The organism is Frigidibacter oleivorans (assembly GCF_003993775.1).
Lineage (GTDB): Bacteria > Pseudomonadota > Alphaproteobacteria > Rhodobacterales > Rhodobacteraceae > Frigidibacter > Frigidibacter oleivorans.
In genome coordinates, this window is sequence record NZ_RJRZ01000004.1 from 165,648 (window position 1) to 275,246 (window position 109,599).

Consider the following 109,599-nt stretch of genomic DNA (forward strand, 5'->3'; position numbering starts at 1 on the left):
CACGGTCTGGCCGTGGCCCAGCGTCACCACGGTCGTGCCCGCGCCGGCGGGGGTGACCCAGGCCGGCCAGGCGTCGGCGGGATAGGTGCCCTTGCGCTCGCCCTCGATGGCCACCTCGACGGCGCCGGTGCGGTTGTCGCGCTCGACATGGGTCTTGTGGCTGTACATGTCCGACAGCAGCACCGCGGCATTTTCGGGCCGGGCACGGGCGGCGAGGCCTGCGATGTCGAAGGCGAAGAAGATGTAGACCAGATAGGCCAGAACCAGCGCCGGCGCGCCGAAGGCGATCATCCGCTTGCGCGCGATCAGCCGTTCGGCGCCGCGGCGGGCGCTGGCCAGGTCGAAGCCGGCATCGGGGGTCGCGCCCGTCGTGAACGCCATGTCAGTGCCCCTTTACCAGTCGGTTGCGCATGTGGCTGGAAAACTGGTCGATCACCACGATGGTCAGGAACAACAGCAGGAAGATCGCGGCGGCGGCGTCATAGCGCCCCTGCCCCCAGCCGATGGCGATCTTCAGCTCGTATCCGATGCCGCCCGCGCCGACGAAGCCGAGGATCGCCGAGGCGCGCACGTTGATCTCGAACCGCAACAGCGCATAGGACAGCCAGTTCGGCGCGACCTGCGGGATCACGCCCAGCCACATCCGCTGAAACCAGCTGGCGCCCACGGATTGCAGCCCCTCGACCGGCTTCAGATCGGCATTCTCCGCCACTTCGGAAAACAGCTTGCCCAGGGCGCCGGTGGTGTGGAAGGCGATGGCCAGCATCGCCGGGACAGGGCCGCCGCCCAGCACGAAGATCAGCATCAGCGCGATCACCACGTCGGGGATCGCGCGCATGATGTCGAGGATGCGGCGGAAGACCGGGATCGCGCGCGGCCACAGCGACAGGCCCGGCGTCGCCAGCAGCGCCAGCAGGATCGCCAGCAGCGACCCGATCAGCGTCGAGACGGCGGCGATGTTCAGCGTCTCGATCAGCGCCGGGACATAGGTCACGAGGTTGGCGGGAAGGTTCGCCGCCTTCTCGACCGCCTCGGCCACCAGTTCGGAGGGGAAGTCGAGAACGCGGTGCAGCCCGTCGAAGAAGCCGCCCGCGTTGCGGTCGTTCGCCACCCGGAAGCCCGAGGCGAGCAGCGCCACGAAGACGATCATCAGGATGCCGGAATACATCCTGCGCCGGCGAACCATCGCCATGTAGTCGGCCTTGATGCCGCCCGCCGCGAGTTCCGTCATGCGCCTGCCTCCGGGGTCCGCCCGTCGCTGACGGGTCCGCCCACAAGAAAAGGACGGGCCGCCCGATAGGTGTCGGAGGCCCGCCCGCTCGTCATCGAAAACTCAGTTGGTCAGCTTGCGCGCGTCGATGATCGACTGATACTGCTCGTGCTTGACCGGGATGAAGTCCTTGGCCTCGCCGGCGGCGACGCCATAGGCGCAATCCGGGTCGGTCTCGTGCAGGTCGGCGACGATCTGGGTGACCGTGGCCTTGACGTCGGCGGGCAGCGCCTTGCGCAGGGCGACCGGGCCTTCGGGGATTTCCTTCGACTTCCAGATCTCGACCAGGTCGTTCATGTCGACCAGACCGGCGTCCACGGCCTTGCGCAGCGCGCCCGAGTTGTAGCCGTCTTCCCAGTTGCCCAGACCGTCGGCCCAGGTCACGCCGGCATCCACGTCGCCGTTGTTGACCGCGACGATGGTCTGTTCATGGCCGCCGGTGAACTTGACGTCGCCGAAATATTCACCCGGTTTCATCGAATAGCCGGCGGCGGTGATTTCCACGTTCGGGATCAGGTAGCCCGAGGTCGAGTTCGGATCGCCGAAGCCGAAGACCTTGCCCTTCATGTCCTCGAGCGAGGTGACCCCCGAGTCCTTGCGCGCGAAGCCGATCGAGTAGTAGCCGATCGAGCCGTCCACGTTCTGCTTGACCAGCACCGGCTCGACCGCTTCCGGGTCGGTCAGGTAGATCTTGGCATAGGACGAGGCGCCGAGCCAGGACACGTCGATGGTGCCGCCCAGCATGCCCTGGATCACGCCGTCATAGTCGGCGGGGGTGAAGATCTTGACCGGCACGCCCAGCGCCTCTTCCAGCTTGACGCGCAGGCATTCGTTCGAGGTCATGCGGTCCTGGGCGTTTTCGCCGCCCAGCAGGCCGATGTTGAATTCGGTGATGTCCTGCGCGACGGCCGGGACGGCGATCGCGGTGGCCAGCAGGGCGGCAGCAAGCGTCTTCATGGGTCTCTCCGGTTGTTGGCCTCGGCCCGTGGCTCGGGCCCGAGGGTGGGGATCAGTCTGCCAGCATCCGCTGGGCAAAGGCGGACTCGGCCGGCGCATTCGCCTCGAGCGTGTCGATCGAGGTCGAGGTGGCGGCCTCGGAAAAGCTGTCGTCCGCGCCGTAGATCTCGCGCGCGGCCTGGGTGGTCAGCAGGTCGGGGGTGCCGTCGAAGACGATCCGCCCGGCCCGCATCCCGATCACCCGGTCGCAATAACGCCGCGCGGTGTCCAGCGTGTGCAGGTTGGCGATGACGGTGCGGCCGTCCTCTTCGTGGATGCGGCGCAGCGCGTCCATCACCACCTGCGCGTTCATCGGGTCGAGCGAGGCGATGGGTTCGTCGGCAAGGATCACCTTGGGGTCCTGCATCAGCGCGCGGGCGATGGCCACGCGCTGCTGCTGGCCTCCCGACAGCGCCTCGGCCCGCTTCGGCGCCTGTTCGGCGATGCCCAGCCGGTCGAGGATGTCGATGGCGCGGTGGATGTCGGCGGTGGGCCAGAGGTTGAACATCGTGGCCAGGGTGCCCCGGCGGTTCAGCAGGCCGTGCAGCACGTTCGACACCACGTCCATGCGCGGCACGAGGTTGAACTGCTGAAAGATCATCGCGCATTCGCTCTGCCAGGCGCGCTTGTCGGCGCCCTTCAGGGCCAGCACGTCGCGGCCCTCGAACAGCAGCCGGCCGGCGGTCGCGTCGGTCAGCCGGTTCATCATGCGCAGGAAGGTCGACTTGCCGGCGCCCGACCGGCCGATGATGCCGATCATGCAGGGCCGGTCCACCGCGAAGGTCATGTTGTCCACGGCCGTATTCCGGCTGAAGACCTTGGTCACGCCTTCGACGCTGATCAGCATGGAGCCCCCGTTCCTGTCGGGGGCGGTCTACGGCCCCGATCAAACGGAGATGCTAAAATTCTGTGAATGTTTGATGACGCTCGCCCGCGTTTTTCTGCGCCGCGGCAGGTCCGGCCGCGCGGGGGCCGGCATCCGCGGGTCCTCCGCCCTGCGGGGGGACGGCGGTCGCGGCGGGGGAACGCATCCGCCGCGACCGGTCCCTCAGGCCCCGAGTGTCCGGGGGGCCCGAGAGTCTGAAAGCGCGCGCAGCGACAGCGCGGCACCGAGGACGACGAGGGCGAGGCCGATGGTCAGGAACATGCCCGGAATGTCCAGCGCCGCCACCAGCGGCCGCGTGACCAGCGGCGAGGCGAACTGCCCCGCGAAGAAGGCCGTGGCGAGGAAGCCCGCCGCCCGGCCCCGCATCGCCGCCGGCACCCGGTTCATCACGAAGGTCGTGTAGTTGGGCATGCCCGGCCCCATGCCGATGCCGATCAGCAGCACCCCGGCCACGATCCCGCCGACGCCATCCGACAGGCCGATCAGCGCGTGGCCCGCCCCCATGAACAGGAAGCTGCCGGCAAAGACCGTCATGGACGAGACGTGCCGCCGGATCCTGCCATAGAACAGCGACCCCGGCAGTGCCGTCAGCGTGCCCGCGGCCAGCACCATCCCCACCAGCAGGGTGTTGTCGATGCCGATGGTCTGCAGCCGGAAGGGCAGCAGCGTCGGGATCGCGTAGTAGGAGGCCATGAACAGGAAGGCGAGCCCGCTGGCAAAGCTGAAGACGCCCCAGGGAAACGGCCCCTCGGCCAGTTCGCCCGGTGCGACGTCATGCCCGCCCGGCCCGGCGCGGTGCCCGGCTTGCGCCGCCGCCTGCCGCGCATGACGCGCCAGCGCCACGATCGCCATCGCCGCGATCGGCAGCACCAGCAGGTAGACGGCGAAGGCCCCGCGCCAGTGCAGCCCGGCCAGCAGGCCGCCCGCCAGCAGCACGATGATGCCGCCCGCCGACATCGAGGCGCCCTGCAGCCCCATGAAGCGCGCCCGCGCCGGCCCGTGAAACAGATCGGCCGAAAACGCCATGGCCAGCGTCATCGTGCCGGCCACGCCGACGCCCAGCAGCGCCCGCCCGGCCAGAAGCTGCCACAGCTCGTCCGCGACCAGCCCCGAGGCGCCGCCCGCCGCGTAGAGGCCCGCCGAGATTCCCACCAGCACCAGCCGGTTGGTGCGGTCGGCCAGCATCCCGAACAGCCCCGCCGTCAGCATCACCGACAGCGAGGGCAGCGTCAGCAGCAGCCCCACCAGCGTGTCGATGCCGGGCGTTCCGGCGAAATGGTCGCGCAGCCCCGGCAGCGAGGGCGAGATCGTCGCATTGGCCATGATCGTCATCGCGGCCAGCATCAGCACCGACACGGTGACGAAGCGCCCCGGAACGGCCGATGCGGGCATGGAGGATGCGGGTCTGGACGCCGCGGGTCTGGACGCTGCGGGCGATGACGCCGAAGCCGCGGCTGCCGCCGGGGAGAGTGTTCCGGTCATGGGTCTGTCCTGTCGGGAAGATCGCGGGCCGCCGGGGCATCGTGACGCCGAAACGTCATGACGCGGGCACGCGAGCGATTATGCACTTGCGGCATAAAGGCTGGAACCGCTAGTGTTCAAGCCATCCATTCTTGAACAGTTTATGCAGTATCATGGATTATGACCTCGACCTGACCGCGTTGCGTGTCTTTCGCACCGTCGCGCGCGAACGTTCGTTCTCGAATGCCGCACGGCTGATGCGGGTTCCGAAGTCCACGGTGTCCAAGCGCGTGCGCGACCTCGAGGCGGGCCTGGGGGTGCGGCTTCTCGAGCGGACCACGCGGCAGTTGCGGCTGACGGCCGAGGGCACGGTACTGGCGGCACGGGCCGAACGTCTGCTGGGCGAGGCCGAGGATATCGCCCGCGCACTCAGCGCCTCGGGCAGCGCGCCGCAGGGGCATCTGCGGCTGGCGGTGCCGCAGCTGTTCGGCCAGCTGTTCATGGGCCGGATCGCTGCGGGTTTCCGCGCCCGCCACCCGGAAATCACGCTCGACATCGTGCTGCTGGACCGGCCGCCGGACCTGCTGGAGGAAGGCTTCGACGGCATGGTGCGGCTGGGTCCGCTGGAAGACAGCGGTCAGGCCGCCCGCCGTCTGGGCGAGGTGCATGGCGTCCTGGCCGCGGCTCCCGCGCTTGCCGCGGGCCTTGCCCTGAACGAGCCCGAGGATCTGCGCGACCTGCCGGCCGTGGTTCTCAGCCCCGCCGCCGCGCATGGATGGGAATTCGAGCGGATCGACCGGCCCGAGATCCGCCGCCGGGTCGATCCGGCGGCGGGGCTCGCCATCGGTTCGTTCCTCGCGCTGCGCGAGGCGGCGCTGGCGGGTGCGGGGGCGGCGCTGCTGCCCGATTTCCTGGTGCGGCGGGACATCGAACGGGGGCGGCTGGTGCATCTGCTGCCGGGCTGGATCGGCAACCGGCGCGAGCTGCATTTCGTCTATCCCTCGCCGCAATCGGCCACCGCCCGGCTGCGCGCCTTCATCGACCATCTGACCGAGGATCTGCGCGACAACGGCCTGGCCGCGGAACCCTGCGCCGTGGCCCTGCCGGATGGCCGGGACTGACACCCGGCGGGGCCACGGGGGGAAGCCGCCGATGCCGGCGGTGCCGATCTGGAAAAGGCGGGCCGCGGATGTTACATCGCCTTAATCATGCCAGATCGACCCCTCCTCGCCCGAGCCCCGCGCGCGCAGGCTGCGCCCGGTTCGCCGCCACCCGCGGATGCCCCGGACATGACCGCCCGCGCGGGCGAGGCCGCGGCCTTCCTGAAGGCGATGTCGCATGAGGGCCGGCTGCTGATCCTGTGCCATTTGGCGCAGGGCGAACGGTCGGTCACCGAACTGGAACAGCTTCTGTCGTCGCGGCAAGCGGCGGTCAGCCAGCAGCTGGCCCGGCTGCGGGCGGAAGGGCTGGTCCGCACAAGGCGCGAGGGCAAGGCGATCTACTATTCCCTGCATGACCCGAAGGCCGAACGGCTGGTGCAGCTGCTTTACGCCATGTTCTGCGAAGGGCGCTGAACGCCCCCTGCCGCGCCCACCGCCTCGCCCGCGGCCAAGGCCAGACCGTCGACCACGGCGGTGAAGGCCTCCGACCGTTCGACGGTTGCGGCGGGGCACAGGCGCGCGGCCTCGTCGGCCACCAGTCCCATCAGGCTCGACCCGCCGACGAGGATCACCCGGTCGACCGCGCCCGGTGCGATGCCGCCCAGGCGCAGCGTTTCCGCCGCCGCCGCCGCCAGATCGCCGCGATAGGCCCATAGCGCGGCATCGAGCGAGGCGGCCGTCACCGGCACCGACAGGCCCGGTTCCACCATCGCCATGTCCACCGCCGCCCCCGCCGCCCCGGCGTTCGCCGCGATCTTGCCGCGCTCCACCGCGAAGGCGAGGTCATGGCCCAGCTCCTCGTCCAGCACCGTGGCCAGCCGGTCCAGCCGGGTGCCGGGCGCGGCCAGCCGCACCATCCCCGCCACCATCCGCCGGGTATCGGGCGTGTAGAGGAAGGGGATCTTCGCCCAGGTCGCCAGATCGACGAAAACGGCGTTCGGCACCGGCAGCAGGCCCGTCCCCATCTCGCGCCGCAACTGCCCGCCATGGCCGAGGGCGGGCATCGCATGGGCCATCGACAGCGCATGGTCGAAATCCGTCCCGCCCAGCCGGATGCCGTGGCTGGCGACGATCCGCACCCCGCCTTTGGCCCCCGTCTCGAACAGCGAGAAGTCCGAGGTGCCGCCGCCGATGTCGACGATCAGCCCCAGCCCCGCGCCCGGCGCGGCCCGGGCCGCCGCCTCGGGTTCCGGCAGGAAGTCCACCGCCTCGAACCCCGCGGCCAGATAGCAGGCGCGCAGGTCGGCCTCGGCCTGCGCGTCGCGGGCGGCGTCGTTGGAGTGGAAATGCACCGGCCGCCCCGACAGCGCGCGGCGGAAGGGCCGGCCCGCCGCCGCCTCGGCCCGCAGCCGCAGTTCCGCAAGGAAGGCCGCGACGATGTCGGCCAGCGTCCGTCGCCGCCCGCCGATCAGCCGCGATTCATGCAGCAACGTGGTGCCCAGCACGCTTTTCAGCGCGCGCATGTAGCGCCCCTCCTGCCCCGCCACCAGCGCCTCCGCCGCGGCGCTGCCGATCCGCATCGCCCCGCCCGTGGCCGGGAAGAACACCGCCGTCGGCAGGGTTTCCGCCCCGGGTTCGATCGCAAGCCGCCGCACCCGCCCGTCCTGCAGCACGGCGGCGGCGGAGTTCGAGGTGCCGAAGTCGACGGCAAGCGTGTCGGTTGCAGCTGTGGCGGTCATGGTCGCACCCTTGGGGAAGGGCGCGCTGGTAGCGCCTCGCGGGCCGCGATGCAAGCGGGCTCAGCCGGCCCGCCTCAGCCGGCCTTGTGCAGCGACTGGAACAGCCGCGGGTCGAGGCTTTCGGCCGCGAAGGTCGGGCCTTCCGTCAGCACGCTGACCGCATCGTGGGAATGCAGTGATTCCTGATGGCTGGCCACCACCCGGAAATCGCCCACGCGCGGATCGGCCAGCAGCTGCGCCGCGAAGCTGCGCGCCGCATCCTCGACGAAGATCGGATGCGCGGCGTTCAGTTCGGCGAAGGCCTGTTCATCCTCGCGCTTGACCATCACCTGGGTCTCGGTCGGGACCGCGGCGCGAGCCATGTCGATCAGATCCTCGAACCACAGGCAGGACTTGCCCACCGACTCGACCGACAGCCGCGCCACCGACCGCTGCGAGTGCGGCGTGGCCAACTGGCCGCGCGTGGCCCGCGCATGTTCCGACAGTTCCAGCGAGCAGGGGCAGGTCGAGCTGTAGACATAGTCGAGATGCACGATGCGCTTGCGCTGCCCCGCCGTTTCCACCAGTTCCAGCGCGATGTCGTAATACTGCCAGCCCGACAGGCCCGACCGCAGCGAGGCCACCCGCAGGGGGAAGCTGAACCGCATCTGGATGCGCGCGTCAAAGCTGCCCAGATCGGCCTTGTAGTCATCGAGCGCCGCCTCGATCACGTCGAAGCTGAAGGTGCGTTCGGAATGGGCATAGAAGGACCGCATGATGCGGCTCATGTTGATGCCCTTCTTTTCCGCCTCGAGGCTGACGGTGCCGGTGACGCTGGTTTCCAGCGTCAGGTCGCCGCCGTCGCGCGTATGGACCCGCAGCGGCAGGCGGAAATTCGAGATGCCCACATGCTGGATCATCGCGGGCGCCCCCACGATCAGGCTGGACGGGCCGTTCTGCAGGTCCGGCAGGGTGGCGCGATAGGCCTCGGTCGCGCGGAATTCGGCCGGATACTGCCGCGCGAGGTCGGGATAGGACCCGGCCGGCGCCGACCCGGGCAGCAGCCGCGCCACCACCGGATCGAGCGTCGCGATCTCGGCCTCGGTCGCGGTGCCGGCCCAGCGGCGCAACAGCGCCAGCGCCTCGGCCGCCTCGCCGCGCGAGGGGTCGCGTTCGATCACGCTCTGGATGTTCATGGCCTGTCCCTTCCCGAAACCGCCCGGCACCGCCGGTGCCGGCCTTGCGCCGGCACCGCGCGCACTATGTGGGGGCGGCGCGGCGCTTGTCCAACCTCTTGCGACCTCCTACGCCGCGGCTGCGGCACCGGATCAGTGCCGCAGCGGGATCAGGCCTGCGCCAGCGCCTGCGTCAGGTCGGCGATCAGGTCGCCCGCATCCTCCAGCCCCACCGACAGCCGGACCAGGCCCGGCGTGATCCCCAGCAGCGCGCGCTGATCCTCGGCCAGACGCTGATGGGTGGTGGTGGCCGGATGGGTGGCGATGGATTTCGCGTCGCCGAGGTTGTTGGAAATCTTCACGATCTCCAGCGCGTTCAGCACCCGGAAGGCCGCGTCGCGCCCGCCCTGCACCTCGAAGCTCAGCATCGTGCCGAAGCCGCCCATCTGCGCCGCCGCGATCCCGTGTTGCGGATGGCTCGCCAGCCCCGGATAGATCAGCCGGCCGAGCTTCGGATGCCCCTCCAGCGCGGCGGCGATGGCGGCGGCGGTGTCGGTTTGCGCCCGGACCCGCAGGTCCAGCGTCTGCATCCCGTTCAGCATCAGCCAGGCGTTGAACGGGCTGAGCGCCGCGCCCGTGTGCTTCAGATAGGGTTCGGCCACCTTGCGCACGAACTCCTTCGTGCCGCAGATGACGCCGCCCAGTGCCCGGCCCGCGCCGTCGATATGCTTGGTCGCGGAATAGACCACGACATCGGCGCCCAGGGCCACGGCCCGGCTCCAGACCGGGGTAGTGAAGACGTTGTCGACGATCACCGTCGCGCCCGCGGCATGGGCCAACTCCGCCACCGCCTTCAGGTCCACGATCTCCAGCGTGGGGTTCGACATGGATTCGAAGAACACGGCCTTGGTGCCCGGCGTCACCGCCGCCTGCCATTGCGCGATGTCGGTGCCGTCCACATAGACGACCTCGACCCCGTAGCCCGCCAGCCAATCGAGCACATAGAGGCAGGAGCCGAACAGCGCCCGGGCCGAGACCACGCGGTCGCCCGGTTTCAGGAAGGCCGCCAGCGCGCCGTTGACCGCGGCCATGCCGCTGGCGGTGGCGAAGGCATCCTCGCAGCCCTCGACCGCGGCGATGCGTTCCTCGAACATCCGGGTGGTGGGATTGCCGTAGCGGGCATAGATGAACTCGTCGGCCCCGACCTCGATGAAGCGCGCCTCGGCCTGTTCGGCGCTGTCATAGGCGAAGCCCTGCGTCAGGAACAGCGCCTCGGCCATCTCGCCATACTGGCTGCGGCGCGTCCCTTCGTGGACGAGCTTCGTGCGGGTCTTCCAGTTGCGGTCGGTCGTCATCGGCAGGTTCCTTCGGCCTTGGCACCCCCGGCGGGGGCGGCGGCCGCGCCGGCACGGGCCGGCGGCATCCTCCGTCCTCTTTAGCGGATTGTTTAACGTGGCCCGCAATCGGGGCAAATCGCCACGTCTGCCCCGATAGCGCCGCCGGCAGGTCCGGTCAAGGGCGGCGGCGGCCGCGGCCGGTTTGCCACAGGCCGGGGCCGTCATGCCGCTGTGATCTGCCGGTCATGCTGCCGTCGCAGCATCCATCTAGATGTAGCGGCAGCTTCGTTCGGGACCGCACCCCATGCCGCTTTTGCAGGTCAACGCGCTCGGTTCGCAGCCGGTGGCTGCGGGGGGGGACTCTGACCTCGTCGCACGGATCGCCGCCCATGCCGCCCGGCTGGCCCCCGGCGCGCCGGTCACGGTGATGATCCACGGCTTCCGCTTCTCGCCCTTCTCGGCCCCGCACAGCCCGCATGAACATATCCTGTCGCTGGACCCGGCCGAACCTTGCGCCCGCGTGCCGTCCTGGCCCCGCCATCTGGGCTTCGGCCGCGATCCGGCGGCGGGGCTGGCGGTGGCCTTCGGCTGGCATGCGCGCGGCACGCTGTGGCAGGCCTGGGCCGAGGCGCCGCGCGCCGGGGCGGCGCTGGCCGCGCTGATCGGGATGCTGCGCCGGGCCCTGCCCGACCGGCCGGTGGACATCGTCGCGCATTCTCTGGGCGCGCGGGTCGCGCTGGCGGCGCTGCCGCTGCTGGCTTCCGGCGACGTGGGGCGGATGGTGCTGATGACGGCGGCAGACCTGCGCGCCCGCGCCGCCGCCGCCATCGACACGCCGGCGGGCCGGGCGGCGTTGGTGCTGAACGTCACCACCCGCGAAAACGACCTGTTCGACGCGGGGCTGGAACTGGCGGTGGCAGGCGGCCTGCGCCGGGGGCTGGGCCATGGCCTGCCCGCGCCGCGCGCCAACTGGATCGACCTGCAGCTGGACCATGACCGGACGCCCGCGGCGCTGGCCGCGCTCGGCATCCGGCTGGGCGCGCCCGCCCGCCGCATCTGCCACTGGAGCGCCTATCTGCGCCCGGGCATCTTCGCGCTCTACCGCGGCATCCTGCATGACCGCGACCGGTTCGACGCGGCCCGTCTGCGCGCCGCGCTGACCGGCAACCATGCCCCGCGCTGGTCGCGCCTGCTGCCGCGCCCCACGCTGCGGGCGCCCTTCGCCGGGCTCGGCAGCCCGCAGGCCTGATCCGCGGCGGCAGGCCCGGGGCTTGCGCGCGGCCACCGACCGGCGTTCACTGGCGCCGACGCGCAGAGGAGCCCCCAGGATGACCGCAGAAATCGAGCTTCACTACTGGCCCACGCCCAACGGCTGGAAGATCGCCATCGCGCTGGAAGAGATGGGCCTGCCCTACAGCGTACATCTGGTCAATATCGGCGCGGGCGAGCAGTTCGCACCCGACTTCCTGAAGATCGCCCCGAACAACCGGATGCCCGCCATCGTCGATCCCGAGGGCCCGGACGGGCAGCCCGTCTCGGTCTTCGAATCGGGGGCGATCCTGCAATACCTCGCCCGCAAGACCGGCCGCTTCTACGGCGGCACCGAACGCGAGCGCATCGCCGTCGAGGAATGGCTGATGTGGCAGATGGGCGGCGTGGGGCCGATGGCCGGACAGGCGCATCACTTCCTGAAATACGCCCCGGCGATGGACCCGCCGAACGACCTGCCCTATGCCAAGGACCGCTACCGCAACGAGGTGGCGCGGCTCTACGGCGTGCTCGACCGGCGGCTGGCGGAGAACCGGTTCGTTGCGGGCGACTTCGTCTCGATCGCCGATTTCGCGATCTGGCCCTGGGCCTCGCTGTGGGAGGGCCAGAGCCAGAGCCTCGACGACAAGCCGAACCTCGCCCGCTGGCTGGACGAGATGGCGGCCCGCCCCGGCGTGCAGCGCGGCCGCGCCGTCGCCGCCGACAAGCGCGGCGACATCGCCAAGGACCGGCAGGCGCAGTCGGTGCTGTTCGGGAAACGCTAGGCCGGGCGGCCGGGGCGAAGGGGGGCGCTGCCCCCCGGCTCGTGCCGAGCCTCCCCCCGGGATATTTCAGCCGACAAGAAGGGCCTGCGCCGCGCTCAGGCGGCGTCGTCGCCCTCGTCCTTGCGCGGCAGGCCGTGGGTCTGCATCAGCCGCCCCTGCGCCATGAAGAAGCCGAACATCGCGACGGTCAGGCCGAAGGTCTTGAAGTTGACCCAGGCCTGATCCGACATCGTCCGCCATACCGCCTCGTTCGCGACGGCTAGCGCGAGGAAGAACAGCGCCAGCCTGCGGGTCAGGATCAGCCAGCCCTCGGGCGTCAGCGGCATCACCTCGTCCATCACCAGCGCGAGGTAGGACCGGCCCCGCATCAGGCCGAAGCCGAGGATGCCCGCGAACAGCAGGTAGATCATCGTGGGCTTCATCTTGAAGAAGCGTTCGTCGTTCAGCCAGATCGACAGCCCGCCGAAGACCACGACCAGCACCAGCGTCGCCACCTGCATCGGCGCCAGACGTCCCGTCAGCCGCCACAGGATGCCGGTGGTCGCCACCATCAGCAGCACGAAGCCGGCGGTGGCGAGGATGAAGCCGCCATATTCGGTGCCGCCGATGGTCACCGTCGTGTCCTTCAGCCGCCCGAAGGCCAGGAAGAAGGCCACCACGGGGCCGAATTCCAGCGCGATCTTCACCCAGGGGTTCACCGGCCGCCCCGCGGGACGCGCACCCAGTTCCTCGGCCGCGACCCGGCCGCCCGCGACTTCCTCGTCCGTCATCGTCCGCTTTTCCCCCGTTTCCGTCCGTTACCTGCCCGCGACCTCGACGATCACCGCCCCCGCGGCGATGGCCGCCATCAGCGCCGCCCGGCGCGGCCCCACCTTCTCGCCCAGCATGATCCATCCGATCAGCGCCGCAAAGACGGTCGAGGTCTCGCGCAGCACCGCCGCCTCGCCGACCTTGTCCAGCCGGGTGGCCAGCATGATCGAGCCGAAGCTCATGTAGGCGACCCCGGCGCCGATGACACCCAGCCTGACGATCGACCGCGCCTCGGCGGCGGGAAGCCGCCACAGCCTGCGGCCGAAGACGACGGGCAGCGTCAGCCCGTCGATGAAGAAGAACCAGACGAGGAAGGTGAAGGGGTCCGCCGTCGCCCGGATGCCGAAGGCGTCATAGGTGGTGTAGAGCGCGACAAAGGCTCCGGTCGCCACCGCGAAGCCCAGCGCGGGCACCAGCGTGTCGCGGCCGACGGTGACATGGCGCAGGTTATAGACCGCCAGCCCGTAGATCCCGGTCAGCAGCACCGCCAGTCCCAGCCACTGGCCCGGCGTGTAGCGTTCGCCGAAGACGAGGATCGCGCCGAACATCGCGAACAGCGGCCCGGTGCCGCGCACCACCGGATAGACGACGGTATAGGCGCCGCGGGAATAGGTCATCGCCTGCAGGATCTTGTAGCCGGTATGGATCGCCCATGCCCCGGCGAAGATCGGCCACATATGCGGTTCGGGCCAGGGCACCAGCGGAATCAGCGCCAGCGACAGGAGCGTCACCGCCGCGTCGATGGCGGCGCGGCTGAGCCAGGGATCGTGGCGGCCCTTCTGCAGCGCGCCGAAAATCGCGTGCAACAGTGCCGCCGACAGCGCCAGTGTCAGCGCCAGCGTCCGGCCTGCCTCGGTCCCCTCCAGCGAGACGAGCCAGCCGCTCATGCCGGAACCCGCCGGGGATCGGCGCATTGAGCGGGTTGGGACAGGGGGGAGGATATGCAGATGTGGCAGACCGTGCTTGCGGAACTCGAAGGCTCGTTCCGGGCGACGCCGCCGGAGCTGATGGCTGTGCGGATCGTGGCGGCGCTGTTGCTGGGCGCGGCGATCGGGCTGGAGCGGGAGTTGCACGACAAGTCGGCGGGGCTGCGCACCCATATCCTTGTCGCGGTCGGCGCGGCCGTCTTCGGCCTGATCGGGCTGGAACTCGTGGCGCTGGCCGGGCTGCAGGACGGGCAGCAGCAGCTCGACACGCTGCGCCTGATCGAGGCGGTGACCGCGGGCGTCGCCTTCCTGGCCGCCGGGTCGATCCTGCGGGCGCGGGGCGAGGTGCACGGGCTGACCACCGGCGCCGGGATGTGGCTGGCCGGGGCGGCGGGGCTGGCCTGCGGGGTGGGGCTGATGGGGCTGGCGCTGATGGCGACCGGCATCACCATCGTCGTGCTGTGGCTGTTCAAGTCGCTGTCCAACCGCATCGGCCGTCGCTAGCGGCCCAGCCCGACCAGTGCCGCGGCGAATTCCTCGGGGTCGAAGGGCTGCAGGTCGTCGATCTGCTCGCCCACCCCGATGGCGTGGATCGGCAGGCCGAAGCGGTCGGCCAGCGCCACCAGCACCCCGCCCTTGGCCGTTCCGTCGAGCTTGGTCATCACCAGGCCCGAGACATCGGCGATCTTGCGGAAGATCTCGACCTGCGTCAGCGCGTTCTGCCCGGTGGTGGCGTCCAGCACCAGAAGCGTGTTGTGCGGCGCGTCGGGGTCCTTCTTGCGGATCACCCGCACGATCTTGGCCAGTTCCTCCATCAGGTCGGCGCGGTTCTGCAGCCGCCCGGCGGTGTCGATCAGCAGGAGGTCCGCGCCCTCGGCCTCGGCGCGGGTCAGCGCGTCGAAGGCGAGGCTCGCCGGGTCCGACCCTTCCGGCGCGGTCAGCACCGGCACCCCGGCCCGCGCGCCCCAGACCTGCAGCTGTTCCACCGCCGCCGCGCGGAACGTGTCGCCCGCCGCGATCACCACCGTCTTGCCGGCGGCGCGGAACTGGCTGGCGAGCTTGCCGATGGTCGTGGTCTTGCCCGATCCGTTGACGCCCACCACCAGCACCACCTGCGGACGGGTGGGATACAGCGGCAGCGGACGCGCCACCGGCTCCATGATCCGGGCGATTTCCGCGGCCAGGGCGGCCTTGATCTCGGCCACCGACAGACGGCGGCCCATCCGACCCTGCGCGAGGTTCGCGGCAACCCGGGCGGCGGTGTCCACCCCCATGTCGGCGGTGATCAGCAAGTCTTCGAGGCTTTCCAGCATCTCGTCGTCCAGCACCCGGCGCGGACCCTCCGCCGCGCGGTCCGGCGCGGGCGCCGCCTCGCCGCCGAAGAGCCGCCCGATCAGGCCGCGGCGTTCGGGCGCCGGGGGGGGCGGCACGGGGGCCGTCTCCGCAGCGTCCGGGGCCGCTTCCGGCGGGGCGTCGGGCGCCTCCTCCACGATGGCCTCGATCCCCTGTTCCAGACGCGAGGACGAGCGGCCGAGGCGGTCGCGCAGCTTGGAGAAGAAGGACATCGGGCCTCCGGGCTTGGGGCGATGGGGCGGCGGCCGTCCGGTGACGGCCGACCGGCCCGCCGCGGCCGCATTCCCCTCACCTAAGCCTTTCCGCCGCCGGATGGAAGCAGCGCCACGTCGGGGGCGCGCCAGCGCTTCCGGAAGGCGGCGCGGCGCGATAGGGTGCGGCGGCATGCCCCGATCCGGCTTCCGACCATGACCGACACCGCGCCGCCCCGCCGTATCCGCGCCTTCGCGCTGGCGACCCTGGTCCCGGCGGCCCTGCTGACCGCGGGGGCGGTCGCGGGCGGCCTCTGGCTGCTGGCGGCGCTGGCGAGCATGACCCTGGCCGTCAGCCTGCTCGACCGGCTGCTGCCCGAAGGCGGCGCGGCCGAGGCGGAGCCGCCCGCCGCGCTGGCGCTGTCGACGGGGCTGGGGATCGCGCATCTGGTCTGGGTCCTGCCGCTGGCGGTGGCGGGCGTCGCCGGGGCCACGGGCCTGTCCGGCTGGGAGAGGTTCCTGGCCTTCGCGGGCTTCGGCCTTTGGCTGGGGCAGGTGTCCAATTCCAACGCGCATGAGCTGATCCACCGCCCCGGCCGCTGGCCGCGCCGGCTGGGGGTGGCGGTCTATGTGACGCTGCTGTTCGGTCATCACGCCTCGGCGCACCGGCTGGTGCATCACCGCCATGTGGCGACGCCGGCCGATCCGAATTCCGCCCGTCTGGGCGAGGGGTTCTGGCGCTTCGCGCTGAGGGCCTGGGCGGGGTCGTTCCTCGAAGGCTGGCGGGCCGAGCGGGCGCTGCGCGGCGGCGCGGGCGGGGCCGGCCCCTATCCCGTCTATCTGGGCGGCGCGGCGCTGGCGCTGGCGGTCTCGGCGCTGGCCTTCGGCTGGGCGGGGCTGGCCGCGCATCTGGCGCTGGCGGGCCATGCGCAACTGCAGCTGCTGCTGTCGGATTACGTGCAGCATTACGGCCTGACCCGCCGCCTGCGCCCGGACGGGCGGGCCGAGCCGGTGGGCCCCGGCCACAGCTGGGACGCGCCGCAGCCGTTTTCGGCGCTGATGCTGCTGAACGCGCCGCGCCATGCCGATCACCACCTGCATCCGGGGCGCGGCTATCCGGAACTGCGGCTGGACCCGGCGCAGACGCCGATGTTGCCCCGCGCGCTGCCGGTGATGGCGGCGCTGGCGCTGGTGCCGCCGCTGTGGCGCCGCGCGATGGACGGCCGGGTGCGGCGCTGGCAGGCGGCGGCCGCGGCCCGGGTGACGCAGCCGTGAAGCGCCTTCGGCTGGCCCGCGCCCGCGGCATCTGGCAGGGTGCCGGCGAAATCCGCGCCTGTCCGGAGATGCCGATGCACCGCGCCGCCCTGTTCGCCCTGCCGCTGATCCTCGCCGGGCTGCCCGTCGGGGCCCAGACCGGAACATCGCCGACCGGCGCACCGCTGGGGGCCGAGGCCTTCGACGCGATCTCGCGCGGGCGCACGCTGACCTATGCGACCGGCGGGCAGGTCTATGGCATCGAGCAATACCTGCCGAACCGCCGCGTCCGCTGGGCTTTCGTCGACGACCTCTGCAAGGAGGGGCACTGGTATCCCGAGGGCGAGCAGATCTGTTTCGAATATGACGGCATGCCGGACCGGCAGTGCTGGACCTTCTACGACACGCCCGGCGGGCTGACCGCGCGCTTCGCCGGCGATCCGGACAGCGAACCGCTGGTCGCGGTCGAGGACAGCGCCGAGCCGCTGGCCTGTCTCGGCCCCGAGGTCGGGGTCTGACGGCCGGTGGCGGGGGGCGCTGCCCCCCGGGCTGCTGACTGAGCCTCCCCCCGGGATATTTGGATCAGCTGCAGGGGGGCGCGCGCTAGAACAGCGATCCCTGCCCGCCGCCGCCCCGGTCGTCGCGCGCGGGCCGGCGCGGCTGCGGCGCGGGCTGGCTGTCCGGGCGGACCGTCAGCCGCCCGTCGCGGAACTCGACCTCCAGCAGCGGGGCGGCGGCGGCGGCGGCGCGGTCGGTGACGGGTTGCCCGCCCGCCCGCACCACCGCATAGCCCCTCGCCAGCGTCGCGGTGTAGCCCACCCCGCGCAGCACCCGGTCCAGCCCCTCCAGCCGGTCCCGCCGCCGGTTCAGCGCCGCCGGCAGCGCCGCGGCGAGCCGGCCCGCCAGCAGGTCCAGCCGCTCGCGGTCGCGCTGGCCCGCCCGCCGCGCCTCGGCCAGCGCCCGGGCCAGCGCCGGGACCAGCCGCTCGCCCCACAGCGTCAGGTGCCGGCGTTCCGCCGCAAGGAACCCGGCCAGCGCCTGCGGCCCCGCCCGGCCGGCCAGCCGTTCGAACCGGGCGCGGCGATCGGCGGCCAGACCCCGCAGCGCCGGTTCCAGCCGTCCGCCGGTCAGGTCCAGCCGCTGGCGCGGCGCGGCGGTCAGCGCCTCGGGCCGGCCGAGCAGCCGGGCCAGATCGCCCAGCCTTTGCCGCCGCCGGTCGCCCTGGACGGTCATGCAGCGGCCCATCCGCGCCTGCCAGTCCGCCATCTGCGCCATCAGGTCGGCCCGGACCGGCACCGCCAGCTCGGCCGCGGCGGTGGGCGTCGGCGCGCGCAGATCGGCGGCGAAGTCGATCAGCGTCGTGTCCGTCTCATGCCCCACGGCCGAGATCAGCGGGATCGCCGAACCCGCCGCCGCCCGCACCACGATTTCCTCGTTGAAGCCCCACAGATCCTCCAGCGAGCCGCCGCCCCGCGCCACGATCAGCAGGTCGGGCCGCGGCAGCGACCCGCCGGGCGTCAGCGCGTTGAAGCCGGCGATGGCGCGGGCGACTTCGGGCGCGCAGGCCTGTCCCTGCACCGCCACCGGCCAGATCAGCACCTTGCGCGGAAAGCGGTCGCGCAGCCGGTGCAGGATGTCGCGGATCACCGCGCCCGAGGGCGAGGTGACGACACCGATGACCTCGGGCAGGAACGGGATCGGCCGCTTGCGGGCCGGATCGAACAGGCCCTCGGCCTGCAGCTGCTGGCGGCGCTTTTCCAGCATCGCCATCAGCGCGCCGGCACCCGCGGGTTCGACATTCTCGACGATCAGCTGGTATTTCGACTGGCCGGGGAAGGTGGTCATCCGCCCGGTCGCGATGACTTCCATCCCCTCTTCGGGCCGCACCGCCATCCGCGCCGCCTGCCCCTTCCAGGCGATGGCGGCCAGCACCGCCCGGTCGTCCTTCAGGTCGAAGTAGAGATGGCCCGAGGAAGGGCGCGACACCCGCCCCACCTCGCCCCGCACCCGGACGAGGCCGAATTCCCCCTCGATCACCCGCTTCACCGCGCCGGACAGTTCCGACACGGTATAGGCATGGGCGTTGTCCTGCCCCGGCCCGCCGGCGTTGCCTTCGGGGCCGTCATCCTCGAAAAGGTCCATCATGCCTCCTGTCCGCGACCACAGATAGGCGCCGCGGCCGGCGCTGGCCAGAGGGAGGGTCCGGTGCAGTTCGACAGGGTCTGGGACCGGCCGCCCTTCGCGGTAGACTACGTGGACGGCACGGGCGGCGACCTGGTCATCGCCTTCGCCTCGGTCGGGCAGGACCCGGACCGCCCGCCCGCGCCGGAATTCGTGGCCACCGCGACGGGGCGCGGCACCCGCGCCTTCCCTCGCCGGGCACTGTTCGTCATGGATGCGGCGCGCAGCTGGGCCAGCGATCCGGGCTTCGCCCCCGCGCTGGCCGGGGCGCTGGCCATCGTCGCCCGCCGCGCGCCGGTGGCGCGGATCCTGACCATCGGCCTGTCGATGGGCGGCGTCGCGGCGCTGGCGGCGGCGCGGGTGCTGCCGGTCGATGCGGTGCTGGCCTTCGGCCCGCAGGCCGACCCGCATCTGCCGGGCGAGACGCGCTGGCGGCACTGGACCGCGCGCCTGCCGCCGACCGCGCGCCCCGCTCTGCCCCTGCCCGACCGCGGCCGGGTCTGGCTGTTCCACGGCGCCGCGGACGACATGGCGCAGGCGCGCGCCTTCCCGCCGCATCCGCGGACCGACGCGCTGATCTTCCCCGGCCTCGGCCATTCCGACCTCGTGCCGCATCTGAAGGCGCGGGGCGTGCTGGCGGGGCTGGTCGAGGCGGGGCTGGCGGGCGACCGCCGCCGGCTCCTGCGCATCGCGGGCTCGGCGGGCGGGCTGCGCCGACGCCCGATGCTTGCACCGCCGTCCGACCCCGCCTAAGACGCCTGCGGACGGAACCGGGGGCGCGCAAGCACATGAACATCCTCATTCTCGGCGGCGGCGGGCGGGAACATGCGCTGGCCTGGGCGGTGAAGCAGAACCCGAAATGCGACCGGCTGATCGTGGCGCCGGGCAATGCGGGGATCGCGGCGCTGGCGGAATGCGCGGCGCTCGACATCCTCGACGGCGCGGCGGTGGTGGAATTCTGCGCGGCCGAGGCCATCGACTTCGTGATCGTGGGGCCGGAGGCGCCGCTGGCGGCGGGCGTGGCCGACGCGGTGGCCGCGGCGGGCCTGCCAGTCTTCGGCCCCTCGGCGGCGGCCGCGCGGCTGGAGGCGTCGAAGGCCTTCACCAAGGAAATCTGCGACGCCTGCGCTGCCCCCACCGCCCGCTGGGCGCGCTTCGCCGATCCCGCCGCGGCGAAGGATTACGTCCGCGCCGAGGGCGCCCCCATCGTCGTCAAGGCCGACGGGCTGGCCGCGGGCAAGGGCGTGATCGTGGCGATGACCGAGGCCGAGGCGCTGGCGGGCATCGACATGATCTTCGCCGGAACCTTCGGCGCCGAGGCCGGGGCCGAGGTGGTGATCGAGGAGTTCATGGCCGGCGAGGAGGCGAGCTTCTTCGTGCTGTGCGACGGCGAGACGGTGCTGCCCATCGGCACCGCGCAGGACCACAAGCGGGTGGGCGACGGCGATACCGGCCCCAATACCGGCGGCATGGGCGCCTATTCCCCTGCCCCGGTGCTGAGCGATGCCATCGCCGAACAGGCGCTGGCGCAGATCATCCGCCCGACCGTGGCGGAAATGGCCCGGCGCGGCACGCCCTATCGCGGCGTCCTTTACGCAGGGCTGATGATCGCGGACGGGCAGGCGCGGCTGGTGGAATACAACTGCCGCTTCGGCGATCCGGAATGCCAGGTGCTGATGATGCGGATGGGGGCGCAGGCGCTGGACCTGATGCAGGCCTGCGCCGAAGGGCGGCTGGCCGGGCTGCAGGTCAACTGGGCCCAGGATCACGCGCTGACCGTGGTGATGGCGGCGAACGGCTATCCGGGCGACTATGCCAGGGGCAGCCAGATCCGGGGGCTGGAGGAACTGCCCGAGGACAGCCGGCACATGGTCTTCCATGCCGGCACCGCCGAACGCGAGGGGGGCATCGTCGCCGCGGGCGGGCGGGTGCTGAACGTCACCGCGCGCGGCGCCACGCTGGCCGAGGCGCGCGACCGGGCCTACGGGCTGGTGGACCGGATCGACTGGCCGGGCGGATTCTGCCGTCGCGACATCGGCTGGCGGGCGCTCTGAGGCGCCTGCCCCTGCAGCTGACGAAAATATCCCGGGGTGAATTGGCCGGCACGGCCAAGAGGGGCAGCGCCCCTCCCCTTCTCTCGCCGCCTCAGATCTCGATCTGCCGGTAGCTTTCGCGCAGCGCGACCGACCAGGCCTCGCTCATCCGCTTGAACTGCGGGTCGCCCGCCTCGATCCGGCGGCGCTGCGTCACCCGGCAGGCGTCGCGCTCGATCACCGCAAGGTCGAGCGGCATTCCCACCGACAGGTTCGACCGGAGCGTCGAATCCATCGACAAGAGCACCGCCTTCTGCGCCTCGGCCAGCGAGGTGTCGGGCGTCACCACCCGGTCGAGGATCGGCTTGCCGTACTTGTGCTCGCCGATCTGCAGATAGGGCGTGTCGTCGGTGGCCTCGATGAAGTTGCCCTCGGGATAGATCAGGAACATCCGCATCGCCCCGCCGGCCCGCTGCCCGGCGACGATCAGGCTGGCCGAGGCGGTGATCTTCGCCGCCTGCATCTTGCCCTCGATGTCCTGCCGGACGCTGGCCAGCGTGTTGCCGACGATCTCGGCCACCTTCAGCATGGTGGGGGCCAGCATGATCGAGCTTTCGGAATCGGCATCCGGCGCCTCGACCGCCTCGCGCAGCCGGGCGATGGTGGTCTGGGTGACCGACAGGCTGCCCGCGGTCAGGATCGAGATCACCCGTTCGCCCGGTTCCTCGAAATGGAACATCTTGCGATAGGTGGCGATGTTGTCGAGCCCGGCATTCGTCCGCGTGTCGGACAGAAGCACGATCCCCCCGGTCAGCAGCAGACCCACGCAATAGGTCATCGTTCCAGTCGTCCCGTCCAGCACGCGGCCGCCCGTCCGGCCCGTTCCCCGAGGCGGGACACTATTGCTGCACGGCGGCCACGGCAACAGAGACGTCGAGCGATTCCGTCACGCGACCCCGTGCCACACCCCGGACCGGCGCCGCGTCCTGCGCGTCGAGGCCCGATCCCAGCCGGATATAGCGCGTGTCCGGGCAGCAGGCATTGGCGGGATCGAAGCCGACCCAGCCCAGCCCCTCGATCCACAGTTCCGCCCAGGCATGGGCAGCCTCCTGCGCCATGTCGGACCCGGCCTCCAGATAGCCCGAGACATAGCGCGCGGGCGTTTCCAGCAGCCGCGCGCAGGCGATCAGCACATGGGCATGGTCCTGGCAGACGCCCTCGCCCAGGGCCAGCGCCTCGGCGGCGGTGGTATGGGCCTCGGTCGCGCCGGGCTTGTAGGCCACCGCCTCGGCCACGGCCGCGGCCAGCCGGTGCGCCCGGTCCAGCGCGCCCGTCGCGCCCTCGATCCCGGCATGGGCCAGATCGACCAGCCCCGCCTCGGACCGGGTGGAGGCGGTGTCGCGCAGATAGACCTCGGGCGGGACCTGTTCGCGATGGCCGCGCAGCACGCCGGCCATGTCGGTCGTCGCCACCTCGCCCGAGACGCTGACCGCGATCTCGGTCGCGGGGCCGCGCAGCGACCAGCTTTCGATCCAGTCGCCGGCCCCGTCGCGGAAGGCCGCGCCGCGCATCCCGCCCTCGACCCCGATCTGCCAGCGGATCACCCGCTGCCCGTCGCACAGCGAGGGCGTCAGCCGCAGGCTCTGCACCGCGCCGCGCACCGGCGCGTCATAGCGATAGGTGGTGACATGGGTGACGCTCAGGATCATCGCGCCTCTCCGCTCAGATAGACCTCGCCGACCAGCGCCGTCAGCTTCGACACCTCGCCGATAAACCGGCTGAGGAATTCGTGCAGGCCCTCGTCGAAGATGTCCTCCACCGTCATCTCGGACAATTCGCCCAGCAGGCTGCGCCCCTTGCTCTGCGCCGGGGTGCTGGCGTGATAGCCGCGCGCCAGCCTGTCCAGATGCTCGACCGCGCCGCCGGTCGAGGTGATCAGCGACCGCGGGCATTGCGGGTTCAGGATCAGGAAATGCGCGATCTTGCCCGCGGTGATGTCGCCGCCATAGGCCCAGTGGAAGGCCCGGTGCGAGGACATGGCGCGCAGCAGCGTCGTCCACTGGTAGTTGTCGAGGCCCGAGCCCACGAAATCCACCTTGGGCAGCAGGACGTAATATTTCACGTCCATCAGCCGGGCGGTGTTGTCGGCGCGTTCCAGCTTGTAGCCGAGGCCGAGGAAATCCCAGCCGTCATTGCGCAGCAGCGTCGCGTCGATCGCGCCCCGTACCATCGCCGCGTGCCGCATCGTCCATTCGGTCAGCCGCGACAGTTCGGTTTCCGACCGGGGCAGCCGTTCCAGCGCCTTCATCTCCTGAAAGGCGGTGTTCAGCGCGTCCCAGACCTGGCTGGTCAGCGCGGTCCGCACGATGCGCGCATTCTCGCGCGCGCGGCCGATGCAGGTGGCTACCGACGACGAATTGTCGTGGTCGAAGAACAGATAGCTTTCGATGTTGCGCTGCACCGGGTCGCCGTATTTCTTCGCGAAGCCGTCGGCGGTGCCCGAGGCCTGCAGCAGGCTGTCCCATTCGCTGCGATAGCCATGCCCGGCCGAGGGCAGCAGCGCGATCCGCGCCCCCACTTCCAGCAGGCGGGCCATCGTCTCGGCCCGCTCCATGTAGCGGGCGATCCAGAACAGGTTGGCGGCGGTTCTGCTCAGCATCGTCCGGTCACTCCGCCAGCACCCAGGTGTCCTTGACCCCGCCGCCCTGCGACGAGTTCACCACGAGACTGCCCTCGGTCAGCGCCACCCGCGTCAGCCCGCCGGGGACCAGCTCGATCCGCTCGCCCACAAGGCAATAGGGCCGCAGGTCCACATGGCGCGGCGCCACGCCCTCGTCCACGAAGGTCGGCACCGTGGACAGGGCCAGCGTCGGCTGGGCGATATAGTTCCCGGGATCGGCCTTGATCCGGTCGGCGAAGACCGCGATCTGCTCCTTCGTGGCCTTGGGGCCGACCAGCATCCCGTAGCCGCCGGAGCCATGAACCTCCTTCACCACCAGTTCCGGAAGGTTCGCCAGCACATGCTTCAGGTCATCGGCCTTGCCGCATTGCCAGGTGGGCACGTTCTGCAGGATCGGCTCCTCGCCCAGATAGAAGCGCACCATGTCGGGCACGAAGGTATAGACCGCCTTGTCGTCGGCCACGCCCGCCCCCGGCGCCGAACAGATCGTCACCCCGCCCGAGCGGTAGACATCCATCAGCCCCGGCACGCCCAGCATCGAATCCGGGCGGAAGCACAGCGGGTCGAGGAAACTGTCGTCGATCCGGCGGTAGATCACATCCACCTTCTTCGGCCCCTCGGTGGTGCGCATCCAGACGAAGCCATGCTCGACGAAGAGGTCCGCGCCCTCGACCAGTTCCACGCCCATCAGGTCGGCAAGGAAGCTGTGTTCGTAATAGGCGCTGTTGAAATGGCCGGGCGTCAGGATCACGATCACCGGGTCGCGGTCGCATTTCGCCGGCGCGACGCTGGCCAGCGTCCGGCGCAGCAGGTCTGAATAGCCGTCCACCGGTTCGATCCGGTTCGACTGGAACAGGCCCGGGAACATCCGCATCATGATCTCGCGGTTTTCCAGCATGTAGCTGACGCCCGAGGGCGTGCGGCAGTTGTCCTCCAGCACGTAGAAATCGTTGGGGCCGGTGCGGACGATGTCGATGCCGACGATATGGCTGTAGACCCCGCGCGGCGGCACGAAGCCCGCCACGGCCTTTTCATAGGCCTCGTTGCGATAGACCAGCCGCGAGGGGATGCGCCCCGCGCGCACGATCTCGCCCCTGCCGTAGACATCGACGAGAAAGGCGTTCAGCGCCCGTGCCCGCTGCTTGATCCCCCGTTCCAGCCGCCGCCATTCTTCTTGCAGGAAGACGCGCGGGAACATGTCGAAGGGGATCAGCCGGTCCGGATCGCCGCCCTCGCCATAGACGGCGAAGGTGATGCCGATGCGGCGGAACAGGGTTTCCGCCTCGGCCTGCTTCATCTGCCGCAACTCGGCGGGCATGGACTGCATCCAGTCCTGAAGCCGGGCATAGGGCGGGCGGACCGCGCCGCCATCGTACATCTCGTTGAAGTAAGTGGTCGTCATGCCGCCCCTGATGCCGCCCCTGCCGCTGTCCGCCGCGCTGTCCTGCCGTTCCGGCTGCCTGCGCTGGCTGCCCGGCCCTGCGGCGATTCCGGGCGTCTGGTCCAAGTGTTAGGCAGGCCCCGGGGCCGGGGGAAGAACCCTCATGCCATTCGCGCAGAGCGCCGGCAAGAGGCCGCCCATAACTTGGGCATGCGATCAAATCCTGTGCAACCGCGACCAGTACCGGCCACCGTCGGGCCGCCGCGCCCCGCCTTCCCTTCCCGCAACCGGGCCCTATCTTCTGCGCATGGCCCGCGAACCCGTGCTCAGCTTCACCGACAGGGGCATCTATTGCGCCGCCGGGGATTTCCACATCGACCCGTGGCGCCCGGTGGACCGGGCCATCGTCACCCATGCCCATTCCGACCACGCCCGGTCCGGGATGCGCCGCTATCTGGCCACGCCGCGCACCATCGCCGCGATGCGCCACCGGCTCGGGCCGATCGCGGCCGAGCCGCTGCCCCATGGCGAGGCGCGGCGCATCGGCGGCGCGACGGTCAGCCTGCATCCCGCCGGGCACGTTCCGGGTTCCGCCCAGGTCCGGGTCGAGGTGGGGGGCGAGGTCTGGGTAGTCTCGGGCGATTACAAGACCGTGCCCGACGGTCTGTCGGAACCGTTCGAGCCTGTCCCCTGCCACGCCTTCATCAGCGAATGCACCTTCGGCCTGCCGGTCTTCCGCTGGGCGCCCGAGGCGGAGATCCGGGCCGACCTGAACCGTTGGTGGGCGGAATGCGCGGCCAGCGGCCGGACGGCGCTGGTCGGGGCCTACAGCCTTGGCAAGGCGCAGCGGATCCTCGCGGCGCTCGATCCCTCGGTCGGGCCGATCCTGACCCATGGCGCGGTCGAGGCGATGACCGAGGTGCTGCGCGGCGAGGGGCTGGCCCTGCCCGCGACGGAGCATCTGGTCCCGGGGATGACCGCGAAGACCCATCCCGGCGCGATCCTCGTCGCCCCGCCCTCGGCGCTCGGCTCGCCCTGGGCACGGCGCTTCGGCCCGGTCTCGGACGCCTTTGCCTCGGGCTGGATGCGGCTGCGCGGCATCCGCCGCCGCCGCGCGGTGGATCGCGGCTTCGTGATGTCCGATCATGCCGACTGGGAGGGGCTGACCACCGCGATCCGCGCCACCGGGGCCGAGCGTGTCTTCGTCACCCACGGCTATACCGCGCCCTTCCGCCGCTGGCTGGAAGACCAGGGTTACGATGCCGGCATCGTCACCACCGACTGGCAGGGCGACGAGGCCGAAGAGACGGAGGTGACGGAGTGACCGCGCCCCGACCCGGCTGTTGTCCCCGCCGCGCGCCCGGCCCCGTCCCCCGGGGCGCTGCCCCGGACCCCGGGATATTTCCACCGACAAGAAGCAGCGGCGGCTTCTTGTCGGGGCAAATTTCCTCGGGGGGTGAACCGGCGCGGCAGGCGCCGGGAGGGGGGCAGACGGCCCCTCTGCGCGGGCTGCCGCGGGGCTGAGCGATGGAGCGGTTCGCGCAGCTCTTCTCGGCGCTCGACGCCACCACCCGCACCGGCGAGAAGACGGCGGCCCTCGCCGCCTATTTCCGCGAGGCGCCGGAACCCGACCGGCTGTGGACCGTGGCGCTTTTGTCGGGACGGCGGCCGAAGCGGGCGGTGACCGCGACCCGGCTGGCGGAATGGGCGGCCGACCGGGCTGGGCTGCCCGGCTGGCTCTTCGACGAAAGCTATGCGGTGACCGGCGATCTGGCGGAAACCATCGCGCTGATCCTGCCGCCCGCGGGCGCGCCGCAGGCGCGCAGCCTGTCGGACTGGATCGGGCTGATCCTGACCCTCTCCGCGCAGGCCGAACCCGAACGGCGGGCGGCAGTGCTGGCCGCATGGGATGCGCTGGACGGCACCGAACGCTTTCTCTTCAACAAGCTGATCACCGGCGGCTTCCGCATGGGGGTGGCGCGCGGGCTGATGGTGCGGGCGCTGGCGCAGGCGACGGGGATCGAGGAGCCGGACCTCGCTCATCGGCTGATGGGCGACTGGACGCCCGAGCGCACGACCTGGGCCGGGCTGATCCTGACCAACGATCCCGGCGCCGACCTGACCCGCCCCTATCCCTTCTGCCTCGCCCATCCGCTGGAGGCCGAGCCCGCCACGCTGGGCGATCCGTCCGACTGGGCCGCCGACTGGAAATGGGACGGCATCCGCGGGCAGGCGGTGCTGCGCGGCGGGCGGTTCAGCCTGTGGTCGCGCGGCGAGGATCTGGTGACGGACCGCTTCCCCGAACTGGCGGAACTGGCCGACCGGCTGCCGCAGGGCACGGTGGTGGATGGCGAGATCCTCGCCTTCCGCGACGGGCGGCCCCTGCCCTTCGCGGCGCTGCAGACCCGGATCGGGCGCAAGACGGTGACGAAGAAGCAGCTGGCCGAGGCGCCGGTGGTGCTGATGGCCTATGACCTGCTGGAAGCGGAGGGCCGCGACCTGCGGGGCGAGCCCTTCGACACCCGCCGCGCGGGGCTGGAGGCGCTGGCTGCCGCGATGCCCGGGGGCACGCCCTTCCGGCTGTCGCCGCTGATCCCTTTCGCCGACTGGCCGGCCCTCGCCGCGGCGCGCGCTGGCGCGGCCGGGGAGGCCGCGGAAGGGGTCATGGTCAAGCGCCGCGGCTCGCCCTATCACACCGGACGCAAGCGCGGCGACTGGTGGAAATGGAAGCTCGACCCGATGAGCTTCGATGCGGTGATGGTCTATGCGCAGGCGGGGCACGGGCGGCGGGCGAACCTCTATACCGACTTCACCTTCGCGCTGTGGGACGGCGATGTGCTGGTGCCGGTGACGAAGGCCTATTCCGGCCTGACCGATGCGGAATTCAACGAGATCACCGCCTGGGTGCGCCGGCACACGCTGGAACGCTTCGGCCCGGTGCGGCGGGTGGCGCCGGATCTGGTGTTCGAGATCGCCTTCGAGGGCATCCAGGAAAGCAGCCGGCACAAGTCCGGCATCGCGTTGCGCTTTCCGAGGATGGCGCGCTGGCGGCGCGACAAGCCGGCGGCCGAGGCCGACACCATCGACACCGCGCGCGACCTGCTGCGCGCGCGGGGCCCGTAGGGCGACCGCCCCCGGCCCTTGCGCCCGCCCGCCGGGCCACCCTATGTCAGGACTGCCAAGAGAGAGGTTTCCCGATGCTGCGTCCGTTTCCCCGCCCGCTGTCCGATGCCAATGCCACGCCGGGGGGCGCGGGCTTCGGCGACCTGCCGGACTGGGACCTGACCGACCTTTACCCCGCGCCGGACGCGCCCGAGGTGGGGCGCGACATGGCCTGGCTGAAGGCCGCCTGCCGGGATTTCGCCGACGACTACGAAGGCCGCCTGCATGAACTGGACGCCGACGGGCTGCTGGACTGCGTGCATCGCTATGAACGGATCGAGACGGTCAGCGGCCGGCTGATGTCCTATGCGGGGCTGCGCTATTACCAGAACACGCTGGATGCGGGCCGGGCCAAGTTCATGGCCGACCTGCAGGACCGGATCACCGACGACACCACGGCGCTGGTGTTCTTCAGCCTCGAATTCAACCGCCTGCCCGACGAGCATCTGGAAAGCCGGCTGCAGGCCGATGAGCGGCTGGCGCGCTATCGCCCGGTCTTCGACCGGTTGCGCGCGATGCGGCCGCATCAGCTTTCGGATGAACTGGAACGCTTCCTGCACGACCAGTCCACCGTCGGCGCCGCGGCCTGGAACCGGCTGTTCGACGAGACGATGGCGGGACTGATGTTCGAGGTGGAGGGCGAGCCCGAGGCGCTGAACCTCGAGGCGACGCTGAACCTCTTGTCGGATCACGACCGCGCCCGGCGCGAGGCCGCGGCCCATGAACTGGCCCGCGTCTTCGGCCAGAACCTGAAGCTGTTCGCCCGCGTACACAACACGCTGGCGAAGGAGAAGGAGATCGAGGACCGCTGGCGCAAGATGCCGACGCCGCAGCATGGCCGGCACCTGTCGAACCATGTGGAACCCGAGGTGGTGCAGGCGCTGCGCGATGCGGTGGTGGCGGCCTATCCGAAGCTGAGCCACCGCTATTACCGGTTGAAGGCGAAGTGGCTGGGGCTGGACCGGCTGCAGGTCTGGGACCGCAACGCGCCGCTGCCGACCGAGGCCGCCCGCACCATCGGCTGGGACGAGGCGCGCGACACGGTCAGCGCCGCCTATGCCGCCTTCGACCCGCGCATGGCCGAGATCGCGGCGCCGTTCTTCACCAAAGGCTGGATCGACGCGGGGGTGAAGCCGGGCAAGGCGCCCGGGGCCTTTGCCCATCCGACCGTGACCGAGGTGCATCCCTATGTGATGCTGAACTACCTCGGCAAGCCGCGGGACGTGATGACCCTGGCGCATGAACTGGGCCACGGCGTGCATCAGGTGCTGGCGGCGGGACAGGGGGAACTGCTCGCCTCCACCCCGCTGACGCTGGCGGAAACGGCCAGCGTCTTCGGCGAGATGCTGACCTTCCGGCGACTGCTGGCGGCGGCGAAGTCGCCCGAAGAGCGCAAGACCCTGCTGGCCGGCAAGGTCGAGGACATGATCAACACCGTCGTCCGGCAGATCGCCTTCTACGATTTCGAGTGCAAGCTGCACGCCGCCCGGCGCGAGGGCGAGCTGACGCCCGAAGACATCAATGCGCTGTGGATGTCGGTGCAGGGCGAAAGCCTGGGCGACGCCTTCGACTTCATGCCGGGATACGAGACCTTCTGGGCCTATATCCCGCATTTCGTGCATTCGCCCTTCTACGTCTATGCCTATGCCTTCGGCGACGGGCTGGTGAACGCGCTCTACGCCGCCTACGAGGAGGGGCTGCCGGGCTTCGAGGAGAAGTATTTCGCCATGCTGCGGGCCGGCGGGTCGAAGCATCACAAGGAGCTGCTGGCGCCCTTCGGGCTGGACGCGACCGACCCGACCTTCTGGGACAAGGGCCTGTCGATGATCGCCGGCATGATCGACGAGCTGGAGGCGATGGGCTGAGCCTATTGCAGCGCGATCTCGGCCAGGATCCCGCGATGGTTCGAGCCGAGATCGTCGCCGAAGGGCCGGAGCGAGACCAGCCGCGCCCCGCCCCGCACCAGCGCGTTGTCGATGGGCACGCCGAAGGCCTGCGCATCCACCGGCCAGGTCGGCACCGGCAGGCGCAGCGCGGAGAGGCCCGTCTCGTCGATCATCCGCCGCATCGGCCGCGACCAGGGCGCCGAATTGAAGTCGCCCATCAGCACCAGCGGGCCGGCCACGCCGTTCACCCGCTGCACCAGATGGGCATCCTCGTCCTCGACCTCGCCGGTGAACCAGGGTTTGCGCTTGTGCGCGATCATCAGCGTCACCGGCTGGGCCGCGCCCTCGACCTGCAGTTCGACCGAGCGCAGGCGCGACTGCCAGGACCCGCGCACAGGGTCGGGGTCCACAGGGTTCAACGGCCGCTTTGACAGCACCACGACCTGACAGAGCTTCTCGCAGCCCAGCTGGTGCGGCCACCGGTCGTGCAGTTCGGGCAGGACCTCGCGCAGCGCGCCGCTTTCGGCGAAGGCCACCACATCGGGGTCGGCCGCGCGCACCGCGGCCGCGATGTTCTGCGCATTGGCGAAATTGTCGCCCAGCACGTTGAAGAACAGCACCCGCAGCACCGCCGGCTGATCGGCGGCCAGCGGCAGCGAGCGCGCCCCATGCTGGATGGCGAAGGCGCCGAAGGCCACGGCGGCGGCCAGAACCAGCGCCAACGCCGCCCGCCAGGCCCCCACCAGCGCCGCCACCAGCGCGATGACCGCGCCGCCGATCAGGAACTGCGGTGCCACGCTGTCGAACATGCGGGCGATCGGCCCCACCGCCATCGTGGTCGGGATCCGGGCCGGCAGGATGCCCGCCAGCAGCATCAGAAGCGACAGGCAGAGAAGCGCCCCGATCAGGCGCTGGCGAAAATGAAGGCGGCTCATGCGATCCTGCGGCTGTAAGACGGCGGTCGGGCCGGGGCGGTTCCCCCGGCCGGACGTGGCGCCACCTTAGCCACGCCGCGTCGCGGCGCAACCGCGGGGCAGGTTCACGACACGACACGAGCGGGTGAACGCCGCCCCTGCCCCGCCGATCCGCGCGGGATCACGCCGTCGCCATCATCCCGCGGTCGCGGGCCAGTTCCTGCATCCGCTTCTGCAGCTTCTCGAAGGCGCGCACCTCGATCTGGCGGATACGCTCGCGGCTGACATCGTAGCGGCCCGACAGGTCTTCCAGCGTGGCGGGATTGTCCTCCAGCCGGCGCTGCATCAGGATGTCGCGTTCGCGGTCGTTCAGCACGTCCATCGCCTGCTCCAGCAGTTCGCGCCGCGCCTCCAGCTCGTCGCGCTCCTCCAGATCGCTGGCCTGGTCGGCGGATTCATCCTCCAGCCAGTCCTGCCACTGGGTCGCGGATTCTCCCTCCTGCCCCACCATCGCGTTCAGCGAGGCGTCGCCGCCGGACAGCCGGCGGTTCATGTCGATGACCTCATCCTCGGTCACGTTCAGGTCGCGGGCGATCTGGGCCACGTTTTCCGGGCGCAGGTCGCCTTCCTCCAGCGCGCCGATCTTCGACTTGGCCTTGCGCAGATTGAAGAACAGCTTCTTCTGCGCCGAGGTGGTGCCCAGCTTCACCAGGCTCCAGGACCGCAGGATATATTCCTGGATCGAGGCGCGGATCCACCACATCGCATAGGTGGCAAGGCGAAAGCCGCGTTCGGGATCGAAGCGCTTGACCGCCTGCATCAGGCCGACATTCGCCTCGGAAATCACTTCCGCCTGCGGCAGGCCATAACCGCGATAACCCATGGCGATCTTGGCGGCGAGCCGCAGATGGCTCGTCACCAGCTTGTGCGCGGCCGAGGCGTCCTGATGGTCGACCCAACGCTTGGCCAGCATGTATTCTTCTTCCGGCTCCAGCAGCGGAAACTTGCGGATTTCCTGCAGATAGCGGTTCAGGCCCTGTTCCGGGCTGGGGGCGGGAAGATTGGTGTAACTGGTGCTCATCCTGTCCTGACCTTGATCCCGCGGGCATGATCGCATGCATGCCGGAGCGGGACTCGCTTAGCTATGAATGGCTCAAGCCCGGTTCAAGCCCCGTTACGGGACGGCAGTTGCGGCACGGGCGTTGCTCTTCGAACGATTGAACGCATGATGCTGTTCCGGCCGTCGCGACGCCAGCATCATGTCAGGGCCTTCACGCGCATGTGCCTGTGCGTCATCGCCCGGGATCGCCCGCTGCGGTGCGCGGGGGCCCGGACGGCTCTGCAGGGCCGCACAACGCCCCCTGCGGCGGGTCCGGTCAGATCAGCGGCGCGAAGCTGGCCATCAGGTTGTTGGCGATCCGCCGCGGCAGCGACCAGTCGCGCACCGCCGCCTCGTCCACCGGGGGCGCCTCGGCCAGCCACAGCGCCTGCAACCGCCCCACCGCACCGGCCAGCGCCGCGTCATGGGCCAGAAGGCCGTTCTCGTAGTTCAGCTCGAAACTGCGGCGATCCATGTTGGCCGAACCGATCACCGCCACGATCCCGTCCACGACCAGCGTCTTGGCATGCAGCAGGCCCGGCCGGTATTCGTGCAGTTCCACCCCCGCCGACAGCAGCTGGCGATAGAAGCTGCGGCTGGCCATGCCGACGATGCGGCTGTCGTTGCGGGCGGGCAGGATCATCCGCACCCGCACCCCGCGCACGGCGGCGGCGCAGATCTGCTGGTGCAGCGCCTCGTTCGGCACATAGTAGGGCGTGGTGATCACCAGATCGCGCCGCGCGGCCGCGATGGCCGCCTGAAACACGTCCGACACCGCGTGCTTGTTCAGGCTCGGCCCCGATCCGAAGGCAATGGCCACGGCCAGCCCCGCCGCCTCGGCATCGCGCGCCGGATGCACCGCTTCCTTCAGCAGGTCCGACACATCCTCTTTCGCATGGGTGATCCAGTCCGACACGAACAGCTGCTGGTGCTGCCAGACCACCGGGCCGGTCAGGCGCAGCATGATGTCCACCCAGGGCGCATAGCGGGCCTTGATCGCGAAGGCCTCGTCGGCGCAGTTGCGGCTGCCGCACCAGGCCACGTCGCTGTCGATCACCACGATCTTGCGGTGGTTGCGGATGTCGATGCGCGAGATCGCCAGCCGCAGCAGCGGGAAAGAGATCGAGAAGGCCTTGCGCGCCCGCACGCCCGCCGCCTGCATCGCCGCCCATGTGGCAGAGGCGACGAAGGCCCGGCTGCCGAGCGCATCGACCATCACCCGTACCTCGACCCCGCGGCCGGCGGCGCGGATCGCCGCATCGGCCACCCGCCGCCCGGCATGGTCGTCCAGCCAGATGTAGAACAGCAGGTGGACGTGCCGTTCCGCCGCGTCGATATCCGCCACCAGCCGGTCGATCGCGCCCTCGCCCTGCGGCATCAGCTCGATCCGGTTGCCCGTGAGCGCCGCGAAGCCGTTCGCCGCCGCCGCCCGGTCGAAGAGCGGCCGGAACGGGTCGGGCACCTGGGCCAGCGGGGCGGGCGGCGCGGGCGGCAGCGCCTCGATCGCGCCCGTCATCCGGTCCAGCGTGCGGCGGCTGATCTTGATCTCGCCGATGAGGAAATACAGCGCCACGCCCGCGAAGGGCACGGCGAGGATCACCATCACCCAGGCCATGCGGGTGGCCGGGTCGCGATCCTCGCGGGCCATGACCCGCAGCAGGGTCAGCCCCTGCAGGGCGACATGCAGGATCACCCACCACGACAAACTTTGCAGGATCATGCGCGCCCCCCGAGGCAGCGAGGCTGTCAGAGACCGCGCAGCCGATCAAGCAGCGCCTGCATGTCGGCGGGCAACGGGGCCGAAAAGGAGAGCGCGGCGCCGGTCACCGGATGTTCGAAGCCCAGCGTCGCGGCATGCAGCGCCTGCCGGGGGAAGGCCGCCAGCGCCTCGGCCGCCGCGGGGCCGAGCGCCGCGGCATTGGGCTTGCGCCGCCCGCCATAGGTCGGATCCCCCACCAGCCCGTGCCCGGCATGGGCCATGTGCACGCGGATCTGATGGGTGCGCCCGGTTTCCAGCCAGCAATCGACCAGCGCCAGCGCCGGCGGCGTGCCGAAGACTTCGTCCACCCGCGCCCGCGTCACCGCATGACGGCCGCCATGATCGACCACCGCCTGCCGCTGCCGGTCGGTCTTGTGCCGGGCCAGCTGCGTGGCGATGCGCAGGATGCCGCCGGATTCGAAGCTGACGCCCTTCGTGCCGCCGAGCCGGGGATCGGCGCGGTCGGGTACGCCGTGGCACAGCGCGAGGTAATGGCGTTCCACCGCATGCGCCTCGAACTGGCGGGCGAGGCCGTGATGCGCGCGGTCGGATTTCGCCGCGACCAGCAGGCCCGAGGTATCCTTGTCGATCCGGTGCACGATGCCGGGCCGCCGCTCGCCGCCGATCCCGGCAAGGCTGTCGCCGCAATGGTGCAGCAGCGCATTGACCAGCGTGCCCGAGGGCGAGCCCGGCGCCGGATGCACCACCATCCCCGCCGGCTTGTCGATCACGATCAGGTCGTCATCCTCGTGCACGATGACCAGCGGGATGGGTTCGGGCAGGGTTTCCACGCTTTCCGCCGGGCCGAGCGCGATCTCGATCTCGTCGCCCTCGGCCACCTTCGCCTTCTGGTCGGCCAGCACCGCGCCGCCCCGGCTGACCGCGCCCTCCTCGATCAGCTTCGCCAGCCGCGAGCGCGACAGCGACCATTCCTCTGGCACCGCGGCGGCCAGCGCCTTATCAAGGCGCGCGGGCGCATCCGGCCCGATGGTGACGCGCAGGAGACGGCTGCCGATGGCAGGATCGAACGCAGGTTCTGACAAGGGGCCTCCGCAGGACGAATACGCGACGCCGCCCGAACTGCGCTTTCTGAAGACGCTGGTGACGGTGCTGGCGGGCGTGATGATCGCAGGGCTTCTAGCGATCGTGGCGCTGCTTGTCATCCGCTTCTCGCAGCCGCTGCCGGAGGTCGTGCCCTCCGCGGGGCCGACCCTGCCCGCGAACATCGCCCTGCCCGAGGGCGAGACCGCCCGCGCCGTGACCTTCGGCACCGGCTGGATCGCGGTGGTGACCGGGGATGACGAGATCCTGATCCTCGACGGCGCGACCGGCGCGCTGCGGCAGCGGGTGCGGATCGGCGGCTGAGCCCGCAGGGCGGCTGGCGTTGCAGCGGGGGGTTTCACACCCCCCGCGCCCCCCGTGGGATATTTGGGTCAGCTGCAGGGGAAAGGGTCAGAAGCTCGCCCCGTCCGGGTCCGGCCCGATCCGCCCCGCCGGATCGTCCAGCGCCTCGATCGCCGCCATCTGCGCCGGGGTCAGGTCGAAGTCGAAGACCTGCGCGTTTTCGCGGATGCGGGCGGGCGTCACCGATTTCGGGATCGCCACATGGCCCTGCTGCAGATGCCAGCGGATGATCACCTGCGCCGGCGTCCGCCCCGTTTCCGCCGCGATGGCCGCGATGGCGCCCGTCGCCAGCGCCTTGCCCTGACCCAGCGGGCTCCATGCCTCGGTCAGGATGTCCCTGCGGCTGTGCACCGCCTTCAGCGGCCGCTGCTGGAAGGCGGGATGCAGCTCGACCTGGTTGAGCACCGGCGTGACGCCGGTATCCGTCACGATCCGGTCCAGCGTCTCCGGCGTGAAGTTCGACACGCCGACAGACCGCACCAGCCCGTCCTCGCGCAGGCGGATCAGCGCCTTCCAGCTGTCGGGGAAGGTGCCCTTGCGGGGCATCGGCCAGTGGATGAGGTAAAGGTCCACATAATCCGTGCCCAGCCGTTTCAGGCTGGCCTCGCAGGCGCGCAGGGCGCTGTCGAAGCCCTGGTCCGCGTTCCACAGCTTCGTGGTCAGGAACACCGCGTCGCGGGGCAGGCCCGATCCGGCGATGCCGCGCCCGACGCCGGTTTCGTTGCCGTAGATCGTGGCGGTATCGACGTGGCGATAGCCGGCGGCCAGCGCCTCGGCCACCGCCGCCTCGGCCTGGTCGTCGGTCGCCTGCCAGACGCCGAGCCCCAGTTGCGGGATGCGGTGTCCGTCGTTCATCTGCAGGACGGGCTGTTCGGTCATGCTGTCATCCTTCGCTTGCGGCAGGAGGCTCAGAGCCCCCACATCCGGGGTTCGCCGATCTCGACCGAGGTGCCGGCCGGATCGCGCAGATAGACTGACCGGGCGCCGCCCGGCCAGAGATGGTCATGTTCGATGGCAACGCCCGCCGCCGCCAGCCGGTCGCGCCAGGCCTGCACCGCCGCGCCATCGGCCACGCGAAAGCAGACATGGCCCGGTCCGCTGGCGCCGTGCCGGGGGATCGGGTTGTCGGGGTCGGGCCGGGCGGAGTCGCGCGGGTCGAAGATCAGCAGCATCTGCCCGCCGCAGCGCAGGAAGACGAAGCGCCCGGGCACGCGCCGCACCACCTGCAGGCCGAAATGGCGGGTGTAGAAGGCCTCTGCCGCCGCCAGATCCTCGGCATAGAGCACGGTTTCCAGAATGCCGTCGGGCTGCATCGCGCCTCCTTCCGCCGGTCTGGCGGTGCCGTTGCGTCCGGGTCAGTGGCCCGGGCGTATCACCCCGGCCTCCGTCACGATGATATCGAGCGGCTCGTCGGTCGGTTCCACCGGCACCTCCTCGACCTCCTGCAGGGCGAAGGCGAAGCCCACGGCGATGACCGGCCCCTGCGCGCGCAGCGCCGCCAGCGTCCGGTCGTAGAAGCCGCCGCCATAGCCGATCCGATAGCCGCGCCAGTCGAAGGCCAGCAGCGGCACGATCAGCACCGTGGGCACCAGCCAGTCGCCCGCCACCGGGATGCGCGCGCCGAACTCGCCGGGCACCAGTTCGGCCCCCGGCGTCCATTCGCGGAACCGGAGCGGCTGGCCCGCGCCCGGGATCACCGGCACGCCGACCCGCCCGCCGCGATCCGCATGGGCGGCCATCGCCGGCAGCGGGTCGATTTCCGTCCGCATCGGCACATAGCCCGCCAGTACCGCATCCGCGACCGGGGCCAGCACCGCCGCCAGACGCTGGGCGGCATTGCCCTGCCCCGCGGCGAAGGCGGTCTTGCGGGCGGCCAGGGCGGCGCCCCGCAGCTCGGCCTTGCGGGCCAGGATGTCCGCCGCCGCGCTCACAGCAGGATCACCGTGGCGAGGCCGAGGAAGGCGAAGAAGCCCACCACGTCGGTCATGGTCATCACGAAGGTGCCCGAGGCCAGCGCGGGGTCGAGCTCCATCCGGTCCAGCAGCAGCGGCACCATCACCCCGGCCAGCGCCGCGACCAGCAGGTTGATGATCATCGCGAGCCCGATCACCACCGCCAGCCAGGGCGAGCCGAAGAAGAGCCAGCCCACCGTACCCATCGTCACCGCGAAGACGGCGCCGTTGATCAGCCCCACCATCGCCTCGCGCCGCACGACCCGGCCCGCGTTCGAGCCGGTCAGGTTCTTGGTCGCCAGCGCCCGCACCGCCACGGTCAGCGATTGCGTGCCGGCATTGCCGCCCATCGAGGCGATGATCGGCATCAGCGCGGCCAGCGCCACGATGGCCTCGATCGTCGCCGAGAATTGCGAGATGACGATGGCCGAGACATTGGCCGTTAGGAGGTTCACCGCCAGCCATGGCGTGCGCTGGCGCACCGTTTCCACCACCCCGTCGGAGATCGAGCTGTCCTCGCCCACCCCGGCGAGGCGCAGCACGTCCTCCTCATGTTCCTCGTCCAGCACGTTCATCGCGTCGTCGATGGTGATGACGCCCACCAGCCGGTCGTTGTGGTCCACGACCGGGGCCGAGATCAGGTGATACTGGTTGAAGGCATAGGCGACCTCGCCCTCCTCCTGATAGACGCTGAAGGTGCGGAAACTGTCCTCGGTGATGGTGTTCAGCCGCACGTCCCGGCGCGAGGACAGAAGCTTGCCCAGCGTCACATAGCCGATGGGATGCTGGCGCGGATCGACCAGCACCACATGGTAGAACTGGTCCGGCAGCCAGTCTTCGGCGCGCAGGAAGTCGATGGTCTCGCCCACGGTCCAGTGTTCGGGGGCGGTCACCACCTCGCGCTGCATCAGGCGGCCGGCGGAATATTCCGGATAGGTCAGCGACTGTTCGACGGCGGCCCGGTCCGACTGGTCGAGCGCGCCGAGGATGATTTCCTGCTGCGGTTCCTCCAGGTCTTCCAGCAGGTCGACGACATCGTCGGAATCGAGGGTGCGCACCGCCTCGGTCAGGATCTCGCGCGGGAGATGCTCGATCACCTCCTCGCGGATCGACTCGTCGATCTCGGACAGGACCTCGCCGTCGATGCCGCGCGGCCACAGCTGCAGCAGCTCGCGCCGCTCGGCCCAGCCGATCTGTTCCAGAAGGTCGGCGATGTCGGCCGCGTGCAGGGGCTCGGTCAGCCGTTCCAGCCGTTCGGTGTCGCGGTGTTCGACGGCGTCGAGGATCTCTTGCACCAGCTCGGGATCGAGCGCGTAGTCCTGTTCCTCGCGCTCCGCCCCCTCGCGCGCGGCATCGCGCGCCTCGATCGGCGGATCCTCGACCTGCTTCTCTGCCATCGCGCCCCCTTCTGGTTGGCCGGACCTTAGCCGACCGCCCCGGCAGACACTACCCGCGCCGCGGCGGCGAAAGGCAAAATCCGGCCCATCCGGCGCAATCGCAGGGTTCCACCTTGATTTTTTCCCGCGTTTGGCCAAATACAACGGCGCACCATCTTCGAACTCTGTCCCTTCGGGTGCAGCTACCTTCGATCTGACGCTGCCGGGCCGCCGCACTTCCGCGGGCGGCACATACGAAAAGGGACAACACGATGGCCAATGGCACCGTGAAATGGTTCAACGCCACCAAAGGCTTCGGCTTCATCCAGCCGGATGGCGGCTCCAAGGACGTCTTCGTTCACATCAGCGCCGTCGAGCGTTCGGGCATCTCGCAGCTGAACGACGGCGCGAAAGTGACCTTCGACATCGAGAAGGGCCGCGACGGCCGGGAATCGGCGATCAACCTGTCGCTGGTCTGATCGCGGGCCCCTTTGGGGCCTGACGGATTTCGGAAGGGCCGGTGCCTGCGGGGCACCGGCCCTTTTGCATGCGGCCTCCCGGCGTTTCGCCTTGAAATTCCCCGAGGCGGAGAATATATCTAAACAGGTATAGCGGAGGTCGCGGTGCCGGAGCGCAGGCTGGTCTGGGTCGCGGACGCAAGAAAGCGGCTGCTGGAATTTCCCAAGCCGGTCAGGGTGCAGGTCGGCTACGCGCTCGGCGAGGCGCAGCTGGGGCGAAAGGCTGCTTCGGCCAAGCCGATGACAGGTCTGGGCGCGGGCGTGATGGAGATCGTCGCCGACCATGACGGCGACACGTTCCGCGCCGTCTATGCCGTGAAGCTGGGGGACGACCTCTATGTGCTTCACGCCTTCCAGAAGAAGTCGCGGACGGGCATCGCGACGCCCAAGCACGAGATCGATGTGATCAAGACCCGGCTGAAACGGCTGAACGCACAACTGGGGATGTCCTGATGGATCGGAAGGAAGACTTGGAACTGGAACCCGGCAGCGGCAATGTCTTTGCCGATCTGGGTCTCGAGGACGCGCCGGAGCTCAAGCTGAAGGCCGCTATCGCGGGACAGATCAATTCGATTCTCCTGCATCGGCACCTGACGCAGATCGAGGCCGCAGACCTGCTGCAGATTCCGCAACCCAAGGTCTCGGCCCTCAAGAACGGCAAGCTGCACGGCTTTTCGCTGGAGAAGTTGCTGGCTCTGATGGTCCGGCTGGATCGCAACGTCGAGATCGGCTTCCAAAAGGCGGCCTCCAGCGATCGGGCGGGCTATTTCCTGCACGACGGCAAGCGCCGGATCCAAGTGGCGACGTGATGCGGGGCTGAACGCCCCGCCCCCCTTGCCCGCGCGTGCCCGGCATGGTCCAAGCAGGAGGTAACCGCAGGAACCCCGACCCATGGACCAGCTGATCCTCGGCCAGACGCTGTCTTTCGCCGGCGACCCCTTCGCCGAGGGGCCGGGCGCGGCGCGGCATCATGCCAGGGGCGGGGTGCTGGTCCGCGACGGGCGGATCGTGGCGGTGGGCGACGGGGCGGCGCTGCGGGCGGCGCATCCCGACGCGGCCGTCACCGACATGGGCGCGCGGCTGCTGTCGGCGGGCTTCGTGGATGCGCATGTGCATTACCCGCAGACGGCGATCGTGGCGTCTTGGGGCAAGCGGCTGATCGACTGGCTGAACAGCTATACCTTCCCCGAGGAGATGCGCTTCGGCGACCCCGCCCATGCGGCGGCGGTGGCGGAAAACTATCTCGACCTCGCGCTGGCGCATGGCACGACGACGATGTGCAGCTATGCCACCATCCATCCCGAAAGCGTCGATGCCTTTTTCGCCGCCGCCCGGGCGCGGGGGCTGCGGGCGCTGGCCGGCAAGACCTGCATGGACCGCAACGCGCCCGAGGGGCTGCGCGACACCGCGCAGTCGGCCTATGACGACAGCCGGCGGTTGCTGGAGGCCTGGCACGGGGTGGACCGGCTGTCCTATGTGATCACGCCGCGCTTCTCGCCGACCTCGACGCCCGAACAGCTGATGGTGCTGGGGCAGTTGTGGCGCGAATATCCCGGTTGCCTGATGCAGACGCATCTGAGCGAGCAGACCGACGAGATCGACTGGGTGAAGGGCCTGTATCCGCAGGCCCGCGACTATCTGGACACCTATGAGGCGCAGGGCCTGCTGGCCGAGGGCGCGGTCTTCGGCCATGCCATCCACCTGACGCCCCGCGAACGCGCCCGGCTGCGCGAGACGGGGGCGGCGCTGGTGCATTGCCCGACCTCCAACACCTTCATCGGCTCGGGCCTCTTCGACATGGCCGAGCTGAAGGCCGAGGGGCAGCGGATCGGGCTGGCCACCGATACCGGGGGCGGGTCGTCCTTTTCGATGCTGCGCACGATGGCCGCCGCCTATGAGGTGGGTCAGCTGCGTGGCCGCGCGCTGCACCCGTCGGAACTGTGGTGGCTTGCGACCTGCGGCTCGGCCGGGGCGCTGCGGCTGGACGACCGGATCGGCAACCTCGCCCCGGGGATGGAGGCCGATATCGTCGCCATCGACCTTGCCTCCACCCCGGCCATCGCGCAGCGCGCGGCCCGGGCGAACAACCTGTGGGAGGCGCTGTTCCCCACCATCATGATGGGCGACGACCGCGCGGTGGCGGGCGTCTGGATCGCGGGGCAGCGGCGGGGCTGACCGGCAGCCGCTAGTGCACCGGTGCGCCGCCCGTCACCCCCAGCGTCAGCCCGGTAATGTAGGACGCCTCGCGGGAAGCGAGAAAGACATAGGCCCCCGCGCATTCGGCGGGCTGGCCGGCGCGGCCGATGGTGGTGTCGGCGCCGTGGCCGGTCAGCATGTCCATCGGCTTGCCGCAGGACGGTTGCAGCGGCGTCCAGATCGGACCGGGCGCCACGGCATTGACCCGCACCCCGCCCCGGATCGCCTGTTTCGACAGGCTTTCCACGAAAGCCACCTGCGCGGCCTTGCTGGCGGCATAGTCGGGCAGGCCGGCCGCGGGCGCGAAGGCCTGGATCGAGGCGGTGACGATGATCGACCCGCCGGGCGGTAGCAGCGGCAGCGCCGCGCGGCAGCTCAGGAAGGTGGACAGCACGTTGACGCGCAGCACCTCGTCGAACTGGCGGAAGGACACGTCGTCGATCGTGTCCGTCGTCATCTGCATCGAGGCGTTGCAGACCAGCAGGTCGAGCCCGCCCATCAGCGCCGCCGCCCGGCCAGGCAGCCCCTCGGCCGTTTCGCGTTCCAGCAGGTCGCCGGGGATCAGGTGCAGTTCCGCCCCCTCCTCTGCCGCCAGCGCCGCCACCTCCTGCGCATCGGCCTCTTCCGCGGGCAGGTAGGCGATGGTCACCGCCGCGCCCTCGCGCCAGAAGGCGATGGCCACCGCCCGGCCGATGCCGCTGTCGCCGCCGGTGACCAGCGCCCGGCGGCCCTGCAGCCGTCCCGCGCCGACATAGCTGGTCTCGCCATGATCCGGGCGCGGGTCCATCGCCGCCGTGGCGCCGGGCGCAGGCTGCGCCTGTTCGGGCCAGGGCGGCCGGGGATAGAGCGTGCGGGGATCGACGAGGCTCGGCACCGGGACCAGCGCCGGGGCCACCGGAACCTCGGGCGGAGGCTCCGGCGGCGGCGCGCCGGGTTCGGGCAGATCGGGTTCCGGTTCCGGCAGGTCGGGTTCGGGCAAGTCGCCCGGCACGGGCGGATCGCTGGCGTCGGTCATGGGCGTCTCCTTCGGGCAGGCGAGGATGCCGGACCAACGCCCCCCGCCCCGCCGCGTTCCGCCCGTCCCCGCCGTGCCCCCGAGGGGTGACCTCAGTGGATCGGGTTGCCGCCGGTCACGCCCACGATCTCGCCGGTCATGTAACCGGATTCCTGCGTGGCGAGGAACACATAGGTCGAGGCGATTTCGGCCGGCTGGCCCGGACGTCCGAAGGCCGACTGCTTGCCGAAGTTCTTCAGCTTCTCGGCCGGCTGCCCGTGCGAAGGTTGCAGCGGCGTCCAGAACGGCCCCGGCGCCACGCCGTTCACGCGGATGCCGCGGTCGGCTAGCTGCGCGGCCAGCGCCTTGGTGAAGCCGATGATTGCGTATTTGGTCATCGCATAGTCCATCAGCGTCGGCGAAGGGTCATAGCCCTGGACCGAGGTGGTGTTGATGATCGCGGCGCCGGGCTGCATGTGGTGCAGCGCGGCCTTGGTCAGCCAGAACATCGCATGGACATTGGTGCGGAAGGTGGCGTCGAACTGATCGGTGGTGATGTCCTCGATGGACCCTTGCGCCACCTGCTTGCCGGCATTGTTCACCAGCACGTCGATCCCGCCCATGATCTCGGCGGCGGTGCTGACCAGCTTCTGGCAGAAGGCCTCGTCGCTGATGTCGCCGGGCAGGGCATCGGCCTTCAGCCCCTCGCCCCGCAGCAGCTCGACCAGCGAGGTCGCGTCGCGGTCCTCGTCGGGCAGGTGATTGATGACCACATGCGCGCCCTCGCGGGCATAGGCGATGGCCGCGGCCCGGCCGATGCCGCTGTCGCCACCGGTGATCAGGGCGCGGCGGCCGGTCATCCGGCCGAGGCCCTTGTAGCTGTCCTCGCCGTGATCGGGCACGGGATCCATCGTCGCGGCCAGCCCGGGTTCGGGCTGCATCGGCGTGTCGAAGGGCGGGCGGGGATAGAGGTCGCGCGGATCGTGCGGTTCGAACTGGTTGTTCGGCTTGCGGCTTGCGTTCTCGGTCATGGCGGCTCCTTTCGGCTGCTGTCAGCGTCCGAACAGGCAGCCCGCCGGGATGTTTCCGTGAAACCGGGGCTGCCGCCACGTCGCCCCCTTCGGCAGAGCACCTCGCCGCGCCGCTAGCCGGCGAGCCGCCGCGCCAGCCGGTTCTGCCGCTCGATCACCCGCGGCAGGTCCAGCGTCGTCATCTGCCCGTCCCGCACCACCTGTCGCCCCTCGACGAAGAGGTGGCGCACCTGCCGCGGCCCCGCCAGCAGCAGCGCCGCCGCATCCCAGCTGCCGGCGCTGTCGATGCCGGTCACGTCCCAGATCGCCAGATCGGCGCGGAAACCGACGGCAACCTGCCCGATATCGTCGCGCCCCAGCACCCGGGCGCCGCCGCGCGTGGCGATCTCCAGCGCCTCGCGGGCGCTCATCGCATCGGCGCCCCGCGCCACCCGCTGCAACAGCATCGCCATCCGCGCCTCGGCCGCCAGGTTGCCGGCATCGTTCGAGGCCGAGCCGTCCACGCCCAGCCCCACCGGCACGCCCGCATCCCGCATCGCCCGCACCGGCGCGACGCCCGAGCCGAGCCGGCAGTTGGAACAGGGGCAATGCGCGACCCCGGTGCCCGAGCGGGCGAACAGGCCGATCTCGCCCGCGTCCAGCTTCACGCAATGGGCGTGCCAGACATCCGCGCCCGTCCAGCCCAGATCCTCGGCATACTGGCCGGGACGGCAGCCGAACATCGCCTGCGAATAGCGGATGTCCTCGTCATTCTCGGCCAGATGGGTGTGCAGCCGCACGCCCTTGTCCCGCGCCAGCAGCGCCGCATCACGCATCAGGTCGCGGCTGACCGAGAAGGGCGAGCAGGGGGCCACGCCCACCCGCACCATCGCCCCGGGCGCGGGGTCGTGGAAAGCGTCGATCACGCGGATGCAGTCGGACAGGATCGCGGCCTCGCCCTCGACCAGATCGTCGGGGGGCAGGCCTCCCGCGCTTTCGCCGATCGACATCGCGCCGCGCGTGGGGTGAAAGCGCAGCCCTGCCTCGGCCGCGGCAGCGATGGTGTCGTCCAGCCGCGCGCCGTTGGGATAGAGGTAGAGGTGGTCCGAGGTGGTGGAACAGCCGGACAGCGCCAGTTCCGCCAGCCCCGTCTGGGCCGAGACGAACATCTCTTCCGGCCCGAACCGGGCCCAGATCGGATAAAGCGTCTTCAGCCAGCCGAAGAGCAGCGCGTCCTGCGCCCCCGGAACCGCCCGTGTCAGCGTCTGGTAGAGGTGGTGATGGGTGTTCACCAGCCCGGGCGTCACCACGCAGCCGCGCGCCTCTACCCGTTCGGCGCCGGGGGCGACCAGCCCCTGCCCGGCAAGGTCATGGCCCACCGCGGCGATCTGCCCGCCCCGGATCAGGACATCGGCCCCCGCCAGTTCGCGGCCGGCGTCGTCCATGGTCACCACCACATCGGCCCGGCGGATCAGGATGTCGGTCATCGGCGTTCCCCTGCCCCTTCGGAACGCGCCGGACCCGGCGACAGAAGGGGAAAGGACTCGCCCGGGTCCCGCGCCGTCTAGCGCGGGCCGCCCCCCCGATCAAGCCCGCCGATCACGCGTTCAGCAGCGCCATCGCCTCGCCATGGATGGCGGCGTTTGCGGCGGCCAGCACCCGTCCGCCGTCGCGTGCCGGCCCCCCCTGCCAGTCGGTGACAAGGCCGCCTGCGGCCTCGATCACCGCGATAGGGGCGTGGATATCGTAGGGCTGCAGCCCCGCCTCGATCACCAGGTCGATCTGGCCCGCCGCCACCAGCGCATAGGCATAGCAGTCGGCGCCATAGCGCGTCAGCCGCGCCGCGCGGGACACCCGCGCGAAGGCCCCGGCATCCGCCGGGGTGCCGACCTCGGGGAAGGTGGTGAACAACGTCGCCCCGGACAGGGGCCGCGCCGCGCGGCAGGCGAGCGTCTGGCGCCCCAGCGGCCCCGTGACCTCGGCCACGCCAAGCCCGCCTGCGAACCGCTCGCCGATATAGGGCTGGTCGATCAGCCCGAACAGCGGATGCCCGTCCGGCCCCGCGACCGACACCAGCACGCCCCAGACCGGCGTGCCCGAGATATAGCCGCGCGTGCCGTCGATGGGATCCAGCACCCAGGTCAGGCCGGAGGTGCCCTCGCTGCGGCCGTATTCCTCGCCCAGGATCGCGTCCTCGGGGCGCAGGCGGGCCAGCACCGCGCGCATCGCCCGTTCGGCGGCGCGGTCGGCCTCGGTCACCGGATCGAAGCGGTGGTCTTCCTTCGTCGCGGCCTCGAGGTCGCTGCGGCGGAAATACGCCAGCGTCTCGACCCGCGCGACATCGGCGGCGGCATGGGCGGCGGCGATCAGCGCCGCCTTCAGGTCATCCGGGATCACGGTCATCTGGCCTCGCAAGGGTCGTCCCTGCGGTAGCCGGGTCCGGTGGGGGCCGTCAAGCGCGCCGGTCGGGTTCTAAGGTCCGGCCGGCCGTGACTAAGCTGCCGCGTCCGACAGCACCCGCGCGAGGTCGAACAGCCGGCGCCGCTGCGCCTCGGGGATGGCATAGTAGGAGCGCACCAGTTGCAGCGCCTCCTTGTCGGCGAGGATGTCGCCCTCGATCTCTTCCGCCGGGGTAGCGCCGCCTTCGAGCCCTTCGAAGAAGAAGGCGATGCTGACGCCCAGAACCTCGGAAATGTCCCACAGCCGCGATGCCGAAACCCGGTTCATGCCGGTCTCGTATTTCTGGATCTGCTGGAACTTGATGCCCACCCGTTCGGCGAGCTGTTGTTGCGTCATGCCAATCATCCACCGGCGGTGACGGATGCGCTTGCCGACGTGGATGTCTACCGGATGCTTCATCGTCGCATACTCCTTCGCTTCCACACTAGCTAAAGCAATCTTCGTGCCAAGCGTAGGCTGACACGAAAAATTTCATCGGGCGGCGCGCCGCCCCCGCCCCATCCTGCAGTTGCAGCATCGCGGCGGGACCGCCGCCAGAGGCGATCCGAGCCGGCTGGCGGGAAGACGCCGATGCGCCGCAGGATGACGCTAGGTCACTGTGACCGCGCGGATTCGGTAGATTCGCAAAATGCGTCGCAAAACGCGAAGATCGGTCAGGTATAGGCGCTGGCGAGATCGTGCTTCAGCCGGTCCACCACCTCTCCGCGCTGCACCTGCGCATCATAGAGGCAGATCCGCGTCTGCCCCAGCGGCGGCAGGATGTTCCCGGCCTCGATCACGGCGCAGCCCGCCGGCACCACGCCCCGCATCCGCACGGTGACCGCAAGGTCGGCGGCGGCCGTCGTTTCCATCACCTGATCCGACTGGCCGGAATAGCCCAGTTCCCACGGGATGCCGGCGGCGTCGAGCGCGGCCAGCGCCCGGGTGCGGAAGATGCACACCTCCTCGAAGGCCAGCCGCAGCGGGCGCCGCTGCCAGACCGTGCCCTCGGGCGCGCCGATCCAGACCAGATCGCGTTCGGCAAGGATCGCCCCGCCCTCGCCCGGCTGATCCTCGGTCGTCAGCATCAGGTCCAGCTCGCCCCGGGCGAACAGCTCGCGCAGGCGCAGGGTGAAGGACGAGACGAGGTTCACCCGGACCCGCGGAAATTCCTGCGCATGGCGTTTCAGGATCGCCGGGATGACCGGGTAGACGATGTCATGCGGCACGCCCAGCCGGATCTCGCCCTCATAGGCCGCGCCCGTCATCCGCGCCAGCGCCTCGTCGTTCAGGCTCAGCATCCGGCGGGCATAGCCCATCAGCTGCTCGCCCTCGGGCGTCAGCGACAGCCGCCTTGCCGCGCGGCAGAAGAGGCCGAGCCCGAGACTGTCCTCCAGCCGCTTGATCTGCATCGAGACGGCCGATTGCGTCAGGTTCAGCAGCGAGGCCGCGCGGGTGACGCCGCCGGCATCGGCCACCGTGACGAAGGACCGTAGGGCCGTCAGGTCGAGGTTCCGGGCCATATCAACATCCGTGATGAACAGGTCAGCAAACATTCGTTTCCAAGATGTGTCACGATCCGGCATCGTCATCAAGAGACTTCATCCTGACTCCCTCCACCATCACGAGACGTGAAAGGATAACCCGATGTACCTCTTCTCGCTCGCCCGTCCGAAGCTGCCCCCGGGCCTGCGCCGGGTCGCCCTGCTGCCCGCGCTGGCGCGGATGCGCGCCGCCCGCCGCCAGCGCCGGCACCTGCTGATGCTCGACCCTCACCTGCTGGCCGATATCGGGCTGGACCGGGCGTCGGCCGAACGCGAGGCCGCCCGCCCCGCATGGGACGTTCCGCGGCATTGGCGGCAATAGCCCCGCCGGCGCGGGCCGGGCGGGGGGCGCAAAGCTCACCCGCAGGTTCGCATTTCGGCCCGCCTGCGGCGCCAAGACCCTTGAACCCAAAGGCAGGCTTGCCGATATTCGTTGCAATCCATGCGCAACTGCGCAGGGATCAGGGAACGCAATTTTCGGAGGCTTCAATGGCTGACTTGAACACGATGCGCGCCGGCCGGGTTGGAGCCGGCACGCTGCGCGTCGACGCAGGACTGAAGGCGCATATGAACAAGGTCTACGGGCTGATGTCCGTGGCCATGCTGATCACTGCCCTCTCGGCCTGGGCGATTGCCGGGCTCGCCGTCGGGCCCGACGGCGCGCCCACCGCGCTCGGCCAGGCGATCTATTTCTCGCCGCTGAAGTGGGTCATCATGTTCGCCCCGCTCGCGGTGGTCTTCGGCTTCGGCGCGATGATCAACCGGATGTCGGCCGCCACCGCGCAACTGGTGTTCTATGTCTACGCGGTGCTGATGGGCCTGTCGCTGTCGTCGATCTTCCTGGTCTTCACCGGGGTGTCGATCGCGCAGACCTTCCTCGTGACCGCCATCGCCTTCGCGGGCCTGTCGCTCTACGGCTACACCACCAAGCGCGACCTGTCGGCGATGGGCTCCTTCCTGATCATGGGCCTGATCGGCCTGATCGTCGCCTCGATCGTGAACATCTTCCTCGCCTCCTCGGCGGTGGCCTTCGCGATCTCGGCGATCGGCGTGCTGATCTTCGCGGGCCTGACCGCCTTCGACACGCAGCGCATCAAGGTCGAATACCTGCAGCATGCGCAGATGGGCGATGGCGAGTGGCTGGCGAAGTCGGCGATCATGGGGGCGCTGAACCTCTACCTCGACTTCCTCAACCTGTTCATGTTCCTGCTGCAGTTCATGGGCAACCGGGAATAACCCGCCCGGAAAGACCCGCCTCATTGCGGGACGGACATTCGGGGGCCGGTGCGACAGCGCCGGCCCCTTTCGCATCCGTCGCCGGGATGGCAGTGGATCAGGCTACGGGCACGGCCCCGTCCGGGGGCAGCACCGCCAGCAGGTCGCGCACCGCCCCCGGCCCGCCAAGCCGCATCACCCGGCGCGCCCTTGCCTCGGCCTTCAGCAGCGCGGCATGGCGCGACCGCAGGTCGAGCCCGTGGAACAGCCCCGCCCGCAGTTCGGCCCGCAGCCGCGCCGCAGGCTCCCCCCGCCGCGCCAGCCGCCACAGCCGCAGCGCCAGCGGCATGTCCAGCCAGATGACCAGATCCGCCGCCGCGGCCGCCACCGCCTCGCAGCGCGCGCCCTCGGCCGCGATCACCCAGGCGGGGCCGGCGCAGACCGCGCGCGCCCAAGCCTCGCGCGCCGCGGGCGCGGTCCCCGGTTCGGGCCGGTGCACCGCCAGCGCCATCCGGTCGCCCAGCGTTTCCGCCAGCGCGGCCTTGCCCGCGCCCGCCGCCCCAACGATCGCCACCCGCTGCATGCCTGCCCTCCCCGGCACGGCCTCCGCGCCGCGCCGCCCGGCGCCGCGCCTTCCCTCGCGCCATCTTGCGCGCCCGGTCGCCACAGGCAAGGGCCGGATGAGGCGCCGCAGCCGCATGACGAAAGGCCGCGCCCTTGCGGGACACGGCCTTCGGATCGGCAGGCGCGCAGACCGCGCCGGAGGGCAGACCTTACTTGATCTTGCCTTCCTTGTATTCGACATGCTTGCGCACGACCGGGTCGTACTTGTTGACCGTCATCTTCTCGGTCATGGTGCGGGCATTCTTCTTGGTCACGTAGAAGTGCCCGGTGCCCGCCGTCGAGTTCAGACGGATCTTGATCGTCGTCGGCTTCGCCATTTTCGTCTCCTGCAGCCGGGCGGCAGTCGCAGTGTCGCCCCGCCCCTCAAATCCTTGAAGCCCGCCTTTTACCGATGGCCGGGCCAGAGTCAACCGCCTTTGCCCCTCGCGGCGCGGCTATTTTGGCCCCCCGGACCGGGCGGGGGAAATCATGCGCGGATGGCCTGTAAGCCGGATTCTGTCCGGGGGCGCGAACCCCCTGGATGACCATTCCTCTCGCCCCGCCCTTGCGGACGGGGTCCAGCTGCCAACCCGGGCCTCTCGGGCCGAAGCATCCCTGCGGCGGACCGGTTGCCCGCTCCCCGCACGAGGCCCCTATTCGGCATTGCTCCCGGTGGGGCTTGCCGTGCCGTCCCTGTTGCCAGGTCCGCGGTGGGCTCTTGCCCCACCGTTTCACCCTTGCCCGCGACGGATCGCGGGCGGTCTCTTCTCTGTGGCGCTTTCCCTCGGGTTTCCCCGGCCGGGCGTTACCCGGCACCGTTGCTTCGTGGAGTCCGGACTTTCCTCGCCTGCCCAGGTATCCGCGGAACGGACCTGTGGGCAGCCGCGGTCATCCGGCCATCCGCGCCCGCGCTGCCTACGCGCGCGCCACCCCCGCGTCAACATCCCGCTGCGGCCAGCGCGCCGCCAGTTCCGCCGCGATGGCCCCGTCGATCCCGTCCGCCGGACCGGTGGCGCCGGGCCGGAACCGCAGCCGGAAGGCCGCCAGCAGATCCGCCGCCGGCACCGCCGCGACCGGATAGCCGAACCGGCCCAGATCGGTCCCGAGCCGCCCCATCTTCTGTTCGGATATATCCTCGGGGGGTGAACTGGCCGGAACGGCCAGGAGGGGGGCAGACGGCCCCCCTGCCCCGGTCACCGACCCGATCCCCGGCCAGACCGACAGGCCCGACAGCGCCAGCCGCCGCCAGTCGAAGCGCGGGCCCGGATCGGTCTTGCGCCCCGGGGCCATGTCGGAATGCGCGATCACGCCTTCGGGGGGGATGGACCAGCGGGCCAGAAGGCCGGCCAGCAGCCGTTCCAGCGCCGCCATCTGCGGCTCGGCGAACGGCCCCTCGCCGGGATGGTCCAGCTCGATCCCGATCGAGCGGGAATTGACGTCGCTTGCGCCGCCCCATTCCCCCGCGCCCGCATGCCAGGCGCGCAGCTCTTCGGGCACCAGCGCCTCGGCCGTCCCGTCCCGCGCGATCAGCCAATGCGCCGACACCTCTGCCGCCGGATCGCACAGCCGCGCCCTGGCCGAGGCCGCATCGGCCATCGCCGTATAATGGATCACCACCAGCCGGGGCGTCAGCCCGCCGCGCCGCGGCCCGTGATTGGGCGAGGCGGGATGAGAGGGGGCCGGACGGTCCGGCGCCGTCATCGGATCAGCCGCGCGCCTGCTGGAAGGGCGTCGGATCCCAGTAGCAGGCAAAGCCGTCGCCATCGGGATCGAGGTTGCCCGGGTCGCGCTGCGGACCGCCGCGGCGCAGGAACTCGATCTGCGCCAGATCCTGCGAGGCGTATTTGCCGCAGTTCCGCTGCCAGTTCGACAGATGCACGCTGGACCGCGACCAGACCGGCTGGCCGAGCGTGTTGCCGGCATTCACCGCATATTCGGCGATGTTCGGGCCGGTTTCCGTCCGCTGCGGCAGCGCGGTCGGCGCCACCTGCTGATAGGCGGCGCGGTTCGCCTCGATCCGCGCGCGGTCGGACTCGATGGTCTCGCGCGCGGCGACGGCGGAAAAGTCGTTCTCGTCGGAAATCCGGGCGGACCCGGCGCCGCCCGGGCTGGCGGCCGGGGTCGCGCTGGCGGCGGCGATGGCCGCATTGGCGCTTGCCGGATAGCTGCTGGCATAGCCGCCGGCAGGGACCGCCGCGGCCGGCGCGGCATAGGGCACCGGGGCGGCATAGGGCACGGCGGCGGCCGGGGCCGCCGAGGAGGTGATCGGCCCGCTGGTGATGGGTCCGGTCGTGATCGGGCCCGAGGTGATGGGGCCGCCGGTGATCCCTCCGTTCAGCGGCGTGACGCTGCTGCCATAGCCGGGCTGCGCGCTCTGGCTGCGCAGATAGTCCTGATAGCTCTGGCCGCTGTCGGGAACCGACGGCGCGCAGGCTGCCAGCAGCAGCGCGCCGCTCAGGGCTGCGCGCGGCAGGACGGGACGCGGAATGACAGGACGCATCGGAAACCCCCGAATCGACGCAATGCCGCGCCGGTTACCACCATTTGTCCGGCCGCGAAACGAATCCGGCGGCGCGTTCGAGTACGAATGCGTGATTGAGAAGGTCGCCCTCCTCCCACGGCCGGCCGATCAGCTGCAGCCCCAGCGGCAGGCCGCGCGCGTCCAGACCGGCGGGCACCGCGATGCCCGGCAGGCCGGCCAGGTTGACCGTCACCGTGAACACGTCGTTCAGATACATCGCCACCGGATCGGCATCGGCCATCTCGCCCAGACCGAAGGCGGCCGAGGGCGTGGCCGGCGTCAGGATCGCGTCGATGCCGGCCGCGAAGGCCTGTTCGAAATCGCGCTTGATCAGCGCGCGCACCTTGCGGGCGCGGTTGTAATAGGCGTCGTAGAAGCCCGCCGACAGCACATAGGTGCCGATCATCACCCGGCGCTGGACCTCCTTGCCGAAGCCCTCGGCGCGGGTCTTTTCGTACATCTCGGTGATGCCGTCGCCCTGCGCCAGCTTCGCGCGGTGGCCATAGCGCACCCCGTCATAGCGGGCGAGGTTCGACGAAGCCTCGGCGGGCGCCACGACATAGTAGGCAGGCAGCGCGTATTTCGTGTGCGGCAGCGAGATGTCCACGATCTCGGCCCCCGCGTCGCGCAGCATCTCGGCCCCGCGATGCCACAGCGCCTCGATCTCGGCGGGCATGCCCTCCATGCGGTATTCGCGGGGGATGCCGATCTTCCGGCCGCGGATGTCGCCGGTCAGCGCCGCCTCGAAATCCGGCACCGGCAGGTCGGCCGAGGTCGAATCCTTCGGGTCCGGACCGGCCATCGCGCCCAGCATGATCGCGGCGTCGCGCACCGTCTTGGTCATCGGGCCGGCCTGGTCCAGCGACGAGGCGAAGGCGACGATGCCCCAGCGGCTGACCCGGCCATAGGTGGGCTTGATGCCGACGATGCCGGTGAAGGCCGCGGGCTGGCGGATCGACCCGCCGGTATCGGTGCCGGTCGCGGCAAGGCACAGATCCGCCGCCACCGCCGCCGCCGACCCGCCCGAGGACCCGCCGGGGGTCAGCGGCGCCGTGTCGTTGCCGCGCCGCCATGGGTTGACCGCCGGGCCGTAGCAGGCGCTTTCGTTGGACGAGCCCATGGCGAATTCGTCCATGTTCAGCTTGCCCAGCATCACCGCGCCCGCGTCGAACAGCTGCTGGGTGACGGTGGATTCGTATTCGGGGCGGAAGCCCTGCAGGATGCGGCTGGCCGCCTGCGACGGCACGCCCTTCGTGCAGAACAGGTCCTTGATGCCCAGCGGGATGCCGCACATCGCCGGCGCCTCGCCCGCCGCGATCCGGTCGTCCGCCGCGCGGGCCTGATCCATCGCGATCTCGGGCGTGGGGTGGACGAAGGCGTTCAGCGCCCCCGCCGCCTCGATCGCGGACAGGCAGGCCGCGGTCAGGTCGGTGGCCGTCGTCTCGCCCTTGCGCAGCGCGTCGCGCGCCTCGGCGATGGTCAGCTGGTTCAGCGCGCTCATTCGACCACCTTCGGCACGGCAAAGAACCCCTCGCGCGCATCGGGCGCGTTCGACAGCACCTTGTCGGGATAGCCGCCATCAGTTACCGCGTCGGCCCGCCGTTTCAGCCGCATCGGCGTGACCGAGGTCATCGGCTCCACCCCCTCGACATCCACCTCGTTCAGCTGCTCCATGAAGGTCAGGATCCCCGACAGTTCCTGCGCCAGCGCGGGCAGGTCCTCTTCCTTCACGGCGATGCGCGCCAGATGCGCGACCCGCCGGGCGGTGTCTGTGTCGATGGACATGGGCGGGTCTCCCTCGTGCCGGACAGCGTGCCGAAAAGCACATCGGGGCGGGTTTACGCGGCCCGCGCCCCGCCCGCAAGCCGGGCCGCGAGCATGTGGCGGCGCCAGACCTCGATCATCCAGCCCAGCATGACCGCGTTCAGCAGATGCCACAGGAAATGCGTCCCCAGCGGCAGCGCGGCGCAGACCGGCCCGTCGATGGTGCGGAAGAAGAGCGAGAGGACAAGGATGCCCGCGCCGATGGCCAGCCCCCGGGCGGTGTCCGGCGCGCGGCGGCGCAGCAGGAGCGCATAGGCGAAGATCAGCACCGGCACCGGCGCGTAGCCCGCCGACGATCCGATGCCCGGCACCAGCTGCCACAGCGGCACCGTCAGCGCCGCATAGGGAATGAAGAGCGCCGTCACCACCCCCGCCAGCCACAGCGGCGCGCCGAAGAAATCGCGGGTGGCGGTGAAGACATAGAGCAGGATGAAGACAAGGATCGGCAGCACGTCGGCGGTGCTGGCCCATTGCGTCGCATGGGTGTGGAACAGCCACGACCCGACGCCGATCACGAACAGCACGATGCACAGCGCCCGTCCCCGCCAGGCCCCCGGCATGTCGAGCGGCGCGATCCTGCGCCACATCACCGCCGCCGCCAGCAGGAAGGCGCCGTTCGTCACCGCGTTCACCGGCTCGGACCAGTAATCCGGGCCGGTCCGTTCGCAATAGGCGTCCACCCTGTCCGTCCAGGCCATTTCCTTCGCCCCCGATCCCGCTACCATGGTCCAGGATAGACCCCGGACGGAGGACTGCAATGAAGATCACCTGGCTCGGCCATTCCGGCTTCCGCATCGAGATCGAGGGGGCGGTCCTGCTGCTCGACCCCTGGATGACCGGCAATCCCGTCTTCCCGGCCGACCGCCGCGCCGAGGCCATCAGCGGCGCCACCCATGTGCTGCTGACCCATGGCCATGGCGACCATGCCGCCGACGCGCTGGCCATCGCGACCGAGCTGAACATCCCCATCGCCTGCATGCATGAACTGGCCGAGATCTTCGGCGCCGAAGGGGCGGAGTGCATCGGTTTCGGCAAGGGCGGCACCGTCGATCTGGGCGGGGCGCAGGTGACGATGGTGAACGCGGTCCATTCCTCGAGCATCGACTTCAAGGGCGGCGTCACCTATGGCGGCACCCCCGCGGGCTTCATGATCGCGGGCGAGGACCATGTGATCTATGTCTCGGGCGATACCGACGTGATGGCCGACATGGGCGTGTTCAACGACCTGCACAGTCCCGATATCGGCATCCTCGCCTGCGGCGGCCATTACACCATGGACATGCGCCGCGCCGCCTATGCGGCAAAGACGTTCTTCGACTTCAGGACGGTGTTCCCCTGCCACTACCGGACGTTCCCGCTGCTGGCGCAATCGGCGGCAGAGCTGGTCGAGGCGCTGCCCGGCGTCGACGTGCTTGTGCCGGAGGTGATGCAGGCGGTCGAGATCTGACGGAGCCGGGGGGCCAGCCCCCCGCACCCCCCGGGATATTTCCGCCGACAAGAAGGGGCAGCCTTCGACGCCGCCTCAGCGGCGCGCGGCGAAGAATTCCTTCAGCAGCGCCTCGGACTCCGCCGCCGCGATGCCGTCATAGACCTCGGGCGCGTGATGGCATTGCGGATGGGCATAGATGCGCGCGCCCTGCGCGATGCCGCCCGACTTCGGGTCCGCCGCCCCGTAGCAAAGCCGCGCGATCCGGGCGAAGCCGATGGCGGCGGCGCACATCGGGCAGGGCTCCAGCGTGACATAGAGCGCATGGCCCGGCAGCCGTTCCGACCCGGCGGCGGCGCAGGCGGCGCGCAGGGCCAGCATCTCGGCATGGGCAGTGGGGTCGTTCAGCTCGCGCGTGCGGTTGCCGGCGCGGGCGACGATCCGCCCGTCGGGGGCGACGACCACCGCCCCCACCGGCACCTCGCCGCGGGCGCCGGCGGCGCGCGCCTCGGCCAGCGCCTGATCCATATGGCTGCGGAAACGGGTCATGGCCCGGTCATGCCCGCAGCCGCCCGGCGGGGCAAGAGGGTCCGGGGCAAGAAGTTCGGGGCAGGAGAGTCCGGGCAAGGGGCTGCCCCTTTCCCGGCGGCGGGGAATGCTGTAGACAGGGCGCTTCCCGCGACGCGATGTCGCCACGATCTCATGGAGAGACAGATGACCGACGATACCCCCGATTCCGCGCAGAGCGACGCCCCGGCGAATTCCGGTGCCGAGCGCATCGCCAAGGCCATGGCCCGCGCGGGCGTCGCCTCGCGCCGCGATGCCGAACGGATGATCGTGGAAGGCCGCGTCACCGTGAACGGCAAGACCGTCGCCAGCCCGGCGCTGGACGTGACCGAGCGCGACCGGATCGCGCTGGACGGCAAGCCCATCGACGCCAAGCAGCCGACGCGGCTGTGGCTCTATTACAAGCCGCTCGGGCTCGTGGTGTCGGAGAAGGACGAGAAGGGCCGCCAGACCGTCTTCGACGTGATGCCCGAGGGCATGCCCCGGGTGATGAGCATCGGGCGGCTCGACCTCAATTCCGAAGGCCTGCTGCTGCTGACCAACGATGGCGAGCTGAAGCGGCGGCTGGAACTGCCGGAAACCGGCTGGCTGCGCAAGTACCGGGTGCGGGTGAACGGCCAGCCCAACGACCTGACCTTCGACCCGCTGCGCCGGGGCGTGACCGTCGATGGCGAGGATTTCCTGCCGATGGAGGTCACGCTCGACCGCCAGCAGGGCGCGAATGCCTGGCTGACCGTGGGCCTGCGCGAAGGCCGCAACCGCGAGATCCGCCGCGCGATGACCGAGGTGAAGCTCTATGTGAACCGGCTGATCCGGGTCAGCTATGGCCCGTTCCGGCTGAACGAGATGAAGCCGGGCGACATCGTCGAGGTGAAGGCGCGGGTGATGCGCGAACAGCTGGGCAGCCTGATGCCGGGGGCGGAGGACAAGCCCGCCCGCCCGGCCCGGCCGGCGATGGCGCGAGGCGCGGGGGGCGGCCCCCGCCGCGCCGCGCCGGGCCGCGATGCCGCCGAGGGCGAGGCCCCGGCCCGCAAGCCGCGCGCGCCGCGGAAGCCCGCGGAGGCGGCGGGCGACCGGCGCGCCCCGGGCGAGACCCCGCGCAGCTGGGGCAGCAAGAGCTTCGGCGCGCGGCGCGCCGAGGGCGATGCGGCCGGTGAAGGGTCCAGGGGCGGAGGCCGCAGCTGGGGCCGGAAATCGGCGGCCGAGGGCGCCGTGGGCGGCGGCAAGCCCGGCGGCAGGGCGCCGGGATCGGCCCCCCGCGGGCCGCGTCCGGCCGGAGAGGAGGCCCCGCGCGGGGGCCGCAGCTTCGGCGGCAAGCCGGCGGGCAAGCCCGAGGGCCGCAGCTTCGATGGCAAGCCCGGCGCCAGGCCGGAAGGCCGCAGCTATGGCGCCAAGCCAGGGGCGAAGCCGGAGGGTCGCAGCTTTGGCGGGAAGCCCGGCGCCAAGCCCGAAGGCCGCAGCTTCGGCGGGAAGCCGGGGGCCAAGCCGGAGGGTCGAAGCTATGGCGCCAAGCCGGGCGCGAAGCCCGAAGGCCGCAGCTTCGGCGGGAAGCCGGGCGCCAAGCCGGAGGGCCGCAGCTTCGGGGCCAAGCCGGCGGGGAAACCGGGGGGCAAGCCCCGCCCGGCCTCGACCCGCAACGGTCCGCCCGGCGGCAAGCCGCGCAGCCCGCGCTGACCGCGGCGGGCGCCCCGCGCGCCGCGGCCGCACTGGAACCTCGCGGGCGGCTCGCCTATACAGGGCAGAAGAGACAGCCACGCGAGGCGCCAGAGATGACCGATTCCACGCGGCGGGCCGCCTGGCTGCTGCTGATCGCGCTGACGCTCTATGCCGCGCTGGCAGGGGGCGGCTGATGGCCCGGCGTTTCGGCGGACGGTTCAGCCCGGACAATGCCCGCCCCGCGCCGGGCGAGGGGCCGCGCGCCGCGGCGCATCCTTTCGCGGGAAAGCGGCCGGCCGCAGGCGGCGCGCGGGTGAACCTCCTGTTCCTCGCCGCCCTGCCCTTCGCCATCACCGCCTTCTTCCAGCCGCCCGCGGGCCTGGCGTCCGACCTCGCCGCCTTCGCCTGCCTCAGCCTCGCCGCCTGGCTGACGCGCGAAGGGCTGCGGGCCGAGGCGGAATTCGACGCCCGCGCCACCGCCCGCCGCCCGCCGATCCCGCGCAAGATCTTCGGCTCGGTCCTGACGGCCTTGGGTCTGGGACTCGGCACCCTGTCCGGCGGGCCGGTGGGCGCGCTGCTGATCGGCGGGATCGGCGGGTTGCTGCATGCGCTGGCCTTCGGTCCCGATCCCCTGCGCAGCAAGGTGGCCGAGGGCACCGACCTGTTCCAGACCGACCGCGTCGCCCGTGCCGTGGCCGAGGCCGAGGCGCATCTGGCGGCGATGCGCGCGGCCATCGACGGCACCCGCGACCGGGCGCTGGCCGATCGCGTCGCCGGGTTCGAGGCGACGGCGCGCGGCCTGATCCGCCGGGTCGAGGACGATCCGCGCGACCTGACCGCGGCGCGGCGCTGGCTCGGCGTCTATCTGCAGGGCGCGCAGGCGGCGGCGGTGAAATATGCGGGCCTCGCCCCGCATGACCGCGACGGAGCGGCGCGGGCGGATTTCACGGCGCTGATCGACGATCTGGAAACCGGCTTCGCCGCCCGCAGCGACAGCCTGCTGGCGGGCGACCGCAGCGACCTGACGGTCGAGATCGAGGTGCTGCGCGAACGGCTGGCGCGCGAGGGTCTGGCCCGCCATACGCTGGGCCCGGGCAATTTGGACGACACGGGCGCCGCGGGGGCGGCCCGGCAACCGGAGGGACGATCCGCATGACCGAGACCACGCGCCAGCAGGCCGCCGCCGAATATGCCGAAGTCGAACGCATCGCCTCTGTGGCGCTGCCCGATCCCGATGACGCGGTGGTGCCGCTGTCCGAGGCGCCCGCCGCGATGGCCGAGGATATCCGCAAGGCGATGGCCGAGATCGACCTGGCCGATACCGGCTCGATCGTCGGCTTCGGTGCGGCGGCGCAGTCGGAACTGCAGGAGATCAGCCAGTCGATGCTGGCCGACGTGAAGAACAAGGATGTGGGGCCGGCCGGGGATTCGCTGCGCGAGATCGTCACCACGATCCGGGGCTTTTCCGTCTCGGAACTCGACGTGCGGCGCAAGTCCAGCTGGTGGGAACGGCTGCTCGGCCGTTCGGCGCCCTTCGCCCGGTTCGTGGCCCGCTACGAAGAGGTGCAGGGCCAGATCGACCGGGTGACCGACACGCTGCTGGGGCACGAGCACCGGCTGCTGAAGGACATCAAGTCGCTCGACCTGCTTTATGAAAAGACGCTGGATTTCTACGACGGGCTCGCGATCTACATCGCCGCGGGCGAAGAGAAGCTGCGCGAGACGGACATGGTCGCGATCCCGGCCAAGGAGGCCGAGGTGAATGCCGCGCCCGAGGATCAGCGCGTGCTGAAGGCGCAGGAACTGCGCGACCTGCGCGGCGCCCGCGACGATCTGGAACGCCGCGTCCATGACCTGAAGCTGACGCGGCAGGTGACGATGCAGTCGCTGCCCTCGATCCGGCTGGTGCAGGAAAACGACAAGGCGCTGGTGACCAAGATCAGCTCGACGCTCGTCAACACCGTGCCGCTGTGGGAAACCCAGCTGGCCCAGGCGGTGACGATCCAGCGCTCCGCCGAGGCGGCGGCGGCGGTGAAGGAAGCCTCGGACCTGACCAACGAGCTGCTGACCGCCAATGCCAAGACGCTGCGGCAGGCCAACCAGACCGTGCGCCAGCAGATCGAGCGCGGCGTCTTCGACATCGAGGCGGTGCGCGCCGCCAATGCCGAACTGATCGGCACCATCGAGGACACGCTGAAGATCGCCGACGAGGGCAAGACCCGGCGCGCGGCGGCGGAATCCGACCTGCGCAAGATGGAGGCGGAACTGCGCGACGCCCTGTCCGCGCCGCGGGCGCGCGCTGCGGCGGCGGCGGCGACGGGGGCCGCCCCCTCGCGCAGCGGCCCGGCCGCCTGACGATGCGGACCGCCTGCCGGACCCGTGGCCGGACCCGTGCCGTCCTCACCGGACTGGCGCTGGTCGCGCTGGCGGCCTGCGAGCCCGTGGCGCCGGTGACGGCCCCGGCGCCGCCGGCGCGGCCGCAGGTGACCGCCGCCCCGCCCGAACCCTCGGAAGACAGCGAGAGGATCCGGCTGCGGCTGGCGCTGGTGCAGGCGAACCTGCTGGACAAGGGCCTGCTGCGGACCGATGGCGGCGGGCGCGACACGCCCTACAACGCCCGGCAGCTGGCCGACAACTTCATTCGCATCGCGCTTTACGACGAATATGCGCCCGGCAGCTCGGGCCTCGTCGCCCGCCAGACGGCAAGCCGCCTGCGCCGCTGGGAACAGCCGGTGCGGATGGCGCTGGAATTCGGCCCCAGCGTCAGCGAGGCGCAGCAGGCGAAGGACCGGGCGGATGTGACGGCCTATGCCGCGCGCCTGTCGCGGATCACCGGCCTGCCGATCCGCATGGTCGGCCCCGAGGCCGCGAATTTCACCGTGCTGGTGCTGAACGAGGACGAACGCCGGGCCGCCGGCCCGCGCCTGCGCCAGCTTCTGCCCGGGATCGACGGCGGCAGCAGCGCGATGATCACCGGCCTGCCCGAGCCGATCTTCTGCGCGGTCTTCGCCTTCTCGCCGGGCGCCGGCGGCAGCTATACCCGCGCCATCGCCATCGTGCGCGCGGAACATCCCACCCGGATGCGGCTGTCCTGCTTCCACGAGGAAATCGCGCAAGGACTGGGCCTGGCCAATGACAGCCCCTCGGCCCGCCCGTCGATCTTCAACGACGACGACGAGTTCGCGCTGCTGACGGGCATGGACGAGCTGATGCTGAAGATGCTCTACGATCCCCGCCTGCGCCCCGGCATGACCCCGGACGAGGCGCGGCCCATCGTCGAGACGATGGCGCGCGAGTTGCTGGGGGGCGACAGTTGAACCCATGACGGAGACAGGCAGATGAGCATCTTCGACTTCCTCAAGGGCGAGTTCATCGACGTCATCCACTGGACGGACGATACCCGCGACACGCTGGTCTGGCGGTTCGAGCGCGAGGGCCATGCGATCAAGTACGGAGCCAAGCTGACGGTGCGCGAGGGCCAGGCGGCGGTCTTCGTGCACGAGGGGCAGCTGGCCGACGTGTTCGGGCCGGGTCTCTACCTGCTCGAGACCAACAACATGCCGGTGATGACCACGCTGCAGCACTGGGATCACGGCTTCCAGTCTCCCTTCAAGTCCGAGATCTATTTCGTCTCGACCGTGCGGTTCAACGGGCTGAAATGGGGCACCCGCAACCCGGTGATGGCGCGCGATCCGGAATTCGGGCCGGTGCGGCTGCGCGCCTTCGGCAGCTATTCGGTCCGCATCGCCGATCCGGGCCTGTTCCTGAAGGAAATCGTCGGCACCGACGGCGAATTCACCGCCGACGAGATCAGCGAACACCTGCGCAACGTCATCGTGCAGGAATTCGCGCGGGTGGTGGCGACCTCCGGTATCCCGGTGCTCGACATGGCGGGGAACACGGGCGAGTTCTCGAAGATCGTCACGCAGGCCATCGCGCCGGTCGTCGCGGCCTACGGGCTGGAATTCCCCGAGCTGTATGTCGAGAACATCTCGCTGCCCGAGGCGGTGGAGGCGGTTCTGGACAAGCGCACCTCGATGGGGATCGTCGGCGATCTGAGCCGCTATGCCCAGTTCTCGGCGGCCGAGGCGATGGGCAAGGCGGCGGAGACGCCCAATTCGGGCATGGGCGCAGGCATCGGCGCGGGGCTCGGCATGGCCATGGGCCAGCAGATGGCGCAGGGCCCCTGGGGCGGTGCACCGGCCGCGGCACCCGCCGCCGCGCCGCCCCCGCCCCCGCCGCCGGCCCGCCAGTGGCATCTGGCCGCGGACGGCGCGGCCAAGGGCCCCTTCCCCGAGGCCGAGCTGCGCGGCATGGCACAGTCCGGCGCGCTGACCCGCGCCAGCATGGTCTGGTCGCCGGGGATGGAGGGGTGGAAGGCCGCGGGTGACGTCCCCGAGCTTGCCGCGCTCTTCGCACAGGTGCCGCCGCCGCTGCCGCCCGGGGCCTGATCGTGGCTGACATCGCGGCGACCGCCGCGCGCGAGGTGCATTATCCCTGCGACCGGTGCGGCGCCGACCTGCGCTTTGCCCCCGGACAGACTAGCCTCGTCTGCGACCATTGCGGCCATCTGCAGCAGATCGCCGCCCCCGCCGCGCCGGAGGCGGCGACGGGCCTGCGCGAACTCGCCCTGAAGGACGGGCTCGCCGCCGACCTGCCGCCCGGGACCGAGGTCGAGGCGCGGACCACCCATTGCCCGAACTGCGGCGCGCTGGTGGAATTCGCGGGCGACCGCCATGCCAGCGAATGCCCGTTCTGCGCCACGCCCGTCATCGTCGATACCGGCACCCACCGCGCGATCAAGCCGCAGGCTCTGATCCCGTTCGCGCTGACCGAGGAGGCCGCCCGCGCCGCCCTGGGCCGCTGGCTGAAATCGCGCTGGTTCGCGCCTTCTGGCCTTGGGGAATTCGCGCGCAAGGGGCGGCGGATGCAGGGCATCTACACGCCCTTCTGGACCTTCGACGCCGATACCCGCAGCCGCTATGCCGGGCAGCGGGGCGATGCCTATTACACCACCCGCACCGTGCGGCGCGACGGCAAGACCCGGACGATCCGCGAACGGCATATCCGCTGGCGCCCGGTGCAGGGCACGGTGGCGCGGCGCTTCGACGACGTGCTGGTGCTGGGCTCGACCAGCCTGCCGAAGCCGATGACCGATGCGCTGGCGCCCTGGGATCTTGCGGCGCTGGTGCCGTGGCGGGACGACTACCTGTCCGGCTTCCTGGCCGAGGGCTACACCGTGCCGCTCGCCGCCGCGCATGGCGAGGCGCGCGAGGCGATGGCGCGGGTGATCGCGAGCGATGTGCGCGCCGATATCGGCGGCGACGAACAGCGCGTCACCTCGGTGGACACGGTGCATCAGCGCGAGACGTTCAAGCATGTGCTGCTGCCGGTCTGGGTCGCCGCCTACAAGTATCGCGGCGAAAGCTATCGCTGCGTGGTCAACGGCCAGACCGGCAAGGTCGACGGCGAACGCCCGTGGTCGCCGTGGAAGATCGCGCTGGCGGTCCTGCTGGCGCTGGCCGTGGCGGCGGCGGTCTATGCGCTCAGCCGCTGAGGCGGTCGCCCTTCTGGCCCGTTCCGGCCCTTGCCGGCCCCGGGGGGCGCGACTAGAAGGCTGATAGCGCTATCTGGGAGGATGCACATGATCCTGTGCTGCGGCGAGGCCCTGATCGACATGCTGCCGCGCAAGACGGCCGAGGGCGCCCCCGCCTTCGCGCCCCATGCGGGCGGCGCGGTGTTCAACACCGCCATCGCGCTTGGCCGGCTGGGGGCGGAGACCAGCTTCCTGTCGGGCCTGTCCACCGACCTGTTCGGGCAGATGCTGGTGGCCGAACTGGCGGCGTCGGGCGTCGATGCGGCGCTGGCCGTCCGCTCGCCCCGGCCGACGACGCTGGCCTTCGTCACGCTGTCGAACGGCCAGGCGAGCTATGCCTTCTATGACGAGAACACCGCCGGCCGGATGCTGTCGCCCGCCGACCTGCCCGCCCTGCCTGACGGGGTGACGGCGCTGTTCTGCGGCGGGATCAGCCTGATGGTCGAACCGGGCGGGGCGGCCTATGAAAGCCTGTTCCTGCGCGAGGCGGGGCAGCGCGTGACGATGCTGGACCCGAATATCCGCCCCTCCTTCATCGCCGACGCGGCGGCCTATCGCACCCGGATCGGGCGGATGCTGGCCGCGGCCGACATGGCGAAGGTGTCGGACGAAGACCTGCGCTGGCTGGAAGGCGAGGGCGCGGTCGCCGATCTGGCGCAGGGCCTGCTGGCGCGCGGGCCGAAGGTCCTGTTCGTGACTGAGGGCGCGGCCGGCGCCCATGCCTTCACCGCGCGCGGACATGTCTTCGTCCCCGGCCGGGCGGTGACGGTGGCCGATACCGTGGGCGCGGGCGACACGTTCAACGCGGGCGTACTGGCGGCGCTGCAGGCCAGCGGGCTGCTGACAAAGGCGGGCGTCGCCGCGCTCGACGCGCAGGCGCTGACCGCGGCGCTGAGCCTCGGCAACCGCGCGGCCTCGGTCACCGTGTCGCGGGCGGGGGCGAACCCGCCCTATCCGCACGAACTGCCCGCGGCCTGATGCGGGCGCTGATCCAGCGGGTGGCCGAGGCGCGGGTGACGGTGGGGGACCGGATCGCCGGCGAGATCGGGCCGGGGCTGCTGATCCTCGTCTGCGCGATGCAGGGCGATGGCGAGGCCGAGGCGCAGGCGCTGGCCGCGCGGGTGGCGAAGCTGCGCATCTTCCGCGACGCGGACGGCAAGATGAACCGCGCCCTTGCGGAGGCGGGCGGCGCGGCGCTGGTCGTCAGCCAGTTCACGCTGGCCGCCGACACGTCGCGCGGCAACCGGCCCGGCTTTTCCGCCGCCGCCGCGCCGGATCGGGGGCGGACGCTCTACGAGGGTTTCGCGCAGGCGCTGCGGGATCTGGGCCTGCCGGTGGCCATGGGCGAATTCGGGGCGGACATGCGGGTGGCGCTGGTCAATGACGGGCCGGTGACGATCTGGATGGACACGGCCGACCGCGCCCGGGCCTAGCAGCGCTCCGCCTGAAGGGCCCGCCACCCGGTCATGACGGCGGGGCCGACTGGCGCTGGCGCGACCGTTCCAGACCCAGCTGGTGTTCGCGCCAGATGATCAGGATGCCCGCCAGCACGATCAGCGCCGCCCCGGTCAGCACCACCGGCGTCGGCACCTCGGCGAAGGCGACATAGCCCACCAGCAGCGCCAGCAGCATCGAGGCATATTCGAAGGGCGCCACCACCGAGGCCGGCGCGAACCGATAGGCCGAGGTCAGCAGCACCTGCCCGATCCCGCCGCAGGTTCCGGCCAGAACCAGCAGCGCCGCCGTCCCCGGCGAGGGCAGCACCCAGCCCCAGGGCAGGGTGACGAGCGACAGCAGCGCGCCGTTCACCGAGAACCAGAACACGATCGCGCTGGTGCGTTCCTGATGGACCATGCCGCGGATGAAGACCTGCGCCAGCGCCGCGAACACCGCGCCCACCAGCGCCATCATCGCCCCCGTCGCCTCTACCGGGGCCATCCCGCCCTCGCCGAAGCTGCCCAGACGGGGCGACAGCACGATCAGCACCCCCACCAGCCCCAAGGCCACCGTGGCGATGCGGAACAGCCGCACCTCCTCGCCCAGAAACATCGCGGCGAAGATGACGGTCAGCAGCGGGGCGGCATAGCCGATCGCCGTCGCCTCGGGCAAAGGCAGAAGCCCGAGCGCGGCAAAGGCGAAGCCCATGGCGACGGTGCCCGCCAGCGCCCGCCACAGATGCGACAGCGGCCGGGCGGTGGCAATGCCGCTGCGGATGTCGCCGGTCGCGATCAGCCAAACAAGGATCACCGGCACCGCAAAGGCCGAGCGGAAGAACACGATCTCGCCCGGCGGCACGTCGTCGGAGATGAGCTTCACGATGCTGGCCATGCTGACGAAGACCAGGACCGACGCGATCTTGAGCACGATACCGCGCAGCGGCTGCATGGCGAATCCTTCCAGGGCGGGCGCTGCCACCAAGGGATGAGGGTCCGGAAATTGCAAGGCCCGGGCGAATCAAATGCCGCAGCGCAACAATCGCCGGTTGCCGTATTGGCCACGATGTTGCGCCGGTGAAAGGCCTGTCGCAGCACTGTTTCCCGGAAAATTCCGAAATTGCCACATTCCCATCCCAAAGCACATTTGATTTATACGTAAGGTTAGGTCAGAATAGATATCGGGATTGGGGGATGGCAGGGCCGTCCGAAAGGCATTGCAGTGCGAGGCGGATGGCTTCGCGTGATGGGTGCGGATCGCAGGGGCGCGCCGGGACAAAGGAGAATTGGACGATGACGAAGATGTCGGAGTTCGCGATGCATCTGGACGTGGCGCCGGTGCTGCAGAACGTGGACATGCGGGTGCAGCACGATGCCAATGCCAGCGCCGTCGCCTGGATCGGCGACCCGAGCAACCAGATCGAACTGTGCAAGGCCATGACGTTCTTCGAACATCTGCTGACGCATGGCCGCCGTCAGGTAAAGTTCTACGAAAGCCTCGCACCGATGTCGCGCGCCTCGTTCTTCAAGATGAAGCGCCGCTGCCTCGAGGCCGGGCTGATCCACCAGTCGGTCTGCAGCCGCTATATCGAGCCGGACCGCCAGCGCATCCTCGACATCGTGCAGATGACCTTCCCGACGCTGTGCCAGAAGGTCTGCGACCGGGTCGACTGACCGCGCCGGCGGACCGGGCGCGCCGTCCTCACTCGGCGCAGACCCAGACCGCGCCGCCGACCACCACCACGCTCGCCGCAGCGCCGGCAAGCGCGGCCGGGGCGGCCAGCACGCCCGCCATCGTGGTGCCAAGGCTCGACAGCGAGGCGGCGAGCCCCGTGCCGCTGCCCGACAGGATCACGGCGCCGGAATTGTGCCGCACCGCCTGCACGCCCGACTCCACCGCGACATCGGCCACCTCGCGGGCGCCGGCGGCGGTTTCGTTGACCAGTTCGCAGACGCGCCCCGTCTCCTCGCACAGGCCATAGGTATCGCGGGCGCCCATGGCCAGACCGCTGAACCCGTTCAGTACCGGATCGTGCTGCAGGCAGAAAACGCCCCGTTCCTGTTCGGTCAGGTCCGGCGCCATATGGGCGATCACCACCCGCGCCGGGCACTGCCCGTCCTCCAGCAACCAGCGTTCGCGGCGCGAGGACCAGACGTCGGATTCGTCGTTATAGCCCAGCGTCACCGCGACGCCCTCGATCACCGCCGAACAGACCTGCGCCTCGGCGCGGGCGGGGGCGGGCAGCACCAGGGCGGGCGGAAGGGCGGCCGCGACAAGGCCGCAGGCGAGGAACGGGCGCGAAAACTGGCGCATGGACGGCTCCGGCTGCTCGATCGGTCGGGTGGGGTCCGGTGCCCGGCGGGCGACCCTCTTGCGCGCAATCTACCGTCTCTGCGCGCGGCGCGACAGGGGCCGGCGCGGCGCGGCAGGTCACGGTCCCGTCAGCGGGGCACCGGGCCGCGTCACCTTGACATGCGCCCCGATCTGCGCCATCTGCGTCACGTGCCGACCTCCGCTGCCGCGTGAGCAGCCGCATGTCCCGACGCGCCGTTGCGCCGCAGGGGATGCCAGGAACGGCAAGCCGGTTCCCAAGTCACGCCAGGGGTCCAGCGGTCCGACGGACCGCACCCGCCCCCTCTGCCCGCGGCCTGCCGCGGGCGATCCCCGTTCGCGCGGCCCTGTTGTCCGCGCCCGACCGAAAGAACCGTCCCTTGACCGTTTCCTCCCCCGCCGCGATCCAGTCCTTCGATGCGCTCGACCTCGACAAGCAGGTGCTGGCCAATCTGAAGACCATCGGCCTGACCACTCCCACCCCGATCCAGGCCGAGGCGATCCCCTCGATCATCGCCGGCCGCGACCTGCTGGGCCTCGCCCAGACCGGCACCGGCAAGACCGCCGCCTTCGGCCTGCCGATGGTGACGCGGCTGATCCGCTTCGGCCGCCGCCCGGCGCCGGGCACGGTGCGGGCGCTGATCCTCGCCCCCACCCGCGAACTGGCCACCCAGATCGCCGACAACGTCACCGCCTATGCCGACGGCACCCCGATCCGCGTGTTCCGCGTGGTGGGCGGCGCCTCGATCAACGTGCAGGCCGAAAAGCTGAAGCGCGGCGTCGACGTGCTGATCGCCACGCCGGGCCGGCTGCTGGACCTGCTGGACCGCCGCGCCCTGACGCTGGCCGAGGCGAAATATCTGGTGCTGGACGAGGCCGACCAGATGCTCGACATCGGTTTCATCCATGCGCTGCGCAAAATCGCGAAACTGCTGCCGAAGGACCGCCAGACCCTGCTGTTTTCCGCCACCATGCCGAAGCTGATGGAGGAACTGGCGGACAGCTATCTGACCGAACCCGTGCGCGTGGCGGTGAACCCGCCCGGCCAGGCGGCCGAGAAGATCCGCCAGCATGTGCATTTCGTCAACCAGGGCGACAAGGCGCGGCTGCTGTCGGACTATCTGGCCAAGCATCCGGGCGAGATGGCGATCGTCTTCGGCCGCACCAAGCACGGGTCGGAGAAGCTCGCCAAGCTGCTGGACGGCTGGGGCCATTCGGTCGCGGCGATCCACGGCAACAAGAGCCAAGGCCAGCGGGAACGGGCGCTCGCCGCCTTCCGCAGCGGCGAGACCGAGGTGCTGATCGCCACCGACGTGGCGGCGCGGGGGCTCGATATCCCCGACGTGAAGCATGTCTACAACTACGACCTGCCGAACGTGCCCGACCAGTATGTGCACCGCATCGGCCGGACGGCGCGGGCGGGCAAGGACGGGCGCGCCGTGGCCTTCTGCAGCCCGGGCGAGATCGGCGAGCTGCGCGCCATCGAGAAGTCGCTGAAGACCGGCAGCATCGAGGTGATCGGCGGCGAGGTGCCGCTGGACACCGGCGCGCCGGCGCGCAAGCCCGGCAGCGGGCGCCCGTCCCGGCCGCAGGGCGGCCAGCCCCGGTCGCAGGGGGGCAAACCGCAGGCGGCGAAGCCCAAGACCGGTGGCGAGGCGATGCCCAAGCGCAAGCGCCCGGCCCGCCGCCCCTCGCGCCGGCCGAAGGGCGAACAGGCGGCGTAAACCCCGCCCCCGCTTGATAGGCCGCGCCCGCCGCGATAGGCGGGCGCATGGCCAAGCTCTATTTCCACTACTCGACGATGAATGCCGGCAAGAGCACGATCCTCCTGCAGGCATCGCACAACTACCGCGAGCGCGGGATGCAGACCTATCTGCTGACCGCCGCGCTCGACAGCCGCGCCGGCGCGGGCCGCATCGCCAGCCGGATCGGCATCGACGAAGCCGCCGACACCTTCGATCCCGGCACCGACCTTTTCGCCCGCATCGCCGCGCGGCTGGAGGCCGGACCCTGCGCCTGCGTCTTCCTCGACGAGGCGCAGTTCCTGACGCGCGATCAGGTCTGGCAACTGGCCCGCGCGGTCGACGACCTGACCATGCCCGTCATGTGCTACGGGCTGCGCGTGGATTTCCGGGGCGAGCTGTTCCCCGGGTCGGCGGCGCTGCTGGCGCTGGCCGACGAGATGCGCGAGGTGCGCACCATCTGCCATTGCGGGCGGAAGGCGACGATGGTCGTGCGCAAGGATGCCGCCGGCCGGGCGATGATGGAAGGCGATCAGGTGCAGATCGGCGGCAACGAGACCTATGACTCGCTGTGCCGCCGCCACTGGCGCGCGGCGGTGGGGCACCGGGCCCCGCCTCCGCCTTCTGCAGCTGACCGAAATATCCCGGGGGTGAATTGAGCCGCAGGCTCAAGAGGGGGCAGCGCCCCCTGCCCCGTCTACGGGCGCCCGGCCATCATGCCGATTGCGCATAGCCGCCGTTGTAGACCTCGCTCTTCCGGCGGATCTGCGAATGTTCGACGATCCGGTCGCGGGCGATGCCGCGGAACTCCTCGATCGAGGCATGGCCCTTGCGCTGCAGATAGTCGCCCAGATCGCCGGTCAGCTCCTGGATCAGGTTCACGCCGATGCCGCCGCTGCCCTTCTCCTCCATCGCGGCGGTGCAGACCTGCAGGGTGCCCGCGCCATGGGCGATGAAGTTGAAGGCCTCGCGAAAGCCCCGGATCCCGCCGATGCCGGAAATCGCCTTGTCCGGGAAGGCGCGCGAGATATCCGACACCCGCTGCAAGGCCTGATGCAGGATGGCGAGGCCCCCCAGCCCGCCAGAGGTGACCAGCCCGTCCACCTCGACCTCGAACTTCATCGTCTCGGGATCCAGCAGCGGCAGCGAGGGGAAGGTGTTGCAGAGCGATATCGCCGCCGCCCCCGCCGCATAGGCGGCCCGCGCCCCGTCCACCAGCGACGAGGAGGACGGCGTCAGCTTCACCCAGACCGGGACGTCGACCGCCCCGGTGACGGCGCCGAGCACGGCGCGGATGATGTCCTCGTCATTGGCGATATGCGCGCCCATGTCCTTGCGGTCCATATGCGGGCAGGACATGTTCAGCTCCAGCGCGTCGCAACCGGCCGCCACGCAGGCGCGGGCCAGCGTCCGCCAGTTCTCCATCTCGGCCGCGCTGCCGGCGCCCGCCATGATCGAGGCGATCAGCATCCGGTCGGGATAGGTCGTCTTGATCTCTTCCAGATCGGGCAGCCACAGATCGAGCGGCTGGTCCGAGATCAGTTCCCAGTTCCACGAGGAATGGGACACGGTGTCGGGCCGCTTGTTGCGCGAGACATAGGGTTTTTCCTCGCTGGCGCGCTGGAAGATCGTCCTGGGCCCCGCCACATTTTCCACCGGGTGCAGGCCGATCGTCTTTGTGACGACGCCGCCCCAGCCCGACTCGAAGGCCTTCAGGATCTTTCGCTTGCTCTCCGTCGGCGGCGCGGAGGCGAGGATGAAGGGATTGACGAAGCGAAGGCCGGTGAAATGGGTGGTCAGGTCATGGGTCATGGCGCGCTCCCGTGGTCACGCTCAGGAACCCATGTTTTTTACCAGCCAGTCAATAATTTTCCCCGCGCGGCAGGGGATGAGCCCGTGCAACCGTCCGTTGTCGGCGCCGGTTGATCGAAATCTGGGCAGAAACGGGTTCCCCCCGGGCCAGCGAGCGGCAGACATGCGGGGGCCAGACATGCGAACGGGGCCCGCAGGCCCCGTTCACCGGTCATTCGTTCTGCGGCTCAGATGCGACGGTCGCGGAAGTAGTCGTCCACTTCGCGCTCGGCCTCGTCGCGGGTCTTGCCGTACTTTTCCTGCACCAGCCCGGCCAGCTTGTCGCGCTTGCCGGCGGCAACGTCGAGCTCGTCATCCGTCATCTTGCCCCAGCGCTCTTTCACCGAGCCCTTGAGCTGCTTCCAGTTGCCTTCGACGATATCCCAGTTCATTGCATGTCCTCCGTGAGGTTATGCACAACAAACGCGCAGGATTAGAACGGGTTCCGGCGGCTCAGACGGGATTCGGCAGGGGCGCGCCCGCCGCGAAGGCGTGAAGGTTCGCCAGCGCGATCCGACCCATGGCCACCCGCACCTCCAGCGTGGCGGTCCCCAGATGCGGCAGCAGCACCGCGGTGTCGAGCCGGCGCAGCGCCTCGGGCACCTCGGGTTCGCGTTCGTAGACGTCGAGCCCCGCCCCCGCGATCAGCCGCTGGTCCAGCGCCGCGATCAGCGCCGCCTCGTCCACCACATCGCCGCGGGCGATGTTGATCAGGATCGCGTCGGGCCGCATCGCCGCCAGAACCTCGGCCCCGATCAGGTGCCGGGTCTCGGGCGAGGCGGGCACCGCCGCCACGAGGATGTCGGCCCATCCGGCCAGTTCGGCCAGCGGCATCGCCTGCGCCGGCATCCCCGGATCGGCGACGGGCGAGCGGTTGGCATAGCCCACCTCCATGCCGAAGCCGTAATGCCCCCGGCGGGCGATAGCGCGGCCGATGCGGCCCATGCCGACGATCCCCAGCCGCTTGCCGGTGACATGCCGGCCCAGCATCTGCGTCGGCTCCCACCCTGTCCAGCGGCCGGACCGCACCAGCCGCTCGCCCTCGGCGGCGCGGCGGGCGGTCATCAGGATCAGCGTCAGCGCGATGTCGGCGGTGGCATCGGTGACGGCGCCGGGGGTGTTGGTCACGGCGATGCCCGCCGCCCGCGCGCCCGCGACGTCGATATGGTTGTAGCCCACGCCGAAATTGGCCAGCAGCCGGCAGCGGGGCTGCAGCCCCGCCTGCGCGAAGGCCGCCGCGGTGAAGCGGTCGCCCAGCGTGCACAGCACCGCGTCATGGTCCGTCAGCGCGGCCGCGGCCTCGGCCTCGGTCAGCGGCGCCGCGCCGGGGCGGAAGGTGCAGTCGAAGGCCTGCGCCGCCTCGGCCGCCACGGCATCGGGCATGTCCCGGGTGATCAGCAGCTTCAATAGAGCCTCCCGCCTTCGGGCACCTCCAGCGAGGGGCCGATCAGCACCACCCGGCCCTCGGCATCCGGCACGCCCAGCGTCAGCACCTCGGACATCACCGGGCCGATCTGCCGGGGCGGGAAATTCACCACCGCCAGCACCTGCCGCCCGACCAGCGTTTCCGGAGTGTAGTGGTCGGTGATCTGGGCCGAGGACCGTTTCTCGCCCAGTTCGGGGCCGAAATCGATCCACAGCTTGTAGGCGGGCTTGCGCGCCTCGGGGAAGGGTTCGGCGCGGGTGATCCGCCCGACTCGCACATCGACCTTCAGGAAATCGTCGAATCCGATCCGCTCTGCTGCCGCACCGCTCACTTGCCCAGCTCCCGTCCCCGGTCCGCCGCCGCCTTCACCGCCGCCGCCATCAGCGCGGGGAAGCCGGTCTCGGCATTCATCAGCACAGCCAGCGCCGCGGCCGTGGTCCCGCCCGGCGAGGTGACATTGATCCGCAACTGCCCCGGATCCTCGTCCGCCGCCTCGGCCAGCGCGCCCGCCCCGGCGACCGTCGCCTTCGCCAGTCGCAGCGCCAGCGCCGGGGGCAGGCCCTCGGCGGCGCCGGCGGCGGCCAGCGTCTCGATCAGATGGAAGACATAGGCGGGGCCGGAGCCGGAGACGGCAGTGACCGCATCCATCTGGTGCTCGCCCTCCAGCCGCACCACCTGCCCCACCGCCGACAACAGCGCCTCGGCCAGCGCCATCTGCGCATCGGTCGCGCGGTCATTGCCGCAGATCGCGGTGATGCCGCGCCCGATGGCGGCGGGGGTGTTGGGCATCGCGCGGATCACCGGCGTCGTCGCGCCCAGCATCGCGGCATAGGTGGCAAGCGTGGTCCCCGCCGCGACCGACAGGAACAGAGTGCCGCCGCCGCCGAAGGCCGCCAGGGCCGGCAGCGCATCGGCCATCATCTGCGGCTTGACGGCGATCAGCACGACGGCGGGGCGTTCGGGCAGGCCGTCCAGATGCACGCCGGTGCCGCGCAGCCAGTCCGAGGGGTTGGGGTCGCGGACCCAGACCGACCCGGCGGGCAAGCCGCCCTTCAGCCAGCCCGCCAGCAAGGCCGAACCCATCTTGCCGCAGCCGAGGAGCACGAGCCCGCGCTCCCTGACATCGTTCATGTCCATGCCCCGTCTCCGTCGCAGTCTCTGTCCGAAGGACCGGGGCGGACCTTAGGCGCGGCCATAGGCCTCGGCAATGGCCACCTGCATCGCGGCCTCCGGGTCCTTGTCGCCCCAGGCCACCAGCTGGAAGGCGGGGTAGAAGCGTTCCGCCGCCATCACCGCGCTGCCGATCATCCGGTCGATCTGTTCGGGACCGGCCGATTGGCTGCCGGACAACAGCAGGCCATAGCGCCAGACCATCAGCCGCTGTTCCGCCCAGTAGGTGAAGGCGCCGCACCAGACCTGGTCGTTGATGCGGTTCAGCACCTCCATCAGTTCCGGCATCCGGTGTTCGGGCGGCTCCATCTCGAAGGTGCAGATCAGACGCAACGTCTCGTCGCGCGCCGACCAGGCGAGCGTCAGCGAATAGGTGCGCCACTGCCCTTCGACGGCCATGGCGATCTGGTCGTCGGCGACGCGGTCGAATTCCCAGTCGTGGTATTCGGCGAGCGTCTCGACAATGTCGATCGGGTCGATTTCGTCGGAGAGGGTGAAGTCTTCGGCAAGCGACATGCAGCGCCTCGTCTGCTTGTGCCGGTGTCCGGGGCAGGGCCTACTACCGGCAGGGTCTGACGCGAAAGGCGGCGTGACCTGCATCCGCCCTCACAACATATGGTGCAGTCGCAGCGTCAGCCTGTAAAGCCGATTCTGGTGGATAACCCCGCGATCTTGTGGATGACCCGAAGGCGGGGGCGAAAGCTGGGACGGCGCGGTCGCAGCTCTCACGCGGTCGTGACTTGGCACCCCTTTATCCTGCGGTGGAAGCATCTATTTAGCTTGCTAAGCAATTAGCAGGCTTTCCCATGACCGAGTCCCCGCTGCTCGACGCCCTTCTGCAGGTGCTGCGCGAACTGCGCCGCCAGTACGACACCACCGCCGCCGAGATGGGACTGACCATGTCGCGGGCGCGGGTGCTGACGACGCTGGCGCGGATGGAGGGCGCGACGCAGGCCGAACTAGCGCAGGAACTGGGGATCGAGGCGCCGACGCTGAAACGCCAGATCGACGCGCTGGACCAGGACGGGTTCATCGAACGCCGGGGCCTCGACGGCGACGCCCGCAAGCGGGCGCTGTTCCTGACGGACCGCGGGCGGTCGGCCGAGGTGACGCGTTTCGTCGAACGGATCCGGGCCGAGGTTCTGGCCGATATCTCGGACGAGGATCAGGAGCGCACGCGCCAGGTGCTGGAACGCATCGCCCGCAACGCCGCCCGGCTGCGCGGGCGTGACGGAGGGGTCGACCCATGACCGCCGCCCCCGACGTCCCGACCCCGGCCGCGCCTTCCCCCGAGGCCGGCTTTCCGCTGCACCGCGCGCTGCCTTACTTCGTTGCCTCGGCGCTGCTGGCGCTGTCGCAGGGGCTCGGCCAAGGTTTCGTCACCGCCAATGTCGCGCAATATGCGGGCGACCTCGGCATCACCACGACCGAAGCGAGCTGGCTGCTGGCGGCCTATCTGGTCCCCCGCGCCTCGATCACGCTGATCCTGATCAAGATCCGCACCCAGTACGGGCTGCGCCGTTTTGCCGAGATTGGCACCGCGCTGTACCTCGCGGTGGCCTTCGCCTCGGTCTGGATCAACGACCTGCGCTCGGCGGTGGTGCTGCAGTTCCTCGCCGGCATCGCCTCGGCGCCGCTGTCCACTCTGGGCTTTCTCTACATGCTGGAACCGCTGCCGCAGCAATGGAAAATGCGGCTCGGCCTGCCGATGGTGCTGGTGCTGCTGATGTCGGCGCCGACGCTGGCGCGGGTGATCTCGCCCGCGTTGGTGGGCGATGGCGGGCTGGAGGGCATCCACCTGACCACGCTGGCGCTGGCCATGCTGTCGCTGGTCGCGGTGCGGCTGCTGCCGCTGCGGCCAGTGCCGCATATGAAGGTGATCCAGCCGCTCGACCTGCTCAGCTTCGCGCTGATTGCCTTTGCCTTCGGCGGCATCGCCACCGGCTTCGTCATGGGGCCGATCCACTGGTGGGGCGATACCGCCTGGATCGGCTGGCTGCTGGCGGGGTCGGTGGCGGCACTGGCGCTGACGGTCGTCATCGAGTTGCACCGGCCGGAACCGCTGCTCGACATCCGCTGGCTCGTCTCGCCGGCGATGCTGCACCTGACAGCGACGCTGTTCCTGTTCCGGCTGCTTCTGTCGGAACAGAGCACCGGCGCCCCCCGGATGTTCCAGGCGCTCGGGCTGGCGCCGTCGCAGATGACCGGCCTTTTCGCGGTGATCTGCCTGGCCAGCCTGATCGGCGGGCTGGCCTGTGTCGCCTGGATGAAGCCGGGGCGCGAGCCGCAGTTCCACCTTGTCGCACTGCTGCTGATCGCGATCGGCGCCTTCATGGACAGCCATGCGACGGTCGATACGAGGCCCGCGCAGATGATCGTCAGCCAGTCGCTGATCGGCTTCGCGGGGATGCTGTTCATGCCCCCCGCGATGCTGAAGGGGCTGATGGCCGCGCTGGCGCGGGGGCCGAACTACCTGCTGTCCTTCGTCGTGGTTTTCCTGTCGAGCCAGAGCCTTGGCGGCGTCATCGGATCCGGCCTCTTCACGACGATCATCAACCGGCGGCAGGCGTTTCACTATCAGGGACTGGCCGAACAGCTGCAGGCGACCGATCCCGGCACCATGCGATCCATCGCCGGCGGCATGGCGGCGCTGGCCGGCCAGATGCCCGACGCCGCGGCGCGCCGGCTGCAGGCAGTGTCGGCGCTGGCACAGGACGCCGCAGCCCAGGCCTATGTCATGGCCTATAACGACGCCTATTTCCTGACCTTCCTCTGCGCGGCGGGTGCCGCCGGGCTGCTGCTGCTGCATCTGCTGCGCGACCGGCTCGCCGCGCGCCTCACCCCTCCCTCCCCCTCCGATATCCAGACCGCATCATGACCCGTCCCCAGCTGATCCCCACCGTCATCGTCACCGTCATCGGCATCGCCGGCGTGCTGCTGCTGCTGTTCGCCTGGCATCTGCCGCCCTTCTCTGCCGCCGAACCGCGAACGGAAAACGCCTATCTGCGCGGCAAGGTCACCGCCGTCGCGCCGCAGCTGTCGGGCTATCTGAGCGCGGTGGAGGCGGTCGATTTCCAGACGGTGAAGGCCGGCGACGTGATCGCCCGCATCGACGACCGCATCTACCGCCAGAAGCTGGCGCAGGCCGAGGCGCAGCTGGCCGCCGCGAAGGCCGCGCTGAAGGTGGGCGAACAGTCGCTGCGCTCGGCCGAGGCGGTGGCCCGGGCCGACGACGCCGCACTGGCCGCGGCCCGGTCGGCGCTCGCCACGGCGGAAACCGACTGGACCCGGTCGCAGGCGCTGCAAGAGCGGGGTGTCACCTCGCAATCGACGGCCGACCAGTCGGAACTGGCGGTGCAGCAGGCGCGGGCCGCCGTCGAACAGGCCGAGGCGCAGGTCGATGTGCAGGCCGAGGCGATCGAAAGCGCGCGGGTCGGCCTGTCCGCGCGCCGGGCCGACATCGCCAGCGCCGAGGCGGCGGTGGCGCTGGCGCGGATCGACCTCGACAATACGGTGATCCACGCGCCGGCGGACGGGCGGCTGGGGCAGGTCTCGGCCCGGGTGGGGCAGTATGTCACCGCGGGCACCGCGCTGGTGTCCCATGTCGGCACCGATCTGTGGGTGATCGCCAATTTCAAGGAGACCGGCCTGCACGGAATGCGGACCGGGCAGGAGGTCCGCTTCACCGTCGATGCGCTCGGCGGCCAGGCCTTCCGCGGCCATGTCGAGGCCTTCTCGCCCGCCACCGCGTCGGAATTCAGCCTGCTGGCCGGATCGAACGCCACCGGCAACTTCACCAAGATCGCGCAGCGCCTGCCGGTGCGCATCGGCATCGACCCGGGTCAGGCGATGGCGGACCATCTGGCGCCGGGCCTGTCGGTGGTGGTGGATGTCGATACCGGCCCTACCCCGCCCGCCAGCGCGGGGTGAGGGCCGGGGCGTCTCAGCCCTCGGCCAGACCCTGCGCCGCCAGCCAGCGTTCGGCATCGAGCGCGGCCATGCAGCCCATGCCGGCCGAGGTGACGGCCTGCCGGTAGACATGGTCGGTCAGGTCGCCCGCGGCAAAGACGCCCGGGACCGAGGTCGCGGTCGATCCGGGTTCGACCTTCACATAGCCGCCCGAATGCAGCTCCAGCTGGTCCTTGACCAGTTCCGAGGCCGGGTGATGCCCGATCGCCACGAAGAAGCCCGCGCAGGGCACGTCGGTCGTGGCGCCGGTCCGCACGTCGCGCGCCCGCACCCCGGTCACGCCGAGCGGCGTTTCGGTGCCCAGAACCTCGGTCACCTCGTGGTTCCACAGGAGCTCGACCTTCGGATGGGCGAACAGCCGCTCCTGCATGATCCGTTCGGCGCGCAGCGTGTCGCGGCGGTGGACCAGCGTCACCTTGCTGGCAAAGTTGGTCAGGAACAGCGCCTCTTCGACCGCGGTGTTGCCGCCGCCGATCACCACCACCTCTTTCCCGCGATAGAAGAAGCCGTCGCAGGTGGCGCAGGCCGAGACGCCGAAGCCCTTGAACTTTTCTTCCGAGGGCAGGCCCAGCCATTTCGCCTGCGCCCCGGTGGCGAGGATCACCGCGTCGGCAGTATAGGTGGTGCCGCTGTCGCCCACCGCGACGAAGGGCCGGCGCGACAGGTCCAGCGTCAGGATGATGTCGCCCACGACCTCGGTCCCCATGGCGCGGGCGTGGTCCTCCATCTTCACCATCAGGTCGGGGCCCATGATCTGCGCCTCGCCCGGCCAGTTTTCCACATCGGTGGTGATGGTCAGCTGCCCGCCGGGCTGGATGCCCTGCACCAGCACCGGCTTCAACATCGCGCGGGCGGCATAGACGGCGGCGGTATAGCCCGCGGGCCCCGAGCCGATGATCAGAACCTTGCTGTGCCGCGTCTCGCCCATCGTCGTCATCCTTGCTGTCCGCCGGCATCCCCGCGCCGGTCCCCATCCCCGCCCCGCCCGGCCCCGGCTTGGGGGTCCCGGGTCGGGAGGGCCGGGGTTGCACCCCGGCGCAGGCCGATATATGCCGCCTCGACTGGCGCGAAAAGACCGGAGATCGCTGATCCGGTCCGCGTCCTCCGCAGGGCTGCCCGCGGTGGTCCGCCGTCCATGCCGAAATATAATTGCGCATGCGGTGGGGCAGCGGTAAGCAACGAAAAGCATCATGAGGCATCGGCAATGGGCGCGAACAGACTCGACGAGATCGACCGAAAGATCCTTGCCGAGTTGCAGGCCGATGGCCGCATGACCAATGTCGAACTGGCCAAGCGCGTGGGCATTTCCGCCCCGCCCTGCCTGCGCCGCGTCCGCACGCTGGAGGAGCAGGGCTATATCCGCGGCTACCACGCCGAGGTCGATCCCCGCGAACTGGGCTTCGAGGTGGCGGTCTTCGCGATGGTACGGCTGCACAGCCAGGCGGAGAGCGACCTCTCGGCCTTCGAGGACCGCTGCCGCGCCTGGCCACTGGTCCGCGAATGCCACATGCTGAACGGCGAGATCGACTTCATCCTCAAATGCGTGGCGCCGGACCTGTCGAGCTTCCAGTCCTTCCTGACGGGCGAGCTGACGCGGGCCGACAACGTGGCCTCGGTGAAGACGAGCCTCGTGATCCGCGGCGCCAAGGACGAACCCGGCGTGCCCTTCGACGTGCTGGAAGAACGGGTCGGCCGCAACGCCTGACCGCCGGCGGGCGGGCCGACGCAGCGGCCCTGCCCGGACCGGCGCGCCCTCAGCGCGCCAGTTGCAGTTCCTCGGCCTCGAACCGGGTCAGGCGCGGATGCGCCACCGGGCCGAAACCGCGCAGCCGCTGGCGTTCGTCGCCCTGCGGCAGATGCGGGAACAGCGCCAGGAACAGCTGCAGCAACTGCCGGTCCATCATCCCCTCGAAGCCCTCGCCGGGATGGAAGCTTTCGATATCGACCCCCGCCGCGCTGAGCGTCCGCTGCTGGGCCAGCACCAGATGGTGCACCGAAACCGGCGTCGCGGGGGTGACCTCGATGACGCTTTCGCCGTCCGCCATGGCCCGGACCGGCGCATAGGCCTGTTCGGCCCCGACCAGCGACGGCAGGCGCGGGTCGCGGCGCAGGACGCGCGCATGCGGCCCCAGCACCACATCGGTCAGCGGTCGGCCAAGGCCATAGCTGTCGGCCATGATCCGCGTCAGCCGGGCAGGTTCGCCCGCATGGCCGCCCGTCCGTTCGGTCGTGGTCACGGGATAGAGGGTGATGGTCCCGGTCCAGAGCAGTTCCTCGGGGCCGTTCTCCAGCGTCGTCACCAGATCGCCGGGCATCAGATCCTCGACCGCGGTGGGGCCGTTCGGCGTCGCGATGACGGTGCCGCGGGCCACCGCGGAGAAGGCCTGCTCGAACAGCGGCAGCGCCGGGGCCAGCCGCGACACGGTGCCGACGCCGCCTTCGGGGCGCTGGAAGGCGACCTCGTAGCGGCGCGCCAGCGGCATCGCCCGCAGGGGCCGCCTCTCGCTGCGCGGGGCCCAGTCCTTCTGGCCCGTGATCTTCGAGACGCTGGACGTCACTTGCGGCGCCGGATCCGCCGGCGCGCGGTGGGGATAGGTCATGGGTTCAGCCTTCCGGTCAGCTCACCCGCGTCGGCCCCCACCGAAAACGCAGATGGAACGGACCAATTCTGCCCGGTGCGGGCAAGGGTGTCAAAATCTTCAACAGCAGGTGACGGATCGCGTCCGATCGGACGCCAGCCGCCCTTTTCGTTTCCTCCCCGGCGGTGCGGCCGCCGGGTTTTCGCCACATTCGCCTCTGCCCCCCGCCCGCCGATTCGCCGGGCGCGGCTCAGGCGCGGGCGGCGATCCGGCCGGTCGTCGCGGGCACCGCATCGGCCGGCACCGCCGGTGCGGGCTGCGCCGCGCCGCGCTGCCACGGCAGATGGGCGGTATCCGCCTCGCGCGTCGCCGCGGCCAGCGTGTTCAGAAGCCAGCGCCGTTCCTTCGTCATGCCATCCTCCGGTCTCGATCCCGCATCCGGGCGTTGAGGAACCTTTGCCGGCAATTCGGGCGGATCCGTGACCATCCGCGGACGCGGGCGGGGCATTCGGAAAGATTGCTTCGGACGCGCGCGCAGGCGGCGGATCAGAGCCGGATGGCCGAGATCAGCCGGCCGTAATCCGCCTCGCGGGCATGGCAGGTGCGGCGATAGGAATAGAAGCGGTCGGGGTCGGAAAAGGTGCAATGCCCCGTCCATTCCGCCTGCCCGATGCCGGCCGCGCGCAGGCGGGCCAGCGCATAGCCCGGCAGGTCGAACAGATAGCGGTCGCCCTGCCCGTTGGCGAAGAAGCGCTCGCTCGCCTCGTCCTCCATCAGGAAGGTGTCGAGGAATTCCGGCCCGACCTCATAGGCGCGCTGGCTGATCGCCGGGCCGATCACCGCCGCGATCCGCTCGCGCCGGGCGCCGGCCGCCTCCATCGCGTCAAGCGTCGATTCGAGCACGCCCCCCAGCGTGCCGCGCCAGCCGGCATGGGCTGCGCCGATCACCCCGGCCGACGCATCGGCGAACAGGACCGGCTGGCAGTCGGCGGTCAGCACCGTCAGCACCAGCCCCGGCACCGCCGTGACCAGCGCATCGGCCTGCCGCGCCTCGGCCAGCGGGCTGGTGACCGTCACCACATCGGCGGAATGGACCTGATGCACCCCCACCAGCATCTGCGGCACGACGCCCATCGCCTCGGCCACGCGGGCGCGGTTCAGCGCCACCGCCTCGGTCTGGTCGGACGAGCCGTGCCCGCAGTTCAGCCCCGCGAAGATGCCCGAGGAGGCGCCGCCCCTGCGGGTGAAGAAGCCGTGGCGCAGCGGCGCGAGCGAACGGGAGGTCAGGATTTCGAGCGTCATGAACGGGCCACCGGGGCTGTGTCGGGGGGCGGCGCATCGAAGCCGGGCGGCGGCGGTGTTCCCCGGGGGTGGACCGCCAGCGCCTTGAACACCGTTCCCATTTCCTGCGGATGGGTCAAGCGACGATGCGCGGCCAGATGCTGGCGCAGCGTGTCGCCGCCCATGCCGCGCGCCAGCCGCTCGGCCCGCGCGGCGATGCCCAGCCGGTCCAGCAGCGCGCCCTGCGGGGTCATGCCGGTGACGGCGGCGCCGGCCGCCACGGCCGCACGGGCGACCGCCTCGAAATCGACATGCGCGGTCAGGTCGGCCTCGCCCGGCCGGGCGAAGGGATCGACGGGCGCGTGATCCTGCACCGCCTGAAAGGTGTCGCCCCGGCTGCGCCAGCCGCCATAGTCGATGAAGATCGCGGCCCCCCCCTGCCGCGCCACCCGGCCGGCGACGGCGGCGACGATGGCGGGCAGCGCCGGGCACAGTTCCACCACCTCGCCCTCGGCCGTGTCGTCCAGCCGGCGGTCCAGCGCGGCCAGCGGGGCGGGGGCGGAAAGGCCGGGGACCAGCCGCCCCCCGTCATCGAGGCCCACCATCCGTTCCCGCCAGCCCGGCCCGGCCCGGACGAACTGGCGGATCGGCAGCGCGTCGAGAAACTCGTTGGCCAGCAGGAAGGTCGGCGCCTCGGGCAGATCCTCGACCCGGTCGAGCCAGAGGGCCCCCTGCCCGTCCAGCGCCGCGCGCTGGCGGTCGCGCAGCACGGGCGAGGCCTCGACCAGATGCGGCTGCGCCGCCGCCCGCATCCCCGGCACCGCCTTCAGCGTGCGCAGCACATCGGCCATCTGCGTGCCCCGACCGGGCCCGATCTCGGCCAGCACGATGCGGTCGGGGCTGCCCTGATCCGTCCAGGCCTGCGCCAGCGCCAGCGCCAGCAGCTCGCCGAACATCTGGCTGATCTCGGGCGCGGTGGTGAAATCGCCCGCCCGGCCCAGGGGATCGCGGGTGGCGTAATAGCCGTGGTCGGGATGCAGCAGGCAATCGGCCATGAACTCGGCCAGGCTGATCGGCCCCGTCTGCGCGATCCGCCGCGCCAGCAGGGCGGCGAGGGGGGTCATGCCGTCCGGCCCTCGGGCGCGGGCCGCGCCCGCAGGATCAGCCACAGGCCGAGCGCGATCATCGGCAGCGACAGCAGCTGGCCCATCGACAGGCCGGTGCCGAGGAACTGGATGGCATTGCCCGCCGGATTGTCGGGGGTGACGAATTGCGCGTCGGCCTGGCGCACGAATTCCACCGCGAAGCGTGCGGCGCCATAGCCCGCGACGAAGAGGCCCGCGATCCGCCCCGGCGCCTTCAGCCAGCCCGCGCGCAAGGCCAGCAGCAGCAGCGCCATCAGCACCAGCCCCTCCAGCCCCGCCTCGTAAAGCTGCGAGGGATGGCGGGCGCATTGGCCGAAGGGAATGCCCGGGCAGGTCTGCGCCGCCTCGCCCGGAAAGCGCACGCCCCAGGGGAGGCTCGTGGGCCGGCCCCAGAGTTCGGCATTGATGAAATTGGCGATGCGGCCGAGGAACAGCCCCGGCGGCGTCGCCAGCGCCAGCGCATCGGCCAGCGACAGCGGCGGGATCCCGTGCCGGCGGCAGAACCACAGCGCCGCGACCACCACGCCGAGGAAGCCGCCGTGGAAGGCCATCCCCCCGTGCCAGACCTTCACGATGTCGAGCGGATGGTCGAGGAAATAGGCGGGCTGGTAGAACAGCACATAGCCGAGCCGCCCGCCGAGGATCACGCCGAGGATGATCGCCGTCAGCAGATCCTCGACCCGCGCGGGCTCCATCGGCGCGCGGTCCGCCGGCCACAGCGCGGGGCGGCGCATCAGCGCGACGACGATCCGCCAGCCCGCGACCAGCCCCAGGATATAGGCCAGCGCATACCAGCGCAGCGAAAAGCCGCCGATGGTGAAGATCTCGGGCGAGAGGTCCGGGAAGGGCAGGCCGGTCATCGGGCTCCTCGGGTCATCGGGCGCCGCGGGGGCGGGTCATCCGCCGGCGGGCGGCGGTTTGCGGTCGGGCGCAGACAGACCGCGCCCGGGGGGCGGAGTCAAGGCGGCGAGCGGCGCGCGCGGGGGGCCGTCTGCCCCTCATGGCGCGTGCCGCGCCCGTTCGCCCGCCGGGGATATCCGGGAACGGAAGATGGGCGGGCTACGGGGCCCGCCTTGCCTTGTCAGCGCAGGGACGAGCGGCCATATAAGGCCCTACGCGCAGAGGGAGCATCCGCCATGCAGGGCAACAACAAGTTCTTCGACGACATCTCGAAGCTGATGACCAATGCGATGGGCGTGGCCCAGGGCGCCCGGACCGAGGCCGAGACCGCGATGAAGTCCTGGATGGACCGCTGGCTGGCCGACCGCGACTTCGTCACCCGCGAGGAATTCGACGCGGTGCGCGCCATGGCGCAGAAGGCCCGGGAAGAGAACGAGGCGCTGTCCGCCCGCATCGCCGCGCTCGAGGCGCGGCTGGCGGCGGACCAGACCGCCTGACGCCCCTGCCCTGCCGGCCGCGGGAATGCACCTGCCTGTCGCCTGGGTGACGATCGGCCTGCTGGTCGCGTCGAATGTCTTCATGACCTTCGCCTGGTACGGCCATCTGAAGTTCAAGACCGCGCCCCTGCTGCTGGTGATCGTCGTCAGCTGGGGCATCGCCTTCTTCGAATATCTGCTGCAGGTGCCCGCGAACCGGATCGGGCATGGGCAGTTCAGCGCGGCGCAGCTGAAGACCATCCAGGAGGTGATCACCCTGTCGGTCTTCGCGCTGTTCTCGACCTTCTACCTGAAAGAGCCGCTGACCTGGCAGCATGGCGTGGGCTTCGCGCTGATCGCGGCTGGGGCCTGGTTCATCTTCCATGACTGGGGATAGATCTCCCGTCGCGCCCCCCTCCGTCACGAGGCAGATGGACTTGCCCCTCGCCGGGCGCTAGCAGAAGCCATGCCTCCCGTCCGTTTCCTCGATCCGGCCACGCCGCCCCACATCGCCACGCTGGTGATCCTGTCGGGGCTGAGCGCGCTGACCATGAACATCTTCCTGCCCTCGATCCCCGGCATCGCCCGGCATTACGGGGTAGACTATGCGGTGATCCAGCTGGCGGTGTCGGGCTATCTGGCCTTCAGCGGCGCACTGCAGCTGATCATCGGGCCGCTGTCCGACCGCTTCGGCCGCCGCCCGGTGGTGCTGGGCGCGCTGGCGCTGTTCCTGCTGATGACGCTGGGCACGCTGCTGGCCCCCACGGCCGGGCTGTTCCTGCTGTTCCGCATGCTGCAGGCCGTCGTGGTCAGCGGGCTGGTGCTGGGGCGGGCGGTGGTGCGGGACATGGTGCCGGGCGCGCAGGCGGCGGCGATGATCGGCTATGTCACGATGGGCATGGCGCTGGCGCCGATGGTCGGGCCGCTGATCGGCGGCGTGCTGGACGAGTTCTTCGGCTGGAAGGCGAGCTTCGTCTTTCTCGGCGTCGCGGGGCTGGCGGTGATGGTGCTGTGCTGGTTCGATCTGGGCGAGACGGCGGCGCGCGGCAGCGGCGGCTTCCGCGACCAGTTCCGCCGCTATCCGCAACTGTTCGGCGCCAGACAGTTCTGGGCCTTCGCGCTGGCCTCCACCTTCTCCTCGGGTGCCTTCTTCGCCTATATCGGCGGCGCCCCCTATGTCGGCGCCACGGTCTACGGGCTCGGCCCCGCGCAGATCGGGCTGCACTTCGCGCTGCCCGCCGTGGGCTATATGGGCGGCAACTTCCTGACCGGGCGCTATTCGGTGCGTCTGGGGATGGAACGGATGGCGCTGGCGGGGGCGCTGTTCACGGCGCTGCCGTTGCTGGCCTCGCTGGCGCTGCAGATGGCGGGGCTGCTGACCCCGCTCGCCTTCTTCGGGCTGGTGGGGGGCATGGCCTTCGGCAACGGGCTGATCCTGCCCAATGCCAATGCGGGGATGATGTCGGTGCGGCCGGAACTGGCCGGCACCGCCTCGGGCCTCGGCGGGATGCTGACCATCGGTGGCGGGGCGCTGTTCGCGGCGCTGGCGGCCTGGGCCATCGCCGGGGCGGATTCGGCGCTGCCGCTGCTGCTGGTGATGCTGGGCGCGGCGCTGGCGTCGATCCCCTGCGTGCTGATGGCCCGGCCCGGTCCCCTCTGAAGCGGCCCGGTCTGAAGCGGCCCGTTCCGAGGCGACGAGACGGCGCTTGCGGGACCGGCTTTGCAAAGGCTACGACTGGTTTCGCAAAGTTCGGGGCGACGATCGGAGCGACGCTTGGCCACGCAGAAACTCTATGCCGGGTTGAAGCTGCGCGAGACGCGGGGGCGGCTCGGGCTGACGCAGAAGGTCTTTGCCGAACGGCTGGGCGTCTCGCTGCCCTATCTCAACCAGATGGAGAACAACCATCGCCCGGTCTCGGCGGCGGTGGTGCTGGCGCTGGCGGGGGAATTCGGGCTCGACGTCACCAAGCTGTCGACCGGGGATGCCGAACGTCTGGTCAGCGACATGCGCGAGGCGCTGGCCGATCCGGTCTTCGCGGATGCGGGGGTGCCGCTGGCGGACCTGCGGCTGTCCGCATCGAACGCGCCGGCGCTGGCGCGGGCCTTTCTGGAACTGCACCGCGCCTATCGCCAGACCCATGAACGGCTCGCCTCGCTCGACGAGGCGCTTGGCCGCGACGACCGCACCAGCCTCGCCAGCCCGTGGGAGGAGGTGCGCGACTTCTTCCACTATTGCGACAACTACATCGACGCGGTGGACCGGGCGGCGGAACGCCTGTTCGGGGCCGAAGGTCACCGCCCCGACCCGGTGGCGCGCGCCCGCGACCTGCTGGCGGCAAAGGGGGTCGACCTGCAATTCGTCGACATGGCGCCCCTGCGCGCCCGCACCGGCGACCGGCTGCAGATCTCGACCCGCGCGGCCGGCGCGACGCAGCGCTTCCAGATCCTGCATCAGGTGGCGTTGCTGACGCAGGGCGACCTGCTGGACGCGACGCTGGATCTGGCGCGGTTCCAGTCCGACACCTCGCGCGCCATCGCGCGGACGGGGCTTGCCAACTATTTCGCCGGAGCGGCCCTGCTGCCCTACCGGGTGTTCCTCGATGCGGCGCAGGCGGCGCGGCATGACCTCGAACGGCTGGCCGACCTGTTCGGCGCTTCGATCGAGCAGGTGGCGCACCGGCTGTCGACGCTGCAGCGGCCGGGGGCCAAGGGCATCCCCTTCTTCTTCGTCCGCGTCGATCAGGCCGGCACCATCACCAAGCGGCATTCCGCGACCAGGCTGCAATTCGCCCGCTTCGGCGGGGCCTGTCCGCTGTGGAACGTGCACCAGGCCTTCGAGACGCCGGGCCGGTTCCTGCGGCAGCTGGCGGAAACGCCGGACGGGGTGCGCTATCTCAGCCTCGCGCGCGACGTGTCGAAGCCGGGGGGCAGCTTTACCGCGCCGGTCCGGCGCTATGCCATCGGGCTCGGCTGCGAGGTCAGCCACGCGGCGCAGGTCGTCTATGCCGACGACCTCGACCCGTCGAACCCGCGCGCCTATCAGCCGATCGGCATTTCCTGCCGCATCTGCGAACGCAAGGACTGTCACCAGCGCTCGGTGCCGCCCCTGGAACGGCGGCTGAAGGTCGATCCCGACCGGCGGGGCCTGCTGCCCTACGAGATCGTTTGAGCCGGGCGGGCGCGGCCCCCGCCCGGTCAAGGTTGCCGGCTCAGGCCTGCGCCAGAATCCGCGCCAGTTCGTCCTTCAGCAGGGCGCGGCGCTTGCGCATCTCGATCTCGGCCAGTTGCTCGACCGGGTCCACCTGCACCTCGGCCCGGTGCACGGCGCGGTTGATCTCGTGATATTCGTCCATCAGCCGGGCGAAGCGGGGGTCCGCGGCCTTCAGCGCATGGATCCGCGCCGTATCGGCCGGGAAATCCTCGTAGATGTCATGGGGCGTGTTCGACATGGCGCTTCTCCTCTCGTTGCCCGGTCAGGCTAGTGCGGGGCGGCACCGCGCACTTTGATGCGCATCAAATGCGGCGGCGGCTTGCACCGCGCGGCCAGTTCCGCGATGGTCCGCCAGCCCTGCGGATGACCCGATAGCCGTGATCCTGTTTGCTTCCGGTCCCGATGACCGCCCCCTGATGTTCCGCGCGCCCCGCGGCATGATCCGCGCCGCGACCGGAGCCGAGGTCGCGCCGGCGCTGGCGGCGGCCGAAGCCGCGCTGGCGGCGGGGCACTGGGTCGCCGGCCATCTGGCCTATGAGGCGGGGCTGGCGCTGGAACCCCGTCTGGAACCGCTGCTGGCCCGCCATGCCGCCGAGGGGCCGCTGGTGCAGCTGGCGGTCTTCGACGGACCCGCGCCCGCGGCAGAGGCACGGGCGGCGCTGGACGCCACCGGCCCGGCATCGCTGACGCCCCCGGTGCCCTCCGTCACCGAGGCCGACCATGCCGCGGCGCTGGCCCGGGTGCTGGACTGGATCGCGGCGGGCGACATCTATCAGGCGAACCTGACCTTTCCGCTGACCGCCACGGCGACCGGCACGCCGGCGGCACTGTTCGCGCGGCTTCTGGCGCGGCAGCGGGTGGATCACGCGGCGCTGGTCGACCTGCCGGGATCGCCCGCGATCCTGTCGCTGTCGCCGGAGCTGTTCTTCGACACCGACGGGCAAGGCGGCATCGCCGTGCGCCCGATGAAGGGCACCCGCCCTCGCGCCGCCGACCCCGCCGAGGATGCGGCGCTGGCGGCCGACCTGCGCGGCTCGGTCAAGGACCGGGCGGAAAACCTGATGATCGTGGACCTGATGCGCAACGACCTGTCGCGCATCTGCGACGTCGGTTCGGTCCGGGTGCCGGCGCTGTTCCGGGTCGAGAGCTATGCCACGCTGCACCAGATGGTGTCCGAGGTGCGGGGACGGCTGCTGCCGGGAACGGGGCTGGCCGCGATCTTCCGCGCACTGTTCCCCTGCGGCTCGATCACCGGCGCCCCGAAGATCCGCGCGATGCAGATCATCGACGCGCTGGAACCCCGGTCGCGCGGCGCCTATTGCGGCAGCATCGGCTGGGCTGCGCCGGACGGGCGGGCGCGGTTCAACGTGGCGATCCGCACCCTGACGCTGGCCCGCGACGGCAGCGTTCGGCTGAACGCGGGCGGCGGCATCGTCGCCGATTCGACCGCCGCGTCCGAATGGCAGGAGGCGCTGTGGAAGACCCGTTTCGCGACGCTCGCCTGATCCCCGGCCTGCAGCTGATCGAGACGCTGGCCTGGGATGGCACCCGCCTGCCCCGCCGCGACCGGCATCTGGCGCGGCTGGCGGCGGGGGCGGCCACCCTGGGCTTCCCCTGCGATCCGGCCGCGGCGGCGGCACTGCTGGGCGGTGTGGCGGGTGACGCGTCCCTGCGCCTGCGCCTGACGCTCGACGCGGCAGGGCGGTTCGACCTGACCGCCGCCCCCCTGCCCCCGGCGCCGGCCGAATGGCGGGTGGCCCTGGCCGCGGAACCGCTCGCCTCCTCGCCCTGGCTGGGGGTGAAGACGACGATGCGTGCCCGCTATGACCGCGACCGCGCCGCGCTGCCCCCGGGCATCGAGGAATGGATCTATGCCAACCCGGCCGGCGAGGTCTGCGAGGGCACGATCACCAACCTGTTCTTCGACCGGGGGGAGGGTCTGCGCACCCCGCCGCTGGCCTGCGGACTGCTGCCCGGCTGCCTGCGCGCCGAACTGCTGGAGACCGGCGCGGCGCGGGAAGAGGTGCTGCGCGCCGGTGACCTGCCCCGGGTCCGGCTGTGGATGGGCAACTCGCTGCGCGGGCTGATCCCGGCGCGGCTGGTCAGCGCTGCGCCACCTGCCAGTTCGGGTTGATCCAGGGCTGCACATTGGCCGGCGCCAGCATCCCCCGGCCGAGGATGTGATCCGCCGCCTTTTCGCCGACCATGATCGAGGGCGCGTTCAGGTTGCCGTTCGTCACCTGCGGGAAGATCGAGCTGTCGGCGACCCGCAGCGCCTCGACCCCGATCACCCGGCATTCCGGGTCCACCACCGCCATCCGGTCGCCCGCCCGGCCCATCCGTGCCGTGCCGCAGGGGTGATAGGCGCTTTCGGCATGGTCGCGGATGAAGGCGTCGATCTGCTCGTCGGTCTCGACCGCCGCGCCGGGCTGGATTTCATGGCGCACATGGCCCGCCATCGCCGGCTGCGCGAAGATCTCGCGCGTCAGGCGGACGCAGCGGCGGAACTCTGCCCAGTCGTCGGGATGGCTCATGTAGTTGAAGCGGATCGACGGCGGCGCCTTCGGATCGGCCGACCGCAGGGTGACGGTGCCGCGGGATTTCGACCGCATCGGCCCGACATGCACCTGAAAGCCGTGCCCCTCGGCCGCGGCGCGCCCGTCATAGCGCACGGCGATGGGCAGGAAGTGATACTGGATGTCCGGATAGTCGATGCCGGGGGCAGAGCGGATGAAGGCGCAGCTTTCGAACTGGTTCGAGGCGCCGAGCCCGCCGCCCGTGGCCAGCCATTGCGCGCCCACCATCGCCTTGCCCCAGAGGTTCCAGTAGCGGAACAGCGTGATCGGATGGGTGGCCGCATACTGCATGTAGATTTCAAGATGGTCCTGCAGGTTCGCGCCGACCCCCGGCCGATCCGCCACGACCGTCACCCCGTGTTCGGCCAGATGCGCGGCCGGCCCGATGCCCGACAGCATCAGCAGTTTCGGCGTGTTGATCGACGAGGCGGACAGGATCACCTCGGCCCCGGCACGCAGCGTCTCGATCCGGCCGCGGCGCTCGACCTCGACGCCCACGGCCCGGCCGTCTTCGATCACCACGCGGCGGGCCAGCGCCCGGATCAGCCGGCAGTTGCCGGTCTTCAGCGCCGGGCGCAGATAGGCATTGGCCGCCGACCAGCGCCGCCCCTGCCAGATCGTCGCCTCCATCGGGCCGAAGCCTTCCTGCTTTTCGCCGTTGTAATCCGCCGTCGTCTCGTATCCGGCCTGCCGCCCGGCCTCGATGAAGTCGCGGAACAGGGGGTTGCTGCGCGGACCGCGGGTGACGTGCAGCGGGCCGTCCTTGCCGCGCCAGTCGGCATCGCCGCCGTCGCCCGCGCCGTGCCAGTGTTCCATCCGCCGGAAATAGGGCAGCACATCGGCATAGGACCAGCCGTCCGCCCCCATCTCGGCCCAGGTGTCGAAATCGCGGGCATGGCCGCGCACATAGACCATGCCGTTGATCGAGGATGATCCCCCGATCACCTTGCCGCGTGGCGTGGCCAGGCTGCGCCCGCCGAGTGCCGGTTCCGGCTCCGACCGGAAGCCCCAGTCATAGACCGGCATGTTCATCGGATAGCTGAGTGCGCCGGGCATCTGGATGAACGGCCCGGCATCCGATCCGCCATGTTCGATCACCAGCACCCGGCGCCCCGCCAGTGCCAGCCGATAGGCCAGCGCCGATCCGCCAGAGCCCGCCCCCACGATCAGATATTCCGCATCCATGACGTCACCTCACCCGCCAGACCGGCCAGCAATTTCCATAATTCAACATTCCGCCCGTTGCCGCGGGCAGCGGTCAATACGGCGCCTCGACCGGGCCGGTGCCGACATAGACCGACTTCACATGCGTCCAGTGCTCGACCGCGGCGCGCGAATTCTCGCGCCCGATCCCCGACATCTTCACCCCGCCGAAGGGCGCCTCGACCGGCGTCAGGTTGTAGGCGTTGATCCAGCAGGTCCCGGCCTGCAGCTGCGCCACCACCCGGTGCGCCCGGGCCAGGTCGGCGGTGAAGACGCCTGCCGCCAGCCCGAATTCCGTGGCATTGGCGCGGGCGATCACCTCGGCCTCGTCAGTGAAATCCAGCACCGCCATCACCGGGCCGAACACCTCTTCCCGGGCAAGGGTCATGTCATCCGTCACATCGGCGAAGACGGTGGGCTGCATGAAGAACCCGCTGTTGACGGCGGCCCGTGCGCCCCCCGTGACCAGCCGCGCGCCCTCGGCCTTCGCGCCCTCGACATGGGCCAGCACCTTGTCGAGCTGCGCCGCGCTGACCAGCGGCCCCATCTGGGTCGCCTCGTCGCGCGGATCGCCCAGACGGATCGCCGCCGTGCGCGCCGCCAGCCGGTCGAGGAAGCGGTCGCGGATACCCTTCTGCACGAAGACCCGGGTGCCGTTGGAACAAACCTGTCCCGCCGAGTAGAAGTTGCCCAGCATCGCGCCCGACACCGCAGAGTCGAGATCGGCATCGTCGAAAACGATCAGCGGCGACTTGCCGCCCAGTTCCATCGTCACCTGCCGCATGCCCTCGGCCGCCGCGGCATAGACCCGCCGCCCGGTCGGCACCGACCCGGTCAGCGACACCTTGGCGACCCGGCGGTCGGTCACCAGCGCCGCGCCCACCGGCCCCATGCCGTTGACCACGTTGAACAGGCCGGGCGGCAGCCCCGCCTCGATGAAGATTTCCGCCAGTTTCAGCGTGGCGAGCGGCGTCACCTCGGAAGGCTTGAACACCAGCGCATTGCCGAAGGCCAGCGCCGGGGCGGATTTCCAGCAGGCGATCTGGGTCGGATAGTTCCAGGCGCCGATGCCGACGCAGACACCCAGCGGTTCGCGGATCGTGTAGACGAAATCGCCACCGAGCGGGATCGCCTCGCCGGTGACGGTGGCCGCCAGTCCGCCGAAATATTCCAGAGCATCGGCGCCCGAGGCCGCATCCGCCACCAGCGTTTCCTGCAGCGGTTTGCCCGTATCCAGCGTTTCCAGTTCCGACAGGTCGCGGTTGCGGTCGCGCAGGAGGGCCGCCGCGCGCAGCAGCACCCGGCCGCGTTCCACCGGCTTGCGCGCCGCCCAGTCCCGCTGCGCCCGTTCGGCCGAGGCAAGCGCCGCCTCGATCACCGCGGGGGTGGCGGCGTGCAGCCGGGCGATCACCTCGCCCGTGCCGGGAAAGATCACGTCGAAGGGCGCACCCTCGGCATCCTCGACGAAGGCGCCGTCGACGAAATGGCTGGCGGTGGGTTGTGCGATCATCGGCCGTCCTTCATTCGCCGCGCGGGAAGCGCTTGGAGTCCTCGAGGATGTTCAGGTCCATGTGGTTGCGCATGTATTGCTCGGAGGCTTTCTTCAGCGGCTGGTAGTCCCAGGGGTAGTAGCCGCCCTGCCGCAGCGCCTCGTAGACGACCCAGCGGCGGGCCTGGCTCGCGCGGACATCGGCGTCGAAGCGGTCCAGATCCCAGCGGGCCGCGGCCTCGGCCTTCAGTTCCGCCAGCACCCCGGCATGGGCCGGATCGGCGGCGAGGTTGGTCAGTTCCCGCGGATCGGCCTCGAGGTCGAACAGCTGGTCGGGGTCGAGCTGGCAGAGGTTCAGCTTCCACCGTCCCTTGCGCAGGCAGACGAGCGGCGCCTCGGAAGCCTCGGCCGCGTATTCCACCGCGACGGGTTCGGTGCGCGGCGTGCCGGTCGCCAGCGGCACGAGGCTTTGCCCGTCGGTCCAGGGCCTCACCTCGTCCATCGAGATGCCGGCGAGGTCGCACAGCGTCGGGGTCACGTCGATGGTGGAGACCGGCGTGTCGATCCGCCCCGGCGGCAGGCCGGGCGCGGCAATCATCAGCGGCACCCGGGCCGAGCCCTCGAAGAAGTTCATCTTGAACCACAGCCCGCGCTCGCCCAGCATGTCGCCGTGATCCGACACGAACAGGATCACCGCCTGCTGGCGGGTCGTTTCCAGCGCCTCGAGGATCTCGCCGATCTTTTCGTCGCAATAGGAGATATTGGCGAAGTAAGCGCGGCGCGAGTCGCGGACCATATCGTCCGAAATGTCGTATTGATGCCAGTCGGAGGCGTCGAAGATCCGGCGCGAGTGCGGATCCTGTTCGGAATAGGGAATCAGCCCCACCTCCGGCATCAGGTGGTCGCATTCGGCATAGAGGTCCCAGTGCTTGCGCCGCGCGACATAGGGGTCGTGCGGATGGGTCATCGACACCGTCAGCATCCAGGGTCGGTCGTCCAGCCCGCGGGCCAGGTCATAGACCTTCATCTTCGCCTCGTGGGCGACGTTGTCGTCATATTCCAGCTGGTTGGTGATCTCGGCCACGCCCGCGCCGGTGACCGAGCCCATGTTGTGATACCACCAGTCGATCCGCTCGCCGGGCTTGCGGTAATCGGGCGTCCAGCCGAAATCGGCGGGGTAGATGTCGGTGGTCAGCCGCTCCTCGAACCCGTGCAGCTGATCGGGGCCGACGAAATGCATCTTGCCGGACAGGCAGGTGCGATAGCCGGCGCGGCGCAGGTGATGGGCGTAGGTCGGGATGTCCGACCGGAACTCGGCCGCGTTGTCATAGACGCCGGTGCGGAACGGCAACTGGCCGGACATGAACGAGGCCCGCCCCGGCGCGCAGAGGGGAGAGCCGGTATAGGCATTGGCAAAGCGCACCGACCGCGCCGCCAGCCGTTTCAGGTTGGGCGCGTGCAGCCAGTCGGCCGGACCGTCCGGGAACAGCGTCCCGTTCAGCTGATCCACCATAAAGATCAGGATGTTGGGCCGATCTTCGCTTGTCCCTGTCGCCGTCATTCGTTCCGCCTGCCGTTCTTGATGTGTCACCGTCCGCCGTCGCCGCGGGCCAGTTCCGCCTCGAAATGCCCCAGCACCAGCGCCGCCGCCCCCCGCCGGTCCGGCGCCGTCCGTTTCAGCGCCTCGCGCAAATAGACGCCGTCGATCAGCGCGCCGAGCGAGGCCGCCACCGCCGCGGCCCGGTCGCCGAGGATCGGCCGCAGCGCGTGGCGCAGGTTGCTGTCCAGCCGCCGGCGATAGATGTCGAGCAGCCGCCACGCCTCGGGCATGGTCTGCGCCAGCACGTAGAAGTTCAGCCATGCCGCGATCACCTCGCGGCGGAAGTTCGACTGCGAGAACGACACGCGGATCAGCGCCTCGGCCCGGGCGCGGGGGCCTTCCGCAGCGGCCAGCGCGCCCCGTACCTCGGCCCCGTACAGCGCCAGGACATGGCGCATGGCCGCCACGAAGATCGCCTCCTTGGAGCCGAAATAGTGGTGCGCCAGCGCCGAAGAGACCCCGGCACGCCGCGCGATCTGCGCCACCGTGACCTCGAGGGTTCCGGTTCGCCCGATCTCCTGTATGGTCGCCTGCACGATCTCGGCCCGGCGGAGGGGTTCTGCTGCGGATCTCGCCATCTGGATGTCGCAAAAATGGTTGCAATGACAGATGTGCCGTGAATTAATTGACGCGTCAATCAAGAAACCGGGCCCGACCCGAACCCAAGCTCACAGGGAGCACAGCATGAAGAAGACCATCCGCCACGCCACCGCCGTCTCGGCGCTCGCCCTGCTTGCCGCCGGGCCGGTCGCCGCCGCCTGCGACAGCGTGAGCTTCTCGGATGTCGGCTGGACCGACATCACCACCACGACCTCGGCCGCGAAACAGGTGCTGACGGCGCTCGGCTATGACGTCGACGTGAAGATCCTGTCGGTGCCGGTCACCTATGCCTCGATGGATGCGGGCGATGTCGACGTGTTCCTCGGCACCTGGCTTCCGGCGCAGGAAGCGGCGATCGGCCCCTATCTGGAAAAGGGCAGCATCGAGGAAATCTCCACCAACCTCGAAGGCACCAAATACACGCTCGCCGTGCCCACCTACCTCTGGGACAAGGGCCTGCAGAGCTATGCCGACGTGGCGAAGTTCAAGGACGAACTGGACGGCAAGATCTACGGCATCGAGCCGGGCAACGAGGGCAACGGCTACCTGATCAGCCTGACCGAGGCCGGCAAGCCCTTCGAGGGCTTCGAGGTGGTGGAATCCTCGGAACAGGGCATGCTGGCGCAGGTGTCGCGCTTCTATCCCGACCAGAAGGGCGTCGTGTTCCTCGGCTGGGAACCGCACCCGATGAACGCCAATTTCGACCTGAAGTACCTGCCGGGCGGCGAGGAGTTCTTCGGTGGCGAGGGCGTGGTGAAGACCGTCGCGCGCGAGGGCTTCGCCGAGGAATGCCCGAACGTGGCGACCCTGCTGAAGAACATGACCTTCACCCTGCCCATGGAAAACGAGATCATGGGCAAGATCCTCGATGGCGGCGAGGATCCGGATACCGCCGTCAAGGCCTGGATCGAGGCGAATCCGCAGGTGCTCGACACCTGGCTGGCCGGTGTGACCACCACCGACGGCGCCGAGGGCCTGCCGGTCGTGAAGGAAGAATTCGGTCTCTGACCGCCGCGACGGCCGGGGGCGCCGCTGACCGGCGGCGGCCCCGCGCCACCCGCTCCGCCCCCTTCCTTCCGACCGATCCCCCGCAGGAGATGCCCGCCCGATGGACTGGCTGACCGAAAAGATTCCCGTAGGCCAATGGGCGAAGATGGTCTTCGACTGGCTGAACGCCCATGGCGGCCCCGTCTTCGACCTGATCGGAACCGTCATCGGCGCGCTGATCGACCTGATCCTCGGCGGGCTGGAGGCGTTTCACCCGCTGGTCCTGATCGCGCTGCTGGTGGCGCTGGCCTGGGTGTTGCAGCGCAGCTGGAAGGTCTGCCTGCTGGTGGGGCTCGGCTTCCTGTTCATCCTCAACCAGCGCTACTGGGACGAGACGATGGAAAGCATGACGCTGATCCTCGTCTCCTGCGGGGTCTGCATGGCGGTGGGCGTGCCGCTCGGCATCGCGGCGGCGCATCGGCCGCGGCTCTATCAGGCGATGGCGCCGGTGCTGGACCTGATGCAGACGCTGCCCACCTTCGTCTACCTGATCCCGGCCATCGTCTTCTTCGGCCTCGGCATGGTGCCGGGCCTGATCGCCACCGTGGTCTTCGTGCTGCCGGCGCCGATCCGGCTGACGCATCTCGGCATATCCTCGACGCCCTCGGCCCTGCTGGAAGCGGCCACCGCCTTCGGTGCCACTCCCCGCCAGCGGCTGTGGAAGGTGGAACTGCCCTGGGCGCTGCCGCAGATCATGGCCGGGCTGACGCAGGCGATCATGCTGTCGCTGTCGATGGTGGTGATCGCGGCGCTGGTCGGCGCGAACGGGCTGGGCGTGCCGGTCGTGCGGGCGCTGAACCAGGTGAATACCGCGCTCGGCTTCGAATCCGGCTTCATCATTGTCGTGGTGGCCATCGTCCTCGACCGCATGCTCAAGGTGGAACGCCGCAGATGACCGACCAAGCCGTGCAATCCGCCGCCAACGCCACCGAAACGACCGCCCGCCCGGCCGTCGAGTTCGACAATGTCTCGATCGTGTTCGGCGAAAAGCCTGATGTGGCACTTCCGCTGATGGATGCCGGTCAGTCTCGCAGCGAGGTGCAGCGCGCCAGCGGTCAAGTGCTGGGGGTGCACAACTGCTCGCTGACCGTCGATCAGGGCGAGATCCTGGTGCTGATGGGCCTGTCCGGGTCCGGCAAGTCGACGCTTCTGCGCGCGGTGAACGGGCTGAACCCCGTTTGCCGGGGCCACGTCATCATCCATGACGGCGACTGGAACTGCGATGTGGTCACGGCGCCGCCGGCCGACCTCTTGCGGGTGCGGCGCGAGTGCGTGGCGATGGTGTTCCAGCAATTCGGCCTGCTGCCTTGGCGCAGCGTGCGCGACAATGTTGGGCTGGGGCTGGAGCTGGGGGGCATGGCCGCCGCCGAACGCCGCAAGAAGGTGGATGAGCAGCTGGCGCTGGTGGGGCTGAAAGACTGGGCCGACCGCCGCGTGGGCGAGCTGTCGGGCGGGATGCAGCAGCGCGTGGGCCTGGCCCGTGCCTTCGCCACCGATGCGCCGATCCTGCTGATGGACGAACCCTTCTCGGCGCTGGACCCGCTGATCCGGTCCCGGCTGCAGGACGAATTGCTGGACCTGCAGGCGAAACTGCACCGCACCATCATCTTCGTCAGCCACGACCTCGACGAGGCGTTCAAGCTGGGCAACCGGATCGCGCTGATGGAAGGCGGGCGCATCGTGCAATGCGGCACCGCGCGCGACATCATCGCCAATCCGGTCAATGACTATGTCGCGGATTTCGTGGCCCATATGAATCCGCTGGGCGTGCTGACCGCCGAGGACATGTGCGAACCGGGCGAGGCGCCGGGCGTGCCGGTGCCGCCCGGCCTGCCGGTGCGCGAGGTGATGGAACGGCTGCGGGCCGAGCCGGCGGTGCCCGTCGAGGGCGGCGGGCGCATCACCCGCGAAGGCGTCATTGCCCGGCTGATCGCCCCCCGGGGCTGACGAGGCCCGCGGCCGGTCCGGGCGGATTACAGCTCGGTCGCCGGCCGCGGCGGCGTCGCGGCCCGCCGCAGCTGCGCCTCGCGCCAGGTCATGTAGCTGATCGCGGCGATGATCATGCCGCCGCCAAGCAGCACCATCGGGTCCACCCGTTCGCCGAAGACCGCCATCCCCAGCAGCGCCGCCCAGACCAGCTGCAGGAAGGTCACGGGCTGGGTCACCGTCAGCGGTGCCGCGGCAAAGGCCCGGGTCATGCACAGATGCGCAGCCGTGCCGAAGACCGCCGTCAGTGCCATCCAGCCCAGTTGCCCTGCATCGGGCGTCACCCAGTCCAGCGCCGCGAAGGGGATCAGGAACAGCGTGACCGCCCCCGACATCAGCGCCACCACCGCCCCGGCCGGGATTGCGCCCGACAGCCGCTTGGCGAACAGATAGGACCCGGCGAAGCACAGCGCCGCCCCCAGCTGCGCCAGATGGCCGGGCTCGATGACCCGGGTGCCGGGCCGCAGGATCACCAGCGTCCCCACCACCGCCACCCCGATGGCGAGAATGCGCCGCAGCGCCAGCCGCTCGCCGAAGATCAGCGCCCCGCCGATCGTCACCGCCACCGGGTTCAGGTAGCCGATCGCCGTGACCTCGGCCACGGGCAGGCGCGCCATGGCGAAGAACCACAGGACCACCGCGCCGGTATGGATGACGCCCCGCGCCAGCACGATCCGCCACAGCGCCGGGGACAACCCCTGACGCAGCACCGCCCACAGCGCCGGCAGCATCAGCACCGACCCGAAGGCGAAGCGCAGGAAGGCCCCCTCCGCCGCCGGCAGGTCGGTGCCCACATGGCGCACGATGCCGGTCACGGCCACGAAGCACAGCCCGCAGGCCAGCATCCACAGGATGCCCGCAACGGGGCGGCTGGCGGCGGGAGGGGAAGGGTCGGTCATGGCGGGACTTGGCCCCAGCCGTGCGGCGGTTGCAAGGGCGAAAGGATCAGCCGCCAAGGGCCAGACCGAGGGCGATGGACCACATCACCAGCGCGATCATCCCGTCCAGCACCCGCCACGCGGCCGGGCGGGCGAACAGCGGCGCCAGCAGCCGCGCCCCGTAGCCCAGGCTGAAGAAGAAGACGCAGGAGGCGGTCATCGCCCCGGCGGCGAAGGCCGGCTCGCGCCCCGCGAACTGGGCCGAGATGCTGCCGAGCAGCACCACCGTATCCAGCCAGACATGCGGATTAGCGAAGGTGAACAGCGTCAGCGTCGCCAGCAGCGCCCCGATCCCGCCCGCGCCCTCGCCCGCGGTCGCGGCCTCCAGCCGCCCGCCGCCCTGCCAGGCCGACCGCGCCGAGCGCAACCCGTACCACAGCAGGAAGGCGACCCCGCCCCAGCGCAGCGCCGGGGCAAGCCAGGCCATCGCCCCGGACGCCAGGGCAAAGCCGCCCACGCCAAGCGCGATCAGCAGCGCATCGGCCAGCGCGCAGAAGGCGCAGGTCAGGAAGACATGCCGCCGCAGCAGCCCCTGCCGCAGCACGAAGGCGTTCTGCGCCCCGATGGCGACGATCAGGCCAAGGCCAAGCCGGAACCCGGCGAAATAGGCGGCGGTCATGCGGATCTCCTGTTGCCGCCTCTCGACTACCGGCACAGGCCGCATTAGAACAGTTGAACTTCGTGAACTAACTTAAGCCAAACTTATGTTCGATCCCGCCCAGCTTGCCGCCCTTGCCGCCGTCCTGCGCTGCGGCTCGTTCGAGGCCGCCGCCGCCGCCCTGTCGGTGACGCCGCCCGCGATCTCGCAGCGTCTGCGCGCGCTGGAGGAACGGACGGGCACGGTTCTGGTCGAACGCAGCCAGCCGGCACGGGCGACGGCGGCCGGCGCACGGCTCGCGCGGCTGGCCGACGAGCTGGCGCTGCTGCAGGCGGCGGCGGCCCGCGATCTGGGGCTGGAAGGCGACGGCGCCGCCCCCCGGACGCTGCGCATCGCGGTGACGGCCGACACGCTGGCGACCTGGCTGCTGCCGGCGCTGGCGCGGGTCGAGGGGCATCTCTTCGACCTGGTGATCGACGATCAGGACCATGCGGCGGACTGGCTGCGCCGGGGCGAGGTGCTGGCCGCCATCACCGCCCAGCCCCGCCCGGTGCAGGGGTGCGACGTGCGTGCCCTGGGCAGCCTGCGCTATCTGGCGGTCGCGAGCCCCGGCTTCCATGCCCGGTATTTCGCCGAAGGCGTCACGCCCGCCGCGCTGGAACAGGCCCCCGCGCTGATCTTCGACCGCAAGGACCGGCTGCAGGCCGATTGGGCACAGGCGCTGACCGACGCTAGCCTTCGGCTGCCCGCGCATCGCATCGCCTCGTCCGAGGCTTTCGTCAGCGCGGCGCTGCTGGGGATCGGCTGGGGGATGAACCCTGAATCGCTGGTGCGCCCGCATCTGGCCGCGGGCCGGCTGGTGGAGCTGCAGCCCGGGCGCCCGCTCGACACGCCGCTCTACTGGCAATGGGCGCGGCTCGCGGCCCCGGCGCTGGCACCGCTGACCGCGGCGATCCGCGCCGCGGCGGCCCGGGCGATGATCCCCGCCTGACACGCCCACCTGACACGCCGGTCAGGCCGGCTCGAACCCCGGCAGCGCCTGGACCAGCGCCACGAAATGGTCGCCCCGCTTCTCGAAGTTGGGATACTGGTCGAAGCTCGCGGCGGCGGGGGCCAGCAGCACGGTCTCGCCCGGTTCTGCCTCGGCCGCGGCGCGGGCCACGGCGCGGTCCATCGTCTCGCAGATCTCCTGCGGCAGGTCGCCCAGATCCAGCGCGAAGTCGCGGGCGGAATGGCCGATCAGATAGACCTTGGCGACCTCGGCCGCGACCAGGCGCAGCGCGGCGATCCCGCCCTCCTTCGCCAGCCCCCCGGCGATCCAGCGGATGCGCGGAAAGGCCTGCAGCGCCTTGGCTGCGCTGTCGACATTGGTGGCCTTCGAATCGTTGACGAAGCGGACCCCGCCCGCCGTGCCCACCGTCTGGCTGCGATGCGGCAGCCCGGCGAAGCTGTGGAACGCCCCCTCGACCAGCTTCGGCGGCAGGCCGATGCTGCGGACCGCCGCATAGGCGGCGCAGGCATTCTGGTGGTTATGCGCGCCCGGCAGGCCCCGCACCTCGCGCAGGTCGATCGAGGCGACCTGCCGCCCCTTGCGCCATTCCGCCAGAAACCCCTTCCGCGCAAAGACCGACCAGCCCTCGCCCTCCAGCTTCTGGCCGGCGCTGATGCGGATCACCCGGTCATCGGCCAGCCCCTCGGCCAGCTGACCGGCCAGATACAGCCCCTCGACCTCGTCCACGCCGATCACCGCCCGGTCCGGCCCGCCCTCGGCGAACAGCCGGCGCTTGGCGGCGAAATAGCCGCCCATCCCCGCATGGCGGTCCAGATGGTCGGGCGACAGGTTGGTGAAGACCGCCACATCCGGCGTCAGCGCCCGGGCGAGGTCGGTCTGGTAGGAGGACAGTTCCAGCACCACCACCTCGCCATCCGCCGCGGGTTCCATGTCCAGCACGCCGCGGCCGATATTGCCGGCCATCTGCGTCGGCCGGCCGGCGACCTGCAGGATGTGGTGGATCAGCGCCGTGGTCGTCGACTTGCCGTTGGATCCGGTGACCGCCACCACCTTCGGCATCACGTCGAAACTGTCCCAGTCGGGCGTGGCCCAGCTGCGGAAGAACAGCCCGATGTCGTTGTCGACCGGCACCCCCAGCTGCAACGCCTTCAGGATATGCCGGTTCGGCTGCGGATACAGATGCGGGATACCAGGCGAGGTGACCAGCAGCGTCACCCCGGTCCAGCTGCTGTCGCGGCCCAGATCGGCACAGGTCCAGCCCTCGGCCTCGGCCCGGGCGCGGGCCTCGGGACTGTCGTCCCACAGCAGCGGCTCCGCCCCGCCCGCCCGCAGCGCCCGCGCCGTGGCGATCCCCGACCGGCCCAGCCCCAGCACCGCGACCGTCGCGCCCTCGTATCCCCGCACCGGAATCATCGCCTGCCTCCGTTCAGATCGTCGCGGGACCATGAGCGACAGCGCCCGCCGCCGCAAGGACGGCGCGCCGGCGGGTCAGGCGTCTCCGCGCCGTAACCACAGCCGGTGCAGCCCCCAGCCGGCCAGCGCCAGCACCGCCGCACCCGCCGCCCCCAGCAGCAGATGGTGCGTCAGCGGCACCTCCCCCGCCAGCCGGCGCATCACGGCGCCCAGCCCGTAGCCGAAGCCCACCACCAGATGCGCCCAGGCCAGAACCGCCAGCGCGTCGAGCGGCAGCACCAGCCGCGCCGGCACCCGCGCCGCGCCGAGGCTGAGCGCCGCCACCGTGCGCACGCCCCACAGGAAGCGGAAGCCCAGCGCCACCCAGATGCGGTGGCGGTGCACGGTGGCCCGCATCCGCTCGGCCGGGCCGGTGGACAGCAGCCGCCGCACGAAGGCGAAGCGCCGGGAATGGCGGCCGAGGAAGAACAGCGTCGTGTCGCAGAGAAAGGCCCCCGCCGCCACCGTCAGCGCCGCCGCCTCGTAGGGAAACAGGCGGCGATGCGCCAGCACCCCGGCGAAGAACGCGGCCCCGTCGCCCTCGACCGCTGCGGCAAGGAAGATCACCGGCAGGCCCCAGGCGGCGAGCATCGCCTCGAGCGCCATTGCCCGTCACCGCAGCTTCAGCGTCGCCAGCCCTGCCAGCGCGAGGATCAGCGAGATGATCCAGAAGCGGATCACGATCTGCGGCTCGGCCCAGCCCTTCTTCTCGAAATGGTGGTGGATCGGCGCCATCAGGAAGACCCGCCGCCCCGTGCGCTTGAAGTACAGCACCTGGATGATGACGGACAGCGCCTCGACCACGAAGAGCCCGCCGACGATGGCCAGCACGATCTCGTGCTTGGTCACCACCGCGATGGCGCCCAGCGCGCCGCCGAGCGCGAGGCTGCCGGTATCGCCCATGAACACCGCCGCCGGCGGGGCGTTATACCACAGGAAGCCCAGCCCTCCGCCGATCAGCGCCGCCACGAAGATCAGCAATTCGCCCGAGCCGGGGACATAGTGGATGCCCAGATACTGGGTAAAGTCGACCCGGCCCACCGCATAGGCGATGACGCCCAGCGTGCCGGCCGCGATCATCACCGGCATGATGGCCAGCCCGTCCAGCCCGTCGGTCAGGTTGACCGCATTGGCCGCGCCCACGATCACCAGCATCGAGAAGGGCACGAACAGCAACCCGAGGTTCAGCATGAACTCGTTCACGAAGGGCAGCGCCAGCCGCCCGGTCAGCGCCGCGGGATGTGCCCAGGCGGCGGCGGCCCCGGCAGCGCAGGCGACTGCCAGCCCGATCAGGAAGCGCATGCGCGAAGACACGCCCTTGGTGTTCTGCTTGGTCACCTTGGCATAGTCGTCGGCAAAGCCGATCATGCCGAAGGCATAGGTGACGAACAGCACGATCCAGACATAGGCATTGTCGAGCCGCGCCCACAGCAGGGTCGAGACCAGCAGCGCCGACAGGATCAGCAGCCCGCCCATCGTCGGCGTGCCCGCCTTGACGAAGTGGGTCTGCGGCCCGTCCTCGCGGATCGGCTGGCCCTTCTTCTGCTTGCGGCGCAGGAAGTCGATCAGCGGCCGGCCGAAGAGGAAGCCGAACAGCAGCGCGGTCAGGAAGGCCCCGCCCGCCCGGAAGGTGATGTAGCGGAACAGGTTGAAGACGTCCCCGCCATCCGAAAACTGGCCCAGCCAGTAAAGCATCAGTCGGTCCCCCGATCATTGTGGGCGACCGCCTGCCCGAGTTTCCGGAGCGCGTCAACCACGAGGCTGACCTTCGATCCCTTGGATCCCTTGACCAGCAGGACGTCGCCCGCATCGGCCAGATGATGCGCGCGCGCGGCCAGATCGGCCGCCGACTCGTGCCATTCGCCGCGCTGCGCGCGTGGCAGCGACTGCCACAGCGCCTGCATCCGCGGACCGGCGCAATGGATCAGCGCGATCTCGGCCATCGCCGGGTGGTCGGCGATGGCCAGATGCAGCGCCGCCTCTTCCGGTCCCAGTTCCAGCATGTCGCCGAGGATGGCGATGCGCCGCCCGATGGCCTTGCGGCCGATCCCGTTCGTGGGCGTGGCGGCGGCCAGCACCTCCAGCGCGGCGGCCATCGAGGCCGGATTGGCGTTGAAGGCGTCGTCGATCAGGTCGAAGGCCAGATCGTCATCGACCGGATCGAGCAGGATGCGTTCGCGGGTGCCGCGGCCCGCGGGCGGCAGCCAGCGCCCGAGGTCCAGCGCCGCAAGACCCGGGTCCGCGCCCGCCGCCGCGGCCGAAGCCAGCGCGCAGAGCGCGTTCGAGGCGAAGTGCCGCCCCGGCACCGACAGTTTCAGCAGCAGGTCGCGCCCGTCATGCTGTGCCCGGATCACCGTCGCGTCCGGCACCAGCCGCGCCTCGGCCAGATGCCAGTCGGCCGCCGGATCGGGGCCGAAGGTCACCGCCCGTGCGCCCGCCTCCGCAGCCGCCGCCGTCAGGATCGGCGTCACCGGCAGGCCCAGGGGCAGCACCGCCACCCCGCCCGGCTCCAGCCCCAGGAAGATCGCGGCCTTTTCGCGGGCGATGCCCTCCAGATCGTCGAAGGCTTCCAGATGCGCGGCGGCGACGGTGGTGATCGCCGCGACATGCGGACGGGCCAGCCGCGACAGCGGCGCGATCTCGCCCGGGTGGTTCATCCCGATCTCGATCACCGCGAAATCGCTGTCCACCGGCATCCGCGCCAGCGTCAGCGGCACGCCCCAATGGTTGTTGTAGCTGGCCTCGGCGGCATGGACGCGCCCCTGTGGCGCGAGGATCGCGCGCAGCATCTCCTTGGTCGAGGTCTTGCCGACCGAACCGGTGACCGCGATCACCCGCGCCGCCGTCCGTGCCCGCCCCGCCGCGCCGAGCGCGGCCAGCCCCGCCAGCACATCGGGCACGATCAGCAGCGGGTCCGCCGCGCTGCAGCCATCGGGGATGCGCGACACCAGCGCCGCCGCCGCGCCCTTGTCCAGCGCGGCGCGCACGAATTCATGCCCGTCGCGCACGTCCTTCAGCGCGACGAACAGATCGCCCGGCACCAGCGTGCGGGTGTCGATCGACACGCCCTGCGCCGCGAAATCGCGCGTGGCCCGCCCGCCGGTCGCCGCCGCCGCCTCGGCCGCCGTCCAGAGCGGCGCTTCGGGCGGCGTCAAATCCGGCCCTCCAGCGCGGCGACGGCGACGCTGGCCTGTTCGGCATCGTCGAAGGGATAGACGGTGTCGCCGACGATCTGCCCGGTCTCGTGCCCCTTGCCCGCCACGATCAGCGCATCGCCCGGTTCCAGCGCGTCGATGCCGCGCAGGATCGCCTCGGCCCGGTCGGGAACCTCGGTCGCCTCGGGGCAGCCGGCCATCACCTCGGCCCGGATCGCGGCCGGGTCTTCGCTGCGGGGATTGTCGTCGGTGACAAAGACGACATCGGCATGTTTCGCTGCCGCCTCGCCCATCAGCGGGCGCTTGCCCCGGTCGCGGTCGCCCCCGGCGCCGAAGACGCAGACGATGCGGCCCATCACATGCGGGCGCAGCGATTGCAGCGCCGAGGCCAGCGCGCCGGGCTTGTGCGAATAGTCGACGAAGACCGTGGCGCCGTTGCGGCGGGTCGCCACCAGCTGCATCCGCCCCGGCACCGTCACCAGACCGGGCAGCGTGGCGAAGACCGCGTCCTGATCCGCGCCCGCGCCCATCGCCAGCCCCGCCGCCATCAGCACGTTTTCCGCCTGGAAGCCGCCGATCAGGTTCAGCCGCAGCTGCCGCGTCTCGCCGCCCCAGGACAGACGCACCTCCTGCCCCGTCGCGTCGAAGCGCTGGTTCAGGATGCGCAGGTCGGCGCTGTCGTCATGGCCCACCCGCAGGATGCGCAGCCCGCGGGGTTCGACCACCTCGGACAGCAGCCGCCGGCCCCAGGGGTCCGAGGTGTTGATGACCGCCGTCGCGTCATCCGGCAGAACCCGGTCGAACAGCCCCGCCTTGGCGGCGAAATACTCCTCGAAGTCCTTGTGGTAATCGAGATGGTCCTGGCTGAAATTGGTGAAGCCCGCCGCGCGCAGGCGCACCGCCTCCAGCCGGCGCTGGTCGAGCCCGTGGGACGAGGCCTCCATCGCGGCATGGCTGATCCCCGCCGCGGCGGCCTCGGCCAGGATGCGGTGCAGGGTCACCGGCTCGGGCGTGGTATGGGCGAGCTTCGCCTCGAAATCGCCCAGCACCCCCATCGTGCCCAGGTTGATCGCCGGAAGGCCGAGCGCCTGCCAGATCTGCCGGGTGAAGGTGGCGACGCTGGTCTTGCCGCTGGTGCCGGTCACCGCCACCACCGTGTCGGGCTGGGCACCGAACCACAGCGCCGCCGCGAAGGACAGCGCCGCGCGCGGATCTTCGGCCAGCACCAGCGCCACGGGGCTCGCCTCCAGCGCGTCGCGCGCGATCTCGGCCCCCTTGCGGTCGGTGAGGACCGCCGCCGCCCCCATCCGCAGCGCGTAGCCGATGAATTCCGCGCCATGCATCCGGCTGCCCGGCAGCGCCGCGAACAGATGCCCCGGCCGCACCTGCCGGCTGTCCACGCTGAGCCCCGTCACCTGCGCCTCGGCCCCGCCCTGTGCCGTCAGGCCCAGTTCGGCCAGCGTCTTCGTGCCTTCCATCTCTGCCTCGCTCGAAGGCCCGGACAGGGCCGAAGCGGCGCGGGACGACGCCGCGCCTCAGTTGCGGACGAGTGTTATCCCATGCCCGGTGGCGGGTTCAACCTCGGGGCGCAGGCCCAGCATCGGCGCGATCCGGCGGATCACCTCGGCCCCCACGGGCACCGCCGTCCAGCCGGCGGTGCGGCGCGGCTCGCTGCCGGAATTTTCCGAAGGTTCGTCGAGGGACAGGATGAACACGTATTTCGGATCGTGCGCCGGGAAGATCGAGGCGAAGGTGGCGATCACCTTGTCGTCATAATAGCCGCCGCCGGTGGGAATCGGCTTGTCCGCGGTGCCGGTCTTGCCGCCCACGGCATAGCCCGGCACCTCGCCGAAGCTGGCGGTGCCCTTGGTCACGACCCCGCGCAGCAGCGCCCGCACCGTGGCCGAGGTCTGTTCCGAGATGACGCGCGGCCCCACGGGGACCTGGTCCTGCTTCAGCAGCGTCGGCGTCACCCGGGTGCCCCCGGCCGCGACGGTCGCATAGGCGGCGGCCAGATGCAGCGGGCTCGCCGACAGGCCGTGGCCATAGCTGATGGTCATCGTGGTGATGTCGGGCCAGCGCGCCGGCACGATCGGCCGCCCCGTCGGCGCCTCGACCATCTCGATCGGCGTCGGTTCCAGCAGGCCGAGCGCGCCGAGGAAGGATTTCTGCCGTTCCGCCCCGATCAGCAGCGCGATCCGCGCCGTACCGATGTTCGAGGACTTGAGGATGATGTCGGTCACGCTCAGCCGCGCGCCGTAATTGTGGAAGTCGCGGATCCGGTGCTTGCCCCAGATCATCGGCGACTGCGTCTCGATCATCGTGTCGGGCGAGACGAGGCCCAGTTCGATGGCCTGCGCCACCGCGAAGATCTTGAAGGTGGAGCCGAGTTCATAGACGCCCTGCACCGCGCGGTTGAACAGCGGGCTGTCCGACGGGTCGCCCTTCACCGCCGGCGCGGGCCGGGTGTTGGGGTCGAAATCGGGCAGCGAGGCCATGGCGACGATTTCGCCGGTATGGGCGTCCATCAGCACCGCCGAGGCGCCCTTGGCGTTCATCAGCTTCATGCCGCCGTCGAGCACTTCCTCGATGGTGGCCTGGATCCCCAGATCCAGCGACAGTTGCAGCGGCTGCCCGCCATTCGCCGGGTCGCGCAGCCATTTGTCGAAGGTGGCCTCTACCCCGGCGGTGCCGATCACCTCGGCCGAATGCACGCCCTCGCGGCCGAAACTCGCCCCGCCCAGCACATGCGCGGCCAGCGCGCCATTGGGATAGATCCGCATCTCGCGCGGGCCGAACAGCAGGCCCGGATCGCCGATGTCATGCACCGCCTGCATCTGTTCGGGGCTGATCTTCTTCTTGATCCACAGAAACTTGCGGCTGCCGGTGAAATCCTTCTCCAGCTGTGCCGCGTCGAGATCGGGGAAGATGCGCGCCAGCTCGCGGGCCGAATGCAGCGGATCGACCATGATCTGCGGCTGCGCATAGAGCGAATGGGTCACGAGGTTGGTGGCGAGGATGCGGCCCTCGCGGTCGACGATGTCGGCGCGGGCGGCGACGATCGGCGCGCCGGCGGTGGCGGTGCGCGGCTCCACCGGCTCGGTTGCAGCCAGCAGCCCCATCCGCGCGCCGATCACCGTGAAGGCCGAGAAGAACACCAGTCCCATGAACAGCAGCCGCCCCTCGGCCCGCAGCCGCGCCTTGTCGCGCAGCGCCTCGTGCCGCACGCGCAGGTTCTCGCGTTCGATGGCGTCGGGGTTCTCGCCCTTCTCGCGGGCGTCGAGAATGCGGGCCAGCGGGCGCAGGGGCGTGCGGGTCATGGCAAGGCCTCGTCAGTATCGGGTCCGGCCAGCGCCGGCTGCGGCAGCGCGCCGAAGGTTTCGACCGGGTCGGTGACCGGCGGCAGCCCGGGCAGCGGATAGGGCACCTGCGCGGGCGTGCCGAACTGCGCCGCGGTCAGCGGCAGCAGTTGCAGCCGTTCGAAGTTGATCTCGGCCAGTTCCCGCAGCCGGTCGGGGCGGTTCAGATAGGCCCATTCCGCCTTCAGTACGCCGAGGCTTTCGCGCAGATGGCCGATCTCGGATTGCAGCGCCTCGATCTCGGCGATCTTGGCCTGGGTGCGGTAATTCTCGCGATAGGCCCAGAAGGCGAGACCCATCACCGCCAGCGCGGTCAGGACGAAGAACAGGCTGCGCATCAGTGACCCCCGTCTTTCTGCGAACGCCGCTGCGGCGCGCGGGTCAGCCCCGCGTCCAGCGCCGGTTGCGGCAGGCCCATCGCCGCCCGGTCCGACCGCCCCGCCGGCGCATCGGTGCGTTCCGCGACCCGCAGCTTGGCCGAACGGGCGCGCGGATTCGCGGCCAGTTCCACGTCATCCGGCCCGATCGCGCGGCGGCTGAGCAGGCGGAAGGCCGGGTCCGGGCCGGTGCGGCCGGGGGCATGGCGGCTGCCCTGCCCCTCGCCGCCCGAGCGCAGCTGCAGGAAGCGCTTGACCACGCGGTCCTCCAGCGAATGGAAGGTGACCACGGCCAGCCGCCCGCCGGGCTTCAGCGCGCGTTCGGCGGCCTCCAGCCCCTCGATCAGCTGGCCGAATTCGTCGTTCACCGCGATGCGGATCGCCTGGAAGCTGCGGGTGGCCGGGTGGCTCTGTCCCGGCTTCGGGCGCGGCAGGCAGGATTCGATCACCCGCACCAGTTGCAGCGTGGTCTCGAAGGGTGCGGCCTCGCGGGCGCGAACGATGGCGCGGGCGATGCGGCGCGCGGCACGATCCTCGCCATAGTGATAGATGACATCGGCCAGCACCGCCTCCGACGCGGTGTTGACCAGGTCGGCGGCGCTGTCGCCCTGCCCGCTCATCCGCATGTCCAGCGGCCCGTCCTTCTGGAAGGAAAAGCCGCGTTCGGCCTGGTCGAGCTGCATCGACGACACGCCGAGATCCAGCACCACCCCGTCGAGCGGTTCGCCCGCCAGCGTGTCGAGATCCGAGAAGGTGCCCTCGACCAGGCGCAGCCGGTCGCCCCAGTCGCCGCGCCACGGCTCGGCCATCGCAAGGACCGACGGATCGCGGTCGACGCCGATCACGCGGTCGGCCCCGGCCGCCAGCAGGCCGCGCGCATAGCCTCCCGCGCCGAAGGTTCCGTCGAGCCAGATCCCGGACACCGGCGCCACCGCCTGCAGCAGCGGGCGCAGCAGCACCGGGATGTGCGGATTCTCCGCGACCATCAGCCGCCCTTCTTCGCCAGAAGCGAATAGATGTCGAAATCGTCGTCGCGGTCGCCCAGCCAGCTGTCGATCCGCGCCTGATCCTCGGCCTCGAAGGTCTCGGGTTTCCAGATCTGGAAGGTCTGGCCGCCGCCGATGAACTTGGCCTCGCCGTCGAGCGCGATCTTCTCGCGCAGGCGCTGCGGCAGCACCAGACGGCCGTCGGGGTCGATCTCGGTCATCACCGCCGCGCCCAGAACCATGCGTTCCAGGATCCGCCGCTCCATCGAGCCGCGCTCCATCGCCGCGATCTCGGCGGCGAGCGCCTTGAAGTCGCCGGCGGTGTGGCATTCGAGATAGGATTGCTTCGGCCCGCCATAGACCACGGCGATCTTCGGGCGCAGGCCTTCGGTCCAGTCGGGATCGTTCTGTTCCAGTTCACGGCGATAATCGGCGGGGATCGACATGCGCCCCTTGCCGTCCACCTTGAAGGTGTATTCGCCGATGAACATGCCGGCCATCGGGCCGCGCTCCTTCGTTTCACTGCCCATCCGCCGGGGTGCGCAGTCCCCGGAGGAAAAACGGCGGACCGGGCTGCTGCCACTGCCCGATCCGCCGCCCTCGTCCCATCACTGGGTGTCCGGCTACGCGCGCCACCTGGGGGGATGTCTGCTCGCCCGCGCGCCGGATCTCTGGTTGTCGATGAGTCGGGTGCCTGTATGAAGCCTGCTCTTGTCGCCGTTGGGGTCTTGCCGCCCCGTTCCCGTGATCATCGTGTGAATAGGGATGCCACGGGATTACATGGGAAGCAATGCCATTCTTTGGGTATCGAGGCCGAACAAGGCTGGCGCGACCGGGAGGCGTTCGCGCAGAAACAACGACTTAGGTGACAGCAACGCACAAAATGTCGCGCTATACCCTAAAGGGACACCCGCATGTAGATGCCGTGAGGGAGCGAGATTTTTCCCGTGCGATCCCGCCACCGCCGCGGAAGCCGGGCTTGCTTACCGCCACCCGTTGCAGCTTCGCCACGCTTTTCGCTCCGATTCACGGAATTCTGGCCCCGACTCACGCCGATTCACGAAGCCGGGAGCGCGGGAACGAACATCTGTCCCGTGATTTCCCATGAGCTTCCCGGGTCGAACAGGCGTCGTGAGTCGCGGCGCCAGCCCCGGCCGGCCCGGCCAGACGCATCGTCGGAAACGGCAGTGAGGTGGGCGGCAGCCCTCAGGCCACGCCGCCGTCGATCAGGCCGCGGGCAAGGCGGGCATAGGCCTCGGC

The 109,599-nt window shown here is 70.6% G+C and carries 114 protein-coding genes, 1 other RNA gene and 1 riboswitch (2 of these 116 running past the window's edge); of the genes, 45 read left to right on the forward strand and 70 right to left on the reverse strand.

The window, feature by feature from the left end:
- The 5 genes from phnE (EEY80_RS07785) to EEY80_RS07805 form a co-directional block, all read right to left on the reverse strand.
- Positions 1–381, reverse strand: partial view of a phosphonate ABC transporter, permease protein PhnE gene (gene phnE / locus EEY80_RS07785; RefSeq protein ID WP_126976023.1) — the start only. 972 nt of this gene lie to the left of the window's left edge; 381 of the gene's 1,353 nt are visible here — the first part of the coding sequence; the start codon lies at positions 379–381; its stop codon lies off the left edge, out of view.
- Between the two features lies 1 nt (position 382).
- Positions 383–1,231, reverse strand: coding sequence for a phosphonate ABC transporter, permease protein PhnE (phnE, locus tag EEY80_RS07790; protein WP_126976024.1), 849 nt, complete (start codon positions 1,229–1,231; stop codon positions 383–385).
- A 102-nt stretch (positions 1,232–1,333) separates the two neighbouring features.
- Complete coding sequence (phnD, locus tag EEY80_RS07795) at positions 1,334–2,227, reverse strand: phosphonate ABC transporter substrate-binding protein (protein WP_126976025.1); 894 nt, start codon at positions 2,225–2,227, stop codon at positions 1,334–1,336.
- 52 nt (positions 2,228–2,279) lie between these two features.
- Entirely contained in the window at positions 2,280–3,113 is an 834-nt protein-coding gene (phnC, locus tag EEY80_RS07800) for a phosphonate ABC transporter ATP-binding protein (RefSeq protein WP_407920722.1), read from the reverse strand.
- 201 nt (positions 3,114–3,314) lie between these two features.
- Positions 3,315–4,544: an MFS transporter gene (locus tag EEY80_RS07805; protein ID WP_164738183.1), complete on the reverse strand. Its 1,230-nt coding sequence runs from the start codon at positions 4,542–4,544 to the stop codon at positions 3,315–3,317.
- Between the two features lie 242 nt (positions 4,545–4,786).
- Here EEY80_RS07805 and EEY80_RS07810 point away from each other — a divergent pair, with 242 nt between their 5' ends.
- On the forward strand, positions 4,787–5,734 hold the full coding sequence (locus EEY80_RS07810; RefSeq protein ID WP_126976027.1) for a LysR family transcriptional regulator: 948 nt from the start codon (positions 4,787–4,789) through the stop codon (positions 5,732–5,734).
- A 168-nt stretch (positions 5,735–5,902) separates the two neighbouring features.
- Positions 5,903–6,187, forward strand: a complete 285-nt coding sequence (locus EEY80_RS07815; protein ID WP_126976028.1) for an ArsR/SmtB family transcription factor — start codon at positions 5,903–5,905, stop codon at positions 6,185–6,187.
- Here EEY80_RS07815 and EEY80_RS07820 read toward each other — a convergent pair.
- From EEY80_RS07820 to metZ, 3 genes are all read right to left on the reverse strand, one after another.
- A complete protein-coding gene (locus EEY80_RS07820; protein WP_126976029.1) occupies positions 6,160–7,452 on the reverse strand; it encodes an Hsp70 family protein in 1,293 nt (430 codons plus the stop codon). The genes EEY80_RS07815 and EEY80_RS07820 overlap by 28 nt on opposite strands.
- Positions 7,453–7,526: 74 nt before the next feature.
- On the reverse strand, positions 7,527–8,627 hold the full coding sequence (gene folE2, locus EEY80_RS07825; protein WP_126976030.1) for a GTP cyclohydrolase FolE2: 1,101 nt from the start codon (positions 8,625–8,627) through the stop codon (positions 7,527–7,529).
- A gap of 149 nt (positions 8,628–8,776) precedes the next feature.
- Positions 8,777–9,961, reverse strand: coding sequence for an O-succinylhomoserine sulfhydrylase (gene metZ, locus EEY80_RS07830; protein WP_126976031.1), 1,185 nt, complete (start codon positions 9,959–9,961; stop codon positions 8,777–8,779).
- 59 nt (positions 9,962–10,020) lie between these two features.
- A riboswitch (SAM riboswitch) is annotated at positions 10,021–10,096 on the reverse strand.
- A gap of 151 nt (positions 10,097–10,247) precedes the next feature.
- Between metZ and EEY80_RS07835 the strand changes: the two genes are divergently transcribed.
- Together EEY80_RS07835 and EEY80_RS07840 are read left to right on the forward strand one after the other, a co-directional pair.
- Positions 10,248–11,192: an alpha/beta hydrolase gene (locus tag EEY80_RS07835; protein WP_126976032.1), complete on the forward strand. Its 945-nt coding sequence runs from the start codon at positions 10,248–10,250 to the stop codon at positions 11,190–11,192.
- A gap of 79 nt (positions 11,193–11,271) precedes the next feature.
- Positions 11,272–11,976 carry a glutathione S-transferase N-terminal domain-containing protein gene (locus EEY80_RS07840; RefSeq protein WP_126976033.1) on the forward strand — a complete coding sequence of 235 codons (705 nt, stop codon included), beginning with the start codon at positions 11,272–11,274 and terminating at the stop codon, positions 11,974–11,976.
- Between the two features lie 95 nt (positions 11,977–12,071).
- Here EEY80_RS07840 and EEY80_RS07845 read toward each other — a convergent pair whose 3' ends face one another.
- Positions 12,072–12,746 (reverse strand): inner membrane-spanning protein YciB, encoded by a 675-nt coding sequence (locus EEY80_RS07845; protein WP_126976034.1) that lies wholly within the window; start codon positions 12,744–12,746, stop codon positions 12,072–12,074.
- Between the two features lie 27 nt (positions 12,747–12,773).
- On the reverse strand, positions 12,774–13,673 hold the full coding sequence (locus EEY80_RS07850; protein ID WP_126976035.1) for an EamA family transporter: 900 nt from the start codon (positions 13,671–13,673) through the stop codon (positions 12,774–12,776).
- 60 nt (positions 13,674–13,733) lie between these two features.
- Here EEY80_RS07850 and EEY80_RS07855 point away from each other — a divergent pair, with 60 nt between their 5' ends.
- Positions 13,734–14,216, forward strand: coding sequence for an MgtC/SapB family protein (locus tag EEY80_RS07855; protein WP_126976036.1), 483 nt, complete (start codon positions 13,734–13,736; stop codon positions 14,214–14,216).
- On the opposite strand, the gene ftsY is transcribed toward EEY80_RS07855, so the two are convergent.
- Positions 14,213–15,277, reverse strand: coding sequence for a signal recognition particle-docking protein FtsY (ftsY, locus tag EEY80_RS07860; protein WP_126976037.1), 1,065 nt, complete (start codon positions 15,275–15,277; stop codon positions 14,213–14,215). The genes EEY80_RS07855 and ftsY overlap by 4 nt on opposite strands.
- A 195-nt stretch (positions 15,278–15,472) precedes the next feature.
- Between ftsY and EEY80_RS07865 the strand changes: the two genes are divergently transcribed.
- Together EEY80_RS07865 and EEY80_RS07870 are read left to right on the forward strand one after the other, a co-directional pair.
- The gene (locus EEY80_RS07865; protein ID WP_126976038.1) at positions 15,473–16,531 is read left to right on the forward strand and encodes an alkane 1-monooxygenase; all 1,059 of its coding nucleotides are present in this window, start codon (positions 15,473–15,475) and stop codon (positions 16,529–16,531) included.
- A 74-nt stretch (positions 16,532–16,605) separates the two neighbouring features.
- Positions 16,606–17,028, forward strand: a complete 423-nt coding sequence (locus EEY80_RS07870) for a hypothetical protein (RefSeq protein WP_235829748.1) — start codon at positions 16,606–16,608, stop codon at positions 17,026–17,028.
- An 85-nt stretch (positions 17,029–17,113) separates the two neighbouring features.
- Here the strand turns inward: EEY80_RS07870 and xseA are convergent, their stop codons facing one another.
- The gene (xseA, locus tag EEY80_RS07875; RefSeq protein WP_407920723.1) at positions 17,114–18,655 is read right to left on the reverse strand and encodes an exodeoxyribonuclease VII large subunit; all 1,542 of its coding nucleotides are present in this window, start codon (positions 18,653–18,655) and stop codon (positions 17,114–17,116) included.
- 60 nt (positions 18,656–18,715) lie between these two features.
- On the opposite strand from xseA, the gene EEY80_RS07880 reads away from it, so the two are divergent.
- Both EEY80_RS07880 and purD read left to right on the forward strand, forming a co-directional pair.
- Positions 18,716–19,444, forward strand: coding sequence for a hypothetical protein (locus tag EEY80_RS07880; protein WP_126976039.1), 729 nt, complete (start codon positions 18,716–18,718; stop codon positions 19,442–19,444).
- A 35-nt stretch (positions 19,445–19,479) separates the two neighbouring features.
- The gene (gene purD / locus EEY80_RS07885; RefSeq protein WP_126976040.1) at positions 19,480–20,745 is read left to right on the forward strand and encodes a phosphoribosylamine--glycine ligase; all 1,266 of its coding nucleotides are present in this window, start codon (positions 19,480–19,482) and stop codon (positions 20,743–20,745) included.
- A 91-nt stretch (positions 20,746–20,836) separates the two neighbouring features.
- On the opposite strand, the gene EEY80_RS07890 is transcribed toward purD, so the two are convergent.
- From EEY80_RS07890 to EEY80_RS07905, 4 genes are all read right to left on the reverse strand, one after another.
- Positions 20,837–21,562 (reverse strand): proteasome-type protease, encoded by a 726-nt coding sequence (locus tag EEY80_RS07890; RefSeq protein ID WP_126976146.1) that lies wholly within the window; start codon positions 21,560–21,562, stop codon positions 20,837–20,839.
- A 61-nt stretch (positions 21,563–21,623) separates the two neighbouring features.
- Positions 21,624–22,433 carry a transglutaminase family protein gene (locus EEY80_RS07895; RefSeq protein ID WP_126976041.1) on the reverse strand — a complete coding sequence of 270 codons (810 nt, stop codon included), beginning with the start codon at positions 22,431–22,433 and terminating at the stop codon, positions 21,624–21,626.
- A complete protein-coding gene (locus EEY80_RS07900; RefSeq protein ID WP_126976042.1) occupies positions 22,430–23,383 on the reverse strand; it encodes an alpha-E domain-containing protein in 954 nt (317 codons plus the stop codon). The genes EEY80_RS07895 and EEY80_RS07900 overlap by 4 nt, the downstream gene beginning before the upstream one ends.
- Before the next feature lie 7 nt (positions 23,384–23,390).
- A complete protein-coding gene (locus tag EEY80_RS07905; RefSeq protein WP_126976043.1) occupies positions 23,391–24,806 on the reverse strand; it encodes a circularly permuted type 2 ATP-grasp protein in 1,416 nt (471 codons plus the stop codon).
- Between the two features lie 286 nt (positions 24,807–25,092).
- Here EEY80_RS07905 and EEY80_RS07910 point away from each other — a divergent pair, with 286 nt between their 5' ends.
- The 3 genes from EEY80_RS07910 to EEY80_RS07920 all read left to right on the forward strand — a co-directional run bounded on the left by EEY80_RS07910 (position 25,093) and on the right by EEY80_RS07920 (position 29,812).
- Positions 25,093–26,109 (forward strand): ligase-associated DNA damage response exonuclease, encoded by a 1,017-nt coding sequence (locus EEY80_RS07910; protein ID WP_126976044.1) that lies wholly within the window; start codon positions 25,093–25,095, stop codon positions 26,107–26,109.
- Positions 26,110–26,312: 203 nt separating this feature from the next.
- Complete coding sequence (locus EEY80_RS07915; RefSeq protein WP_126976045.1) at positions 26,313–27,908, forward strand: ATP-dependent DNA ligase; 1,596 nt, start codon at positions 26,313–26,315, stop codon at positions 27,906–27,908.
- 74 nt (positions 27,909–27,982) lie between these two features.
- Positions 27,983–29,812 (forward strand): M3 family oligoendopeptidase, encoded by a 1,830-nt coding sequence (locus EEY80_RS07920; protein WP_126976046.1) that lies wholly within the window; start codon positions 27,983–27,985, stop codon positions 29,810–29,812.
- Positions 29,813–29,814: 2 nt separating this feature from the next.
- On the opposite strand, the gene EEY80_RS07925 is transcribed toward EEY80_RS07920, so the two are convergent.
- From EEY80_RS07925 to EEY80_RS07940, 4 genes are all read right to left on the reverse strand, one after another.
- A complete protein-coding gene (locus EEY80_RS07925) occupies positions 29,815–30,768 on the reverse strand; it encodes an endonuclease/exonuclease/phosphatase family protein (RefSeq protein WP_126976047.1) in 954 nt (317 codons plus the stop codon).
- 160 nt (positions 30,769–30,928) lie between these two features.
- Positions 30,929–31,828: an RNA polymerase sigma factor RpoH gene (rpoH, locus tag EEY80_RS07930; RefSeq protein WP_126976048.1), complete on the reverse strand. Its 900-nt coding sequence runs from the start codon at positions 31,826–31,828 to the stop codon at positions 30,929–30,931.
- Between the two features lie 295 nt (positions 31,829–32,123).
- Entirely contained in the window at positions 32,124–33,566 is a 1,443-nt protein-coding gene (gene cls, locus EEY80_RS07935; protein WP_126976049.1) for a cardiolipin synthase, read from the reverse strand.
- Between the two features lie 26 nt (positions 33,567–33,592).
- Positions 33,593–34,621: an RluA family pseudouridine synthase gene (locus tag EEY80_RS07940; RefSeq protein ID WP_235829757.1), complete on the reverse strand. Its 1,029-nt coding sequence runs from the start codon at positions 34,619–34,621 to the stop codon at positions 33,593–33,595.
- Here EEY80_RS07940 and EEY80_RS07945 point away from each other — a divergent pair.
- The gene (locus EEY80_RS07945; protein WP_126976051.1) at positions 34,620–34,970 is read left to right on the forward strand and encodes a DUF6476 family protein; all 351 of its coding nucleotides are present in this window, start codon (positions 34,620–34,622) and stop codon (positions 34,968–34,970) included. The two genes, EEY80_RS07940 and EEY80_RS07945, sit on opposite strands and share 2 nt — an antisense overlap.
- An 87-nt stretch (positions 34,971–35,057) precedes the next feature.
- Here EEY80_RS07945 and EEY80_RS07950 read toward each other — a convergent pair whose 3' ends face one another.
- Genes EEY80_RS07950 through mgtE form a run of 4 tightly spaced genes read right to left on the reverse strand, consistent with a single transcriptional unit; the run spans position 35,058 to position 38,358 of the window.
- Positions 35,058–35,888 carry an aldo/keto reductase gene (locus EEY80_RS07950; RefSeq protein WP_126976052.1) on the reverse strand — a complete coding sequence of 277 codons (831 nt, stop codon included), beginning with the start codon at positions 35,886–35,888 and terminating at the stop codon, positions 35,058–35,060.
- Between the two features lie 29 nt (positions 35,889–35,917).
- Positions 35,918–36,322 (reverse strand): VOC family protein, encoded by a 405-nt coding sequence (locus tag EEY80_RS07955; protein ID WP_126976053.1) that lies wholly within the window; start codon positions 36,320–36,322, stop codon positions 35,918–35,920.
- Between the two features lie 42 nt (positions 36,323–36,364).
- Positions 36,365–36,940 carry a 5-formyltetrahydrofolate cyclo-ligase gene (locus EEY80_RS07960; RefSeq protein WP_126976054.1) on the reverse strand — a complete coding sequence of 192 codons (576 nt, stop codon included), beginning with the start codon at positions 36,938–36,940 and terminating at the stop codon, positions 36,365–36,367.
- Positions 36,937–38,358 (reverse strand): magnesium transporter, encoded by a 1,422-nt coding sequence (gene mgtE / locus EEY80_RS07965; protein ID WP_126976055.1) that lies wholly within the window; start codon positions 38,356–38,358, stop codon positions 36,937–36,939. Before mgtE ends, EEY80_RS07960 begins: the two co-directional genes overlap by 4 nt.
- A 251-nt stretch (positions 38,359–38,609) precedes the next feature.
- Here mgtE and EEY80_RS07970 point away from each other — a divergent pair, with 251 nt between their 5' ends.
- The 4 genes from EEY80_RS07970 (at position 38,610) to guaD (ending at position 41,030) form a co-directional block, all read left to right on the forward strand.
- Positions 38,610–38,816 carry a cold-shock protein gene (locus tag EEY80_RS07970; protein ID WP_126976056.1) on the forward strand — a complete coding sequence of 69 codons (207 nt, stop codon included), beginning with the start codon at positions 38,610–38,612 and terminating at the stop codon, positions 38,814–38,816.
- Between the two features lie 144 nt (positions 38,817–38,960).
- Positions 38,961–39,308, forward strand: coding sequence for a type II toxin-antitoxin system RelE/ParE family toxin (locus EEY80_RS07975; RefSeq protein WP_205749052.1), 348 nt, complete (start codon positions 38,961–38,963; stop codon positions 39,306–39,308).
- 17 nt (positions 39,309–39,325) lie between these two features.
- A complete protein-coding gene (locus tag EEY80_RS07980; protein ID WP_205749053.1) occupies positions 39,326–39,664 on the forward strand; it encodes a helix-turn-helix domain-containing protein in 339 nt (112 codons plus the stop codon).
- 82 nt (positions 39,665–39,746) lie between these two features.
- Positions 39,747–41,030 carry a guanine deaminase gene (gene guaD, locus EEY80_RS07985; protein ID WP_126976059.1) on the forward strand — a complete coding sequence of 428 codons (1,284 nt, stop codon included), beginning with the start codon at positions 39,747–39,749 and terminating at the stop codon, positions 41,028–41,030.
- 10 nt (positions 41,031–41,040) lie between these two features.
- Here the strand turns inward: guaD and EEY80_RS07990 are convergent, their stop codons facing one another.
- The 6 genes from EEY80_RS07990 to EEY80_RS08015 all read right to left on the reverse strand — a co-directional run bounded on the left by EEY80_RS07990 (position 41,041) and on the right by EEY80_RS08015 (position 47,017).
- A complete protein-coding gene (locus EEY80_RS07990) occupies positions 41,041–42,066 on the reverse strand; it encodes an SDR family oxidoreductase (RefSeq protein WP_126976060.1) in 1,026 nt (341 codons plus the stop codon).
- Positions 42,067–42,158: 92 nt separating this feature from the next.
- The gene (locus EEY80_RS07995) at positions 42,159–42,986 is read right to left on the reverse strand and encodes an SDR family oxidoreductase (protein ID WP_205749058.1); all 828 of its coding nucleotides are present in this window, start codon (positions 42,984–42,986) and stop codon (positions 42,159–42,161) included.
- Between the two features lie 203 nt (positions 42,987–43,189).
- Positions 43,190–44,542 (reverse strand): 8-oxoguanine deaminase, encoded by a 1,353-nt coding sequence (locus EEY80_RS08000; protein WP_126976062.1) that lies wholly within the window; start codon positions 44,540–44,542, stop codon positions 43,190–43,192.
- Positions 44,543–44,654: 112 nt separating this feature from the next.
- A complete protein-coding gene (locus EEY80_RS08005; RefSeq protein WP_126976063.1) occupies positions 44,655–45,458 on the reverse strand; it encodes an inositol monophosphatase family protein in 804 nt (267 codons plus the stop codon).
- Between the two features lie 90 nt (positions 45,459–45,548).
- Positions 45,549–45,914, reverse strand: a complete 366-nt coding sequence (locus tag EEY80_RS08010; RefSeq protein WP_126976064.1) for a helix-turn-helix domain-containing protein — start codon at positions 45,912–45,914, stop codon at positions 45,549–45,551.
- Positions 45,915–46,168: 254 nt separating this feature from the next.
- A complete protein-coding gene (locus tag EEY80_RS08015) occupies positions 46,169–47,017 on the reverse strand; it encodes a LysR family transcriptional regulator (RefSeq protein WP_126976065.1) in 849 nt (282 codons plus the stop codon).
- A gap of 124 nt (positions 47,018–47,141) precedes the next feature.
- Between EEY80_RS08015 and EEY80_RS08020 the strand changes: the two genes are divergently transcribed.
- Both EEY80_RS08020 and EEY80_RS08025 read left to right on the forward strand, forming a co-directional pair.
- A complete protein-coding gene (locus EEY80_RS08020) occupies positions 47,142–47,360 on the forward strand; it encodes a DUF1127 domain-containing protein (protein WP_126976066.1) in 219 nt (72 codons plus the stop codon).
- Between the two features lie 167 nt (positions 47,361–47,527).
- Positions 47,528–48,274 carry a Bax inhibitor-1/YccA family protein gene (locus tag EEY80_RS08025; RefSeq protein ID WP_126976067.1) on the forward strand — a complete coding sequence of 249 codons (747 nt, stop codon included), beginning with the start codon at positions 47,528–47,530 and terminating at the stop codon, positions 48,272–48,274.
- A gap of 97 nt (positions 48,275–48,371) precedes the next feature.
- Here EEY80_RS08025 and EEY80_RS08030 read toward each other — a convergent pair whose 3' ends face one another.
- From EEY80_RS08030 to EEY80_RS08065, 8 genes are all read right to left on the reverse strand, one after another.
- Positions 48,372–48,836: a hypothetical protein gene (locus EEY80_RS08030; protein WP_126976068.1), complete on the reverse strand. Its 465-nt coding sequence runs from the start codon at positions 48,834–48,836 to the stop codon at positions 48,372–48,374.
- 190 nt (positions 48,837–49,026) lie between these two features.
- Entirely contained in the window at positions 49,027–49,194 is a 168-nt protein-coding gene (rpmG, locus tag EEY80_RS08035) for a 50S ribosomal protein L33 (protein ID WP_011750518.1), read from the reverse strand.
- Positions 49,195–49,345: 151 nt separating this feature from the next.
- Positions 49,346–49,760: RNase P RNA component class A (rnpB, locus tag EEY80_RS08040), an RNA gene on the reverse strand.
- A gap of 11 nt (positions 49,761–49,771) precedes the next feature.
- Positions 49,772–50,557, reverse strand: coding sequence for an N-acetylmuramoyl-L-alanine amidase (locus EEY80_RS08045; protein ID WP_235829749.1), 786 nt, complete (start codon positions 50,555–50,557; stop codon positions 49,772–49,774).
- 4 nt (positions 50,558–50,561) lie between these two features.
- Complete coding sequence (locus tag EEY80_RS08050; RefSeq protein WP_126976070.1) at positions 50,562–51,356, reverse strand: hypothetical protein; 795 nt, start codon at positions 51,354–51,356, stop codon at positions 50,562–50,564.
- A gap of 34 nt (positions 51,357–51,390) precedes the next feature.
- Complete coding sequence (gatA, locus tag EEY80_RS08055; RefSeq protein WP_126976071.1) at positions 51,391–52,878, reverse strand: Asp-tRNA(Asn)/Glu-tRNA(Gln) amidotransferase subunit GatA; 1,488 nt, start codon at positions 52,876–52,878, stop codon at positions 51,391–51,393.
- Positions 52,875–53,162, reverse strand: coding sequence for an Asp-tRNA(Asn)/Glu-tRNA(Gln) amidotransferase subunit GatC (gene gatC, locus EEY80_RS08060; protein WP_126976072.1), 288 nt, complete (start codon positions 53,160–53,162; stop codon positions 52,875–52,877). The genes gatA and gatC overlap by 4 nt, the downstream gene beginning before the upstream one ends.
- Positions 53,163–53,215: 53 nt before the next feature.
- A complete protein-coding gene (locus EEY80_RS08065) occupies positions 53,216–53,899 on the reverse strand; it encodes a ceramidase domain-containing protein (RefSeq protein ID WP_126976073.1) in 684 nt (227 codons plus the stop codon).
- Between the two features lie 59 nt (positions 53,900–53,958).
- Here EEY80_RS08065 and EEY80_RS08070 point away from each other — a divergent pair, with 59 nt between their 5' ends.
- Complete coding sequence (locus EEY80_RS08070; protein ID WP_126976074.1) at positions 53,959–54,648, forward strand: metal-dependent hydrolase; 690 nt, start codon at positions 53,959–53,961, stop codon at positions 54,646–54,648.
- A gap of 75 nt (positions 54,649–54,723) precedes the next feature.
- Here the strand turns inward: EEY80_RS08070 and EEY80_RS08075 are convergent, their stop codons facing one another.
- Positions 54,724–55,176: a nucleoside deaminase gene (locus EEY80_RS08075; RefSeq protein WP_126976075.1), complete on the reverse strand. Its 453-nt coding sequence runs from the start codon at positions 55,174–55,176 to the stop codon at positions 54,724–54,726.
- A gap of 165 nt (positions 55,177–55,341) precedes the next feature.
- Here EEY80_RS08075 and EEY80_RS08080 point away from each other — a divergent pair, with 165 nt between their 5' ends.
- The 8 genes from EEY80_RS08080 to dtd all read left to right on the forward strand — a co-directional run bounded on the left by EEY80_RS08080 (position 55,342) and on the right by dtd (position 63,879).
- Positions 55,342–56,868, forward strand: a complete 1,527-nt coding sequence (locus EEY80_RS08080) for a pseudouridine synthase (protein ID WP_126976076.1) — start codon at positions 55,342–55,344, stop codon at positions 56,866–56,868.
- 175 nt (positions 56,869–57,043) lie between these two features.
- A complete protein-coding gene (locus EEY80_RS08085; RefSeq protein WP_126976077.1) occupies positions 57,044–58,006 on the forward strand; it encodes a 5-bromo-4-chloroindolyl phosphate hydrolysis family protein in 963 nt (320 codons plus the stop codon).
- Positions 58,003–59,205, forward strand: coding sequence for a toxic anion resistance protein (locus tag EEY80_RS08090; RefSeq protein ID WP_126976078.1), 1,203 nt, complete (start codon positions 58,003–58,005; stop codon positions 59,203–59,205). Before EEY80_RS08085 ends, EEY80_RS08090 begins: the two co-directional genes overlap by 4 nt.
- 2 nt (positions 59,206–59,207) lie before the next feature.
- Positions 59,208–60,167 (forward strand): DUF2927 domain-containing protein, encoded by a 960-nt coding sequence (locus tag EEY80_RS08095; protein WP_126976079.1) that lies wholly within the window; start codon positions 59,208–59,210, stop codon positions 60,165–60,167.
- Between the two features lie 21 nt (positions 60,168–60,188).
- Entirely contained in the window at positions 60,189–61,301 is a 1,113-nt protein-coding gene (locus EEY80_RS08100) for an SPFH domain-containing protein (protein WP_126976080.1), read from the forward strand.
- Between the two features lie 2 nt (positions 61,302–61,303).
- Positions 61,304–62,407, forward strand: coding sequence for a primosomal protein N' (replication factor Y) - superfamily II helicase (locus EEY80_RS08105; protein WP_235829750.1), 1,104 nt, complete (start codon positions 61,304–61,306; stop codon positions 62,405–62,407).
- 87 nt (positions 62,408–62,494) lie between these two features.
- Entirely contained in the window at positions 62,495–63,424 is a 930-nt protein-coding gene (locus EEY80_RS08110; RefSeq protein WP_126976081.1) for a carbohydrate kinase family protein, read from the forward strand.
- The gene (dtd, locus tag EEY80_RS08115; protein WP_126976082.1) at positions 63,424–63,879 is read left to right on the forward strand and encodes a D-aminoacyl-tRNA deacylase; all 456 of its coding nucleotides are present in this window, start codon (positions 63,424–63,426) and stop codon (positions 63,877–63,879) included. Before EEY80_RS08110 ends, dtd begins: the two co-directional genes overlap by 1 nt.
- A 31-nt stretch (positions 63,880–63,910) precedes the next feature.
- Here the strand turns inward: dtd and EEY80_RS08120 are convergent, their stop codons facing one another.
- On the reverse strand, positions 63,911–64,831 hold the full coding sequence (locus tag EEY80_RS08120; RefSeq protein WP_126976083.1) for a DMT family transporter: 921 nt from the start codon (positions 64,829–64,831) through the stop codon (positions 63,911–63,913).
- 341 nt (positions 64,832–65,172) lie between these two features.
- Between EEY80_RS08120 and EEY80_RS08125 the strand changes: the two genes are divergently transcribed.
- Positions 65,173–65,553 (forward strand): hypothetical protein, encoded by a 381-nt coding sequence (locus EEY80_RS08125; protein ID WP_126976084.1) that lies wholly within the window; start codon positions 65,173–65,175, stop codon positions 65,551–65,553.
- Positions 65,554–65,581: 28 nt separating this feature from the next.
- On the opposite strand, the gene EEY80_RS20050 is transcribed toward EEY80_RS08125, so the two are convergent.
- Positions 65,582–66,193, reverse strand: a complete 612-nt coding sequence (locus EEY80_RS20050; protein WP_164738184.1) for a hypothetical protein — start codon at positions 66,191–66,193, stop codon at positions 65,582–65,584.
- A 422-nt stretch (positions 66,194–66,615) separates the two neighbouring features.
- Between EEY80_RS20050 and EEY80_RS08135 the strand changes: the two genes are divergently transcribed.
- Positions 66,616–67,935, forward strand: coding sequence for a DEAD/DEAH box helicase (locus EEY80_RS08135; protein WP_407920726.1), 1,320 nt, complete (start codon positions 66,616–66,618; stop codon positions 67,933–67,935).
- Between the two features lie 47 nt (positions 67,936–67,982).
- Positions 67,983–68,612, forward strand: coding sequence for a thymidine kinase (locus EEY80_RS08140; RefSeq protein ID WP_126976085.1), 630 nt, complete (start codon positions 67,983–67,985; stop codon positions 68,610–68,612).
- Between the two features lie 55 nt (positions 68,613–68,667).
- Here the strand turns inward: EEY80_RS08140 and EEY80_RS08145 are convergent, their stop codons facing one another.
- The 6 genes from EEY80_RS08145 to EEY80_RS08170 all read right to left on the reverse strand — a co-directional run bounded on the left by EEY80_RS08145 (position 68,668) and on the right by EEY80_RS08170 (position 72,916).
- Entirely contained in the window at positions 68,668–69,765 is a 1,098-nt protein-coding gene (locus EEY80_RS08145) for a tRNA-dihydrouridine synthase (RefSeq protein WP_126976086.1), read from the reverse strand.
- Positions 69,766–69,992: 227 nt separating this feature from the next.
- The gene (locus tag EEY80_RS08150) at positions 69,993–70,196 is read right to left on the reverse strand and encodes a CsbD family protein (protein WP_126976087.1); all 204 of its coding nucleotides are present in this window, start codon (positions 70,194–70,196) and stop codon (positions 69,993–69,995) included.
- A 61-nt stretch (positions 70,197–70,257) separates the two neighbouring features.
- Entirely contained in the window at positions 70,258–71,211 is a 954-nt protein-coding gene (locus EEY80_RS08155) for a 2-hydroxyacid dehydrogenase (RefSeq protein WP_126976088.1), read from the reverse strand.
- Positions 71,208–71,561, reverse strand: a complete 354-nt coding sequence (locus tag EEY80_RS08160) for a tRNA-binding protein (protein WP_164738185.1) — start codon at positions 71,559–71,561, stop codon at positions 71,208–71,210. Before EEY80_RS08160 ends, EEY80_RS08155 begins: the two co-directional genes overlap by 4 nt.
- On the reverse strand, positions 71,558–72,367 hold the full coding sequence (gene proC, locus EEY80_RS08165; protein ID WP_126976089.1) for a pyrroline-5-carboxylate reductase: 810 nt from the start codon (positions 72,365–72,367) through the stop codon (positions 71,558–71,560). Before proC ends, EEY80_RS08160 begins: the two co-directional genes overlap by 4 nt.
- 45 nt (positions 72,368–72,412) lie before the next feature.
- Entirely contained in the window at positions 72,413–72,916 is a 504-nt protein-coding gene (locus tag EEY80_RS08170; protein WP_126976090.1) for a type III secretion system chaperone family protein, read from the reverse strand.
- Between the two features lie 290 nt (positions 72,917–73,206).
- Between EEY80_RS08170 and EEY80_RS08175 the strand changes: the two genes are divergently transcribed.
- From EEY80_RS08175 to EEY80_RS08185, 3 genes are read left to right on the forward strand one after another with little or no spacing between them, the layout of a single operon-like run.
- Positions 73,207–73,650 carry a MarR family winged helix-turn-helix transcriptional regulator gene (locus EEY80_RS08175; protein ID WP_126976091.1) on the forward strand — a complete coding sequence of 148 codons (444 nt, stop codon included), beginning with the start codon at positions 73,207–73,209 and terminating at the stop codon, positions 73,648–73,650.
- The gene (locus tag EEY80_RS08180; protein ID WP_126976092.1) at positions 73,647–75,278 is read left to right on the forward strand and encodes an efflux MFS transporter permease; all 1,632 of its coding nucleotides are present in this window, start codon (positions 73,647–73,649) and stop codon (positions 75,276–75,278) included. The genes EEY80_RS08175 and EEY80_RS08180 overlap by 4 nt, the downstream gene beginning before the upstream one ends.
- Positions 75,275–76,330 carry an HlyD family secretion protein gene (locus tag EEY80_RS08185; RefSeq protein ID WP_126976093.1) on the forward strand — a complete coding sequence of 352 codons (1,056 nt, stop codon included), beginning with the start codon at positions 75,275–75,277 and terminating at the stop codon, positions 76,328–76,330. The genes EEY80_RS08180 and EEY80_RS08185 overlap by 4 nt, the downstream gene beginning before the upstream one ends.
- 13 nt (positions 76,331–76,343) lie before the next feature.
- Here the strand turns inward: EEY80_RS08185 and trxB are convergent, their stop codons facing one another.
- The gene (gene trxB, locus EEY80_RS08190; protein ID WP_126976150.1) at positions 76,344–77,297 is read right to left on the reverse strand and encodes a thioredoxin-disulfide reductase; all 954 of its coding nucleotides are present in this window, start codon (positions 77,295–77,297) and stop codon (positions 76,344–76,346) included.
- Positions 77,298–77,573: 276 nt separating this feature from the next.
- Here trxB and EEY80_RS08195 point away from each other — a divergent pair, with 276 nt between their 5' ends.
- Positions 77,574–78,074, forward strand: a complete 501-nt coding sequence (locus EEY80_RS08195) for an Lrp/AsnC family transcriptional regulator (protein ID WP_126976094.1) — start codon at positions 77,574–77,576, stop codon at positions 78,072–78,074.
- A 49-nt stretch (positions 78,075–78,123) separates the two neighbouring features.
- Here EEY80_RS08195 and EEY80_RS08200 read toward each other — a convergent pair whose 3' ends face one another.
- From EEY80_RS08200 to lgt, 5 genes are all read right to left on the reverse strand, one after another.
- Positions 78,124–78,969 carry a Hint domain-containing protein gene (locus tag EEY80_RS08200; RefSeq protein WP_126976095.1) on the reverse strand — a complete coding sequence of 282 codons (846 nt, stop codon included), beginning with the start codon at positions 78,967–78,969 and terminating at the stop codon, positions 78,124–78,126.
- A gap of 229 nt (positions 78,970–79,198) precedes the next feature.
- Entirely contained in the window at positions 79,199–79,360 is a 162-nt protein-coding gene (locus EEY80_RS20055; protein ID WP_164738186.1) for a hypothetical protein, read from the reverse strand.
- A 134-nt stretch (positions 79,361–79,494) separates the two neighbouring features.
- On the reverse strand, positions 79,495–80,250 hold the full coding sequence (gene pgeF, locus EEY80_RS08205; RefSeq protein WP_126976096.1) for a peptidoglycan editing factor PgeF: 756 nt from the start codon (positions 80,248–80,250) through the stop codon (positions 79,495–79,497).
- Positions 80,247–81,353, reverse strand: a complete 1,107-nt coding sequence (locus tag EEY80_RS08210) for a class I SAM-dependent methyltransferase (protein ID WP_126976097.1) — start codon at positions 81,351–81,353, stop codon at positions 80,247–80,249. The genes pgeF and EEY80_RS08210 overlap by 4 nt, the downstream gene beginning before the upstream one ends.
- Positions 81,350–82,234: a prolipoprotein diacylglyceryl transferase gene (lgt, locus tag EEY80_RS08215; RefSeq protein ID WP_126976098.1), complete on the reverse strand. Its 885-nt coding sequence runs from the start codon at positions 82,232–82,234 to the stop codon at positions 81,350–81,352. Before lgt ends, EEY80_RS08210 begins: the two co-directional genes overlap by 4 nt.
- 276 nt (positions 82,235–82,510) lie before the next feature.
- Here lgt and EEY80_RS08220 point away from each other — a divergent pair, with 276 nt between their 5' ends.
- From EEY80_RS08220 to EEY80_RS08235, 4 genes are all read left to right on the forward strand, one after another.
- Complete coding sequence (locus EEY80_RS08220; RefSeq protein WP_126976099.1) at positions 82,511–82,771, forward strand: accessory factor UbiK family protein; 261 nt, start codon at positions 82,511–82,513, stop codon at positions 82,769–82,771.
- 25 nt (positions 82,772–82,796) lie between these two features.
- A complete protein-coding gene (locus EEY80_RS08225; protein WP_126976100.1) occupies positions 82,797–83,147 on the forward strand; it encodes a DMT family protein in 351 nt (116 codons plus the stop codon).
- A gap of 69 nt (positions 83,148–83,216) precedes the next feature.
- On the forward strand, positions 83,217–84,410 hold the full coding sequence (locus EEY80_RS08230) for a multidrug effflux MFS transporter (protein WP_126976101.1): 1,194 nt from the start codon (positions 83,217–83,219) through the stop codon (positions 84,408–84,410).
- A gap of 114 nt (positions 84,411–84,524) precedes the next feature.
- Complete coding sequence (locus EEY80_RS08235; protein WP_126976102.1) at positions 84,525–85,919, forward strand: helix-turn-helix domain-containing protein; 1,395 nt, start codon at positions 84,525–84,527, stop codon at positions 85,917–85,919.
- A 40-nt stretch (positions 85,920–85,959) separates the two neighbouring features.
- Here EEY80_RS08235 and EEY80_RS08240 read toward each other — a convergent pair whose 3' ends face one another.
- A complete protein-coding gene (locus EEY80_RS08240; RefSeq protein ID WP_126976103.1) occupies positions 85,960–86,199 on the reverse strand; it encodes a YdcH family protein in 240 nt (79 codons plus the stop codon).
- A gap of 178 nt (positions 86,200–86,377) precedes the next feature.
- On the opposite strand from EEY80_RS08240, the gene EEY80_RS08245 reads away from it, so the two are divergent.
- Together EEY80_RS08245 and EEY80_RS08250 are read left to right on the forward strand one after the other, a co-directional pair.
- A complete protein-coding gene (locus tag EEY80_RS08245) occupies positions 86,378–87,466 on the forward strand; it encodes an aminodeoxychorismate synthase component I (protein ID WP_235829751.1) in 1,089 nt (362 codons plus the stop codon).
- On the forward strand, positions 87,436–88,095 hold the full coding sequence (locus EEY80_RS08250) for an aminotransferase class IV (RefSeq protein ID WP_235829752.1): 660 nt from the start codon (positions 87,436–87,438) through the stop codon (positions 88,093–88,095). Before EEY80_RS08245 ends, EEY80_RS08250 begins: the two co-directional genes overlap by 31 nt.
- Here EEY80_RS08250 and betA read toward each other — a convergent pair.
- The 4 genes from betA to betI all read right to left on the reverse strand — a co-directional run bounded on the left by betA (position 88,064) and on the right by betI (position 93,407).
- Positions 88,064–89,722, reverse strand: coding sequence for a choline dehydrogenase (gene betA / locus EEY80_RS08255; protein ID WP_126976106.1), 1,659 nt, complete (start codon positions 89,720–89,722; stop codon positions 88,064–88,066). The two genes, EEY80_RS08250 and betA, sit on opposite strands and share 32 nt — an antisense overlap.
- Positions 89,723–89,795: 73 nt before the next feature.
- Positions 89,796–91,250, reverse strand: a complete 1,455-nt coding sequence (gene betB / locus EEY80_RS08260; RefSeq protein WP_126976107.1) for a betaine-aldehyde dehydrogenase — start codon at positions 91,248–91,250, stop codon at positions 89,796–89,798.
- 10 nt (positions 91,251–91,260) lie between these two features.
- Positions 91,261–92,790, reverse strand: coding sequence for a choline-sulfatase (gene betC, locus EEY80_RS08265; protein WP_126976108.1), 1,530 nt, complete (start codon positions 92,788–92,790; stop codon positions 91,261–91,263).
- A gap of 26 nt (positions 92,791–92,816) precedes the next feature.
- Positions 92,817–93,407 carry a choline-binding transcriptional repressor BetI gene (betI, locus tag EEY80_RS08270; protein WP_126976109.1) on the reverse strand — a complete coding sequence of 197 codons (591 nt, stop codon included), beginning with the start codon at positions 93,405–93,407 and terminating at the stop codon, positions 92,817–92,819.
- 106 nt (positions 93,408–93,513) lie between these two features.
- Between betI and choX the strand changes: the two genes are divergently transcribed.
- The 3 genes from choX to choV all read left to right on the forward strand — a co-directional run bounded on the left by choX (position 93,514) and on the right by choV (position 96,423).
- Positions 93,514–94,437, forward strand: coding sequence for a choline ABC transporter substrate-binding protein (gene choX / locus EEY80_RS08275; protein ID WP_126976110.1), 924 nt, complete (start codon positions 93,514–93,516; stop codon positions 94,435–94,437).
- 100 nt (positions 94,438–94,537) lie between these two features.
- Entirely contained in the window at positions 94,538–95,371 is an 834-nt protein-coding gene (gene choW, locus EEY80_RS08280; protein WP_126976111.1) for a choline ABC transporter permease subunit, read from the forward strand.
- A complete protein-coding gene (gene choV, locus EEY80_RS08285) occupies positions 95,368–96,423 on the forward strand; it encodes a choline ABC transporter ATP-binding protein (protein WP_126976112.1) in 1,056 nt (351 codons plus the stop codon). The genes choW and choV overlap by 4 nt, the downstream gene beginning before the upstream one ends.
- Positions 96,424–96,449: 26 nt before the next feature.
- Here the strand turns inward: choV and EEY80_RS08290 are convergent, their stop codons facing one another.
- Positions 96,450–97,361 (reverse strand): DMT family transporter, encoded by a 912-nt coding sequence (locus EEY80_RS08290; RefSeq protein ID WP_164738187.1) that lies wholly within the window; start codon positions 97,359–97,361, stop codon positions 96,450–96,452.
- 46 nt (positions 97,362–97,407) lie between these two features.
- Positions 97,408–98,019, reverse strand: a complete 612-nt coding sequence (locus tag EEY80_RS08295) for a LysE/ArgO family amino acid transporter (protein WP_126976113.1) — start codon at positions 98,017–98,019, stop codon at positions 97,408–97,410.
- An 85-nt stretch (positions 98,020–98,104) separates the two neighbouring features.
- On the opposite strand from EEY80_RS08295, the gene EEY80_RS08300 reads away from it, so the two are divergent.
- Positions 98,105–98,989, forward strand: a complete 885-nt coding sequence (locus EEY80_RS08300) for an ArgP/LysG family DNA-binding transcriptional regulator (RefSeq protein WP_126976114.1) — start codon at positions 98,105–98,107, stop codon at positions 98,987–98,989.
- 21 nt (positions 98,990–99,010) lie between these two features.
- Here EEY80_RS08300 and murD read toward each other — a convergent pair whose 3' ends face one another.
- The 10 genes from murD to EEY80_RS08350 form a co-directional block, all read right to left on the reverse strand.
- Positions 99,011–100,423, reverse strand: coding sequence for a UDP-N-acetylmuramoyl-L-alanine--D-glutamate ligase (murD, locus tag EEY80_RS08305; protein ID WP_126976115.1), 1,413 nt, complete (start codon positions 100,421–100,423; stop codon positions 99,011–99,013).
- A gap of 75 nt (positions 100,424–100,498) precedes the next feature.
- Positions 100,499–101,068 carry a DedA family protein gene (locus tag EEY80_RS08310; protein WP_126976116.1) on the reverse strand — a complete coding sequence of 190 codons (570 nt, stop codon included), beginning with the start codon at positions 101,066–101,068 and terminating at the stop codon, positions 100,499–100,501.
- Between the two features lie 6 nt (positions 101,069–101,074).
- Complete coding sequence (gene mraY / locus EEY80_RS08315) at positions 101,075–102,157, reverse strand: phospho-N-acetylmuramoyl-pentapeptide-transferase (protein WP_126976117.1); 1,083 nt, start codon at positions 102,155–102,157, stop codon at positions 101,075–101,077.
- Complete coding sequence (locus EEY80_RS08320) at positions 102,157–103,617, reverse strand: UDP-N-acetylmuramoyl-tripeptide--D-alanyl-D-alanine ligase (protein WP_126976118.1); 1,461 nt, start codon at positions 103,615–103,617, stop codon at positions 102,157–102,159. The genes mraY and EEY80_RS08320 overlap by 1 nt, the downstream gene beginning before the upstream one ends.
- Positions 103,614–105,095 (reverse strand): UDP-N-acetylmuramoyl-L-alanyl-D-glutamate--2,6-diaminopimelate ligase, encoded by a 1,482-nt coding sequence (locus EEY80_RS08325; protein ID WP_126976119.1) that lies wholly within the window; start codon positions 105,093–105,095, stop codon positions 103,614–103,616. The genes EEY80_RS08320 and EEY80_RS08325 overlap by 4 nt, the downstream gene beginning before the upstream one ends.
- Before the next feature lie 57 nt (positions 105,096–105,152).
- On the reverse strand, positions 105,153–106,937 hold the full coding sequence (locus EEY80_RS08330) for a peptidoglycan D,D-transpeptidase FtsI family protein (protein WP_126976120.1): 1,785 nt from the start codon (positions 106,935–106,937) through the stop codon (positions 105,153–105,155).
- Positions 106,934–107,314 carry a cell division protein FtsL gene (ftsL, locus tag EEY80_RS08335; RefSeq protein WP_126976121.1) on the reverse strand — a complete coding sequence of 127 codons (381 nt, stop codon included), beginning with the start codon at positions 107,312–107,314 and terminating at the stop codon, positions 106,934–106,936. The genes EEY80_RS08330 and ftsL overlap by 4 nt, the downstream gene beginning before the upstream one ends.
- Complete coding sequence (gene rsmH / locus EEY80_RS08340) at positions 107,314–108,339, reverse strand: 16S rRNA (cytosine(1402)-N(4))-methyltransferase RsmH (RefSeq protein WP_126976122.1); 1,026 nt, start codon at positions 108,337–108,339, stop codon at positions 107,314–107,316. Before rsmH ends, ftsL begins: the two co-directional genes overlap by 1 nt.
- A complete protein-coding gene (mraZ, locus tag EEY80_RS08345) occupies positions 108,339–108,839 on the reverse strand; it encodes a division/cell wall cluster transcriptional repressor MraZ (RefSeq protein WP_126976123.1) in 501 nt (166 codons plus the stop codon). The genes rsmH and mraZ overlap by 1 nt, the downstream gene beginning before the upstream one ends.
- 706 nt (positions 108,840–109,545) lie before the next feature.
- On the reverse strand, positions 109,546–109,599 hold the 3' end of the coding sequence (locus EEY80_RS08350) for an Mrp/NBP35 family ATP-binding protein (RefSeq protein ID WP_126976124.1). 1,038 nt of this gene lie beyond the right edge of the window; only the last 54 of its 1,092 coding nucleotides appear in the window; the start codon falls outside the window, past its right edge; it ends in the stop codon at positions 109,546–109,548.

Coding starts and splice junctions, on each gene's coding strand:
- phnE (WP_126976024.1), bottom strand. CDS start 1,231: ATGACGGAACTCGCGGCGGGCGGCATCAAGGCCGACTACATGGCGATG.
- phnD (WP_126976025.1), bottom strand. CDS start 2,227: ATGAAGACGCTTGCTGCCGCCCTGCTGGCCACCGCGATCGCCGTCCCG.
- phnC (WP_407920722.1), bottom strand. CDS start 3,113: ATGCTGATCAGCGTCGAAGGCGTGACCAAGGTCTTCAGCCGGAATACG.
- EEY80_RS07805 (WP_164738183.1), bottom strand. CDS start 4,544: ATGCCCGCATCGGCCGTTCCGGGGCGCTTCGTCACCGTGTCGGTGCTG.
- EEY80_RS07810 (WP_126976027.1), top strand. CDS start 4,787: ATGGATTATGACCTCGACCTGACCGCGTTGCGTGTCTTTCGCACCGTC.
- EEY80_RS07815 (WP_126976028.1), top strand. CDS start 5,903: ATGACCGCCCGCGCGGGCGAGGCCGCGGCCTTCCTGAAGGCGATGTCG.
- EEY80_RS07820 (WP_126976029.1), bottom strand. CDS start 7,452: ATGACCGCCACAGCTGCAACCGACACGCTTGCCGTCGACTTCGGCACC.
- folE2 (WP_126976030.1), bottom strand. CDS start 8,627: ATGAACATCCAGAGCGTGATCGAACGCGACCCCTCGCGCGGCGAGGCG.
- metZ (WP_126976031.1), bottom strand. CDS start 9,961: ATGACGACCGACCGCAACTGGAAGACCCGCACGAAGCTCGTCCACGAA.
- EEY80_RS07835 (WP_126976032.1), top strand. CDS start 10,248: ATGCCGCTTTTGCAGGTCAACGCGCTCGGTTCGCAGCCGGTGGCTGCG.
- EEY80_RS07840 (WP_126976033.1), top strand. CDS start 11,272: ATGACCGCAGAAATCGAGCTTCACTACTGGCCCACGCCCAACGGCTGG.
- EEY80_RS07845 (WP_126976034.1), bottom strand. CDS start 12,746: ATGACGGACGAGGAAGTCGCGGGCGGCCGGGTCGCGGCCGAGGAACTG.
- EEY80_RS07850 (WP_126976035.1), bottom strand. CDS start 13,673: ATGAGCGGCTGGCTCGTCTCGCTGGAGGGGACCGAGGCAGGCCGGACG.
- EEY80_RS07855 (WP_126976036.1), top strand. CDS start 13,734: ATGTGGCAGACCGTGCTTGCGGAACTCGAAGGCTCGTTCCGGGCGACG.
- ftsY (WP_126976037.1), bottom strand. CDS start 15,277: ATGTCCTTCTTCTCCAAGCTGCGCGACCGCCTCGGCCGCTCGTCCTCG.
- EEY80_RS07865 (WP_126976038.1), top strand. CDS start 15,473: ATGACCGACACCGCGCCGCCCCGCCGTATCCGCGCCTTCGCGCTGGCG.
- EEY80_RS07870 (WP_235829748.1), top strand. CDS start 16,606: ATGCACCGCGCCGCCCTGTTCGCCCTGCCGCTGATCCTCGCCGGGCTG.
- xseA (WP_407920723.1), bottom strand. CDS start 18,655: ATGATGGACCTTTTCGAGGATGACGGCCCCGAAGGCAACGCCGGCGGG.
- purD (WP_126976040.1), top strand. CDS start 19,480: ATGAACATCCTCATTCTCGGCGGCGGCGGGCGGGAACATGCGCTGGCC.
- EEY80_RS07890 (WP_126976146.1), bottom strand. CDS start 21,562: ATGACCTATTGCGTGGGTCTGCTGCTGACCGGGGGGATCGTGCTTCTG.
- EEY80_RS07895 (WP_126976041.1), bottom strand. CDS start 22,433: ATGATCCTGAGCGTCACCCATGTCACCACCTATCGCTATGACGCGCCG.
- EEY80_RS07900 (WP_126976042.1), bottom strand. CDS start 23,383: ATGCTGAGCAGAACCGCCGCCAACCTGTTCTGGATCGCCCGCTACATG.
- EEY80_RS07905 (WP_126976043.1), bottom strand. CDS start 24,806: ATGACGACCACTTACTTCAACGAGATGTACGATGGCGGCGCGGTCCGC.
- EEY80_RS07910 (WP_126976044.1), top strand. CDS start 25,093: ATGGCCCGCGAACCCGTGCTCAGCTTCACCGACAGGGGCATCTATTGC.
- EEY80_RS07915 (WP_126976045.1), top strand. CDS start 26,313: ATGGAGCGGTTCGCGCAGCTCTTCTCGGCGCTCGACGCCACCACCCGC.
- EEY80_RS07920 (WP_126976046.1), top strand. CDS start 27,983: ATGCTGCGTCCGTTTCCCCGCCCGCTGTCCGATGCCAATGCCACGCCG.
- EEY80_RS07925 (WP_126976047.1), bottom strand. CDS start 30,768: ATGAGCCGCCTTCATTTTCGCCAGCGCCTGATCGGGGCGCTTCTCTGC.
- rpoH (WP_126976048.1), bottom strand. CDS start 31,828: ATGAGCACCAGTTACACCAATCTTCCCGCCCCCAGCCCGGAACAGGGC.
- cls (WP_126976049.1), bottom strand. CDS start 33,566: ATGATCCTGCAAAGTTTGTCGTGGTGGGTGATCCTGCATGTCGCCCTG.
- EEY80_RS07945 (WP_126976051.1), top strand. CDS start 34,620: ATGGCAGGATCGAACGCAGGTTCTGACAAGGGGCCTCCGCAGGACGAA.
- EEY80_RS07950 (WP_126976052.1), bottom strand. CDS start 35,888: ATGACCGAACAGCCCGTCCTGCAGATGAACGACGGACACCGCATCCCG.
- EEY80_RS07955 (WP_126976053.1), bottom strand. CDS start 36,322: ATGCAGCCCGACGGCATTCTGGAAACCGTGCTCTATGCCGAGGATCTG.
- mgtE (WP_126976055.1), bottom strand. CDS start 38,358: ATGGCAGAGAAGCAGGTCGAGGATCCGCCGATCGAGGCGCGCGATGCC.
- EEY80_RS07970 (WP_126976056.1), top strand. CDS start 38,610: ATGGCCAATGGCACCGTGAAATGGTTCAACGCCACCAAAGGCTTCGGC.
- guaD (WP_126976059.1), top strand. CDS start 39,747: ATGGACCAGCTGATCCTCGGCCAGACGCTGTCTTTCGCCGGCGACCCC.
- EEY80_RS07990 (WP_126976060.1), bottom strand. CDS start 42,066: ATGACCGACGCCAGCGATCCGCCCGTGCCGGGCGACTTGCCCGAACCC.
- EEY80_RS07995 (WP_205749058.1), bottom strand. CDS start 42,986: ATGCAGCCCGAACCCGGGCTGGCCGCGACGATGGATCCCGTGCCCGAT.
- EEY80_RS08000 (WP_126976062.1), bottom strand. CDS start 44,542: ATGACCGACATCCTGATCCGCCGGGCCGATGTGGTGGTGACCATGGAC.
- EEY80_RS08005 (WP_126976063.1), bottom strand. CDS start 45,458: ATGACCGTGATCCCGGATGACCTGAAGGCGGCGCTGATCGCCGCCGCC.
- EEY80_RS08010 (WP_126976064.1), bottom strand. CDS start 45,914: ATGAAGCATCCGGTAGACATCCACGTCGGCAAGCGCATCCGTCACCGC.
- EEY80_RS08015 (WP_126976065.1), bottom strand. CDS start 47,017: ATGGCCCGGAACCTCGACCTGACGGCCCTACGGTCCTTCGTCACGGTG.
- EEY80_RS08020 (WP_126976066.1), top strand. CDS start 47,142: ATGTACCTCTTCTCGCTCGCCCGTCCGAAGCTGCCCCCGGGCCTGCGC.
- EEY80_RS08025 (WP_126976067.1), top strand. CDS start 47,528: ATGGCTGACTTGAACACGATGCGCGCCGGCCGGGTTGGAGCCGGCACG.
- EEY80_RS08030 (WP_126976068.1), bottom strand. CDS start 48,836: ATGCAGCGGGTGGCGATCGTTGGGGCGGCGGGCGCGGGCAAGGCCGCG.
- rpmG (WP_011750518.1), bottom strand. CDS start 49,194: ATGGCGAAGCCGACGACGATCAAGATCCGTCTGAACTCGACGGCGGGC.
- EEY80_RS08045 (WP_235829749.1), bottom strand. CDS start 50,557: ATGACGGCGCCGGACCGTCCGGCCCCCTCTCATCCCGCCTCGCCCAAT.
- EEY80_RS08050 (WP_126976070.1), bottom strand. CDS start 51,356: ATGCGTCCTGTCATTCCGCGTCCCGTCCTGCCGCGCGCAGCCCTGAGC.
- gatA (WP_126976071.1), bottom strand. CDS start 52,878: ATGAGCGCGCTGAACCAGCTGACCATCGCCGAGGCGCGCGACGCGCTG.
- gatC (WP_126976072.1), bottom strand. CDS start 53,162: ATGTCCATCGACACAGACACCGCCCGGCGGGTCGCGCATCTGGCGCGC.
- EEY80_RS08065 (WP_126976073.1), bottom strand. CDS start 53,899: ATGGCCTGGACGGACAGGGTGGACGCCTATTGCGAACGGACCGGCCCG.
- EEY80_RS08070 (WP_126976074.1), top strand. CDS start 53,959: ATGAAGATCACCTGGCTCGGCCATTCCGGCTTCCGCATCGAGATCGAG.
- EEY80_RS08075 (WP_126976075.1), bottom strand. CDS start 55,176: ATGACCCGTTTCCGCAGCCATATGGATCAGGCGCTGGCCGAGGCGCGC.
- EEY80_RS08080 (WP_126976076.1), top strand. CDS start 55,342: ATGACCGACGATACCCCCGATTCCGCGCAGAGCGACGCCCCGGCGAAT.
- EEY80_RS08085 (WP_126976077.1), top strand. CDS start 57,044: ATGGCCCGGCGTTTCGGCGGACGGTTCAGCCCGGACAATGCCCGCCCC.
- EEY80_RS08090 (WP_126976078.1), top strand. CDS start 58,003: ATGACCGAGACCACGCGCCAGCAGGCCGCCGCCGAATATGCCGAAGTC.
- EEY80_RS08095 (WP_126976079.1), top strand. CDS start 59,208: ATGCGGACCGCCTGCCGGACCCGTGGCCGGACCCGTGCCGTCCTCACC.
- EEY80_RS08100 (WP_126976080.1), top strand. CDS start 60,189: ATGAGCATCTTCGACTTCCTCAAGGGCGAGTTCATCGACGTCATCCAC.
- EEY80_RS08110 (WP_126976081.1), top strand. CDS start 62,495: ATGATCCTGTGCTGCGGCGAGGCCCTGATCGACATGCTGCCGCGCAAG.
- dtd (WP_126976082.1), top strand. CDS start 63,424: ATGCGGGCGCTGATCCAGCGGGTGGCCGAGGCGCGGGTGACGGTGGGG.
- EEY80_RS08120 (WP_126976083.1), bottom strand. CDS start 64,831: ATGCAGCCGCTGCGCGGTATCGTGCTCAAGATCGCGTCGGTCCTGGTC.
- EEY80_RS08125 (WP_126976084.1), top strand. CDS start 65,173: ATGACGAAGATGTCGGAGTTCGCGATGCATCTGGACGTGGCGCCGGTG.
- EEY80_RS20050 (WP_164738184.1), bottom strand. CDS start 66,193: ATGCGCCAGTTTTCGCGCCCGTTCCTCGCCTGCGGCCTTGTCGCGGCC.
- EEY80_RS08140 (WP_126976085.1), top strand. CDS start 67,983: ATGGCCAAGCTCTATTTCCACTACTCGACGATGAATGCCGGCAAGAGC.
- EEY80_RS08145 (WP_126976086.1), bottom strand. CDS start 69,765: ATGACCCATGACCTGACCACCCATTTCACCGGCCTTCGCTTCGTCAAT.
- EEY80_RS08150 (WP_126976087.1), bottom strand. CDS start 70,196: ATGAACTGGGATATCGTCGAAGGCAACTGGAAGCAGCTCAAGGGCTCG.
- proC (WP_126976089.1), bottom strand. CDS start 72,367: ATGGACATGAACGATGTCAGGGAGCGCGGGCTCGTGCTCCTCGGCTGC.
- EEY80_RS08170 (WP_126976090.1), bottom strand. CDS start 72,916: ATGTCGCTTGCCGAAGACTTCACCCTCTCCGACGAAATCGACCCGATC.
- EEY80_RS08175 (WP_126976091.1), top strand. CDS start 73,207: ATGACCGAGTCCCCGCTGCTCGACGCCCTTCTGCAGGTGCTGCGCGAA.
- EEY80_RS08180 (WP_126976092.1), top strand. CDS start 73,647: ATGACCGCCGCCCCCGACGTCCCGACCCCGGCCGCGCCTTCCCCCGAG.
- EEY80_RS08185 (WP_126976093.1), top strand. CDS start 75,275: ATGACCCGTCCCCAGCTGATCCCCACCGTCATCGTCACCGTCATCGGC.
- trxB (WP_126976150.1), bottom strand. CDS start 77,297: ATGGGCGAGACGCGGCACAGCAAGGTTCTGATCATCGGCTCGGGGCCC.
- EEY80_RS08195 (WP_126976094.1), top strand. CDS start 77,574: ATGGGCGCGAACAGACTCGACGAGATCGACCGAAAGATCCTTGCCGAG.
- EEY80_RS08200 (WP_126976095.1), bottom strand. CDS start 78,969: ATGACCTATCCCCACCGCGCGCCGGCGGATCCGGCGCCGCAAGTGACG.
- EEY80_RS20055 (WP_164738186.1), bottom strand. CDS start 79,360: ATGACGAAGGAACGGCGCTGGCTTCTGAACACGCTGGCCGCGGCGACG.
- pgeF (WP_126976096.1), bottom strand. CDS start 80,250: ATGACGCTCGAAATCCTGACCTCCCGTTCGCTCGCGCCGCTGCGCCAC.
- EEY80_RS08210 (WP_126976097.1), bottom strand. CDS start 81,353: ATGACCCCCCTCGCCGCCCTGCTGGCGCGGCGGATCGCGCAGACGGGG.
- lgt (WP_126976098.1), bottom strand. CDS start 82,234: ATGACCGGCCTGCCCTTCCCGGACCTCTCGCCCGAGATCTTCACCATC.
- EEY80_RS08220 (WP_126976099.1), top strand. CDS start 82,511: ATGCAGGGCAACAACAAGTTCTTCGACGACATCTCGAAGCTGATGACC.
- EEY80_RS08225 (WP_126976100.1), top strand. CDS start 82,797: ATGCACCTGCCTGTCGCCTGGGTGACGATCGGCCTGCTGGTCGCGTCG.
- EEY80_RS08230 (WP_126976101.1), top strand. CDS start 83,217: ATGCCTCCCGTCCGTTTCCTCGATCCGGCCACGCCGCCCCACATCGCC.
- EEY80_RS08240 (WP_126976103.1), bottom strand. CDS start 86,199: ATGTCGAACACGCCCCATGACATCTACGAGGATTTCCCGGCCGATACG.
- EEY80_RS08245 (WP_235829751.1), top strand. CDS start 86,378: ATGTTCCGCGCGCCCCGCGGCATGATCCGCGCCGCGACCGGAGCCGAG.
- betA (WP_126976106.1), bottom strand. CDS start 89,722: ATGGATGCGGAATATCTGATCGTGGGGGCGGGCTCTGGCGGATCGGCG.
- betB (WP_126976107.1), bottom strand. CDS start 91,250: ATGATCGCACAACCCACCGCCAGCCATTTCGTCGACGGCGCCTTCGTC.
- betC (WP_126976108.1), bottom strand. CDS start 92,790: ATGACGGCGACAGGGACAAGCGAAGATCGGCCCAACATCCTGATCTTT.
- betI (WP_126976109.1), bottom strand. CDS start 93,407: ATGGCGAGATCCGCAGCAGAACCCCTCCGCCGGGCCGAGATCGTGCAG.
- choX (WP_126976110.1), top strand. CDS start 93,514: ATGAAGAAGACCATCCGCCACGCCACCGCCGTCTCGGCGCTCGCCCTG.
- choW (WP_126976111.1), top strand. CDS start 94,538: ATGGACTGGCTGACCGAAAAGATTCCCGTAGGCCAATGGGCGAAGATG.
- choV (WP_126976112.1), top strand. CDS start 95,368: ATGACCGACCAAGCCGTGCAATCCGCCGCCAACGCCACCGAAACGACC.
- EEY80_RS08290 (WP_164738187.1), bottom strand. CDS start 97,361: ATGACCGACCCTTCCCCTCCCGCCGCCAGCCGCCCCGTTGCGGGCATC.
- EEY80_RS08295 (WP_126976113.1), bottom strand. CDS start 98,019: ATGACCGCCGCCTATTTCGCCGGGTTCCGGCTTGGCCTTGGCCTGATC.
- EEY80_RS08300 (WP_126976114.1), top strand. CDS start 98,105: ATGTTCGATCCCGCCCAGCTTGCCGCCCTTGCCGCCGTCCTGCGCTGC.
- murD (WP_126976115.1), bottom strand. CDS start 100,423: ATGATTCCGGTGCGGGGATACGAGGGCGCGACGGTCGCGGTGCTGGGG.
- EEY80_RS08310 (WP_126976116.1), bottom strand. CDS start 101,068: ATGGCGCTCGAGGCGATGCTCGCCGCCTGGGGCCTGCCGGTGATCTTC.
- mraY (WP_126976117.1), bottom strand. CDS start 102,157: ATGCTTTACTGGCTGGGCCAGTTTTCGGATGGCGGGGACGTCTTCAAC.
- EEY80_RS08325 (WP_126976119.1), bottom strand. CDS start 105,095: ATGGAAGGCACGAAGACGCTGGCCGAACTGGGCCTGACGGCACAGGGC.
- EEY80_RS08330 (WP_126976120.1), bottom strand. CDS start 106,937: ATGACCCGCACGCCCCTGCGCCCGCTGGCCCGCATTCTCGACGCCCGC.
- ftsL (WP_126976121.1), bottom strand. CDS start 107,314: ATGCGCAGCCTGTTCTTCGTCCTGACCGCGCTGGCGGTGATGGGTCTC.
- rsmH (WP_126976122.1), bottom strand. CDS start 108,339: ATGGTCGCGGAGAATCCGCACATCCCGGTGCTGCTGCGCCCGCTGCTG.
- mraZ (WP_126976123.1), bottom strand. CDS start 108,839: ATGGCCGGCATGTTCATCGGCGAATACACCTTCAAGGTGGACGGCAAG.